Below are 109,365 nucleotides of genomic sequence, written 5' to 3' on the forward strand. Positions count from 1 at the left end.
CGAAACCCCCGGGCGCCGCGCGATGTTCCGATCAGGCTGGCGAAACGCGCCCCGGCCGCGCTAAGAGGCGCCTGTCATGCGGCCCGATGCGCTCAACTCCCTGTTTGCCGAAACCGAAACCCTCGACGGCGTGGGGCCCAAGCTCAAGCGTCCGCTCGAGCGCCTGGGGCTCGCCCGCATCAAGGATGTAGCCTACCACTTGCCCGATCGCTTCGTCGAGCGGCGGGTCGTAGGCAATCTGGACGAGGCGGGCGTGGGCGAGAACATCGTCGTCTCGCTCACCGTGCGCGAGCACCGCGCCTCCTCGGGGCGCGGGCCGTTCCGGGTGGTGAGCGAGGACGCGGCGGGCAACCATTGCGTGCTCACCTACTTCGGGCGCGCCTCGTACTCGGCCAGGAAGCTGCTGCCGGTGGGCGCGACGCGCTGGGTCGCCGGGCGGCTCGACCAGTACGGGCAGACCTTGCAGATCGTGCATCCCGAGCATGTCTCGGAAGGCTCGGCAACGCCGCTGGGGCAGCTTCGCGAGCCGGTCTATCCGCTGTCCGAGGGGCTGACGCAGGGGCGCGTGGCGAGCCTCGTCGAGCAGGCGCTCAGGCTGCTGCCCGAGCTGCCCGAGTGGATCGAGCCGGGGCTGGTCGAGCGGATGGGCTGGCCCGCCTGGGCCGAGGCGCTGCGGCTCGCCCACGCGGGCAAGCACGAGGCGGCGCTCGACCGGCTGGCGTTCGATGAACTGCTGGCGAACAGCCTCGCGCTGATGCTGGTGCGCGCAAGCAACCGCTCGCAGCGCGGCACGCCGCTCAGGGGGGATGGCCGGCTGCGCGAGAAGCTGCGGCTGCCCTTCGCGCTGACCGGCGCGCAGACGCGCTCGATCGGCGAGATCGAGGGCGATCTCGCGCAGGAGGCGCCGATGCTGCGGCTGCTGCAGGGTGACGTCGGGTCGGGCAAGACGGTGGTGGCGCTCTCGGCGATGCTGATCGCGGTCGAGGCGGGCGCGCAGGCGGCGATGCTCGCGCCGACCGAGCTGCTCGCGCGCCAGCATCACGCCACGCTGATGCGCATGGCACAGGGTACCGGCGTCGAGATCGCGCTACTGACGGGCCGCGACAAGGGCAGGGCGCGCGAGTCGGTGCTGATGGGCCTGCTCGACGGCTCGATCGACATCGTCGTCGGCACCCACGCGATCTTTCAGGACGCGGTCGAATACCGCAACCTCGCGCTGGTGGTGATCGACGAGCAGCACCGCTTCGGCGTCGGCCAGCGGCTGATGCTGGCGCGCAAGGGACGCCGCACGCCGCACACGCTGGCGATGACCGCGACGCCGATCCCGCGCACGCTCACGCTCGCGCAGTATGGCGAGATGGAAGTCTCGCGGCTCGACGAACTGCCGCCCGGCCGCCAGGCGATCGATACCCGGGTGATCGCGGTCGAGCGGATGGGCGACGTGACGCAGGCGCTGGCACGGCATCTCGAGGGCGGGGGGCAGGCCTACTGGGTCTGCCCGATGGTGCGCGACAACGAGAGCGACGATCTCGCCGCCGCCGAGGCGCGCTATGCCGGGCTGAGGGAACGGTTCGGCGAGGACGTGGTGCTCGTCCACGGCCAGCTCCGGCCCGAGGCGAAGGACGCGGCGATGGAGCGCTTCGCCGGTGGCACGGCCAAGCTGCTGGTGGCGACGACGGTGATCGAGGTCGGGGTCGACGTGCCCAACGCGACGCTCATGGTGATCGAGCAGGCCGAGCGCTTCGGCCTCGCCCAGCTCCACCAGCTTCGCGGCCGCGTCGGGCGCGGCGAGGGCAAGTCGGTGTGCCTGCTGCTGCGCGGCAATGCCTTGTCCGAGACCGCGAAGCAGCGGCTGTCACTGATGCGCGAAACGCAGGACGGCTTCCGGCTCGCCGAGGAGGATCTCGAACTGCGGGGCGGCGGCGAACTGCTCGGTACCCGCCAGTCGGGCGATACGCCGTTCCGCATCGCCGATCTCGAGCAGATCCAGCGGCTGCTGCCGGTGGCGCACGACGATGCGCGGCTGCTGATGGAGCGCGACGGCGGCCTGACCGGCGCGCGCGGCGAGGCGGCGCGGCTGCTGCTCTACCTGTTCGAGCGGGACTGGGGCGTGCAGCTCCTGCGCGGCGGTTGAGAGCGGCCGGCGAGCGAGGGTCCGCCGGTCAGAGCGTCTTCATCAGTTCGACGAATTCGAGATCGTCGCGTTTCGGCAAACCGAAGCGCTCGTCGCCATAGGGGAAAGGTGCCGTTTGCCCCGTGCGGCGATACCCGCGCCGCTCGTACCAGGCGATGAGGCTGTCGCGCCGACCGACGACGAGCATGCGCACGCGCGCGCCATCGTGGCGGGCGACCTCGCGCTCGGCGGCATCGAGCAGAGCGCGTCCGTGGCCGCGCGACTGCAGCTCGGTATCGACGGCGAAGGACCCCAGGTACCACGTCTGCTCGCCCTCGTCCGCGAGCCAGACGCAGCCGCGGATCGGGCCCTCCTGCTCGGGACGCCAGACGAGCAGCCGGGCGCCGGGAGAGCTGGCAAGGTCGTCGCGCAGCATCGCTTCATCGGCGCGCTGGCCGCCAATCAGCTCGCCTTCGCTGTTCCAGCCCGCGCCGCGATAGGTGCGATTGAGCAGTGTCGCGATCTCGGCGAGCTCGTCAGCCGCGACCGGGCGCAGATGCGCAAGCGGCGCGGTACCGGCAGGGGACGCATTCATCCGCTTTGCAATAGCCTCTCGTCCCGAGGCTGCAAGTACCGCGCAGGGTTGTCAGGACTTGCGGGCCTGCTCTTCGTGCAGGTGGCGATAGTGCTGAACCCGCGTCGCGCGCAGGCCGGCCATGCCTTCGCGCTCCACCGCGCGCTGCCAGCTTGCCAGTTCCTCGAGCGTGAGATCATAGCGTTCGCACGCTTCGCGGATGGTGATCAGGCCGCCGTTGACGGCCGCGACAACTTCGGCCTTGCGTCGGATGACCCAACGCGAGGTCCTTGGCGACGGCAGGTCATCCTTGGTCATGGCCTCGCCAAGCGGACCAATGACTTCGGATCGGGTCGTTTCATCCTTTTGCAGCATGTCAAGCCTCCCTCGAGCTGTTGAACCAGCCCCCTGGTGCAGCCCCCCAATGGCGCTAAGGATTGTGCCTGATGAGTTAATAGGATGATATCTTGATTGGTTAACAAATGATCGGGGCCGATGTGGCAAGGCCTTGAAACATCGATTAAATCGAGATGGGAAATTCTTTCCAATATATTAAAGTGTGATTAACTTACCCTACTTACCAATGTCTCGAGGAGGCATTGATGAAGGTCGATCAGGACGTATCTTGCATTGCGTTGGGTGGCGCCATCGGTTCGGCGCTACTTCGGCACGTTTCAGCCGAGGGCTGCCAACTTCTGCTCGAGTCGCGCGTGATTCGCGTCGGCATGCGGCTTTCACTCGCCCTGGAGCCGTCGATCCGGGTGGCGGGAACGGTCCGCTGGATCGTCGCCGGACGCGCCGGATTCGAGTTCGACCAAGCGCTGACGAGCCGCATTCAGGCGCTGCTCGAGCCGACGCATCCGCTGCCGTCGCCGGTCACGATCTATCCTGCGTGAGCGTTTGTTAACCACGGAACCCACTTCATCACGCCGCCCGCGAAGGGTGTCCATGTCCCGGTTCGCACGCCTGAGCGGGCGAGCACGTCGCTGGTCCACTGGTTGCAGGTGCGCGTGACGGCATAGTGTCCGCCGGTCTCGTAGAACACGTCGCTTGCGCCGTAGCCGGGGTGCCGCGTGCCGGGCCAGGCCGGGCCGAGCTGCTCCTCGATCGCGTCGACCAGCGCGGCGTAGGTATGGTCGTCGAGCCGAAGCGGCCTCAGCGTCGGCGAGGGGGCCGGGCGGACGTAGTGCGCGACATGAAGCAGGCCTTCGCCGCCGATCCCGACGATGCGCGCCACCGTCGCGGGCGACAGGTCCCACCAGGTCGGCGTGTTCAGGAACACCTCGCGCTCGCCCCAGCTCACCGCGATGTGGGTGTAATCGCGGCGCGGCGCGGCGACATCGTCGGCGGGGAAGGTCGCGCGCCAGTCCTTCGCCGGCGTGACCAGCGGCATGACGATGGCGGTGTGCACGCCGTTGGTCTCGACCATGATCTCGACCCCGCCCGCCTCGGCCTCGCGCCAGTCCGGATTGCGCGGGATCGACGAGCCGATCCAGGCGGCGAGCATGAACAGGCCGAGCGCGAGCGCCAGCCAGGCGCCCGCCCGGCGCAGCGCGCGGCCTATCGCGCGGGCCGTCGTTGCCGCAACCACAGGATCGACCAGTCGCCGTTGACCAGCCGCGCGGCGAGCCGCAGCCCCTCGCGGCGGCAGGCGGTGCGGACCGCGCGTTCCTGCGTGGTCAGCAGCCCGGCGAGCACGAGACTGCCGCCGGGCACCAGCGCGCGGGCGAAGTCGGGCGCCAGCGCGACCAGCGGTCCCGCAAGGATATTGGCGATCACGAGATCGTAGGGCCCGCGCGCGGCGATCAGCGGATGGTCGAGCCCGGGCGCGACGGTCATCACGAGTTCGCCCGCGCCCCCGCCCAGCGCGACGCCGTTGCGCGCGGCGTTATCCTCGACCACCGGAGCGCAGACCGCGTCGATGTCGCTGGCGGTGGCGTGCGCGCGCGGCCAAAGCGCTAGCGCGGCGAAGGCTAGAAGGCCGGTCCCGGTGCCGACGTCGAGCGCATTGCGCACCAGCGTGCCGCGCCGTTTCATCGCGTCGAGCATGGCCAGACATCCCGCCGTGGTCTCGTGCTGGCCGGTGCCGAAAGCCTGGCTGGCGGGAATGGCGAAGTCGACCGTGCCGGGCGTATCGTCGGCGGGGAAGTCGGGGGTGTGGACGTGGAAACGCCCCGTGCGGATCGGCGCGACCTCCTGCTGGCTGAGCGTCACCCAGTCGGCATCGGGCAGCTCCTCGACCGTCAGTTCCGGCGCGAACTCGGGCGAGGCGCCGGCGAAGAGCCTCGCCACCGCCGCCTTGTCCGCCTTGCGCGGCCTGCGGCCGAGCCAGGCTTCGAGCACCCAGTCGTCGGGCCGGTCCTCGGCGATCTCGCTGCCGGCGATGACGATGTCGTGATCCCAGTCGAGCGCGTCCTCGTGGGCCAGCAGCGCCGCTTCGACCACGGCGCGCGGCGCGTGCGCGCTGATCTTCCAGCTCATCGGGCGGCCCGCTCCTGCTCGAGGCGTTCGTCGAGGCGGGCGTGGATCGCGTCTGCGTAGGCGGCGCAGGTCATTGCCGGTTCGCCGACCAGGCGCGCGCGCATGCCGCTGGCGGATGGGTGCGGTGTCATGAGGATGTCGCACGAAACTTCGCGCAGCCTTGCAAGCCCGGCGTGATAGGCGGTGATCCATTCCGGATGATCGGAAAAGCGATAGTTCTCGGCGCTGACCGGGGAGAGGCTGTCGGCGTAGACCATGGCGCGGCAGTCGGCGCCTTCGCACGAGGTCCAGGTCCAGCTCAGCGCACCGGTGGTGTGTCCGGGCGTGGCGATCGGGATGAGCGACAGCGTGCCCAGGGTCAACGGCTCGCCGGGCGTGACCAGGCCGTCGACACGGGCGGGCGCGAACGGATCGTGCATGCCGTATTGCGGGTCGTCGCTCGCCGTCTCGCCGCTTCGCAGCACCGGCGCGGCGGCTTGCGAGGCGAGCAGCCGCGCGCCGGTTATGCGCTGCAGCCCGGCAAGCCCGCCGACGTGATCGAAATGCTCGTGGCTGTGGAGCAGGATCTTCACGTCGGAGGGCCGAAAGCCAAGCTTCGCGATGTTCGTCGAAACCAGCGGCGCCCCGCCGCGCGATCCGCCGTCGATCAGGATATGGCCGGTCTCGCCCGCGATCAGGATCGCGGCGATGCCGCAAGTGCCGACGTAATACGTGTTGCCGAAGATCCGGTAGGGCGGACCCGCCTTGTCCCATTCGTCCCAGTCGGTGCAGGCCTCCACCCAGGCCGAGGCGGGCGCTGCCGCGGCGGGGCCGGGCGGCGGCGGGACGGCTGTCGCACGGCTCGCGGCGAGACCGGCAAGGAGCAGGGTGGCCACCAGCCTAGCGGACATAGCTTGCCCCGTTGGCGTCGAGCGTCGCGCCCGTCATGCTCGGCGGCGCGTCGAGCGCGCAAAAGGCGACAATCGCCGCGATCTCTTGCGGCGTGGCGACGCGGCCGAGCGGAATGTCGGCGAGCAGCCCGGCGCCGCCTCGGCTTTCGAGATAGTCGCCCGCCATGGCGGTGTCGGTGAAGCCGGGGGTGATCGCGTAGCTATAGATGTCGTCGGCGGCATAGCCGCGTGCGATCGTCTTGTGCAGCGCGAGCATTCCGCCCTTGGCGGCGGCGTAGTGCCAGTGCGCGGGCGAATCGCCGCGATGGCCCGCGCGGCTGGCGACGTGGACGAGCCGCCCGCCGCGTCCGCGCTGCTGCCAGTGGAGCACCGCGAGGCGCGAAAGCTGCGCCGCGGCGGTGAGGTTGATCGTCATGGTTCGCGCCCAGTCGTCGAGCCACTCGGCTTCGGGCCGGGCGAGGTCGCTCGCCTCGAAAACCCCGGCATTGTTGACGAGCACGTCGATCTCGCCGCCCGAGCGGTCGCGCGCTTCGGCCCAGAGCCGGTCGACCGCCGCCGGATCGGCGAGGTCCGCCGCGACCGTGGCGGCGTCGCCTGCGCGGCTGGCGTGGCCGACGACATGGGCGCCGCGCGTGCGCAGGGTTTCGACGGCGGCGGCGCCGATGCCGCGGCTCGAACCGGTGACGAGGATGTTGGTGCTGTGCATGCCGTGCGCCCTAGGACGACTTGCGGCCCATGCAAACCCGCGCGCGGCAATTGCCTGTCCGAATGACAAGGTTCGCGCCTCTTGCGCTTGAACCATGCGGCAATTTGACTAAGGGGGAGGGGACCAAGGGGCAGCGCCGGGGGCTGCCCGCCTCAAGGGGATAGAAGAAGCATGGCCCAAGCCGGCACAACCAACCGACCGCTCTCGCCGCACTTGCAGATCTGGCGCTGGGGTCCGGCCATGTTCGTCTCGATCATGCACCGCGTCACCGGCAGCGGCAACGTTGTCGGCATTGCCATCCTGCTGTGGTGGCTTGGCGCGATGGCGAGCGGCAAGGCGGCCTACGACACCTTCGCCTGGCTGGCGACCACGCCGATCGGCTACATCGTCCTCGTCGGCATCACCTGGTCGTTCTTCACTCACATGATGAGCGGCCTGCGCCACTTCGTGCTCGACATCGGCGCGGGCTACGAGCTCGACACCAACAAGGTTTGGTCGATCGTCTGCCCGGTCATGGGCGTTCTCCTGACGGTCCTCTTCTGGGCCATCCTGCTGCTGCGCTGAGGGGCTTGAACAATGGGTAACGGAACTTCCATCGGCCGCGTGCGCGGCCTGGGCTCGGCCAAGAGCGGCTCGCATCACTGGCTGCTCCAGCGCTTCACCGCGATCGGCAACCTGCTGCTGGGCCTCTGGATCGCGGTGTCGATCCTGCTGCTGCCGAACCTGAGCTATTCGACGGTCGTCGAATGGGTCTCCGCGCCGGTGCCCGCCACCGCGATGGCGCTGCTCATCATCAGCACGATCTGGCACGCGCGCCTCGGCCTGCAGGTGCTCTTCGAAGACTATGTCCACGAGAACGGCAGCAAGTTCGCGGTGCTCACGCTGCTCAATCTCGCCGCCTTTGCCGGGGCCGCCTTTGGCCTCTTCTGCGTCATCCGCCTGGCGCTGGGAGGCGCTGCTTAACATGGCCACTCAGCCCGCTTACGACATTATCGACCATACCTACGACACCGTCGTCGTCGGCGCCGGCGGCTCAGGCCTTCGCGCGACGATGGGCGCGGCCGAGGCCGGCCTGAAGACGGCGTGCATCACCAAGGTCTTCCCGACCCGCTCGCACACCGTCGCGGCGCAGGGCGGCATCGCCGCCTCGCTGTGCAACAACACGCCCGACCACTGGACCTGGCACATGTACGACACCGTCAAGGGGTCGGACTGGCTGGGCGACCAGGACGCGATCGAATACATGGTGCGCGAGGCGCCCCAGGCGGTCTACGAGCTCGAGCATGCGGGTGTGCCCTTCAGCCGCAACGCCAACGGCACGATCTACCAGCGCCCCTTCGGCGGCCACATGCAGAACATGGGCGAGGGCCCGCCGGTGCAGCGCACCTGCGCGGCGGCGGACCGCACCGGCCACGCGATGCTCCACGCGCTCTACCAGCAGAGCCTGAAGTACTCGGCCGACTTCTATATCGAGTATTTCGCCATCGACCTCATCATGGAGGGCGGCAAGTGCGTCGGCGTGATCGCGCTGTGCCTCGATGACGGTTCGATCCACCGCTTCCGCTCGCAGTCTGTGGTGCTCGCGACCGGCGGCTACGGCCGCTGCTACTTCACCGCGACCTCGGCGCACACCTGCACCGGCGACGGCGGCGGTATGGTGCTGCGCGCCGGCCTGCCGTTGCAGGACATGGAGTTCGTCCAGTTCCACCCGACCGGCATCTACGGCGCGGGCGTGCTCATCACCGAGGGCGCGCGCGGTGAGGGCGGCTACCTGACCAACTCCGAGGGCGAGCGCTTCATGGAGCGCTATGCGCCCAGCGCGAAGGACCTCGCCAGCCGCGACGTGGTGTCGCGCTCGATGGCGCTGGAGATCCGCGAAGGCCGCGGCGTCGGTCCGAACAAGGACCACATCTACCTGCACCTCGATCACATCGATCCCAAGGTGCTGGCAGAGCGGCTGCCGGGCATCACCGAGAGCGGCAAGATCTTCGCGGGCGTCGATCTCACGCGCCAGCCGCTGCCCGTCGTGCCGACCGTGCACTACAACATGGGCGGCATCCCGACGAACTATCACGGGCAAGTCGTCACCATCGGCGCCGACGGCGATCCCGAGACGGTGGTTCCGGGCCTCTACGCAGTGGGCGAGGCGGCCTGCGTCTCGGTCCACGGCGCGAACCGGCTCGGCTCGAACTCGCTGATCGACCTCGTGGTGTTCGGCCGTGCGACCGGGCTGCACCTCAAGGACAACCTCGTCGCCGGCGCCAAGCAGCCCGAGCTGCCCAAGGATTCGGCCGACCTCGCGCTGTCGCGCCTCGACCATTTCCGCAACGCCTCGGGCGATTCGCCCACGGCCGAGATCCGCGTCGAGATGCAGCGCACCATGTCGCAGCATGCCGCCGTGTTCCGCACCGACGAACTCATGGCCGAGGGCAAGGAAAAGATCGCCGCGACCTACAAGCGGATGGAAGACATCCACGTTTCGGACAAGGGCCTGATCTGGAACTCGGACCTCGTCGAGACGATGGAACTCGACAATCTCATCAGCCAGGCGACGGTGACGCTCCACGGCGCGCACAACCGCAAGGAAAGCCGCGGCGCCCACGCGCACGAGGATTTCCCCAACCGCGACGACGCCAACTGGATGAAGCACACAGCGGCCTGGTTCACCGGCTGGGGCGGCAAGGGCGGCGAGGTGCGGCTCGACTATCGCCCGGTCCACGAATTCACCCTCACCGAGGATGTCGAGTACATCAAGCCCAAGGCGCGCGTGTACTGATCCGCGTTTCCCCGCAAGGGGTATGAAACGGCGAAGGGCGGCATGCCGGCAACGGCGCGCCGCCCTTTTTCGTTCCCTGAAGCGGATCGCGTTTCATCATGCGGCAAAAACCTTTCGATATCTTCGCAACTTCGTGTGTTGCCAAGCATTTCGCTCTTGGAGCGAGAAAACAGAGACGGAGGCCGGAAAGTGGAACGCGAGAACCTGGATCCTGCGGTGAATCCGCGTGTCGAGGACGATCCTGTGGTGCAGTCGCTGCGCCAGCTCGGCGGCAGGACCTGGGGCTGGATTCTCGCCTACGGCATCCTGCTGCTCGTCTTCGCGGTGATCGTCGCGGCAAATCCGCTGGTCGCCGGTATCGCCACGGGGATCGTGCTCGGCGTCGTCCTGTTCCTTTACGGCATTGCCGCGATCGCGGCGGGCGCGACCTCGCTCGCGCACCGGGCGCGCTGGCTCGAGATCGTGTTGGGCGTAATCGCGGTGATCGCCGGACTCTACGCCTTCTTCAATCCGGTCGCCGGCGCGTTGTCGCTGGTGCTCGCGATCGGCATATGGTTGCTGGTGACGGGCGTCCTGCACGTCGTCTGGGGCTTTCAGGCGAAGCACGATCGCGGCTGGCGGCTGTTTCTCGGCGTGCTCGACGTGGTGCTCGGCCTGATCCTGCTGTTCGGCACGCCGGCGACGGGAATCGCGTTTCTCGCGGTGATCGTGATGGTCAGCATGGCGGTGCGCGGCGTGTTCCTCATCATGCTGGCGCTTTCGCTCAAGAAAGCCGGCACCGACTGACTGACCCCGCCTGCGGATAGACCGGACCCGGCCCGGAAGAGGCGTTGACATTCAGCCGCCATTCATGTTTACAAACGTAGTCGATTACGTGTGTAAACGAAGGAGGGGGCGATGGCGGATCACGAGGGCCAGCCCGAACGCATCAGCGAAGCCGAATACGCGGTCATGGACGTGCTGTGGAAGCACAGCCCGCTTTCTGCCTCGGACGTGTGCGACAAGGTCTGCGGCGAGCGAGGCTGGAGCCTCGCGACGGTCAAGACGCTGCTCTCGCGGCTCGTCGCCAAGCAGGCGCTCGCCACCCAGCCAGAGGGCAAACGCTTCCTCTACAGCCCGCTGATCGCGCGCGCCGACTATGTCGGCACCGAGAGCCGCCGCCTGGTCGACCGCCTGTTCGGCGGCCGCGCCGCGCCGCTCTTCGCGCATCTCGCGCAGACCGAGGCGCTGACGAGCGACGACATCGCCGAAATCGAGGCGCTCCTGCAGGAGTTGAAGCAATGACCGCCTGGCTGATCGATACCCTGCTGATGACCGGCATCCTGATGGTGTTCGTCCTGCTGGTCCGCAAGCCGGTGGGCCGCTGGTTCGGTCCCGCCGCGGCCTATGCGCTCTGGGCGCTGCCGATGATCCGCCTGTTTCTGCCGCCGCTGGTCCTGCCCAGGGAGACCGTCGTCGCGCGGCCCAGCTTTGAAGTCGTGCCGCTGATCGTCGACCGGGTGCCCGCCGACCCCGCGCCGCTCGCCGCTCCGGTGGCCGAGATGGCGCCGGCCGAGGCTGTTTCCGCACCGTTCTGGGCGGAGTGGCCGGTGGTCGAGATTGCGCTGGCGGTCTGGCTCGGGGGGGCGGCCCTGTTCCTGCTTCACCGGGTCTTCGCCTATCGCGCGATGCGCGCCGAACTGCTGCGCGACGCGCGCCGGGTCGGCCACGCGGGCAGGGTCTCGATCGTCGAGAGCCCGGCCGTGGCCGCGCCGCTTGCCTTCGGGGTGTTCGACCGCGTCGTCGCGCTTCCCGCCGGCTTTCTCGCGACCGCCGATTCCGATGCGTCGGATTTCGCCATCGCGCACGAGCTTGAACATCACGCGGGCAACGATCTCGTCGCCAATTTCGCGGTGCAGCCGCTTTTCGCGCTGCACTGGTTCAATCCGCTCGCCTGGATGGCCTGGCGCGCGCTGCGCAGCGACCAGGAAGCGGCCTGCGACGCGCGGGTCATGGCCGGGCGCGACCGCTCCGAGCGGGAACGCTACGGCCGCCTCATCGCCGAGTTCGCGGTCGGTCCGCGCCTCGCGCTCGCCGCGCCGATGGCGGGCCCCTTGCGCGGCGACAAGCCGATCATCCACCGCCTCAAGGCGCTCGTGCGCAACGACGTGTCCGAGCGGCGCAAGCTGCTCGGCCGCAGCCTCTTCGCGGTCGCGGTGATCGGCGTGCCCGCGACGGCCACCGTCACTTACGCTGCGGTCGAGACCGAGGGTGACGCGCCGCAGCTCACCGCGGTCGATCCCGATATCGGACCGGCGCCGGTGAGCGCTTCATCGGAGGCCCCATGGGCCAGCGACGATTGCCCCGATGCCTCGCCCGATCACGACTGCGCCGACCATGCCCCACCCGCGCATCGGGTGGTCCACCGCGAAGGCAAGGCCAACCATTTTGCCATGAATACCCCGCTCAGCGAGGCGCAGATCGAGCAGGCCGAACGCGACGCCGAACGGGCTGAACGCGATGCGGAGCGGGCTGGCCGCGATGCCGAGCGCGCGGGCCGCGAGGCCGAGCGCGAAGCCGAACGTCAGGCGATGGAGGCGGAGCGTGCCGCGCGCATCGCGGAGCGTGACGCCGAGCAGGCCGAGCGCGAAGCCGAACGCCGCGCCCGCGACATCGAGCGCCGCGCCGCGCAGATCGAGCGCGAAGCCGAGCGTGCCGCTGCTGGCGCGCCCGACGTGCAGCACTGGGTCTCGGCGGACGGCAAGGTCGAGACGATCCGCCTCGTCAGCAAGGACCGGAACGGCAAGGCGCGCTCCATGCAGGAAATGGTGATCGATTCCTCGTGCCCCGCTGGCGGCCGCAGCGCCGCCGCCAGCGCCGCGAGCCCCGGCAGCGCCAGGTCTTCGGTGCGCATCTGCGTCGGCGAGCCCGATACGAGCGCCACGGTCCGGGCCGCGCTCGCGACCGCGCGGGCCAATGTCGCCTCGCAGGCCAATCTCTCGAGCAAGATGCGTAACGACATCATCGCGCAGATCGACGCGCAGATGGCCGAGGCGCGCGCTCACGCCGATTGACGGCCGCGCGCGCCGGTCCAGCGCAGCCTAGGGGCCGCAGTCCCAGGTGCCCGCAATGGGCTCGGGCTCCGCTTCGCCCTTGGTGAAGCGGAGCGTCGCATTGCGCGACACGCGCTCGCTGCGGTCGGGCAGCGGCTCGCCGGTGGTCTCGACCCAGATCGTCGCTTCGTCGCCCGCCAGCGAGACCCGCTTCTCCAGCGCATTGTAGCCACCGCGCCCGAGCCCGGCGAGCACGATCGCGCCGTCCTTCTCGCGCGCCAGTGCCATCGGGCGGGAGTCGGATCGTACGTCGGCCCGCGCGATCAGCAGCATGTGGCCCTTGGTGTTGACGAAGGCGCAGGCGAGCTCTCCTTCGAGCTCGGCGGCCGCGACGTCCGAACTGCGGATCGGCAGCAAGTATTCGGCGCGTTCAAACGTGCTCTCGGCGTCCTCCGACGCGGTCGCGCGCGCTTCCGGCGTCCGGGTCGGCGATGGCGGCGCACCCGGCCGGTCCGAGCAGGAGAGCGCCGCAAGGCAGGCGAGGGGGAGCAGGGCTGGTGTCAGGTTTCGCATCATGATGGTGTCGCCAACGCACGTGTCGTCCGGGCCGTTCCCGGTCGCGGCGCGAGGTGCCCGGCGTCTTTGAGGGTCGAACTCGGCTTCTTGGAAGATCGTTCAGCCCAGCGCAAGGCCGGGTCTGGAATGTCGGCGAACCGTTCTTTGAGAGCGACGAACCGTGCGCCGTGCATACTTCGAGTAGGAGGGAACCATGACTGACGACGTGCCCCGCCGGGAGCGATCCCCGGGAATAAAACTGCTGTTCGCCGGCCTCGTCGGGCTGGCGCTGATGATCCCGCTGATGCTGGTCTACGCGCTCGTCTATGACCGGCAGGACCAGTCGAACACCGCGCAAGCCGCGATCAACGCGGGTTGGGGCGGCGAGCAGGTGGTGGCGGGACCGGTGCTCGTCGTTCCCTATCGCACCACCGAGATCCAGACCGAGACCGTCGAGGGCAGGCAGGTGTCGAAGGCTGTCGACGTCGAACGCGAACTCTACGTCTCGCCCCTCTCAAACCGCGCCGAGGCCCGGATCGTGCCGCAGGAGCGGCGCAAGTCGATCTATCGCTCGGTGCTGTTCGAGGCCCGGCTCAAGGGCAAGGCGCGCTTCGGCCTTCCAGCCGACCTGCCGCGCTTCGGCGTGCGGCCCGAGCAACTCATCTGGGACCGCGCCGAGCTTCGCATCGGTGCATCGGACGCGCGCGGCCTGATGCACGGCGGCGCGATCACCGCCGGCGGCAGGCCACTCGCGGTCGAGCCCGGCAATGGACCCGCCGCGACCGGGGGGCAGGGCTTCTTCGCCTTCGTGCCGTGGGACGGCGAAGGCACGCTCGAGGTGGGCTACGAGTTCGGCCTGCGCGGCAGCCGCTCGCTCAGCCTCGTGCCGCGCGGCGGCCGCACCGAGTGGAAGGTCGCCTCCTCGTGGCCGAGCCCGAGCTTTTCCGGCGCCTTTCTGCCCGACGCGCGCGAGATCTCCGACGGGGGTTTCAGCGCCAGCTACGTCGTCGACAAGCTCGCGCTGGGACAGCCGCCGGTCGCCACGCGCGATCTCGGTCCCCCCGTAGTCAACGCGGGAACGGCCGCGTCATACCGCCCCGTGATCGCGCCCGACGGCGCGGCTTCGGGCAGCGCGCTCGCGGTCAGCGTCGGACTGGTCGAGCCGGTCGACCTCTATTCGAAGGTCGATCGCTCGGTGAAATACGGCTTCCTGTTCATCGGCTTCACGTTCGTGACTTTCCTGCTGTTCGACGTGATCGGCGGCGCGCGCGTCGCGCCGGCCGAGTATCTGCTGACCGGCGCCGGACTGGTGCTGTTCTTCGTGCTGCTGCTCGCCTTTGCCGAGGTGATCGGCTTCACCGGCGCCTATCTCGTCGCGAGCGCCGCGATCGTCGGGCTGCTGACGGCGTACAGCGCGGCGGTGCTCGGCGGATGGCGGCGTGCGGGTTTCGTCGGCGCCTTGCTCGCGGGCCTCTACGCGACGCTGTTCGTGCTGCTCAACCTCGAGGCGCTGAGCCTGCTGATCGGCGCGGTGCTGCTGTTCCTGGCGCTGGCGGGGATCATGTACGTGACCCGCAACGTCGAGTGGAACCGGGTCGGGCGGCGCGAGGAGGCGGACGGCTGAGGCGGACGCAGGCGGCTCCCGCCCCGGCGGGGGCCGCCTTGCCCGAGCCCCGTCAGCGCCAGCGCAGGCGCTCGCGGTTCAATTGTGCGACGCTGGTGACGCCCATGAGCTGCATGCCGCGCTCGATCTCGTCCTTGAGAATGCCGATCGCCCGCTCGACGCCCGCCTGGCCCGCAGCGGCGAGGGCATAGAGGTAGAGCCGGCCGCCGCTCGCGCAGTCGGCCCCTGCGCACAGCGCCTTGAGCACATGGGTGCCGCGCCGCACGCCACCGTCGCAGATCACCTCGATCCGTCCGTCGGCCGCGTCGACGATTTCGCGGAGCTGGTCGAAGGGCGCCCGGCTGCCGTCGAGCTGGCGACCGCCGTGGTTCGAGACCATGATCGCGTCCGCGCCGATCTCGATCGCGCGGCGTGCATCCGCCGCGCTCATCACGCCCTTGAGCACGAACGTGCCGCCCCATTCGTTGCGGATCTGCTCGGCGGTCCGCCAGGTCATCGAGCGGTCGAGCATGGTGTTGAAATAGCCCGCGATCGAGACCGCCTCGCCTGTCCCGGCGGAGACGTGCGTGTCGAGGTTGGGGAGCGCGAACTTCTCGCGCAGGAGGTAGTCGAGCGCCCAGCGCGGCTTGATCGCGTAGGATAGCGCTGACGAAGGCGTGAAGCGCGGCGGCGAGGTGAAACCGCTGCGCGCGCAGCGCTCGCGCTTGCCCGAAACGATCGTGTCGACGGTGAGCGCGATGGCATCGAACTTCGCGTCGCGGCAGCGGCGGATCATCGCCGCGTTGAGGCCCTTGTCCTTGTGGAGGTAAAGCTGGAACATCTTCGGGCTCGATATCAGCGCGCCGATCTCCTCGATCGAGACGGTGGCGAGGCTCGAGATGCCGCACCACAGGCCGAATTTCTCCGCCGCTTTCGCCACCGCGCGCTCGCCCTGCCAGTGGAACACGCGCTGCAGCGCGGTGGGCGAGAGAATCAGCGGCAGCGCCGACTTGCGGCCCAGGATCGTGACGGAGGTGTCGATCGTCTCGACGCCCGCGAGCACCTCGGGCACGAGATCGGCCTCCTCGAAGGCGGTGGTATTGCGGTCCTTGGTGATCTCGTCGTCGGCGGCGCCGTCGATGTAGTCGAACACCGGCCAGGGCAGCCGCTTGTTCGCAAGCCGCCGGAAATCGGCGATATTATGGCAATCCTTGAGCCGCATGCCCCCTGCCTAGGACGGAGCGGGCCCGGGAGCAATGCACGGCGGCGCGGCCGCGGGCGAGGCAGGAAAAAGTGAAGTGGTCGGGGAGAGAGGATTCGAACCTCCGGCCCCTGCCTCCCGAAGACAGTGCTCTACCAGGCTGAGCTACTCCCCGACCGGACTCGCCGTCCCAAGGGACTGGCGCGAGGCAGAGGCGCGCCTATAGAGAGCCCCGGGGCGGGTGGCAAGCGGCCAATCGCCGCCCGTGTGGCTTTTCTTCGCCGAGCCCCGCACGGCGGGGTCCGGCGCGCCGGATTCAGGCGGCGCGCCGGCCGGAAAGGGCGGCGAGATCGAGGTCGGGGCCCGACTCGCGCTGGAAGCGGCTGATCGCTTCGACCATGCTTTGCGCTTCCTGCGAGAGACTGCGCAGCGCGGCCGTGCTCTGTTCGACCATGGCGGCGTTCTGCTGGGTTGAGGTCTCGACTTCCGCGATGGTCGAATTGACCTGCCGCAGGTCTTCCGACTGCCGCTTCGAGATGTCGGCGATTTGCTCGACCGATTCGCCGACAACGGTTACCTGATCGACGATCGCGTGGAGCATCTTGCCGGTTTCCCCGACGAGTTCGACGCCTTCATTGACTTGGTCCACCGAGGTTTCGATGAGGGCCTTGATATCCTTGGCGGCTTCTGCCGAGCGCTGTGCCAGCGCGCGCACTTCGGTCGCGACGACGGCGAATCCCTTGCCCGAGTCGCCCGCCCGCGCGGCCTCGACGCCCGCATTGAGCGCGAGCAGATTGGTCTGGATGGCGATGCCGTTGATGATCGCGACGATCTTGCTGATCTCGCTGGCGGAACGCTGGATCAGTTCCATGGCCGCGATCGCGCGCTGGACGACTTCGCCGCCCTCGACCGCGCCCTTCTGTGCCTTGCCGATCGAATCGTTGAGCGCGATCGCGTTCTGCGCCGTCTCGCCGACGACTTCGGTCACCTGATTGAGCGAAGCGGCGGTCTGCTCGAGCGAGGCGGCCTGGCGCTCGGTGCGCGAGGCGAGGTCGTCTGATGCGGTGCGGATCTCCGCCGTGCTCAGGCTGATCTCGCGCGCGGCGCGAGTCACGCCGTCGATGGCGCCGCTGAGCGCGCGCGCCGACCCGTTGAAGTGCTTGCGCAGGGTCTCGTAACTTTCCGGGAAGGGGATTGCGATCTGGTAGGCGAGGTTGCCGGCGGAGAGTTCTTCGAGGCCGTCAGCGAGCGCGTGGATGACGCTGTGCTGCTCGGCCTCGCGCGCTTCGCGCTCGGCTGCCCGCTCGGCTTCGATCCGTTCGCGCTCGGACTCGGCATCGGCGGCAAGACGCTCGCGTTCAGCCGCCGCCTCGTTGCGCAGCCGATCGCTTTCCTCGCGGTCGCGGTCCTGCTGCAGGAACAGCGCCTCGAGCCGGATCGCAAGGTAGCTCAGGCCCGCGCACTCGAAGACGACCACGACCGCGTGGAACAGCACGCGCCCGAAGTCCGAGCCGTCCGGAAAGACATAGGCGGGATAGACGAAGTTCAGCGTCAGGTGATGGACCGCGACGACGATCGTGGCGGCCACGATCGGGCGCCAGTCGGCCAGCATCGCCAGCAGCGCGATGAGAGTGAAGAAGACCATGTGGATGTCGACCATCCACGTGTGGCCGCTGTATTCCATCAGGCCGAGCGCGGGGAACACGGGAATGGTGATGCCCATGACGATGCGGGCGGGAACATCGCTGCGCTTTTGCCAGACGAGCAGTACCGGACCGACGCATAGCATGGCCGAGACGAAGAGGGAGAACCAGCCCGCTTGCCCCCTGAGCGCGCTGATCACCATCAGGAAGGCGTAGGCGAGGCAGATCCCGGTCAGGATCTTCATGCCGTGCGCGCGCAGCTTTTCGAGTTGTTCCATCGTCTACGAACCTTGGTTTTTGGCGAGTTGGGCGCATCCCACGGCGGCGGCGGGAAGCACGATCATGCCGTCGCGCAGCGCCTGCCAGGCGATGGCGATCGACGGGATTTGGATGACGACGCTGCCGCCGGCCTGGCCGCGCTGGAGGATCTGGGCGCCATGGCCGACCGCCCAGGCACCGACCGAGGCTTCGGCGCGGCTCCAGAGCGGAACCAGCACTCCGGCCTGGTCCGCCCTCGGCAGAAACAGCGACAGGCAAAGCGCAATCGCGGCGAGCGCGGCCTGAGCCCAGAGAATCGCGTGTCCCACCTTTGGCCTTGTCGTCGTTACGGGGTCGAGCATGTTCGGCCCATCGCACGCGCGGCTCTAAGGAAGGTTATGCCGCTCGCTAGGGGCATGCGCTTAAGGAGGTGGCGACGGCCGGGAGCCTTGGCAGCCGATCCGCTCGCGGCTAGCTTTCCGTCCATGCAGAATGCTTCGACGATCGACCGCCGCTCCGTGCGCGCGCACTGGGAATGGCAATATCTCGAACTCATGCGCCGCATCTGGGAAGAGGGCGACGAACGCATCGACCGGACCGGCATCGGCACCCGCGCGGTCTTCGGCGCGACGATCCGTTTCGACTTGTCGGGCGGGGCGATGCCGCTGCTCACCACCAAGCGGGTCTACTGGAAGACGGCGACGCGCGAACTGCTGTGGTTCCTGACCGGCGAGACCAACATCCGCCCGCTTTGCGCGCAAGGCGTGGAAATCTGGACCGACTGGCCGCTCGACCGCTATCGCCGCGAGACGGGCGACGACATCGCGCGCGCCGAGTTCTCGCGCCGTATCGTCGAGGATGCGGGCTTCGCCGAGCGCTGGGGCGATCTCGGTCCGGTCTACGGCAAGCAGTGGGTCGACTGGCCGGTTTACGAAGCGGCGGGCGAGGGGCTCTACCGCCGGCGCGAGAAGGGCATCGACCAGGTCTCGCAAGTGGTCGGGAGCCTGCGCACCAATCCGGGCAGCCGCCGCCATATCATCGAGGGCTGGAACGTCGCCGAGCTCGATGCGATGGCGCTGCCGCCCTGTCACAAGACCTACCAGTTCCACGTCGCCGACGGGCGCCTTTCCGGCCTGCTCTACCAGCGGAGCTGCGATCTCGGCCTCGGTTTCGCGTTCAACATGTGGTCGCTCGCGCTGCTCACGCGCATGCTGGCGCAGCAATGCGATCTGGAGCCCGGCGAAGTCGTCTGGATGGGCGGCGACGTCCATCTCTACAGCAATCACGCGCCGCTGGTCGAAGCGCAGCTCGCGCGGGAACCTGAGGGCGAGGCGCGGCTTTCTATCCTGAGAAGGCCCGCGAGCATGTTCGACTATGCGATCACCGACTTCGATGTCTCGGGCTATGCTCCGCAGGCCCATATTCCGGCTCCGGTGGCGGTCTGAGCGGCGCGCGCGCGGGCTGATTGACAACACCGAGATGCGCAATAATATAACGATGTATTGGAATTTTGCTTCTCAACGGGAGTCGGTTGGCGAAGCGTAACCGGGAGAGCGCTACGATGGCGGTAAACAAGCCTGGCGCAGGCAAGCCGCGGGGCAATCTCCCGCCGCTCGAACTCTACGTGCCCGAGCCGCAGTTCCGGCCCGGCGACACGGTCGACTATTCCGGACTCGTGATCCCCGAGGCGGGCCGGCAGCCGCGCCCCGACGAGGCTTGCGCCGCGTCCGAGACGCGCCCGCTGTGCGACGACATGATCCGCGTGCTCGACGCCGAGGGCCGCGCGGTCGGACCCTGGGACCCCGCGCTCGATCCCGAGACGCTGCGGCGCATGCTGCGGGCGATGGCGCTCACCCGTGCCTTCGACGACCGGATGTATCGCGGCCAGCGCCAGGGCAAGACTAGCTTCTACATGAAATGCACCGGCGAGGAGGCGACCTCGGTCGCCAGCGCCTTCGCGCTCGCCGACGACGACATGGTCTTTCCCAGCTATCGCCAGCAGGGCATCCTGATTACGCGCGGCTTTCCGCTGGTCGAGATGGTCAACCAGATCTATTCGAACCGCGCCGACCGGCTCAAGGGCCGGCAGTTGCCGATCATGTATTCGGCGCGCGACTACGGCTTCTTCTCGATCTCGGGCAATCTCGCGACGCAGTATCCGCAGGCGGTGGGCTGGGCGATGGCGAGCGCGATCAAGGGCGATACCCGGATCGCGACGAGCTTCATCGGCGAGGGGTCGAGCGCGGAAGGCGACTTTCACGCGGCGATGACTTTCGCGGCGGTCTACAACGCGCCGGTCGTGCTCAACGTGGTCAACAACCAGTGGGCGATCTCCAGCTTCTCGGGCTTCGCCGGGGGTGAGCGGGCGACGTTCGCGGCGCGGGCGATCGGCTACGGCATCGCCGGCCTGCGTGTCGACGGCAACGATGCGCTGGCGGTCTACGCGGCGATGCAGTGGGCGGCGAACCGCGCCCGCGCCAATGCCGGACCCACGCTCATCGAGCATTTCACCTACCGCGCCGAGGGCCATTCGACCTCGGATGATCCCAGCGCCTACCGCTCGGCGCAGGAGCGCGAGGAATGGCCGCTGGGCGATCCGATCATGCGGCTCAAGCAGCATCTCGTCGCGCTCGGCGAGTGGGACGACGAGCGCCACGCGGCGATGGACCTCGAACTGGCCGAGGAAGTGAAGAAGGCGACCAAGGAGGCCGAGAAGAACGGCATTCTCGGCCATGGCCTGCACCATCCCTTCCACACCATGTTCGAGGACGTCTTCGAGGAACTGCCCTGGCATCTCGAGGAGCAGGCCGAGCAGGCGATTCACGAGCGCCGCATCAAGTGGCCGAGTTGGAAGGAGTTCTCGAAGTGAGCGCGTCGCATGACTGCAGGGGGAACGGCCGATGAGCAGCGAGGAAGCCGCCCTTTCGCTCGCCACCGCGAGCGCGCGACCGCTCAACATGATCGAGGCGATCAACGACGCGCTCGACCTGATGATGTCGCGCGATCCCGACGTCGTCGTCCTCGGCGAGGACGTGGGCTATTTCGGCGGCGTGTTCCGCGCGACCGCCAACCTGCAGAGGAAGTACGGCAAGAACCGCGTGTTCGACACGCCGATCAACGAGTGCGGCATCATCGGCGCGGCGGTCGGCATGGCCGCCTACGGCCTGCGCCCGGTACCCGAGATCCAGTTCGCCGACTACATCTATCCCGGGCTCGACCAGCTCATTTCCGAGGCGGCGCGGATGCGCTACCGCTCGGCGGGCGAGTTCACCGCGCCGGTCACCGTGCGCTCGCCCTTCGGCGGCGGCATCTTCGGCGGCCAGACGCACAGCCAGAGCCCCGAAGCGCTGTTCACCCATGTCGCCGGGCTCAAGACGGTGATCCCCTCGACCCCGCACGACGCCAAGGGCCTGCTGATCGCGGCGATCGAGGATGATGATCCGGTGATCTTCTTCGAGCCCAAGCGCATCTACAACGGCCCGTTCGACGGCGATTACGACAGCCCCTCGAAAACCTGGAAGAGCCATCCCGGCGGCAAGGTGCCCGAGGGCTACTACCGCATCCCTCTTGGCAAGGCGCGCACCGTGCGCGAGGGCTCGGCGATGACGGTGCTGGTCTACGGCACGATGGTCCATGTCGCCGAGGCGGTGCTCGCGGCCAAGGGCGTCGATGCCGAGATCATCGACTTGCGCACGCTGGTCCCGCTCGACATCGAGGCTGTCGAAAAGTCGGTGGAGAAGACCGGCAAATGCCTGGTGATACACGAGGCGACGCGCACCTCGGGCTTCGGCGCCGAACTCGTCGCGCTGGTGCAGGAGCGCTGCTTCTATCACCTCGAGGCCCCGGTCGAGCGCGTCACCGGCTTCGACACGCCTTATCCGCACAGCCTCGAGTGGGCCTATTTTCCCGGACCCGTCCGCATCGGCGAGGCGGTCGACCGGCTGATGAAAGAGTAGTCCGATGGCACGTTATACGTTCCGCCTTCCCGATATCGGCGAAGGCATCGCCGAGGCCGAGATCGTCGCCTGGCACGTCAAGGTCGGCGACATGGTCGAGGAAGATGGCCGGCTTGCCGACATGATGACCGACAAGGCGACGGTCGAGATGGAAAGCCCGGTCTCGGGCAAGGTGCTTGAGGTCGCGGGCGGCGAGGGCGATGTGGTCGCGATCGGCTCGCCGCTCGTTGTGATCGAGGTCGAGGGCGAAATCGAGGACGACGACGCCGCGCCCGCGCCCACCGATGAGACGGTCGAGGAACGGATCGAGGCCGAAACGCCCGAGGCCGAGGACGTTGACCGCGCGGTGGCGGCCGATGCGTCCGGCCCCTCGACAAGCTCAGGGCAAGCGGACGGGGGCGGGCAGGCCGCATCCGCTCCCGCATCCGAACCCACCCCCGCTCGGGCGGAGCCTGTCGAAACCCCCGCGCAGAAACCTTCTCCCGCCCCTCAAGCCACCGGCAGCGCCGCGCCCCAGCCGCGCGCGGCGGCGGGCGCGGCCAAGGTCATGGCGAGCCCCGCGGTGCGCAAGCGCGCGCGCGATCTCGGTATCGATCTCGGCGAGGTCCGTCCCGCCGAGGACGGCCGCGTGCGCCATGGCGATCTCGATGCCTTTCTCGCCTACAATGCCGGCGGCGGCTTTCAGCCCGCCGGGCTCAAGGGCACCGACGAGCAGGTCCGCGTGATCGGCCTGAGGCGCCGCATCGCCGAGAACATGGCGGCTTCCAAGCGGAACATCCCGCATTTCGCCTACGTCGAGGAATACGACGTCACCGCGCTCGAAGAGGCGCGCGCGCAATTGAACGCCCATCGCGGCGAGCGGCCCAAGCTCACCATGCTGCCGCTGCTGATCACCGCGATCTGCCGGCTGATTCCCAAGTACCCGATGCTCAACGCGCACTACGACGACGAGGCGGGCGTGGTGACGCGCTACGGCGCGGTGCACCTCGGCATGGCGGCGCAGACCGCGTCGGGGCTGATGGTCCCGGTGATCCGCGACGCGCAGGACCGCAACTTGTGGCAGCTCGCCGCCGAGATCGCGCGGCTCGCGCAGGCGGCGCGCGAGGGCACCGCGAAATCGTCCGAGCTGTCCGGTTCGACGATCACCGTCACCTCGCTCGGGCCGATGGGCGGCGTGGCGACGACGCCGGTGATCAACCGCCCCGAAGTGGCGATCATCGGCCCCAACCGGATCGTCGAGCGCCCGATGTTCGTCAGGGATGCGAGCGGCGCCGAGCGTATCGAGAAGCGCAAGACCATGAACATCTCGATGAGCTGCGACCATCGCGTCGTCGACGGCTGGGACGCGGCCAGCTTCGCGCAGGACCTCAAGGCGCTGATCGAGGCGCCCGCCACGCTGCTCGCCGGCTGAGCCGCCGCCGGAGCCGACGGAGGGGACGCGCCTTCAATCGGTCCAGCCAATTACTCTGAGCGGCTTAGTCGGCTTTGGCGATTATTTGCCATGCCATAGAATTGGTCCATCATCCTCGCAATCAACGGGAGACACATGATGGATGCCAAGACTTCTGATCCGCTGGGCGGCGGCTGTCCTTTCCACGAGGGCGGCGCGGTCCGCTCTCTGCTCGGCCGCACCAACCGCGACTGGTGGCCCAACCAGCTCAGCCTCGAGATTCTCCAGCAAGGGGGCAAGAACCCCAATCCCTACGGCACCGGGTTCGACTATGCCGAAGCGTTCAAGTCGATCGACTACGACGCGCTCAAGGCCGACCTCACCGCGCTGATGACCGACAGCCAGCCCTGGTGGCCGGCGGACTACGGCCACTACGGTCCGTTCTTCATCCGCATGGCCTGGCACTCGGCGGGAACCTATCGCACCGGCGACGGGCGCGGCGGCGCCAACAGCGGCCAGCAGCGCTTCGCCCCGCTCAACTCCTGGCCGGACAACGCCAATCTCGACAAGGCGCGCCGCCTGCTCTGGCCAATCAAGCAAAAGTACGGCGCGAAGATCTCGTGGGCCGACCTGATGATCCTGGCGGGCAACGTCGCGATCGAATCGATGGGCGGGCCGGTGTTCGGCTTCGGCGGCGGCCGCGCCGACGTATTCGAGCCCGAGAAGGACGTCTATTGGGGCACCGAGGAAATGTGGGTCGGCGCGGGCGCGGAAACGCGCATCCAGCCCGAGCAGGAGATGGCGCTCGAAAACCCGCTCGCCGCGATCCAGATGGGCCTGATCTACGTCAATCCCGAAGGCCCCGGAGGCGATCCCGATCCGCTCGGCTCAGCGCGCGACATCCGTGAGACCTTCGCGCGCATGGGCATGAACGACGAGGAGACCGTCGCGCTCACCGCCGGCGGCCACACCTTCGGCAAGTGTCACGGCGCGGGCGATGCCGCGCTGGTCGGCGCCGAGCCCGAAGGCGCGGACATCGCCCAGCAGGGCCTGGGCTGGATGTCGGGCCACGAAAGCGGGATGGGCGATCACACCATCACCTCGGGTCTCGAAGGCGCCTGGACACCCGATCCGACCAAGTGGGACATGGGCTATTTCGGCATGCTGCTCGACCACGAGTACGAGCTGACCAAGAGCCCGGCGGGCGCGACCCAGTGGCACCCGGTCGGCGATCCCGACGATACGCTCGCGCCGGCGGCGCACACCGCGGGCAAGCGCGTGCCGACGATGATGACGACCGCCGACATGGCGATGAAGATGGACCCGGACTATCGCAAGATCTCCGAGCGGTTCCGCGCCAACCCGGACCAGTTCGCCGATGCCTTCGCGCGCGCCTGGTTCAAGCTTTGCCACCGCGACATGGGGCCCAAGGCGCGTTATCTCGGTCCCGAGGTGCCCGCCGAGGACCTGATCTGGCAGGACCCGCTGCCCGCGCCGGTCCACCCGCCGCTGTCCGATGCCGCCGTCGCGGCGCTCAAGGGCAAGATCGCCAGCTCCGGGCTCTCGGTCGCCGACATGGTGCGCACCGCCTGGGCCTCGGCCTCGACCTGGCGCGGCTCGGACCATCGCGGCGGCGCCAACGGGGCGCGTATCCGCCTCGCCCCGCAGAAGGACTGGGACGTCAACGAGCCTGAAAAGCTCGCCAAGGTCCTCGCGGTCTACGCGGGCATCGCCAGGGGCGCGGGCCACGTTTCGATCGCGGACCTCATCGTGCTGGGCGGCTGCGTCGGCATCGAGCAGGCGGCGCAGGCCGCCGGCCACAACGTGACCGTGCCGTTCACGCCGGGCCGCGTCGATGCCGGCGACGAGCACACCGATGCCGAAAGCTTCGCGGTGCTCGAACCCAAGGCGGACGGCTTCCGCAACTACCTGCCCACGCGCATGAGCGTGCCGACCGAGGAACTGCTGGTCGACCGCGCGCAGTTGCTCGGGCTCTCGGCACCCGAGATGACGGTGCTGGTCGGCGGCTTGCGCGTCCTCGGCGTCAACCACGGTGGCGCCAAGGAGGGCGTCTTCACCGACCGGCCCGGCAAGCTCACCAACGACTTCTTCGTCAACCTGCTCAACATGGGCACGGCGTGGAAGCAGGTGAGCGAGGAAAGCGACGAGGAGTTCGTCGGCACCTGCCGCAAGACCGGTGAGCAGAAGTGGCTGGCGACGCGCACAGATCTCGTGTTCGGCTCGAACTCGCAGCTTCGTGCGCTCAGCGAGGTCTATGCCTCGGCCGATGCCGGTGAGATGTTCGTGCGCGACTTCGTGGCAGCCTGGGTCAAGGTGATGAACGCCGACCGCTACGATCTCGCGGCCTGATCCGGTCGCGACGCGAGATGGGCGGCGGAGCGTTCGCGCTTCGCCGCCCTGCCTTTTTGGTGGGAAGCAGGCTCTCGCGCCTTGCCGCTCGCCCCGAGCGGCCTATGCTCCACGCGCTTGTCGATGGTCATGGAGCGCGGTGTGCGATGCGAGCTTCGGTGCGAAACGCATTTCTGGCGGGAGCGATCCTCGCCGCGATGACCGGGAAGGCCGAAGCGAGGCCGCAGTGGCTGATCCAGGTCCACGGCGGCGCGGGCGTGCTCGAACGCGAGAGCATGACGCCCGAGCGCGACGCCGAGACGCGGGCCGCGCTGCGCGAGGCGCTCGAGGCGGGCGGCGCGGTGCTGGATGATGGCGGCTCCGCGCTCGACGCGGTCGAGGCGGCCGTGCGGGTGCTCGAGGACGATCCCCATTTCAACGCGGGCAAGGGCGCGGTCTTCACCGCCGACGGGCGCAACGAGCTTGATGCCTCGATCATGGACGGCGCCACGCGGCAGGCGGGCGCGGTCGCGGGCGTCACCCGCACGCGCCATCCGGTCACGCTTGCGCGCGCCGTGCTCGAAAAGAGCCCGCACGTCCTGCTGATGGGTGAGGGCGCGGATCAGTTCTCCGCCGAGGCGGGCGTCGAGCAGGTCGATCCCTCTTACTTCCGGACCGAGGAGCGCTGGCGGCAGCTCGAAAAGATGCGCGCGCGCGAGGCGGCGGGCGAGCAGGCGGGCGTCTTCGACAAGGAGGTCAAGTACGGCACCGTCGGCGCGGTGGCGATGGACCGCGAGGGCCACCTCGCCGCCGCGACCTCGACTGGCGGGCTCACCGGCAAGAGCCACGGGCGCGTCGGCGATTCGCCGCTGATCGGCGCGGGCACCTACGCCGACGACCGCGCCTGCGCCGTCTCGGCCACCGGATCGGGCGAGTTCTACATCCGCGAGGGCGTCGCGCACGAGATCTGCGCGCGCGTGCGCTTCCTCGGCGAGGACGCGCAGGCCGCCGCCGACGCGGTGCAGGCCGAGACCAGGGCGCTCGGCGGCGACGGCGGCGTGATCGTGATCGACAAGGATGGCGGCGCGGCCTTCTCGTTCAACACGCCCGGCATGTATCGCGGCCGCCTCGTTGCCGGAGCAGAGGCGATGGTCGGCATCTACGGCGACGAATGACGCTGCGGTTCCTCGCCTGATGTGGGTTCTTCTGGGCATCGCGGTGATCGTCGCGGGCTTCGTGCTGCGCTTCAATCCGCTGCTGGTCATCCTCGTTTCCGCGCTCGTCACCGGCATTGCCGCCGGTCTCGATCCGGTCGCGATCATCGCCGCCTTCGGCCGGGCGTTCAACGAGGCACGCTATGTCAGCGTGGTCTGGCTGGTGCTGCCCGTGGTCGGCATGCTCGAGGCCTTCGGGCTGCAGGAGCGGGCGCGCGCGCTGATCGAGCGGATGCGCGGCGCCACCGTCGGGCGGCTGCTCACCGGCTACATGCTGTTGCGCCAGGCGACCGCCGCGGTCGGGCTGATCTCGATCGCCGGCCACGCGCAGACGGTGCGCCCGCTCGTCGCGCCGATGGCCGAGGCGGCGGGCGACCGCCAGGCCGAAGTCCTCGGCGAGGACGAGCGCGAGGAAGTGAAGGCCTGGTCCGCCGCGACCGACAACGTCGGCGTGTTCTTCGGCGAGGACATCTTCCTCGCCATCGGTTCGATCCTCCTCATCAAGGGCCTGCTCGAACAGTACGGCTACGACATCGAGCCGCTCCACCTCTCAGTGTGGGCGATTCCCACCGCGATCGCCGCCGCGCTGATCCACGGCTTCCGCCTGTGGCGACTCGACCGGCGGCTGAACCGCCTGGGCCTCGCGGAGGACGGCGCATGATCACGATCCAGTGGGTCTACACGCTGGCCGGCGCGGTCTTCGCCGCGTTCGCGCTGCTCGGCCTCAGGGATGCGAGCAACCCGAGGCGCTGGGGCACCTCGGCCTTCTGGGGCCTGCTCGCGCTGAGCATGTGGGCGGGCGACAGCCTCGGCGATTTCGGCAACGGCGTGCTGGTGCTGTGCCTCGTCGCGATCGCGGGGTTCGGCCTGCTGGGCAAGGGCACCAGCGGCGAAGTGCCCGCCGAGGCGCGGCGCGAGCGCTCGGAGACGTTCGGCAACGGCCTGTTCACCGTGGCGCTGATCATCCCGATCACCGCGCTCGTGGGGACCTTCGTGTTCAAGCAGATCCCCGAATGGGTCGATCCCCGGCAGACGACGCTGATCTCGCTCGGCCTCGGCGTGCTGATCGCGCTCGGCGCGGGCTATGCCTGGCTGCGCGCGGGGGCGCTGGTGCCGCTTGAGCAGGGGCGGCGGCTGATGGATTCGGTCGGCTGGGCCGCGATCCTGCCGCAGATGCTGGCGAGCCTGGGCGCGGTCTTCGCGCTGGCGGGCGTGGGCGAGGTGGTCGGCGATATCGTGCGGCTGGCGATCCCCGAGGGCAGCCTGTTCGGCGCCGTGGTCGCCTATGCGCTGGGCATGGCGCTGTTCACCATGGTCATGGGCAACGCCTTCGCCGCGTTCCCGGTGATGACCGCCGCGATCGGGATTCCGCTGCTGATCGAGCGCTACGGGGGCGAGCCCGCGATCGTCTGCGCGATCGGCATGCTCGCGGGCTTCTGCGGCACGCTGATGACGCCGATGGCGGCGAACTTCAATCTCGTGCCCGCCGCGCTGCTCGAACTGAAGGACGAATACGGCGTGATCCGCCGTCAGGTCGGCACCGCGATCCCGCTGCTCGCGGTCAATATCCTGCTGATCTGGTGGCTGGCGTTCTGATGCGGCTGACGCAGGACATCGCGAGCCGCTTCGCTGCTCTCACGCTGTCGCACCTCGGCAAGCGCTATCCGTTCAAGATGGACATCGTCTACACCGCGCCCGAGGACGTGAGGGAGCCTGCGAACCATCACCCGATCTTCCACGGCAGCTTCGACTGGCACTCGTGCGTGCACGGCTATTGGCAGGTGCTGCGGCTGCTGCGGCTCTATCCCGATATGCCCGAGGCCCCGGCGATCCGCGCGCGCGCCGACGGCATGCTCGTGCCCGAGAAGGTCGCGGGCGAACTGGCCTATCTCGCGCGGCCGCTGAGTGGCGGGTTCGAGCGGCCTTACGGCTGGGCCTGGCTGCTGGCTCTCCACGCCGAGGCCGCGCGCCACGACGCGCCATGGGCGGGCGCGCTGGAGCCGCTGGCGCGCGCCTTCGCCGCGCGCTTCCAGGCCTTCCTGCCCAAGCTGACCTATCCGCTGCGTGTCGGCACGCACTTCAACATCGCCTTCGCGCTCACGCTGGCGCATGACTGGGCCGAAACCCGCGACACCGCGCTGGTCTCGCTGATCCACGAAAAGGCGCTCGGCTGGTTCGCCGCCGACCGCGATTGCCAGGCCTGGGAGCCGGGCGGCGACGAATTCCTCTCCTCCGCGCTCACCGAAGCGCTGCTGATGAGCCGCCTGCTGCCGGGATCGGACTTCGCGCAATGGCTCGGCCAGTTCCTCCCGCGCCTCGAACGCGGCGAGCCCGCGAGCCTGTTCACGCCCGCCGTGGTGAGCGACCGCAGCGACGGCAAGATCGCGCATCTCGACGGCCTCAACCTCAGCCGCGGCTGGTGCTGGCGCGAGATCGCCCGCGCGCTCGGCCCCGGCCATGCCGTCACGCCGATCGCCGAACAGGCCGCGCTCGCGCACATCGCGGCGAGCCTGCCCCATGTCGCGGGCGACTACGCCGGCGAACACTGGCTGGCGACCTTCGCCCTGCTCGCGCTGGAGTAGCCTTCAGACCTCGACGAAGCGGCCCGCCTGGCGGTCCTTGCGCACGCGAAGGCCGTCGAACACCGAGCCGTTCATCGTGATCCACACGCCCGGCGCGGCGGACTGGGTGCAGGCGAAGGCCATGCCGAGGTTGAAGGCGGCGTCGCTCTCGGCGAAGCGGGCGGGGGCGAGCGCGCCGACCAGCACCACCGTCTTGCCGGTCCCGGCGCCGATGGCTTTCGCGGTCTCGGCCATGGTGTCGGTTCCGTGCGTGATCACGACGTGTGTTTCCTCGGCCTCGCGCACGGTCGCGGCGATCAGCGCGCGGTCGGCGTCGGTCAGTTCGAGGCTGTCCTTGCGCATCAGTTCGACCACGCGGACCGGATGCGTGACGCGGGCGAGCCGCAGCAGCCGCATGATCTGCGATTCGCCGACCTGGTATTCGCTGAGCGCGTCGAAATATTCCTTGTCGATCGTGCCGCCGGTGGTGACGACCAGGATCGGTTCCCGCTGCATGGTGCCTCGCTTGCCTTGGATCCAGGGTAGTAGCCCTTAATTCTATCGGCTTTCTGCCGTTTCCCGTCCAGATGGTGGACGCATCCCGTTTCATTCCGACCCCGGTCTTCCGCGAGAAGCGCCGCGCGCAACTGGCGCGGGTCGCGCTGCGCGACGCGCGTGGCGAGCCGATGGAGGTGCTTGTGCGCGACGTCTCGAAGCGCGGGCTCAGCGCCACTGCGAACGGCCCGGCGCCCGAAGCCGGCGATCCGGTCGCGATTCACCTGCCCGACGGGCGCGAGCTGTGGGGTCTCGTGCGCTGGGTCGAGGGCAGGAGCTTCGGCGTGGAGTTCGACACCTCGGGCTAGCCGATGCCGCCGCCCCTGTCCTACCGCGCAAAAGCGGCGCATGATGGCGGGATGAACCCCGTCATTTCGAGTGTCGCGCGGCAATCGTCTCCAGGCACGCGGACACGGCGCGGGGTTTTTCATTGGGAACCGTCAAATGCGTCACCTTCGCGACGCGTCCCGGTTTCCCGCGAGCGGGAGTTCGAAATGCGCGCGGATCCGCGAATCGACGCCTACATCGCCGAGGCCGCACCCTTCGCGCGGCCCGTCCTCGAACACTTGCGCGATCTTGCCCATCGCGCGCTTCCCGGGGGCGCGGAGACGATCAAGTGGGGCATGCCGCACTTCATGGTCGCGGGGAAGAACGTCGCGGGGATGGCGGCATTCAAGGCGCATTGCGCGCTCACGATCCATGGCGAGGGCCGTCACGCTTCGTTCGAGGGCATGGGGCAGATCGGCAAGGTGACCTCGCTGATGGATCTTCCGCCCGACGCGGTGCTTGTCGCCCGCCTCCAGGAAGCGCGGGTGCGGATCGAGACATCGGGCAGCGCCGTGCCTCGGCGCGGCCCGCGCGAGCCGAAGCCCGAGATCGCCATGCCGGAGGAGTTCGCGGCCGCGCTCGACGGGGCTCCGGCGGCGCGAGCGGTGTTCGACGGCTTTCCGCCGGGCGCGCGGCGCGAATACCTCGAATGGATCACCGAGGCGAAGACCGCCGCGACGCGGGGCAAGCGGATCGCCCAGGCGGTCGCGTGGATCGCCGAGGGCAAGAAGCGCAACTGGAAATACGAGAAATGCTAGGCGGGCAGGGCTCGGTTCAGCGCACGACGGCGCTGTAGGCGATGCGGCCCGAACCGCGCTCGGCGATGCTGGCGGGAATCCGCCAGCGCACGTGGGTCACGTCTTCGGCGGTCGCGTCGCGGCCGTCGATCCGCAGCCTGTCGAGCTGGCCCCAGGTGCGGCCCCCGTCGACCGAGACTTCCTGCGCCTCGCGGGCGCTGTCCTGGTACGCAGTGCCGCTGGGCAGCGGATTGACGATGGTGAAGCCGCCCTTGCCGCCGAGCCGGTACCAGCGCACGATCGTCACCACGCGATCGCCGCGCGCGAAGGTCTGCGCCGCCTCGAGCCGGCGCTGGCCGGCGGGCCGCACGCTTTCGCGGAACACGTCGGAACGAGTGGCGATGGCCGGCGACGCCGAGGCGAGGGCGGGCACGGCCAGCGCGGCGACGATCGGCAGGCAGCGCATTGCAATGCGGACGCGATTCACCTCGAGACTTCCCCTGTTGCTTCTTGCGGACCCGGCGGACCGTGCCCGCGAACCTTCGAAAATATGGTTAACGAAAGGCGCCCGGCCTGCGGGCGGCGGTGCGGGCGAGGGAAAGATTACGGATCGGTGGCAAGGCAGTTGACAGCCGCTTCGGCCTGCCCTAGTGGCGCGGCTCCCCAAGCGGCGCACGCTCATTACGCGGGTGTAGCTCAGATGGTTAGAGTGCCGGCCTGTCACGCCGGAGGTCGCGGGTTCGAGCCCCGTCACTCGCGCCACTTGGGGATTTTTCTCTTCAGAAACAGTGGCTTTGCCGGGCATGGCAAAGCCGGTTCAGCCCCAGCGGCCGGTTTCCATCCAGATCAGGAACCGCCGCAGCGGCAAGAGCCAGACGACACCGAGCAGGATGTAGATCGGCAGTTGCACCAGCGCGTGCAGGTCCGTCACCAGCGGCCCGACCCAGCGAGCCACCGCGAGCGCATAGGCGCCGAGCGCGATGCACAGGCCGATGATGCCGATCGGGATTCGCCAGGTCGGACTCTCGCGCATCAGCTTTGCTCTCCTTCGAAGAATCGCGTCGGGGTGACGACCGCGTCCAGCGCGCGGTCGTGCCGCTCGACCGGCAGCGATTCGAGTCGCTGGCAGTCCCACGCCAGTCCGTATGTCCGCGCGTCCGGATGCGCGGCGAGCCAGCGGTCGTAGTGGCCGCCTCCCTGGCCGAGTCGCGCGCAGGTCTCGGTGAAGCCGAGCAGGGGCACGAACAGGACCTCGGGCTCCAGCGCCGGCGCATCGGCGGCGGGTTGCAGCGCGCCGTAGGGGCCGGGCTCGAGCAGATCGTCGACGAACGGATTGTCCCACTCGCGAAACGCCATCGCCGCGCCGCGCTCGGCGAACCAGGGCAGGGCGAGGCGGTGGCCGTTCTCGAACAGCCACCGGGCATAGGCGAGCGTCGGCGCCTCGCTGGCGGTGGCGTAGTAGAGCCCGATCGTCGCGCCTTCGGGAATGCGATCCACGAGGGGGCGCGGCGGGCGCGAGAACATCAGCGCGCGCAGCGAGGCCGGCAGGCTCTCGACATGCTCGCGCCGGGCGATCCGCGTCGCCTTGCGCAGCTTCGCCTTGTCGGCGGCGGGGGAGGGGGGTGACGGGTCCACCATGGGTCGGTTTCCTAGAAATCCTCTGACGCCTTCACGTCAGGTGGGGGCCATATGATCCGGACCAGGGCCCGGGCAGGGACAGCCCCCTTGGATTGCTTATAGCCTCAGGGATGTTCGAACGGCTCGTGCCGGGCAGATCCCGTCGCTCCCCATCTAGGATGCGGGAGCCGTGCCCTCAAGCAGGGTCGCGAGATTTTCGAGCCGATCGGCCATCCGGGCCATGCGATCGGCGAGCGCCGGGTCGATTGCCTCGGCGTCCGAAGCCGCCCCAGCGTTCGCGCGGCACTCGTGCAACTCGTCGGCGACGAGCAGCGCGGCGAACAGCAGCGTGCGCGATTCGCTCTGGTTCGGGGCGTTCCTGGCCTCGACGAGCTTGGCGTCGACGAGCCTGCCCAGGCCGCGGATATGGTCTTCTTCGCCGTCGGCGCAAGCGACGGTATAGTCGCGACCGCCGATCGAGAGGCTCACGTTGCTCATGCCGGCGGGTCCGCGATGATCGCGTCGATATCCGCGATCGTGCGCGCGACGCTTTGTTTGAGCGCTTCGTGGCGCTGCGCGAGGTCCGCATCGGGGCCCGCAGCATCGGCCGCGAGCACGCGCGACGCGACCGCCTCGATCCTTTCGATCGCAGCCTCGATACGGCTCAGCGAATGTTCCATTGACCCCCCGACCATGCCGCATTGCTATCCCAAAATCATGAAAATGCAAGTGATTGGATAGAGAAGCTGCCATTCGACATAGAGTGGGCCGCGCAAGCGGCGCCAGCGTATCGACCCGCTAAACTTGACGCGGCGACGCCTTCCCCTAGAGGAAGCCGCGAATTCGACTCGACCGACCACCCTGCTTTCGGAGCTTTCTGATGACCCTCGATCCCACTCGCCTTGCGCCAATGGCGAACGCCATTCGGGCCTTGTCGATGGATGCGGTCCAGGCGGCGAACAGCGGCCATCCCGGCATGCCGATGGGCATGGCCGACGTCGCCACGGTGCTCTACGCGAACCACCTCAAGTTCGACCCCGCCGATCCCGCCTGGGCGGATCGCGACCGTTTCGTGCTGTCCGCCGGTCACGGTTCGATGCTGATCTACTCGCTGCTGTACCTCACCGGCTACGAAAGCCCGACGATCGAGGACATCCGCAATTTCCGCCAGCTCGGAAGCGTGTGCGCGGGTCACCCCGAGAACTTCCTGATCCCGGGCGTCGAGTGCACCACCGGCCCGCTCGGCCAGGGACTCGCCATGGCGGTCGGCATGGCGATCGCCGAAAAGCACCTCGCGGCCACGTTCGGCAGCGACATGGTCGACCACAACACCTGGGTCGTTGCCGGCGACGGCTGCCTGATGGAAGGCATCAATCACGAGGCGATCGGCCTTGCCGGCAATCTCGGACTGGCCAAGCTCAAGGTGCTGTGGGACGACAACCGCATCACCATCGACGGCGACACCTCGCTTTCGACCTGCGAGGACATTCCCGCACGCTATCGCGCCGCGGGCTGGCATACGATTTCCTGCGACGGACATGACTTCGCCGATATCGACCGCGCGCTCGCCGAAGCCGCCGCATCCGACAAGCCGACGCTGGTCGCCTGCCGCACGGTGATCGGCAAGGGCGCGCCCAACAAGCAGGGCAGCCACTCGGTCCACGGCTCGCCGCTCGGCGCCGACGAGATCGCCGCCGCCCGCGCCGAACTGGGCTGGACCGCCGAACCCTTCGATATTCCCGAAGCGATCCTCGCCGACTGGCGCTCGCTCGCCGAAAAGGGCGCGGCGACGCGCGCCGAGTGGGAAATGCGCTGCTCGGCCGATGGCCAGTGCGCCGAGTTCAAGCGCCGCATGGCGGGCGACCTGCCTTCGGGGGAAGCGGCTGCCAAGACCTTCTCCGCCTGGCTCGAGGGCGATGCCAACGTCGCTACCCGCAAGGCCTCCGAGAACACGCTCAACGTGCTCGTTCCGCTCATGCCCGAGCTGATCGGCGGTTCGGCCGACCTTACCGGCTCGAACAACACCCAGGCCAAGGGTCAGGCGCCGCTCACAGCGCAGGACGGCTCGGGCCGCTACATCTATTACGGTATCCGCGAGTTCGGCATGGCCGCGGCGATGAACGGCATGGCGCTCCACGGGGGCGTCATTCCCTACGGCGGCACCTTCCTGATCTTCTCGGACTACTGCCGCAACGCGGTGCGTCTTTCGGCGCTTCAGCAGGTCCGCGCGATCTACGTGTTCACGCACGATTCGATCGGCCTGGGCGAGGACGGCCCGACGCACCAGCCGGTCGAGCAGGTCATGTCGCTGCGGCTGATCCCCAATCTCAACGTCTTCCGCCCCTGCGACGTCATCGAGACGGCCGAGTGCTGGAACCTCGCGCTGCAGTCGCCCGAGACGCCCTCGGTGCTCGCGCTCTCGCGCCAGAACCTGCCGCAGGTGCGCAAGTCGGGCGAGATGCTGAGCGCGCGCGGCGCCTATCGCCTTCGCGCCGCCGAGGCCGAGCGCCGGGTGATCCTCATCGCCACCGGCTCCGAGGTCGCGCTCGCGCTGGACGTCGCCAGCCAGCTCGAGGCGCAGGGGATCGGCGCGGACGTCGTCTCCATGCCCTGCATGGAGCTGTTCGACGCTCAGCCCGACGCCTACAAGGAAGACATCCTGCCCAGCGTTGACCCTTCTCGGATCTTGCGCGTCTCGATCGAGGCGGGGGTGACAATGGGCTGGGAACGCTACACGATGGCAAACGGTCTCAACATCGGACTCGATCGCTTCGGCGCCTCGGCTCCGGCCAAGGACCTGTTCAACAAGTTCGGTTTCACCGCCGATGCCATTGTTCCGCAGATCATGAGCAAAATCAGCAGCTAACAGGAGATTTCTGATATGGCGACCAAGGTTGCGATCAACGGTTTCGGACGTATTGGACGGCTCGTCGCGCGCGCTATCCTGGAGCGGCCCGACTGCGGTCTCGAACTCGTTTCGATCAACGACCTCGCCGACGTGAAGTCGAACGCGCTGCTGTTCGGGTTCGATTCGACGCATGGCCGATTCCCGGGCACGATCGTTCCGGGCGAGGGCAAGATGACGGTGGACGGCAACGACATCGTCGTCACCGCCGAGCGTGATCCCGGCAAGCTCCCGCACAAGGAACTCGGCGTCGAGATCGTGCTCGAATGCACCGGCTTCTTCCAGTCGAAGGAAGCTTCGCTGCCGCACCTCGATGCCGGGGCCAAGCGCGTGCTGATCTCGGCGCCCGCCAACAACGTCGACGCGACGATCGTCTACGGCGTCAACCACGACAGCCTGACCGCGGACCACGTGGTCGTCTCGAACGCGAGCTGCACCACCAACTGCCTCGCGCCGGTCGCCAAGGTGATGAACGACACCGTCGGCATCGAGCGCGGCTTCATGACGACGATCCACTCGTACACCAACGACCAGCGCATGCTCGACCAGATCCACAAGGATCTGCGCCGCGCCCGCGCCGGCGCGACCAACATGATCCCGACCACCACCGGCGCCGCGCGCGCTGTCGGTCTGGTCCTGCCCGAACTCAAGGGCAAGCTCGACGGTTCGTCGGTGCGCGTGCCGACCCCGAACGTGAGCCTCGTCGACCTTTGCTTCGTGCCCAACAAGGAAACGACCAAGGAAGAGATCAACGCCGCGCTCAAGGCCGCGGCCGAGGGCCCGATGAAGGGCGTGCTAGACTACACCGATCAGCCGCTGGTCTCCTCGGACTTCAACCACTATCCGGCGAGTTCGACCGTCGACAGCCTCGAAACGGCGGTCATGGAAGGCAAGTTCGTGCGCGTCGTTTCGTGGTACGACAATGAGTGGGGCTTCTCCAACCGCATGCTCGACACCGCGGGCGCGATGGCGAAGTTTCTCTGAGGCGATAGGGAGTTACGGTCGTGGTGACGGGCACGCTTGCAGGCATTGCCCGTCGTCCGCGTCCGCGTGGACCCGTCGAGGAACTGCGCAACGCCTCGGTGACCGAGGCCGAGGGCGTTCACGGCAACTTTCGCGGCGCCATCGTCCCCGGCAAGAAGGGGCGGCGGCAGGTCTCGCTGCTCGAGGCCGAAAGCTGGGCTGCGGCCTTGGCCGAACTCGGCCTCCACGCCGACGAGATGCTGCCGTGGTCGGCGCGCCGCGCCGACCTGCTTGTCCAGGGATTGCGGCTTCCGCGCGAGGCGGGCCCGATCATCGCGATCGGCCCGTCGCTGCGCATTGAAGTGACCATGGAATGCGATCCGTGCAATCGCATGGACGAATTGCGCCAGGGTCTGCGCACGGCGCTGGTGCCGGACTGGCGGGGTGGCGTTCTCGGCCGCGTGCTGACGGCTGGCGAGATTTCGGTAGGCGACGAAGTGAGGATTGAGGAATGACCGCTTTCAAGACTTTGGACGATCTGGGAGACGTCACCGGAAAAGTCGCGCTGGTGCGCGTCGATCTCAACCTGCCGATGAAGGACGGGCTCGTCACCGACGAAACCCGCATCCGCGCCTCGCTGCCCACCATTGTCGACCTCGCCGCCAAGGGCGCCAAGGTGCTGCTGCTGGCGCACTTCGGCCGTCCCAAGGGTGAGCGCGTCTCGACGATGTCGCTCAGCCTCGTCGTCGGCGCGGTCGAGAAGGCGCTGGGCAAGGAAATCATGTTCGTGCCCGAGGTTTCGGGTCCGGTGGTCGAACAGTCGGTCGGCATCCTGCGTCCCGGCGATGTCGCCATTCTCGAGAACACCCGCTTCTGGAAAGGCGAGGAAAAGAACGACCCCGAGTTCGCCAAGGCGATCGCGGAAGTGGGTGACTTCTACGTCAACGACGCCTTCTCGGCGGCGCACCGCGCCCATGCCACGACCGAGGGACTCGCGCACCTGCTGCCCGCCTACGCGGGCCGCTCGATGCAGGCCGAGCTCGAAGCGCTCGACGCCGCGCTGGGCAATCCGGAAAAGCCGGTCGCGGCCGTTGTCGGCGGCGCGAAGGTCTCGTCCAAGCTCGATGTGCTCAAGCACCTCGTCGGACAAGTCGATCACCTCATCATCGGCGGCGGCATGGCCAATACCTTCCTCGCGGCCAAGGGCGTCGACGTCGGCAAGTCGCTTTGCGAGCACGACCTGACCGGAACGGCGAGCGAGATTCTCGAGACGGCCGACAAGGCGGGCTGCACCGTCCATCTGCCATACGAGGTCGTGGTGTCGAAGGAATTCGCCGCCAATCCGCCGTCCTTGCGTACCTGCAACGTTCACGAGGTCGCGGCAGACGAGATGATCCTCGACGTCGGGCCGAGCGCGGTCGAGGCCTTGGCCGACGTGCTCAAGACCTGCCGCACGCTGGTGTGGAACGGACCGATGGGCGCGTTCGAGACCGAACCCTTCGACGCCGCGACCGTGGCGCTCGCCAAGACCGCCGCCGCGCTCACCAGCGAAGGCTCGCTGACGTCGGTCGCGGGTGGGGGGGACACCGTCGCCGCGCTGAACCATGCCGGGGTCGCCGCCGACTTCAGCTATATCTCGACTGCGGGCGGGGCCTTCCTCGAATGGATGGAAGGCAAGGAACTTCCCGGCGTTGCCGCTCTTTCGAGCTAGGCGCAGCAGCCCTCGGCCACCGGCGGGGCAGGTCGGCCACGCGGCCGCGGATACGCGTTACGTTACGCTCGACGGGATGCGCGGGCTCGCCGCGCTCGCCGTGGCCTTGTTCCACTTCAACATCTCGCTGATGCCACATGGCTATCTGGCGGTGGACTTCTTCTTCGCGCTTTCGGGCTTCGTGCTGTGGCGCAGCTACCAGCCGCGCTGGCGCGAGGGACTGGGGACTCGCGCGTTCCTGGCGCGGCGCCTGATCCGGCTCTATCCGCTTTACGCGCTGGGGCTGCTGCTCGGCGCCGGCTACGAGGTGTGGCGCGTCGTTTCGGGCAGCCGCACCGGGCTCGATCTCGAGACGATCGCGCTGAGCCTGCCGTTCAACGCGCTGTTCATGCCGTCGCCGTTCACGATCCCGCTGTTCCCGATGAATGTCCCTGCCTGGTCGCTGTTCTTCGAGGTCGTGGCGAATATCGCGCTGATCCTCGTGCTGTTCCGGCTGCCGTTATGGCTGATCGCGGCGATCGCCATCGCTTGCGGCGCCGGGCTTGCGCCGATCGTGCTCGCGAGGGACGCGGCGAACGTCGGCGCGATCTGGGGCGAGACCGGCATCGGCCTTCTGCGCACGGGCTTTTCCTTCGGCTTGGGCCTGGTCCTCGGCGGTCTTTCGCAGCGGAGCCATCGGCCCCGCGGCGCGGTCGGCATGCTGTGCCTGGGGGCGATCGTCTTCGCGCTCTATGGCATCGGGTTCGAACCGCGCGGCTGGTACGACCTTTTCGTGATCCTGCTCATATCGCCCCTGCTGTTGTTCGTGGGCACGCGCTTCGAGCCGAGTCGGCTCTTCGCGCCGCTCGCGGCCTTCGCCGGCGACGTGTCCTACGCGCTCTACGCGGTGCACTGGCCCTTCATCGAGCCCTATCGCGCGCTCGGGCGTCATATCGGGCTCGACGGCGTGCCGATGGCGGCGATCTTCCTCGGCTCGATGCTGGCCTTGGCCTGGTTGGTCGCGCGGTTCTTCGACGAACCGCTGCGCACGCTTGCGACTTCCGCGCTCCGGACGAGGGCGGCAACGGCGAGGTCACTCGCCCGCGCATGAAACCGGCCATCGGGGGCTTGCCGCAGTTGCGAGATGAGCGCCTTGGCGGTAAGTCTTGTCCGAGAGCTTTCACGAACAGGACAGGACCAAAAGCGCATGCAAACCTCTGAGATGACCGCGAAGATGGCCAAGGGCAACGGATTTATCGCCGCACTCGACCAGAGCGGCGGCTCCACTCCCAAGGCGCTCAAGGGATACGGCGTGGCGGACGACGCCTGGAGCACCGAAGAGGAAATGTTCGGCCTGATTCACGAGATGCGCAGCCGCATCATCTCTTCGCCCGCCTTCACCGGAGACAAGGTCATCGGCGCGATCCTGTTCGAGCGGACGATGGACGGCACGGTCGAGGGCAAGCCCACTCCGCAGGCGCTCATCGACAAGGGCGTGGTCCCGTTCATCAAGATCGACAAGGGCCTCGAGGATGAGGCCAACGGCGTGCAGATGATGAAGCCGATGCCGACGCTCGACGCGCTGCTCGAGAAGTCGAAGGCGCTGGGCGTGTTCGGCACCAAAGAGCGCTCGGTCATCAACTCGGCCAACGAGGCGGGCATCGCAGCGGTGGTCAAGCAGCAGTTCGAGATCGGCCAGCAGGTGATCTCGCACGGAATGATGCCGATCATCGAGCCCGAGGTGAACATCAAGAGCGAGACCCGCGCCGATTGCGACAAGATCCTGCTCGCCGAGATCCTCAAGAACCTCGATGCGCTGCCCGAGGGTCAGACGGTCATGCTCAAGCTCTCGCTGCCGGTCGTCCCGGGTACCTTCGATCCGCTTGTCGAGCATCCCAAGGTGCTGCGTGTGGTCGCGCTGTCGGGCGGCTACAAGCGCCCCGAGGCCTGCGCCGAGCTTGCCAAGAACAAGGGCATCATCGCCAGCTTCAGCCGCGCGCTGCTCGAAGACCTGCGCGCGCAGATGAGCGACGAGGAATTCGACAAGGCACTCGGCGCGGCAATCGACGAGATCTACACCGGCTCGACGCAGAAGACCGCGGCGGCGGCCACGGCCTGACCGGCATGGCAAGCAGCGACGACTGGGCCGCGGTCGACGACTGGCTTGCCGGTCAACACCTCGGCAAGGACGACGCGCTCGATGCGGCGCTCGCGGCCAATGCGGCCGCGGGCCTGCCGCATATCGACGTTTCGGCCACGCACGGCAGGCTGCTCCAGCTTCTGGCGCTCAGTCTCGGCGCGCGGCGCGTGCTCGAGATCGGCACGCTGGGCGGATTCTCGACGATCTGTCTGGCGCGCGGCCTGGCTGAAGACGGCCGCGTGGTGACGCTGGAGATCGATCCGAAGCACGCCCGGATCGCCGCCGAGAACATCGCGCGCGCGGGCCAGGCCGGGAAGGTCGAAATCCGCCAGGGCCCCGCGCTCGAAACGCTCGAGGCGATGATCGCGGCGGGCGAGGCGCCGTTCGACCTGTTCTTCATCGACGCCGACAAGGAAAACAACGCGAACTACCTCAAGGCCGCGCTCTCGCTGTCGCGCAAGGGCACGGTGATCGTGGTCGACAACGTGGTGCGCGACGGCGGTGTGATCGATCCCGACAACCACGAGCCGATGATCGAAGGCACACGCCGCGCCCACGCCTTCGTCCGCGATGAACCGCGCCTGCTCTCGACGGCGGTGCAGACCGTCGGCAGCAAGGGCTGGGACGGCTTCATCTGCGCGGTCGTGGCCTAGGAGGAGCGCCCCTACGGCAGCCCGCTTTGTATGCGGTTGGAAGCGGTTCGCCCGGAGGCGACGCCGTTTCGCTCTGGTGCCATCCCCACCGTCGCTCAGCTTGAGCGGATTCAGATGCCGCCCATGAACCGGAAGCCGAAGCGGTAGTGGCCGGGTGGGATATCCATTTCGGCCGGCGTCGAGCGGTCGGGTTGGACTTCGACCAGTTCGAGGCTGCCGTCGGCGACGTGAACCGGATTGCCCTGGGTCAGTTCGCGCACGTCGCTGCGCGCGCCGAGATCGATGCGCACCTTCAGACGCACGCGCCCCGCCCACACGCAGCGGGCATTCATCGGGCAGCGGCTGTCTTCGAGCACTTCGAGCGGAGTGACCTTCGGCCCGTCGACCGAAACGGTCTCCATCATGCTCGCGCGCACGAGCGGGTCGGTGGCTTCGGCCGGCGGCGGCGGCAATGGAGCGGGGGGCTCGGCCAGGCAGGCGGCGAGGGCGAGCGGGGCGAGCAGGGCAAGGGCGCGGGTGCGAACCATCGCCCGCTCATGCGCCCCCGCGGCTGAATGCGCGCCGAACGCTTGGCGAGCGCCGCGCTCCGGTCTAGGGGCGGCGCATGTCTGACGAACCTGCCCGGACCTGCGACCTCTATCTGATCTCACCGCTCGACGTCGGTGGCGATTTCCCCGAGCGTCTCGCCCGCGCGCTCGATGCAGCGCCGGTCGCGGCATTCCAGTTGCGTGTGAAGGATCTCGACCAGCACGAGGCGGCGCGGCTCGCCGAGCCACTCCAGGCGATCTGCGCCGAGCGCGACGTGGCCTTCATCGTCAACGATTCGATCGCGCTCGCCAAGCGGCTCGGCGCCGACGGGGTGCACCTCGGACAGAGCGACGGCACGGTGGATGAGGCGCGCCGCGCGCTGGGCCGCGAGGCGCAGATCGGCGTGACGTGCCACGACAGTCGCCATCTGGCGATGGAGGCGGGCGAGGCGGGGGCGGACTACGTCGCGTTCGGCGCCTTCTTCCCGACCACGACCAAGACCGTCGAGCACCATGCCGAGCCCGAACTCCTGACCTGGTGGCAGACGCTCTTCGAGATCCCCTGTGTGGCGATCGGTGGAATCACGCCCGGAAACTGCGGCGCGCTCGCGAAGGCGGGCGCCGATTTCCTCGCGGTCTCCGGTGCGGTGTGGAACGGCGATGAGGCCGCGGCGGTCAAGGCCTTCCGCGAGGCGATCGACGCGGCGCTCGCCTAGCCCGCCGAGCGGCGTTCGAAATCCGGATAAGGCCCGAGGCCGAAGACGAGCAGCGCCGAAAGTGCTGTCAGCGGCAGGGCGGTGCCGAGAACCAGCGCGTAGCTTTGTGTCGCGTCATAGGCGATGCCCACGACCAAGGGTCCGATCCCCGAAGCACCCGCCTGGCAGCTCGAGATCACGCCGTAGATCTTGCCGAAGTGCCGCAGTCCGGCATAGCGGGTGGACAGGTAGATCCCGACTTGCAGCGCCGCGCCCGCGCCGAGACCCAGCGCGGCGATGCCGAAGCCGAGGACCGCAAGGTTGTCGGTCCCGGAAAGCAGGACCGCCTGGCCGACGCCGGGCAGCGCGAAACAGGCGAGCGGCAGCAAGGCGCTGCGGACGCGATCGGTGAGCCAGCCCGCGCCGAGATTGCCCAGCAGCGAGCCGAGGCCGAGCACGACCGCCAGCGACGCCGCCTCGGCGCGGGTGGCGCCGTTGCCGGTCAGCATCGGCACCATGTGGATCGTGATTCCGGTTGCGACGAGGCCGAAGATCACGATCGCGAGGCTGATCCGCAGCATGGCGAGTGAGCGCATTGCTTCGCCCAGAGTCAGTCCGGATAGCGCCGGCGCCTCGGCGCTTTCCGGCCCGCGATCGGTTGCCGTGGCCGGCCTGCGGACCTTGAAGAACGCCAGCACGAGCACGAAGGCGATGCCCGCCCAGCCCAGACCGAGCGCGAGATAGGCGCTGCGCCAACCGAAATTGGCGATGAAGAACTCGGCCAGCGGCGGCGCCGCCATCTGAGACAAGGAAAGCCCGCCGAGCACCACCGCGATCGCGAGCCCGCGCCCGGCGGAAAAGGCGCTCGAGATCGCGGTGTTCCACACCACCGAGCGGATGCCCAGCGCGGCGAGCGAATAGACCACCCAGGTCAGCAGCCATTGCACCAGCGCTCCGCCAAGCAGCGCGAAGGCGGCGAAGGCAAGGCCGCTTGCGGCAACCCCTGGCAGGCCCACGCGCCGTCCGCCGATCCTGTCGACCAGCGCGCCAGCAAAGGGCGCGAGCGGCAGGCTGACCAGCGCGAAGATCGTCATCCCGAACGAGATTTCGGCGCGCGTCCAACCGAAGCGCTGCTCGAGCGGGGCAATGAACAGCCCCAGCGTGGCCGCCGGGATCGAGGCGAACGAGAGCCCGGCCATCGCCGCCACGACCATCGGCCAGTTGGCACGCCACTCCTCGCGCGCGCTCAGCGGCGCGCCGATACCAGCATTCATCGGCCTCTCCCGGTTTGTTCTTGTCGCCGCCGGCCGGACGGCCTTCGCCTCAGAAGTCGATCTTGGGGATGACCTCCTCGCCGAAGCGGCGGATGTGATCGAGATATTCGCCGCGATCGTCGGTGAAGGCGCTGGCGCCCGCGCCGTCGACGCCGATCGCCTTGAGTTCGGCGAAGTGGTCGATCGCTTCCTGTGCGCTCCACTCGCCGGTCAGCGAGAAGGTCGAGGAGCAGATCACCTTGGGTGCAACCTCGCGGCCGACCTTCTCGCAATGGGCCTTCATGTATTCGATCGACGCGACGATATCCTCGTTGCCCGAAATGTTGGCGGTGCGGGCGGTGTCGGTCACCATCTTGGGGACGATGAAGGGGTGCCAGGCGTCGCCCAGCTCGACCGTGCGGCGCAGCGCGCGCTTGGAGTTGCCGCCGACCAGCAGCGGCGGGTGCGGCCTCTGCGCGGGGGTGGGCAGCATGCGGTTGCCCAGCGCCTTGTAGCCGGTGCCCTCGAACTCGAAGTCCTCACCGCTCCAGGCGAGCTTCATGGCCTTCATGTATTCGTCCATGAGGTCGTTGCGGCTGTCGAAATCGACGCCGAGCGCCTTGTATTCGGCCTTGAGGTAGCCCGCGCCCATGCCGAGGATCACGCGTCCGCCGGTGAAGCAGTCGAGGCTCGCCACGGCGCGGGCGGTGACGAAGGGGTTGCGGTAGGGCAGGACGATGATGTTTGTCTGCAGCTTGAGCGTGGTCGTCACGGCACCGACCATCGAGAGCATGACGAACGGGTCCTGCGCGTAGTGCCCGCCGCTGTCGAGCCAGCGCGCTGAGGGAACCGGGTGGTCGGTCACGGTGCCGGCGGTGAAGCCCGCATCCTCGACCGCGCGGGCGATCTCGTGAAGCGCCGGGAGCGAGAGGAACTGCCCGGGGTCCTTGATGTGATCGAACGGAAGTGTGGTGCTGAGCGTGAATGCCATCGTGCGTTTCCTGCTAAGGGTGACCGGGTCAGGCCTCCGGGGGCAAAATCCATTGTTCCGAGCTGTCGCGGACCCATCCGCTGGAGGCCCATGACCCGCCATCGACGGGGATGATCGTACCGGTGACGTAACTGGCCATCGGCGAGGCGAGGAACACGGCGACCTTGCCGCATTCCTCTTCGAAGCCGGCGCGGCCAGCCGGGATGCGACGCCGCACGGATTCGGTCTGGGCCGGGCTCGGCTGATACCAGGCCTCGGGATCGACCGGGCCGGTGAACTGCCCGCTGGTTCCCGGCGTGCGCGTATAGTCGGGCGCAATCGTGTTGACGCGGATGCCGTGCTCGGCGAATTCGAGCGCCAGCGTGCGGGTGAGGTTGTTGATACCCGCCTTGCACGCCGCGTAGACCGCGTAGCCCGGCGCCGCCCGCGAACCCTCGATGCTGGTGACGTTGATGATCGCGCCGCCGCGTCCGCCCGCGATCATGATCGGCACCGCGGCGCGCGTGGCAGCCAGGTTACTGATCAGGTTGAGGTCGATATGACGGCGCCAGTTCTTTTCGGTGAGATCGAGGAAGCCGCGCCGAGTCACTCCGCCCGCGTTGTTGACGAGCACGTCGAGCCGCCCGAAGCGCTCCTTTGTGGCCGCCACGGCCTTTTCGACCGCCTCGACTTCCATGACGTTGCCGGTGATCGCGAGAACCTGCCTGCCGCGCGCGGCGACTTCGGCCTCCATCTGCTCGCAGCGTTCGGGAATCGCCTCGATCAATGCGATGTCGGCGCCCATGTCGGCCAGGCACAGAGCGATGGCCTTGCCGATGCCGCCCCCGCCGCCGGTGACGAAGGCGACCTGGCCGCTCAGATCGACGTCGCTTGTATCCAATCTCTCCCCTTCCGACCCCTTTGGGGTTCAGGACTCTCGCCAACCTGCATCGGCAAGATCGTCGGGTTCGTCTATATCTTTTGCAAGACCGTTCCCGAGGATCGCGCACGCGTTGTAGCCAATCCGCCTTGCCTCGGATCGATGGCGCGCGAAGCTTCCTGAGCCGTAGGCGAAGCGAAACCGGTCCGCGCCGGGCAGGGGCAGCGAGAGCGCATTTGTGCCGGTGCCGTGCCGGTCGGGGGCGACGCCGATGGTGTCGCGCGGCAGGTCGATGAGCCGTATGAGATCGGCCTGCGTGAGTAGCGGGAGGTCGCCCGCGAGCGTGACCACCCGGCCTCCGCCGCGATGCGCGACCTGGTCCAACGCCCATTGCAGCGCGACGTTGAGTCCGCCGCCCGGGTCTTCTGCCCATTCCACGCCGTCGCCTTGCGGCGCCGAGCCACCGATCACCAGCACCGCGTCGATCGCGTCGTAGGCGCGCGCGGTGGCGACGACATGCGCGAGCATGTCAGCGGCGAGGCGCGCCCGCTCGGCAGGCGAGAGCACGCCGGAGAGGCGGCTCTTGGCCCGCGAGGCGGGCTTGGCGGGAACGACGGCCCAGCAGGGTCCAGCGGGACTGATCAAGGAATCGCGGGGGCTTCGGCGAGCCGGGTGAAGCGGATCCCGGCACCGTCGGCCTTGTAGGTCTTGTTCATATAGATGAGGATCGAGGTCAGCGCTTCGGCCGCGGCCGAATTGGCCAGCGAGCCGCCCGATAGGCCGCGCACGCCCATGCCGGGGCACAGGTCGAGCACGGCCTTGCGAGCCTCTACGTCGTCGCCGAACACCAGAACGTCGCAGTCGATCTCGTGATCGCTGTCGAGGTGATGGGCCGAGACGTTGTGAAAGCCGGTGACGAGGCGCACGTCGTCGCCGAGATGCGCGCGCGCCTGCATCGCCGCGCTGCCTTCGGCGGGAAGCTGCACGCGCATGACCTTGGGCGGGACCAGCGGCACGGTCGTGTCGACGACGATCGCTGCCCCGACCTTGTCGCGGATCAGCGCGAGCGTGCCTTCCTGCGAGGCGTGGGGCACGGTGACGAAGACGAAGTCCTTTCCGACCGCGGCGTCGTCGTTCGCGGCAAAGCCGACGCCGCCGAGATCCTCGGCGGCGGCCTGCGCCTTCTCGGCCGAGCGCGATCCGATCGTCACCTCGTGCTCGGCCTTGGCCAGACGGCGCGCGATTCCCTTGCCGAGCGCTCCGGTGCCGCCGATTACCGCGATTTTCGCCATTCTTTCGTTCTCCCGTTATCTTTCGGTTGCCTCTGAAGGACCAAAACCGATAGCCACGCGCGCAAACACAGCACGATGGGCGGCCGGTCAAGCCCAATGCGCAACGACAGGGACGCAGGGCATGTCGCAAATCGCTGAAATCCGCGCGTTCGCGCTTCCCGGGATGCCGCTGTTCGGCCCGGAAACGTCGATCGCCGACGAGATCCTAGCGTCGCTCGATCTCCTTGGCGAGACACTGCGCCCGGGCGACGTCTGCGTCGTCGCGCAAAAGATCGTATCGAAATGCGAAAGGCGCACGCGCGATCTCGCCACCGTCGAGCCCGATGCGCGGGCGTGTGAGATCGCGGCGGCTACGGGGCGCGACCCGCGCGTGACGGATCTCATAAAGGCCGAGAGCAGCGAGCTGCTGCGCGTCACCCCGGCAGCGATCATCGCCCGTCATCGCACCGGGCACGTGCTGGCCAACGCCGGCATCGATGCCTCGAACGTGGCTGACGGTGAAGACGAGCGCGTGCTGCTCTGGCCGCTCGATCCCGATTCGTCGGCACGGACGATTCGCGCCGGGATCGCCGATCGGACGGGCATCCGGCCGGCGGTCGTGATCGCCGACAGCATGGGCCGCGCCTGGCGGGTCGGCACGGTCGGCCACGCGATCGGCTGTGCCGGGCTTGCGGTGCTCGAGGATCGGCGCGGCACCGGCCGTGACCTGTTCGGCCGCACCTTGCAGGCGACGATCGTCGCGGTGGCGGATTCGGTCGCGGCGGCCGCGACACTGGCGATGGGCGAGGGTGACGAGGGCACGCCCGTCGCGATCGTGCGCGGCGCGGAGCGCTGGGTGAGCGCGGACGATGGCCCGGGCGCGGTCAGCGGCCTGCGTCCGCTCGAGCAGGACATGTTCCGATGAGCCATGTCCTCGCGCTCAGCGGCGGCGTCGGTGGCGCCAAGCTCGCGGCGGGGCTCGCCGCCGTGCTGGCGCCCGAGGACCTCACGATCGTCGTCAACACCGGCGACGATTTCGAGCATCTCGGGCTGACGGTGTGTCCCGACATCGACTCGGTCACTTACGCGCTTGCCGGGCTCAACGACACCGAGCGGGGCTGGGGCGTGAAGGACGAGACCTGGCAGGCCATGGCGATGCTGCGCGATCTTGGCGCGCCCGACTGGTTCAACCTTGGCGACCGCGATCTCGGCATGCACCTTGCCCGCAGCGCGCGGCTGCGCGCGGGCGAGAGCCTCTCCGAAGCGACCGAGGCGCTTACGCGCAGCCTCGGCATCGCGCCGCGCGTCGTGCCCATGAGCGATGCGCCGGTGCGTACCCAGATCGAGACCGAGGCGGGCTGGCTCGAATTTCAGCACTACTTCGTGCGCGAGCAGTGCCGCCCCGTCGCGCGCGCGATCCGCTTCGCCGGAGGCGGGCTGGCGGAGCCGTCGCCAGCCTTCGCCGAGACGCTGGCGCGGCCCGACCTGGGCGCGGTGATCGTGTGTCCCTCAAATCCCTTTCTCAGCGTCGATCCCATCCTTGCCCTTGCCGGCGTTGGCGAGGCCCTGCAGGCGCGTGACGTGCCCGTCGTCGCGGTCTCGCCGATCGTCGGGGGCACCGCGATCAAGGGGCCGCTCGCGAAACTGATGGGCGAACTCGGACAACCGGTTTCGAACGCCGCGATCGCGGCGCATTACGGAGCGTTGATCGACCATCTCGTGATTGATTCCTCGGACCGTGCCGAGGCGGAGGGGTTGCGTGCTGCCGGCCTTTCCGTCACGATTACCCATACAGTCATGTGCGATGCCGAGGATCGGGAGCGGCTTGCGCGCGTAGCACTGTCGGCAGCCCGAACAGAAACAGGATGACCATGGCGCGCGACGACAGTGCACTGATCGATTATTTGCTCAATTCCCCGCTCGAAACGCTCCAGGCCGAGGCCAGGGCCCGCCGCGACGCGCGCGGTCCGGCGCGGATGACCTATTCGCCCAAGGTCTTCATTCCGTTGACGCGGCTGTGCGCCGACGTGTGCCACTATTGCACGTTCGCGACCACGCCCTCGCGGCTCGAAGCGCCCTTCCTCTCCGAGGATCAGGTGCTCGGGATCGCGCGCGCCGGTGCGGCGGCGGGCTGCAAGGAAGCGCTGTTCACGCTCGGCGACGCGCCCGAGCGCCGCTACGCCGTCGCGCGCGACTGGCTCGCCGAGCGCGGCTTCTCGCGGACGATCGATTACGTGCGCCACTGCGCCGCACGGGTATTGGAGGAAACCGGGCTGCTGCCCCACGTCAACGCGGGCATTCTTGCCGAGGACGACTACCGCATGCTCCGCCCGGTCGCCGCGTCGGTGGGTCTCATGCTCGAAAGCACTTCCGAGCGGCTGCTCGAGAAGGGTGCGGCGCACCATGGTTCGCCCGACAAGGTTCCGGCCTTGCGGATCGAATCGCTCGCGGCGGCCGGGCGCGCGCGGGTGCCGACCACCAGCGGCATCCTGATCGGCATCGGCGAGGCGCCGCACGAACGCATCGAGGCGCTGCTCGCGCTGCGCGACCTGCATCGCGAGCACGGCCACCTGCAGGAAGTGATCGTCCAGAACTTCTGCCCCAAGCCCGGCACCAAGATGGCGCAGGCGCCCGAGGCTTCCGAAGCCGATTTCCTGCGAGTGATCGCGGCCGCGCGGATCGTGCTGCCCGAGGAGGTGTCGGTTCAGGCGCCGCCCAACCTCAACGACGAGCGGCTTGCCGAGCTGATCGACTGCGGCATCGACGACTGGGGCGGGATTTCTCCGGTCACGCTCGATCACGTCAATCCCGAGGCGCCGTGGCCCGAGGTCGAGCAGCTCGCCGAAGTCTGCGCGCGCGCGGGCCTGCCGCTCGCCGAGCGGCTGACGATCTACCCGCGCTATCTCGCGAGCGACGACCGCTCGTGGCTCGATCCCGCGATCCGGCCCGCGGTGCTGCGTCTGTCCGACAGCGAGGGGCTCGCTCGCGACAGCCGCTGGAGCCCCGGTGTCGCCGAGCCCGTGCCGGGCACGACCGATGCGCCGCTCGGGCCGATCCTGCGCGGTCCCGGCAGCAGGCGCATCGACCATATCCTCGAGCGCGCGGCGTGTGGCGCCGAACTCGGCGAGTCCGAGATCACGACGCTCTTCACCGCACGCGGCGCTGGCGCGCGGGCCGTGGTCGAGGCCGCCGATGCGCTGCGCGTAGAGGCCATGGGCGAGACCGTGACCTACGTCGTCAACCGCAACATCAACTACACCAACATCTGCACCCACGCCTGTTCGTTCTGCGCGTTCTCGAAGACCAGCAGCAAGGCGGGTTTCCGCGACAAGCCCTATGATCTCGACCTTGAGGAGATCGCCGAAAGGGCGCGCGAGGCCGAGGCGCGCGGAGCGAGCGAGGTCTGCCTGCAGGGCGGCATCCACCCGCGCTATACGGGCGAGACCTACCTCGCGATCCTGCGCGCGGTGAAGGACGCCTGTCCCTCGCTGCATGTCCACGCCTTCTCGCCGCTCGAAGTGAGCCAGGGCGCGCGCACGCTGGGCATGCCGGTGATCGACTATCTGCGGCGCCTGAAGGATGCCGGGCTTGGCTCGCTCCCGGGCACGGCGGCGGAGATCCTGTGCGACGACATCCGCGCGCAGATCTGCCCGGACAAGCTGACCACCGCCGAATGGCTGTCGGTCGTCGGCGACGCGCACCGTGTTGGCCTGCCGACGACGTCGACGATCATGTTCGGCCACCTCGAACGCCCCGAACACTGGGCGCGCCACTTGCTGGCGCTGCGCCGGCAGCAGGGCGAGACGGGCGGCTTCACCGAATTCGTGCCGCTGCCGCTGGTCCACATGGAAGCGCCGTTCTACCGCCGGGGCGAGAGCCGCAAGGGCCCAACCTGGCGCGAGGCGGTGATGATGCACGCGGTTGCGCGGATCGCGCTGCACGGGTCGATCCCGTCGATCCAGTGCTCATGGGTCAAGCTAGGCGTCGAGGGCGCGGCGGCCATGCTCAACGCGGGCTGCAACGACCTGGGCGGCGTGCTGATGAACGAAAGCATCAGCCGCGCGGCGGGCGCGAGCCACGGCCAGGAACTCAGCGTCGACGTGCTGCGCGCGGCCGCGCAGAGCGCCGGCCGTCCGCTGCGCCAGCGCACCACGCTCTACGGGCGCGTCGCCTGCGAGAGCGAGTGCGCCTGAGCGCGCTCACATCGCCCGGATCTGGTCCCAGGCGGCATCGGTCATCCAGGTGTACTCGAGATAGTGCCCGACCAGCGGCCGTGCATCGAGGTAGAGGAACTTGAGCGCATCGCCGCCCATGTCGCGTTCCATCGCCACCGGCAGGTCCTGCTTGGCGACGCGCGCGCGGAAATCGCTCCAGTCGGACACCCGCGCGCAGGTCTGGTGAAAGCGCAGCGGCCCGCCGTTCGAGACGCAGTTGCCATAGATGCCGAGCGGGTCCGTGAGAGGCTGGATCAGTTCGTACTGCATCTCGCCGATCCAGATGAAGGCCAGCTTCATCCGGTTGACGACCTCGCCCCGCGGGGAATCGACCGGCTGGTCGACTTCGATGACCCGCGGCTCGTGCGTCATCCCGCGCCCGCGGAACTGGGCGATGCCTTCCTCGATATCGTCGCAGACATAGCCGAGTTGGTAGAGATGTCCCTCGATCATCGTCAGCCCTCCATCGCGACGTCGTAACGCGCCAGGTAGCGTTCGAAGAGTGGGACGAGGTCGTCCTTGGTCAGTCCGTACTGCGCCAGCTTGTATTCATGCTTGCCGAACTTGTTCTGCGGATTGTCGTCGATCCAGCCCTGGATTCCGGCTTCGGCCTCGCTGGTCCATTCATCGCCCAGCGCCTTGTAAAGGGCCTTCATGGTGGCCAGCGGATCGTCGAGCAGGCGATCGTAGTGGACGTCGATCACCCGATCCTCGCCGTGCTTGTCGCGGAAGTCCATGATCCGTTCGGCGTGCTGCTGCGCCTGCCACGGGTAGTTCTCGCCCAGCCATTCGGTGTCGGGTTTGCCGAGATAGGCATAATGGCTCATCGAAATGATCGAGCACAGAGACGCGGTGGCGGAATAGGGATCGCGGTGAGTCCAGACGAGCCGCGCATCGGGATATTCCTTGATGAGATAGTCCAGATGCAGCGCGTGGCTGGGCATCTTGAGGTTCCACACGCCGGTGTTGTGGTGCTGCAGCGTTTGCAGGAACTTGCGGTGATAGGAATAGGCGCTCGTCATGTCGGCGCCGAAGATGAACTCGCGGTAGCCCGGCAGCTTGCCTTTCGATTCGATCATCAGCGTCTTGAAGTCGTGCGCCAGGAACCAGACGCATTCGTGCGGGTAGATCGGCGAGGAGCGGTAGACCTTGCCCATCTCGGGCCGGGCCTCGAGCATCGCGCGATGGGCCTCGAGCTTGGCCAGCGCGCGCGGATCGGTCTTGAGCATGCCTGCCTGCGCCGGCGGCACCGGCTCCTCGATCTCCCATTCGAGTGGCGAGCGCCGCGCCGGATCGGCGGCGAGCAGGTTCGACAGCAGCGTGGTGCCGGTGCGGGGGATGCCGAAGACGAAAACCGGCCGCTCGATCTTGCGGCTCGTCAGCTCGGGGTTCTGCCGCAAGTAGTCGGCGACGCGCAGGCGATTGCCGAGATAGGTCACACAATCGTTCGCGGCGCGCTCGATGCCTCCGTCGGTAACGATCCCCTGGGCGATGCCGCGATTGAAATCGTCGACGAAGACGGTGAGGCCCTCGCGATAAGATTCGCTGTCGAAGCTGTCGAGGCCCGTGGCCTTCACGGCTTGATCGACGAGCGCGTCGGCGTTGAGCTGCGGTTGCGCCATGGATTCGGCTCCTCTGTCCCGTTCGTATCCGGGGCCGCTGCGGGCCCTTGCCTTGCACTAGCGCTTTGGCGCGACTGGTTGGCAACGCGGCTGGGTTGTCAATTCGGGACGGGCCGTCGATTTCGGGTCAAGACCCGACAGGAGACTCGCGCGTGACGAAGTGGCCCTGGCGGTCACGGAAGGCGCTCGGCGTCGTCCCGACCGCGCGGCGGAACGCGAAGGCGAAGCTGGACGGCGAAGCAAACCCCAGTGCGAAGGCGATCGTCTTGACGCTCTCGCCCGCCATGAGGCGGCGCTTGGCGGCTTCCATCCGACGCTGCTCGACATGGTCTCCGATCGAGCACGAGCGGCTCACTTTGAAACCTCGCGTGAGCTGGCGAACCGAAATCGCGCACAAGTCCGCCAGTTCGCTCAGCGTCGGCGGCGGTGCGTCGGCCGCGAGGCGCTCATCGATCAGCCGCAGCCGCCATCCGGCGAGCCCGCCTGTGATCGGCCGTTCGGCCACTTCGAGGCAGTAGCGCCCCAGCTCGACCGCGAGTTCGCCGTTAAGGAACGCGATCATCCGCGCGCTGGCGAGACCCGGATGACGCACTTCCTCGGTCAGTCGGAACAGCAGCGCGCGGATTCGGGCGCTGGAGATGTCGAGCGTGGCGGCAAGGTGCTGGTCGTCCCATTCGAGCCGCTGGCCGACGATCTCGTGGATCGGCGCCGGATCGAGTTCGCATACCAGCGAGGCCTGTCGCCCGCTGCCGCCGCCGATGAACAGCGTCTCGCCAGGCGGCAGCAGGACTATGTCGCCGAGCGGTTCGAGACGAGTCGGGCCCCAGCGGTCGCGATAGCCCGCGCGGGCGTTGGGCGGGCGCGGCGTGAGGCACATGTTGAGGTAGTATGTGTCGCTTGGCGGAAACAGCGAGGCGGTTGGCGCGGCAATGTCGAAGCGCACGATCTGGGCGCGCAGGCCCGGGCTCATGGCTTGCGCGTCGACGATGACTCTTGCCTGGTTGTCCGGGTCCCGGGGCACGCGGCCTGTCCCTCCCTTGCAATGCGCGCCCGGCGCGGGGGCGCCGCATTGTGTCTGTTTCTCTATGATGCGGCTTGATGTCTACGCTGCGGGGCCTTGCGGGGCAAGCCACTGAGGCCGAGTCTCCGGGCCGAGAAAGGCGTTGCCGCGAGCGCCGCAAATGGGATCGAGGAGACAAAGGCATGGCCGCAGGCCTGTTCGACTGCACGGGAAAAGTGACTGTGGTGACCGGCGGCAACGGCGGTATCGGGCTCGGCTTCGCGACGGGCTGCGCCAAGATGGGCGGCGATATCGCGATCTGGGCGCGTAACGCGGAGAAGAGCGCCAAGGCCAAGGCCGAGCTGGAAGCGGCCGGCGCCGGCAAGGTCGTCGCCTACCAGATCGACGTTTCCGACGAGGCGAACATCGTCGGCGGGTTCGAGCAGGTCATGGCCGACTTCGGGCGCGTCGATTGCGTCTTCGCCAATTCCGGCGCGAGCCCGCGCTATGATTCGGTCTTCGATATGCCGACCGAGCATTGGTACGAGTTTCAGAAGACAGCGCTGCACGGCGCCTTCTTCACCCTGCGCGAGGGCGCGCGGCACATGGTCGCGCGGGCCGAGGCGGGCGAGCCGGGCGGCAGCCTCGTCGCCTGTGGCTCGCTCTCGCTGTTCCAGGGGCTCGCCGGCAAGATGGAGTATGCCTCATCCAAGGCGGGAATCGCCGCCACGGTGCGCTGCCTCGCCGCCGAACTGGGAGTCCACGGCATTCGCGCCAATGTCGTCGCGCCCGGGCTGATCATCACCCCGATGATGGGGGACGATCCGCGCGTGGAACAGGGGCTCCAGGCGCACTACGGCCCGCAGACGCCGATGAAGCGCGTTGGCTATCCTTCCGATTTCGAGGGCATCGGCGCCTACCTGTGCAGCGATGCCTCCTCGTTCATGACCGGCGAGACGGTGGTCATCGACGGCGGCTACATGATCCGCCCCTGACAAGGGACCTTTGGGGGGCGAGGAGAGAGTGATGGAACTTCTGAAGATCCACGGCGCCGGCGATGTCCGGCTCGACGCTTACGAACGCCCGGCCGCGGGCGCGAAGGACGTCGTCGTCCGGATGAAGTCGGTGGGCATCTGCGGCTCGGACCTGAGCTACATCAAGATGGGCGGCATCCCGCCCGGCACCGAGACCGCGCTCGGCCACGAGGGCGCGGGCGAGGTCATGGAAGTGGGCGCCGAGGTGGAGGGCATCGCGGTGGGCACGCCGGTCATCGTCAACCCGATGATGACGCCCAGCAACATAGGCTCGGGCGGTCCCGAAGGCGCCTTCACCCAGGAACTGCTGGTGCGCGACGCGCGGCTCGGCGATTCGATCCTGCCGATCCCCGAGGGCATATCCTATGATGTCGCGGCGATGTGCGAGCCGCTCGCCGTCGCGATGCACGGCGTCAATCGCGCCGAGGTCTCGCCCGGCGACAAGGTCGTGGTCTTCGGCTGCGGCCCGATCGGGCTGGGGATGCTGCTCTGGCTCGTCGATCGCGGCATTACCGATGTCGTTGCCTTCGACCTCGCCGAAGAGCGGCTGGAGCGGGCGAGGGCGCTCGGCGTGCAGGCGGCGCTCAATCCGGCGCAATGCGACGTGCGCGCCGAACTGGCGAAGCTGCATGGCGAAGTGCCGAGCTATGGCCGCGTCGGCGTCGGCACCGATGCCTGGATCGACGCGGCGGGCGCGCCCTCGATCCTCACCGACGTGATCATGATGGCCAAGTGGCATTCGCGCATGGTGATCACCGCCGCCTACATGAAGCCGATCGAGTTTCCCGTGGGGCGCATGCTGACGAGCGAGATGACGATCACCACCGCCGTCGGCTATCCCACCGAAATGCCCGAGGTGATCGCCGCGATGCCGCGTTTGAAGGACAAGATCGCGGCGATGATCAGCCACAAGCTGCCGTTCAGCGACGTCATGAAAGGCCTGGAAATCGCCGCCACGCCGCAATCGGCCAAGGTCATGATCGGTTTCGGGGACGCATGAGATGAGCGAGGCCCAGGACAGCGCCCCCAAGCTCGCCGATCTCGTCCGCGCGGGCGACGCCCAGACCGAAGCGGTCGCGATCACCGACTTCGTCTTCCAGGCGAACGACATCTCGAACGCCTACCTTGTTACCACGAGCGACGGCGACGTGATGGTCAACACCGGCTTCATGGATCATGCAGAGCGCAACAAGGCGTTGCTGGCACCGCACCGCACCGGCCCGCTGCGCACGATCGTGCTGACACAGAGCCATGCGGACCATTTCGGCGGCGTGCCCGACTTCGCCGAGCCGGGGACCAAGGTCGTTGGCGGTCCGGGTTTCGTCGAGGCCAATGCCGACATGATGGCGCTGCAGTCCTTCTTCGGCCCGCGTAGCGGCAAGCTCTGGGCATCGACGCTCAAGCGCGGCGGCACGCCCAAGCCGCCGCCGATGATCGAGCCCGACATTCTGGTCGATCGCGAACTGAGCCTGGAGGTCGGCGATCGCACATTCGTGCTGATCTCGACGCCCGAGGGCGAGACCGTGGATAGTCTCACGGTCTGGATGCCGAAGGAAAAGATCGCCTTCACCGGCAATCTGTTCGGCCCGGTCTGGCTGTCGATGCCGTTCCTCAACACGCTGCGCGGCGACAAGCCGCGACTTGTGAGGAATTACCTCAAGTCTCTCGAAAAAGTCCGCGATCTTGGTGCGGAAATGATCGTGACCGGTCATGGCGAGCCGATCCGGGGCGCCGCGCGCATCCGCGCCGATCTCGACACGATGCACGCCGCCGTGAGCCATGTGCGCGACTACACGCTCGAGGGCATGAAGGCCGGCAAGACGGTCCATGCGCTGATGCATGAATTCGCCTGGCCCGAAGGCATGGCGATCGGCGAATTCCACGGCAAGGCGACCTGGGCGGTCAAGTCGATCTGGCGCGAATACGCGGGCTGGTTCCACTACGAGGACGGCACCACCGAGCTTTACGGCGTGCCGCGATCGAGCGTCTATGCCGACCTTGCCGAACTGGCGGGCGGCGCTTCGGCGATCGCCGCGCGCGCGCTCAAACGCCTCGATGCGGGCGAGCCGCTCCAGGCGATCCACCTCATCGACACCGCGCTCGGCGCGGAGCCGGGTAACATCGCGGCGCTGCAGGTGAAGAAGGCCGCGCACGAGGTGCTTCTGGCTGCCAGCGGGGGAAGCAACCTGTCCGAAACGATGTGGCTGCGCTCCGAAATCGCGGCGGCCGAGCGCGCCTTGCAGACGACCGGCGCCGACCGGCCCGCCGACGCGGACAGTGCGACGTAATCGCATCCGCCACGGATGGTTCGGTCGCGGCGGTATCGATCTCGGGCAATTGGACCTTTTTGCGCGAGCCGGCGTCCGCCATTGAATGGCCGGCGGCCGATCGGATCTTCGATACCTTGCAGAGCGTGCGCCAGGACATCAACAGCGACCCGCCGCCCTCCCTTGCAGGCCGGGCGTCAGGCGAACTGGGCGGCGCTTTCGCAGACCAGTCGCACCAGCTCGGCCTGGCCGCGCACGTCTAGCTTGCCGTAGAGCTTCTTGGAATAGTTGCGCGTGGTCTCGATCGTCAGGCCCAGCGCCGCGCCCGCTTCGGTCAGCGAGAGTCCGTCGCTGAGCGCGACGGCCAGTTCCGCCTCGCGCCGGGGCAGATCGAACAGCCGCGCGAATGCGCCGGCACGGTCGCCCGCGTCCCGGCGCGGCATGCGCAGCAGCGCGATCATCGCGGGGCGCTCGACGGCGTCGGCATCGCCGGGAGAGGGCGGGCGTGCGCCCGGACAGAGCTGCGCTTCGAGCCGGGGCGTCTCCTGGAGGACGATCGGCTCGGCGGCCGCGTCGGGATCGGCGGCGAAGTGCGCGGCTGCTGCGATGAGCTTGCGTTCGACCGCCGGTCCGAACTGTCGGATACGATCGCCCGCCGCGATCGTGGTTCCGAGCAGCCCGGCAAGCGCGGCTTCGGTCTGCTCGGGCAACGTCAGCACCTCGCCGTTCGCGCGAAACGCGATCCAACCGATCCCCGAACGCTGCAGGCCGGCTTGCGAAACCTCGGCGATGGCGCGGTCCCGCTCCTGCGCGAGCAGGCCGCGCAGAACCGTCGCCACATAGGGTGCCAGGGTCGAAAGCAGCGCGCCCTGGGCGGCGGTGCAGGGGCGACCGCTCGCGATCGAAAGCCACGCGTCGGCGCCGCGCTCGTCGAGCAGGCGCACGGTGCGTTCGTCGGCGATCCCGAGCCGCGCCATGTAGCGGCGGCGCTGGGCCTGGCGAACCGGGTCGGCGTCGAAGTATTCGGCCGAGCCGTAGACACGGCCGGGGCGCAGACGATCGTACTGGATGCGGTCGAGCTCGATCAGCTCCGCGGCGCCTTGTTCGTGAGCGCGGCTGTGCAGGTCGAGCCCCACCCAATACCGCACCGGATCGCGTCCCGAGCCGGATCGCAGGTGGATGGCCGCATATACGGCGTCGCAGCGGCGCTTGAAGCGCGAGAGAAACGTCGAAAAGCGCGGGTTTTCCGCCGCGCCGCCCAGCAGCGGCAAGAGGAGATCGGTTTCGTCGGGGCCGGTGAGCGCCATAATCCTCCCATATGGGAGGTTCATTGCGGAATCACTACTCTATCTTGATCGCGATCGACGAACGGAGTGGTTCATGAAGACGCTGACGCACCTCGAACGCCTCGAGGCCGAATCCATCCACATCATCCGCGAGGTCGCCGCCGAGGCCGAAAAGCCGGTGATGCTCTATTCGGTGGGCAAGGACAGCGCGGTCATGCTCCACCTCGCGCGCAAGGCCTTCCATCCCTCGCCGCCGCCGTTCCCGCTGCTTCACGTCGACACGACCTGGAAGTTCAAGGCGATGTACGAGCTGCGCGACCGCATGGCCTCGGAATCGGGCATGGACCTGCTCGTCTACCACAATCCCGAGGCGGCCGAGAAAGGGATCAATCCCTTCGAGCACGGCTCGCTCCACACCGACATGTGGAAGACCGAGGGGCTCAAGCAGGCGCTCGACAAGTACGGCTTCGACGCGGCCTTTGGCGGCGCGCGCCGCGACGAGGAAAAGAGCCGCGCCAAGGAACGCATCTTCTCGTTCCGCACCTCCTCGCACGGCTGGGACCCGAAGAACCAGCGCCCGGAACTGTGGAACCTCTACAATGCGCGCAAGAGCAAGGGCGAATCGATCCGCGTCTTCCCGATCTCGAACTGGACCGAGCTCGATGTGTGGCAGTACATCCACCTCAACGACATCCCGATCGTGCCGCTCTATTTCGCCGAGAAGCGACCGACCTTCGAGTGGGAAGGGGGGCTGTTCATGGCCGACGACATGGATCGGATCGAGAAGATCCTCGGCTACCGCCCCGAAACCACCGACAAGTCGATCCGCTTCCGCACGCTCGGCTGCTTCCCGCTGACCGGGGCGGTCGAGAGCGAGGCCAAGACGCTGCCCGAGGTGATCCAGGAGACCCTGCTCACAACGACATCGGAACGCCAGGGCCGCGTGATCGACAAGGATTCCGGCGGCGCCGGCATGGAAGTGAAGAAGCAGCAGGGATACTTCTGAGGAAGCGCCCTCCACCGCTCGGGCTGAGCCTTTCGAAGCCAGCGAGCGACCTGCCAACGCCCATCGACAAGCTCGGGGCGAGCGGAGATTGAGAAAATGGCCGACACCCAAACCAAAGATGCCGTCTACGTCACCGACAAGCTCATCGCCGAGGATATCGACGCCTACCTCGAGCAGCACGAGCACAAGACGATGCTGCGCTTCATCACCTGCGGCAGCGTCGATGACGGCAAGTCCACGCTGATCGGGCGGCTGCTTTACGATTCGAAGATGATCTTCGAGGACCAGCTCGACGCGCTGACCCACGATTCCAAGAAGGTCGGCACGCAAGGCCAGGAGATCGACTTCGCGCTGCTGGTGGACGGCCTCGCCGCCGAGCGCGAGCAGGGCATCACCATCGACGTCGCCTACCGCTTCTTCAACACCGAGAAGCGCAAGTTCATCGTCGCCGACTGCCCCGGCCACGAGCAGTACACCCGCAACATGGTAACCGGCGCCTCGACCGCCGACCTCGCGGTGATCCTGATCGACGCGCGCAAGGGCGTGCTCGTCCAGACGCGCCGGCACAGCTACCTGTGCCACCTGATCGGCATCAAGAACATCGTGCTCGCGGTCAACAAGATGGACCTGGTCGACTACAGCCAGGAGGTCTTCGACAAGATCGTCGCCGACTATTCCGAGTTCGCGGAGTCGATCGGCATCGAGAGCTTCACGCCGATGCCGATCTCTGGCTTCAAGGGCGACAACATCACCACGAAGTCGCCCAACACGCCGTGGTACGAGGGGCCGACGCTGGTCGATCATCTCGAGACCGTCGAGGTGCTCAGCTCGCTCGACGCGGAAAAGCCCTTCCGCATGCCGGTGCAGTGGGTGAACCGTCCGAACCTCGATTTTCGCGGCTTTTCCGGCCTGATCGCCACCGGTTCGGTCAAGCCCGGCGACAGGATCCGCGTGCTGCCTTCTGGCAAGACCAGCAAGGTCAGCCGTGTCGTCGCCTTCGACGGCGATCTCGAGGAAGCGGTCGCGGGCCAGTCGGTCACGGTCTGTTTCGAGGACGAGATCGACTGTTCGCGCGGCTCGGTGATCGCGACCGCGGACGCGCCGCCCGAGACATCGGACCAGTTCGAGGCGACTTTTGTCTGGATGGCCGACGAGCCGATGACGCCGGGCCGCGCCTACTGGCTCAAGCTGGGCACGCAGATGGTCTCGGTGACGGTGCAGGAGCCCAAGTACGTCATCAACGTCAATACGATGGAGCACCTTGCCGCCAAGACCTTCGAGCTGAACGCGATCGGCGTCGCCGAACTGGCGACCGACAAGTCGATCGTCTTCGAGCCCTATGCCGACAACCGCACGCTCGGCGGCTTCATCCTGATCGACAGGATGACCAACGCCACGGTCGCGGCGGGCATGCTGCACTTCTCGCTTCGGCGCGCGCAGAACGTGCACTGGCAGGCAATCGACATCGGCCGCAAGCAGCACGCGGCGCTCAAGAACCAGAAGCCGGCGGTGCTGTGGTTCACGGGGCTTTCGGGATCTGGCAAATCGACCATCGCCAATCTTGTCGAGAAAAAGCTGCACCGGATGAACCGGCACACCTTCCTGCTCGACGGCGACAACGTGCGGCACGGCCTCAACAAGGACCTGGGGTTCACCGATGCCGACCGCATCGAGAATATCCGCCGTGTGGGCGAGGTGGCCAAGCTCATGACCGATGCCGGCCTGATCGTCATCACCGCCTTCATCTCGCCGTTCCAGGCCGAGCGCGATATGGTGCGCGCGATGCTGCCCGAAGGCGAGTTCCTCGAGGTCTTCATCGACACGCCGCTCAAGGTTGCCGAGAGCCGCGATGTCAAGGGCCTCTACAAGAAGGCGCGGTCCGGCCAGCTCAAGAACTTCACCGGTATCGACAGCCCCTATGAGGCGCCGCGCGAGCCGGAGATCCGAATAGACACTACCAAGATGTCGCCCGAGGACGCGGCCACGCTCGTCGTCGACACGCTGCTGGGAGACATTTGATGAGCATGACCGACGGCGATCTCGCGGCGCACCTCGCCGACCAGGCGGGCAAGATCCTGCTCCAGGTGCGGGCCTCGGGCATGTTCGAGGGCAAGTCGCTGGGCAAGGCGGGCGATCAGACCGCCAACCAGTTCCTCGTCCACGCGCTGCGCCAGCAGCGGCCCGAGGACGGGCTCCTCTCCGAAGAGGAGAAGGACAACCCTGAGCGGCTCGCCAAGGAACGCGTCTGGATCGTCGACCCGGTCGACGGCACGCGTGAATACGGCGAGGAGCGCACCGACTGGGCGGTGCACGTCGGCATGGCCGTCGACGGCGCGCCGACGCTGGGTGCAGTCGCGCTCCCCGGGCTCGACAAGGTGTTGCGCTCGGATCAGCCCGGCGAGGTGCCGCCCGCCCCCGACGTGCTGCGCATGGTCGTGAGCCGAACCCGTCCCGCCAAGGAGGCGACAGCGGTCGCCGAAAAGCTGGGCGCGCAGCTCGTGCCGATGGGCTCGGCGGGTGCGAAGGCGATGTCGATCCTGCTCGGCGATGCCGACATCTATCTGCATTCGGGCGGCCAGTACGAGTGGGATAGCTGCGCGCCCGCCGCGGTCGCGCTCGGCTGGGGCCTGCACTGTTCCCGGATCGACGGCAGTCCGCTGGTCTACAACCAGCACGACGTCTACATGCCAGACCTGCTCATTTGCCGCAAAGAGCATGCCGACAGGGTTCTGGCGGAAGTCGCGCCGATGATTTGACGCGAATCGACTGATCAACATTGTCGATTATTAATCGCGGCGCTATGCTCGACCCATGGCTGCGACGCGTACAGATCCAGATGGCCGCTCGCGGCGCCGGGTTCGCGATCCCGTCGCCACGCGCGAGACCATCCTCGAGGCGGCCAGCAATCTGCTCGCCAGGGACGGGCCCGAAGGCGTCAGCCTTTCGGCGGTGGCGCATCTCGCCGCCGTCAACCGGGGCACGGCCTACCAGCACTTCGAAACGCGCGAGCGCCTGATCGAAGCGGCGGTCGACTGGGTCTCCGACAAGCTGTTCCGCGCCGTGTTCGGCGATCCCGAGACGATCGGCGAACGCCGCGTCGAGGAGGTCGATTCCGCCGACATGACCGAGCGCCTGTGCGACTTCGCGATGGAAAACCCGGACTTGTGCCGCGTCTGGCTGCAGCAGGTGCTCGCTTCGCCCGACCCGCGCCAGGACCCGTTCTGGCGCGAATACTCGGGATCGTTCGGACGCTTCGCCGCGACCGATCTGGCCGAGCCGGACATCGACGTCGAAGTGCTCTCGGTCGTCAATCTGGCCGGCGTCTTCTTCTGGCCGATCCTCGCCCGCGCGCACGCGGCCGGCGATCGCCAGCGCACCGAACTGAGCCGCCGATATACCCGCGAAATCCTGCGTCTCTCGCTGTTCGGCACGATGCGTGCCGAGGCGTTTCCGGCGATCGTCGAGCGTGTTCGGCCCAAGTCCTGAAAAGGCCTTCGCCGGGGCGATGAGCCCGGCCCGTTCCCTTGACGGGGCCGGTGGCGTTGGCCTTGTGCGGCAGGAACGTTCCACCCGATGCAGAGGAAGAATGCGATGTTTTCCGCGATCGTGATCGACAAGTCCGACGACGGCCAGACCGTCACGATGCAACAGCTTGACGAGAGCGCGCTGCCCGAGGGGGACGTGACGATCGACGTCGCTTTCTCGACGCTCAACTTCAAGGACGGCCTGGCGATCACCGGGGCTTCGCCGGTCGTGCGCAAGTTTCCGATGGTGCCCGGGATCGACCTCGTCGGCACGGTGACCGAAAGCAGTCACGCGGACTGGAAAGCCGGTGACACGGTTGTCCTGAACGGCTGGGGCGTGGGCGAAACGCACTGGGGCGGTCTTGCGCAAAAAGCGCGGCTGAAGGGCGATTGGCTGGTTCCGTTGCCCTCGGCCTTCGCGCCCGCGCAGGCGATGGCGATCGGCACCGCCGGCTACACCGCCGCGCTGTGCGTCGACGCGCTGGTCGACTTCGGTGTGACGCCCGAACAGGGCGAGGTGCTGGTGACGGGCGCGACCGGTGGCGTCGGATCGGTCGCGATCGCGCTGCTCAAGGCGCTCGGCTTCACTGTCGTCGCGCTGACCGGCAAGACGAGCGAGGAAGGCTACCTCAAGGGCCTCGGCGCCGACGCGGTGATGGACCGGGCCGAGATGTCCGAAAAGGGCAAGCCGCTCCAGAAGGAGCGCTGGGCCGGCGTGGTCGATGCGGCGGGCAGCTTCACCCTCGCCAACGCACTGGCGCAGACGAAATACGGCGGCGCGGTCGCGGCTTGCGGGCTCGCGCAGGGCGCCGATCTCCCGGCGACCGTGATGCCCTTCATCCTGCGCGGCGTTTCGCTGCTCGGGATCGACAGCGTGATGGCGCCCAAGACCAAGCGTCTCAAGGCCTGGGATCGGCTCGCGCGCGATCTCGATCCCGACAAGCTCGAGGCGATCGGCACGAAGATCGGTCTGGGCGAGGCGATCGAGACTGCCAAGAAGTTCATGTCGGGCGAGGTGAAGGGCCGCTATATCGTCGATGTGAATGCCTGAGCCACGGTCCTGAACGGGATCGGGCAGCGGAGAGGAGATAACGGCGTGAGCGACAAGTCCCGAGGGATGTCGATCGTGCGCGGCGTGCCGCTCGACGAGGAACAGGGAGTCGGCGCGCTCACGCTCGGCGGCTACCTGCGCGAGATCGCCGGGCGTTATGGCCCGCGCGAGGCGGCGCGCATCCGCATCGACGGCAAAGTGACGAGCTGGACCTACGACGATCTGCTTGCCCGTTCGCTGGAGGTCGCGCGCGCGCTGGTCGCTTGCGGCGTCGGCAAGGGCACGCGCGTCGCGATCATCCAGACCAACCGGCTCGAGTTCCTCTCGAGCCTGTTCGGCACCGCGCTCGCGGGCGGGGTCGCGACGACGATCAGCACCTTCTTCACCGGTCCCGAGGTCGAGGAAGTGCTGCGCCAGTCCTGCGCCTCGGTGGTCCTGCTCGAGCGCAAGGTGCTCAAGAAGGACTTCGGCGAGATCCTGACCGCGCTCGAACCGGCGATCGCCACCACGGCGCCGGGCGCGCTCGCCTCGCGCAAGTTTCCCTATCTGCGCGTGCTCGCCTCGGTCGACAGCGACGAGGGGATGGGCGCGATCGAGGGCTGGCGGGGGTTCCTGTCGCGCGGCGAGGGCGTCGCCGACGATCTCGTCCATGCCATGGCCGATGCCGTCGCGCCGAGCGATCCGGGACTGCTGTTCTTCTCGTCCGGCTCGACCGGCAAGGCCAAGGGCATCCTGTGCGCGCACCGTGCGCCGTGCCTGCAGCTCTGGCGCTGGCCGCACTGGTATCGCATCGATCCCGATGCCCCGCCGCGCACATGGTCGGCCAACGGGTTCTTCTTCTCGGGCAACTTCGCGATGACGCTGGGCGGCACGCTCAGCAGCGGCGGCACGATCATCCTCCAGCGCTGGTTCGATGCCGCCGAGGCGGTGCAGCTCATGGCCGAGGAAAAGGTCTCGATGCCGATCGCATGGCCGCATCAATGGCCCCAGCTCGCCGAAGCACCGGGCTACGAGACGGCGGATCTTTCGGCGATGCGCTATGTCGACCGCAAGATGCCGATCGCGCGCCATCCCACGATCCACTCGTCCTGGGACGAGCCCGGCCACGCCTACGGCAGCACCGAAACCTTCACTCTGATCTCGGTCTATCCGGCAAATACGCCCGAAGAGGTTACGGGCGCGAGCCACGGGCCTCCGACCGCCGGATCGACCATCAAGATCGTCGATCCGCTGACGGGCGAGACCATGCCGCTCGGCGAACGGGGGGAGATCGCAGTGAAGGGGCCGACGATGATGCTCGGCTATCTCGGTATTCCGCTCGACGAGACGCTCGACGACGAGGGCTTTTTCCGTACCAACGACGGCGGCTATGTCGATGCGCAGGGGCGGTTGTTCTGGGAAGGACGGCTCAACGACATCATCAAGACCGGCGGCGCCAACGTGTCGCCGCTCGAAATCGACGCGGTGATCCGGACCTGTCCGGGCGTGGCGATCTCGCAGACCGTCGGCGTGCCCGACGAGCTGTTGGGCGAACGCGTCGTCACCTGTATCGTGCCCGTCGAAGGCGCGCACCTCGATGCCGAGACAATCCGCACTTTTGCGCGTGAGCGGCTCGCCGCCTTCAAGGTGCCGCGCGCCGTGCTCTTCGTCGAGGAGGCGGATCTCCAGACCACCGGCAGCGCGAAAATCAAGACCGCCGACTTGCGCAAGCTGGCGGCGCAGCGGCTCGAAGCCGAAGCGGTCTGAGGGCGGGCGCGATGGAAACGGTACCCGATTTCGCCGACTGGGTCGCCATCTGCAATCTGAAGGCGCGCTATTGCCGTTTGCTCGACACCCGCGATTGGGATGGCTGGAAGCAGCTCTTCACCGAGGACTGCGTCGTCGACACGACCGGCAGCGGCGGCAGTCTGGAGCATGGCCGCGACGCGTTCGTCGCCTCGGTTCGCAAGGCGCTCGACGGCGCGGAGACCGCGCACCAGGTCCATTCGCCCGAGATCGCGGTGGACGGGGACGAAGCGCATGTCGTCTGGGCGATGCAGGACAGGGTCAAGAAAGGCGGATGGGCGCTCACCGGTTACGGCCACTACGAGGAGCGCTGCGTGCGCACGCCGCAAGGCTGGAAGATCGCCTCGCAGAAGCTCACGCGGCTGATCATGGAAATGGCCCCGGGGGCCGACGCGGATTGACTCCGGCGGGGGCGGGCGAGATTGCGCTGGTCAATTTCGGGCCCACCCGGTAACGCCCGGTGATGGACGAGAACTTGGGAACCACGATTTCGCAAGTTGCAAGGCTGCTTCGCCGCTCGTTCGATGAACGCGCCCGGGCCATGGGGGTGACGCGTCCGCAATGGCAGGTCCTGTCGGCGCTCAGGCGCCACGAGGGCATCAAGCAGGGCGGTCTTGCGGAAATTCTCGAGGTCGAACCGATCACCGCCGGCCGGATGATCGACCGGCTGCAGGAAGCGGGGCTGGTTGAACGCCGGCCCGATCCCGCCGACCGCCGAGTCTGGCGTCTGTGCATGACCGACCGGGGCCGCGAGCTGCTGGACCAGATCCGGCCGCTGGGAGACGAAACGTCGGAAATGGCCTTCGAGGGCGTGTCGCAGAGCGACCGCCTTCAGCTCTACGAGACGCTCGTGAAGGTGCGGGCCAACCTGGCGCGCCGCGCCGACGCGGAAGACTGCGCCTCTTGAGCAAGGCCGCCCCGGGCCGGGCCGGGCAACTATCGTGAGCACGATAGGGCCGCGCTTGTAGTAGCCCGCGATTTACCGGACATCTGCGATCAAATGACAAACGCCTCGGGAGGATCTGTGGGCAAGACGATCGTAATCACCGGTGCCGGGCTCGGCTTGGGCCGCGCGCTCGCGCGGCGCTTCGCGAAAGAGGGCGAGACCGTCGTCCTGCTCGGCCGCACGCTCGCGAAAGTGCAGGCGCTTGCCGAGGAACTGGGCGGCGATAGTTATGCGGTGGAGTGCGATGTCGCCGAGCCGGATTCGGTGCGCGCCGCGTTCAAGACGATCGCCGAGAAGTCGGGCACGATCGACGTCCTGATCAACAACGCCGCGGTGTTCGAGCCCTTCACGATCGAAGAAGCGCGCGACGATCACATTCAGTCGATCATCGCGATCAACCTCGCCGGGCCGATCTACTGCGCGCGCGCCGCCATCCCGCTGATGCGGGCGGGGGGCTGCATCATCAACGTCGGCAGCGAATCCGTTGTCCAGCCTTTCGCCATGCTCTCGCTCTACCAGTGCACCAAGGCGGGGCTCGAGAAGCTGACCGAGGCGCTGGCATCCGAGCTCGACGAGAAGGGCATCCGCGTCTGTCTCGTGCGCGCCGGCCAGATGTTCGAGGAGGGCAAGCAGACCGGATGGGACCCCGAGGTCTCGATGCGCTTCGCGCAGGGCTGCGCCAAGAACGGGCTCAACCTGATGGAGCGCCCGATCAGCCACGTCGATTCGGTTACGGGCGCGTTCCGCACGATCATCGATTTTCCCCCAGACGCACGCATCCCCTTCCTCGCGATCGAGGCTCGCAGGCCTTCCTGAGAGCGCGGTTTGAATTTTCGACAAGGATAAGCTCATGACCCTTCTTCCCGATGCGAAGCTCTTTATCGACGGCGAACTGCGCGACGCGACCGGCGGCGCGACCTTCGATGTCATCAGCCCCTGGACCGGCGAAGTCGTCGGCAAGGCCGCCGATGCCGCGCCCGAAGACGTCGAGGCGGCGATCGTTGCGGCGCGCAAGGCCTTCGACGAGACCGACTGGGGCTCTGACGAGAACCGTCAGAACCGCTTCGAGCTGGTCAAGAAGTACCGCGAGCTGTTCGAGCAGAACCGCGAACGGCTCGCCCAGCTTGCGATTCACGAGGCGGGCGCGGCGCAGGGCGCGGTCTACCGCGCGCACGTGAACATGGCGCTCGACGGCTGGGACGATTACCTCGCCGTGTTCCCCAAGGTGGAATGGGAAAAGGACTACGGCGAGAAGGAGGCTTTCGGCGCGATCCACAAGCGCGTCGGCGTGCGTGAACCGATCGGTGTGGTCGGCGCGATCACGCCCTGGAACGTGCCGCTCTACGTCAATATCGGCAAGGTCGTCGCGGCGCTGCTCGCGGGCTGCACCGTGATCCTCAAGCCCGCGCCCGATACGCCGGGCATGGGCGCGATCTTCGGCGAACTGGCCGCGCAGGCGGGCTTTCCCAAGGGCGTGATCAACGTCGTGTTCGGATCGGACCCGGCGCAGGCCGGCGAGATGCTGGTCACCGACCCGCGCGTCGACCTGATCTCGTTCACCGGATCGACCGGTGTCGGCAAGCGCATCATGGAAAAGGGCGCGGCGACCCTGAAGCGCGTGTTCCTCGAACTGGGCGGCAAGTCGGCCAAGATCGTGTGCGACGACGCGCCCAACTTCCCGATGGAAGTGGCGATGACGATGCTGGTGTTTCACGCCGGACAAGGCTGCGCCGTGCAATCGCGCCTGCTCGTCCCGAAGAGCCGTTACGAGGAGGCCAAGCAGATCCTCAAGGGCGCCTACATGCACTTCGGCGACAACTGGGGCAGTGCCGAGGACCCCGAGCACATCATGGGCCCGGTGATTTCCAAGCGGCAGATGGAACGCGTGAAAAGCTACATCGATCTCGGTGTCGAGGAGGGCGCGACCTTGCTGCACGGCGGGCAGATCCGCACCGACAAGGGCGGCGGCTACTTCGTCGAGCCGACCGTCTTCGTCGACGTGACCAACGACATGCGGATCGCGCAGGAGGAAATTTTTGGTCCCGTTCTCGTGGTAATCCCCTATGAGGACGATGATGATGCCGTGCGGATCGCAAACGAAAGCAACTATGGCCTGTCGGGAGGCGTCAGTTCGGGCGACCACGAGCGCGCCATGCGCATCGCCAAGCGGGTGCGGACGGGCTCGATGAGCGTCAACAACGGCATGTGCATCGCGGGCGATATTCCCTTTGGCGGCTACAAGGCGAGCGGCATGGGCCGCGAATGGGGCGTCGAGGGCATCGAGGAATACACCGACATGAAGATGCTCGCCTGGCCCGTGGGCCAGGTCGAGGCGGCCTGAGCCTAGCGCGTGGACGTGGCGGCCGGGCGGAGCGAAGGGACGGAGGACGAGCGCGACTCGCGTTCGCAGCGTCTCGCCGCTTTCGACGGATCGGCCGCCACGGCTGTCAGCCACAACCTCAACGGGCAAAAACTCGGCCGCAAGGGCAGGGTCACGCGCGAGCGGATCCTGGCCGCGGCGGCCGACCTCATCGAGGAGGCTGGCGAGGACCAGGTCACGCTCAGCGCGATCGCGCGCCGTGCCTCGCTCGGGATGAGTTCGCTCTACAACTACTTCTCCGACCTCACCGAAGTCGTCCTCGCGGTGCTCGATCCGGTCATGACCGCGGGACGGGAGGAATTCGAAGCCCTGCTCGAGGACTACTGGCCGGACGATGTCCTGCCGCAACGGTGCCAGGCGTTCGTTGCGGCCTATCACCGTTTCTGGTCGCGCTATTCCGGCCTGCTGCACTTGCGCAACAGCATGGCCGATCAGTTCGACCTGCGCATGATGCGCGAACGCGTCGCTTCCACCAGTCCGCTGATCGGCATGCTCGAACGGCAGATGGACCGTAACGCGACGAACGGTGCCGATGTCCAGTCGATGGCGACGGTGCTGATGACCGGCATCGAGCGTTCGATCACGCTCGCCACCGACCGGCGGCTGCACCGCATGGTCGGCTTTGGCGCGCAGCGCGATCAGGTCGATGTCCGCAATTCGGTCGCGCGGCTGATGGAACTGGGGATACGCGACATGCGCGCGCAGGCCTGAGCCTATCGGCCCTTCTTGCCCTTGCCGCCGACGTTCTTGAGGTATTCCTCCATCCCCTTGATGTAGTCGGGATTGAGCATCAGCGCCGAATTGGCCATGCGTTCGACATGGCGCGCGGTGTCGCGGCCGACTTCGGCGCACATCTCGATCGCGATCTTCGCCGCGCCCATCTGCTCGCCGTTCTGCTTGGCAAGGTGCCGGCAGAAGGCCATGACCTCGTCCTCGAAGGTGTCGTCGGAATAGACCTGATGGACGAGCCCCATGGTGAAGGCCATGTCCGCGCTCGCGGGCTGGTTGGCCATGATCAGCCAGCGCGCCCAGTGCGGGCCGCAGATGCGCGTCAGCCGCGAGACGCCGCTCGAGGCGGGAAGCACGCCGAACAGGCCCTCGGGGAACGCATAGCCTGCGCTCTTGGCAGCGAGGCGGAAATCGCACGACAGGCTCATCTCGAGACCGCCGCCCACGCACATCGCGTGATGCGCGACGACGAAGGGCTTCTCGATATGCTCCATCTCGTCCCAGAGCTGCTGCATGTTGTTGAGGTTGAGCCGGTGGTTCTCGCGGATCGCCCGCGCCGAACTGACGCCCGAAACGGTTTTGGAAACGACGTTCTGGTTGCCGCCGCGCAAGTCCGCGCCCGAGCTGAAATAGCGCCCGGTCGAACGGATCAACATGACCTTGAGCTCGGGTGTGTCGCGAAAGCGCAGCACTGCCTCGGTCAGAAGGTCCATCATGTCGCGCGAGATGGCGTTGAGCTTTTCCGGCCGGTTCAGCGTGGCGATCAGGATGCCGTCGCGATCTTCGGTGAGCAGGTGCGGTTCGTCGGACATTCGTGAATTACTCCGGCTCAGGCGCGGGTGCGCGGCATGCCCAGACCGCGCTCGGCGATCATCGAGCGGTGGACCTCGCTGGTGCCGCCGTAGATGCGCGTGCCGTGGGCGTGGCGATAGCTCTGGTTGATGAGATTGAGCGGACCCTTGCGCTTGGACAGCGACAGCGGCGCGGTCATCTGCAGCATTTCGCGCGCATCCTCGAGGAAGACTTCCGAGCTGTACATCTTGGCCATTGGTCCGAAGGCCATGTTCGGCTTCTTCTCGACGCCGGCCCACATCGAGCGGAATTCGAGCATTTCGGCAACGCCGATGTGCGCGCGGATGCGGGCAAGCCGCACTTGCAGATGTGTGTCGTCAATCCGCTTGAGGTCGCGCAGAACCTCCTCGCAGGCTTCCAGCGTATCCTCGATCACCTTGCCGAAGCCGCCGCCGTGCTCGAGTTCGAGCGCCACCGACATGACCTTGGTTCCTCCGTCGACAGGACCGAGGCGCCAGGTGTCGGGGACGTGCACGTCATCGTAGAAGGTGACATTGGTGCGCTCGTCCATGAAGGTGTGGATGGCCTGCACCTCCACGCCTTCGGCCTTGAGCGGCACGATGAACATGGTGAGGCCCTTGTGCTTGGCGACTTCGGCGTTCGTCCGCGCGAGCATCAGCACGTATTCGGAAAGGTTGGCGCCGCTGGTCCACATCTTGGTGCCGTTGATCCGCCAGCTCCCGTCCTCGGCCTGCGTGGCGCGCGTGCGAGCAGCGAAGACGTCCGATCCGCAGCCCGGCTCCGAATAGCCGAGCGAGGTGATGGCATCGCCGTTGACGACGCGCTCGAGCACCTGTGCCTTCAAGTCGTCGGTGCCGAACTTGACCATCATGTAGCCGACCATCTCGGCGACGCTGATGGCCGGGTTCGAATAGCCGTGCATGTTGAACCGCTCGCGGGCCGATTTCTTGGCATAGGGACCGAGTTCGCGACCGCCCAGGCTCGGGTTGCCGAGGAACAGGAGGTCGGCGGCCTTGAGCTTCTTGTGGACCGAAGGCACCCAGCCTTCCCAACTGAAGTGGAACTGTTCGCGCTCCTCGTCGGTGACCTGGGTCTCGAAGAAGGCGTCGATCTCGGCGTTCACCGCGCGCGCTTCCTCGCCGATGTCGAATTCGATCGGAGTCTCGCCGACGTCGGGCAGCGATACCGTCTCGCCGCCATAGAACCGGCGTCCGGCCTCCGCGAGCCATTGCTGCACGTCGCCATGCACCAGCGGCCAGGCGTTGGCGCGCAGGTTGTAGAGATGGATGTCGTATTCCTTCGACAGGCCATAGCCGCCGAAGGTCTGGAGCGCCTGGCTGACGGCGTCCGCCGCCGCCGTGGCGCTCTGCCAGAGGCTGAGCGAAATATTGCCGCCGGCGTCTTCCTTACCGTCGGCGATGTCGCGGATCGTGCGCCAGGTCAGGAGCTTGCCGCCGTCGACGTCGCACAGGCGATCGGCGAGCGGGTGCGATACGCCCTGGAACTGGCCGATGAGCTGGTCGAAGGCCTTGCGCTCGCAGGCGTATTCCGCCGCGAGCTTGAGCGCCTGACGGCCGAGGCCGGAGAGCGCCGCGGCCATCAGCAGCTTCCATTCCTCGAGACCGGCGGCGAACGTGGCGACGGCCTCGCCGCCCGAGGCCAGCACCTTGGCGTCGAGTGTAGACAGATCGATTTCGGCGATCGGAGTGGTCGCGAGATTGTCCTCGCCCTTCGCGAAACCCTCCGGGACGGTGAGGAGGACCACATCGTCGCCGCGCCGCGCGACGATCAGGCCCGCGACGGCGCCGCCGGCGATCCATTGCATCGGTGTTTCGGCCATGTCGTGAAAGGCGAGCGCAGTCACCGTCTCGCCCCCGATCGTCGCGGCGAGTTCGTCCGAGGCGGTCTCGGTTCCGAGTTGGCCGAGCAGGCGCGCGGCGACGAGCGCTTCGGCCAGCGGGCCCGAGGCCAGCGTGCGCCCGGCCTCTTCCATCACCACGACAGCATCGAACAGGCCCAGCCCCATGCCGTCCGCTTCTTCGGGCACGCGGATCGCGAAGGCGCCGAGTTCGGCGAGGCCGGTCCACAAGGCGGGATCGAATCCGCCGTGCTCTTCCATTGCCTTGCGGATCTTCGCCGAACTGGAGTGCTCGTCGAGAAAGCGCGCGAAATTGTCGCGCACCATTTCCTGTTCGTCGGTCAAGTCGAAATTCATGGCAGTCCGCCCCGTGTAGTCGTTTTGTCCCGGGGCGGTTCGCGACCAGCCCGCTTTGGGGTTCAACACCACAGACTTGGGGGGCGTTCAAATGATTTTGGCGCGCAATCGCACGGGCGATTGGCCTGCCTGTCCACCGGCGGCGGTGCCACCTCGCGTTGTCCCGGCGGGCGAGGAGGGAAGGGCGCGGCTGGTGTTTTCCGCTCCGTATTCGAGCAGGATCGCGATCGCGATGGATCGCCGCGCGCCATCCGGCGCGCGGGCCCAGCGTGCTAGCTTGTGCCGGTCATGAATGGTGACGGGATCAATCGCCCGGCCCGCGACGCGGATGCCTTCGCATTGCCCGGCTATCGTCGGGCGGTCCTCGTCGAGCCCGAACCGGGGCGCGTGACCGCGCTGCTCGAGGACGATATCCACTGCATGGCGGTCCGCCTCGATCACGCGCGGGGCGTGGTCACGCGTGCGCGGGCGCATGCCGATCGCATGCCCTGGACGACCTGCCCGGGCGCGGTCGCCAAGCTGCGCGAGACGTTCGAGGGCGCGGCGCTGTCCGAGGTCACGGCGCGGCGCGACAAGAAGGCCAATTGCACGCATCTGCACGACATGGCGGTGCTCGCGGCGGCGCATGCCGGGGACGCGGCGCCGCTCGCCTTCGCCATCGCCGCGAGCGATCCGCGCGACGGGGTGCGTATTCTGGAGATCAGACGTGGAGGCAGGGCGGTCCATCGCTGGATCGAGCGGGACGGGCAGCTCGTCGCGCCGCCTCCGCTGGCCGGATCGAGCCTGCTGACCATGCGCGACTGGATCGCGAGCCTCGAAGGCGCGGAGCAGGAAGCGGCGCGGTTGCTGCAATGGGCGAGCCTCGTCGCGCATGGGCGCACGATTCCCGCAGCGCGTCAGAGCGACGCCTCGGCGATGCCGCCCACTTGTTACACCTTCCAGCCCGACCGCGCGGCTCATGCGCAACGCACGGGCGTTCAATACGATTTCAGCACGGGTTCGCGCAGACTTCTCGCCGGGTTGCGTGATAGAACGCGGGCTGCGCTGGCCGGCGATCGCGTCGGGACCTGAAGCACGAAGCACAAAGACATGGGAGACCACGCATGGAAATGAACGACATGGTGATCATCAGCGTCGATGATCACATCAGCGAGCCCCCCGACATGTTCAAGAACCACTTGTCGGGCGCGGCGCTCGAAAGCGCCCCCAAGCTCATTCAGGACGCCAACGGCAAGGACCTGTGGGTCTACCAGGGGCAGGAGTTCCCCTCGGTCGGGCTCAATGCCGTCGTCGGGCGGCCTTTCGAGGAATACGGCATGGAGCCGACCTCGCTCGATCAGCTTCGCGACGGTTGCTACGACGTCCACGAGCGGATCAAGGACATGGACGTCAACGGCATCGCCGCCTCGCTCAACTTCGGCAGCGTGTTCGATTTCGCCGGAGGGCGCCTGCATCGCGTGCCCGACAAGGATCTCGCGAAGATCCACATCAGCGCTTACAACGACTGGCATATTGACGAATGGTGCGGCGCCTATCCGGGCCGTTTCATTCCCTGCGCGATCCTGCCGACCTGGGACATGGACGCGACCGTTGCCGAACTGAAGCGCGTTTCGGCGAAGGGCTGCCACACCGTCTCGATCAGCGAGAACCCGACCTGCCAGGGCCTGCCCTCGATCCATAACGAGTACTGGGACCGCTTTTACAAGGCGATCAACGAACTCGACATGACGATCTGCCTGCACATCGGCGGCGGCAATCCGGCCCCGCACGCCTCGATGGAAACGCCGATCGAGGCGTGGATCTCGACGATGCCGATGTCGATCGCCTATGCCGCGTCGGACTGGCTCAACCTCAAGGCGCTGCACGACTATCCCGATATGCGCATCGCCTTGTCGGAAGGCTCGATCGGCTGGGTGCCCTATTTCACCGAGCGCGCCGACTTCTCGAATTCGCGGCACAAGGCCTGGACCAATTCGCGGTTCCAGCACATGAAGCCGAGCGAGATGTTCAAGCGGCACTTCCTCAACTGCTTCATCGACGATGCCTTCGGGCTGCAGAACATCCAGTTCATCGGCGAGGACAACATCGCCTATGAATGCGACTACCCGCACTCCGACACGCTCTGGCCCGAAGTGCCCGAGCGGCTATGGCCGACGATCAAGCACCTGACCGACGCGCAGATCGACAAGATCACGCATGGCAACGCGATGCGCTGGTTCCGCTTCGATCCCTTCGCGCACTACACGCGCGAGGAACTGAGCGTGGGCGCGCTACGGGCGAAGGCCAAGGCCGCCGGCGTCGATACGACGCCCAAGTCCTCGGCGGGCGAACGCCCGGTCGAAGAGGGCGACTCGCGGCCGGTGACTTCGGGCGACATCATGCAGATGTTCATGCGCCACGAAGACAAGGACCGTCTGTCGCGGGCGCAGAAGGCCGACGCCTGATCAACGCGAAAGGGCCGCGCCATGGCGCGGCCCTTTCTTTTATTTGCGGACGCCCGGGGCCTCGGACCGTCGCGACGGTCCGACGCAGGTTCAGGCGGCGGTCGGCAGCGGCTCGACGTTCGAGCTGTGAAGATCGGGCAGGCATTGCCGCATGGCTTCGCCGAGCGATTGCAGCAGGCCTTCCACGTTCACCTTCTCATCGCGTCCGTAGACCACGCTGACCACGAGCGGGTGGTCGCTGGGCTGGCCGGGGATCAGCGCGGAGAGCGACTCGGTGCCCGATCCGAACCCGGTGGGGCCGGTGATGTACCCAGTCTCGCGGCAGGCATCGATGCGCGCCATCATCTCGCCGAACGAGAACTTGTGCGCTTCGCCGGCCTCCGCGTTGAGCCGGCGGACCATGCCTTCGCAACGCGCGCGATCGACGGTCGAGAGCATCAGCCAGCCCGCGGCGCTGAGGAACAGCGGCTCCTTGACGCCGCCCGACAGCTCACGCGTGGCGGCGGGCGCGCGGGCGCCGTGATGCCAGCTCACCACCTGGGCATCGAGGCCGACCATCGCGATCAGCGCGACCGAGAGTCCCGTCTGAGCCAGCAGCCGGTCCGAGAGGCGGACGAGGCGCCCGTCGCGGATCATTTCCGGCTGCCCGGACAGCCCGAGCAAGGCCGCGCGCGGCGTCAGGCAATAGGCCCTTGAGTAAGGATCCTTATGTAGCAGCCCGAGTTCGACCAGGCTGGCGAGCAACTCGGAAGTGCTTGATTGCGGGCGATTGTAGCGTCGAACAATATCCATGACGGTCGCTTCACGGTGACGATCGTCGAAGTACTCAAGCACCTCGATGACCCGCCGGGCGATCTTCGCCTTGTTCGACTGCGCATGTTTTGCTGCCATGGACCTCTCCTCAGTCTTTTCTTGCCTAACCGTCATGGCTCCACGGCCGGATGTCAACAGAAAATGAGCGCCTGTCGTTTTTTCCTTAGCGTCCTTAGCATTGCCTCGGCTAGAGCTTTTGCGTGGTGCCCCATTGCCTTGCGGGGAGTGGCGCGCTCTTGATGTTTACGACCGGGTCGAGAAGGAAGGCGGCGTGTGTTGCCGCCGAGCCACGGCGCGCGGAAACGAGACGAAAATGCTCCAGCAGGAATTCGAAATCCCCCTCACGCGCCTGGCCCCGCACGAGGAGCCCTTGGCGCGGCCGCTGGCCATCGTCCGGCTGGACGGCGACGAACAGCTTGCGCCCGAGGACATCGTCCTGCCGCCGTGCCCGGTGATCGGCATCGGTGATCCCGATCATTCGCTTGCGCGCCTGTGCGATGCGATGGTCGAGGGGCCGGTAGGGGCGGCGGGGCTGATCGGCAACGTACTGCGCAGCCCGCACGCGGCGGCGGCCGTGGTGCAACTCCTGCGCTTCTTGCCCGATCTTTCGCCCGAGCAGGGACTCGACGCCGAATCGATGGCCTACGCCATGCTTCAGGGCAGCGCCGAACATCACGCCTGGCGGCGATCGCGACCGGTCGCGGAAGAGAGCTTCGCGCCAGGACAAGTGCGGATTGCGCATCGCGGGAGCGGGGTGGACGTGACGCTTTGCCGCGAGGATGCGGGCAACGCCATCGACACGGCCATGCGCGACGAGTTGAGCCGGGTTTTCGCTGCGCTGGCGCTCGATCCGCAAGTGCGGCGGATACGGCTGACGGGAGAGGGCAAGGCCTTCAGCCTGGGCGCCGAGCTTTCCGAATTCGGGACGACCTTAGATCCCGCGACCGCGCACGAGATCCGCGCGCGGACCTTGCCCGCGCGCCAGGTGCTGCGCTGCGCCGACCGGCTCGAGGCCTTCGTCGATGGTGCCTGCGTGGGTGCGGGGCTCGAGATCGCGGCCTTCGCGCGCCGCATCGAAGCGACGCCGCGCGCCTGGTTTCAGCTCCCCGAACTGGCGATGGGAATTTTGCCGGGCGCGGGCGGCTGCGTTTCGCTCACCCGGCGCATGGGTCGCCAGCGAACCGCGCTGATGATTCTGTCAGGCCGCCGGCTCGGAGCGCGCAAGGCGCTTGAATGGGGGCTCGTCGATTCGCTCGTGGACAATCGCGCCTTCGACGAGAGTCATCGCGACATCGCTGCCGAATAACCGTTCGCGTGCTTCGCGCCAGGGCCGCGAAAGCAGGCAAAGGTCGGCGGGCTCGCCCACGGCGATTCGGCGCTCGCGCGCGAGGTCGAGCGGATCGGCCAGATGAAGCGCCAGCGCCGCTTCGGGGCTGAGCGATTCGCCGGCCGCGATGGTTCGTCCGCCGTCGGTCTGCCGTGAGACCGCGGCGCGCATCGCGGCCCACGGGTCGGCGCTGCCGAACGGCGCATCGCTGCCGCCTGCGAGCACGATCCCTGCGTCGGCGAGGCTTTGCAGGCGGTAGAGATCGCGGTGATGCCGGGGCTCCACGTCGAGCAGGTAGCGCTCGCCGCGCTCGGCCACGAAGTGTGGTTGGACGCAAACGTGGAGGCCGAGGTCCGCGATCCTCGCGACGAGCGGTTGCGGTGTGACCGAGGCATGCTCGATCCTGTCGCCCGGTCGCGTGCCCGCCGCCTCGAACGCGGCGAGGGCGAAGACCAGTTCGACTTCGGAGACGCAGTGTACGGCCACGCCGCGTCCCTGCGCATGGGCGGCCGCGATGAAGGCGCAAGCCTCGTCGAAGTCGGGCAGAGCGGCCTCGTGCAAGTGTAGCTTCGCGGGGCCGAGCGCCCAGGGACCCGGCTCGGCGTCGTTCAAAGCGAGCGTTCCGGCGATGACGCAGCGTTGTGCCAGCGCACCGCTGCACCGTTGCGCAATGAAGTGACGCACCGTTTCGGGATCGTTGGCTGGCGACATGTCGGTGATGCCGGTAATCCCGCAGGCGGCGAGTTCGCGGCTCACGCGTGACAGGTCGGGGAACCGTCCGCCGAGCGTGGCGGCTAGCCATTCGTCCTCGTCGAACAGGCGCCCGGTGAAGCCCGCCGCGTCGCGCTCGAGGCCGGGCGGCGGTGGGGCCAGCGCAAGCAATTCGGCGAGCGCGCGGCTGTTGAGCAGCCACATCCGGCCCGAGCGGTGCTGGATGCGGACCGGGCGACACGCGACGAGTTCGTCGAGCGCGGCGGCATCGGGCAGGGCGCCGAGCACGCTCTCGTGGTAGCCGATGCCGCGCAGCCAGCCTTGGCCGGGACGATCGAGCGCGACGCGCAGAGCCTCGCGATCGGCGACCTCGGGCGGTCCGCAAGCGACCGACGCATCGCGCACGGCGAGCGCGGCGAGATGAATGTGGTGGTCGTGCAGACCCGGCAGCAGCGCGCCACCATGGGCGTCGATGACGGTCTCGCCGGATACGGGCGCAAGTGCGCCGATCGCGGCTATGCGGCCATGCGCGATCCGCAGATCGCCAGGGCCGACGCCATGGATCTCGGCGTTCCGGATCAGCATCGGGCCAGGCTCGCGAGGTAACGTCCTGTGTCCGCGCCCAGATCGCGTACCGGCGCGGCGAGCCGCCGGCGTGGAACTGCCGGAAATAGCTCCCCGACCGCCGCGGCCCAGGCGCGCAGTTCGGCTTCGAGCAGCAGCGGATCGAAGGTCCGTTCCTCGTCCAGCGCGCTCGCGACGATGGCGCTCATGGCGAAGCCGATCCGGCAGGCCTCGCCGCGCGCATGGGCGCGCCAGCCTTCGAGCGCGGCGGTGATGCCCGTCAGCGGATCGGCGATGGCATCGCCGACATAGCCGATCTCGCCCGCCGCGTCCGCCAGCGCGCGGCTGAGACCGCCGGCCACCCCGCAATCGTTGCCGATGCCGGTCCAGTGCGCCGGTTCGCCGCGCGCGCCGTGGCCCGTCACCGTCAGCCACACGAGACCGAGCGTCTCGCGCACCAGCGCGTCGGCATCGATGCCGAAGTGGCGAAGCGCGCGCGGGCGCGAGGATTCGATGACGAAATCGGCGCGGCGGATCAGCGCGACGAGCGCTTCGCGCTCGGCCTCGCAGTCGAGATCGACGAGCGCGCTGGCCTTGCCCTGGTTGATGATGTCGAACGTCGCCGGGTCGTCGCGGCGGATGAGGTCGGGTCGCGAAGGGCTTTCCACCTTCACCACGTCCGCGCCCGCGAGCCAGAGCAAGTGGCCCGCAAGCGGCCCCGCCCAGATCGCCGACAGGTCGACCACCAGCGGCACGTGATCGGCGGGACGGTCGCGACGCGGGCCGCGCGCGAGAACCTCGACCGGCGCCGAGGCCGGGATCTCGTCGGCCGAGGCGACGGGCAGGCCGAGGCTGCGTCCGCGCGCGACGAGCCCGGCGCAATCGTTGCGCAGCACGGCGGCGGCGATCGCCGCGTCGTCGTCGGTGGCGAGCCCGGCGTCCGCGAACAGGGCGGGCAGCAGCTCGCGGTCCTCCTTGCGGATCAGCGTGAGCGCGAACCAGCCCCCGTCGCGCGTCGGCATGAGGCGGCTGCCGCCGATCCCGGCGGACACGTGGCCGGGCACGCGATAGCCGCCGTTCGATCCGCGCTCGCCGAGCAGCGTGGTTCCGTCGAGCGCGGCTATCGCGGCGGCTGCGGTTTCGTCGGCCAAGACCTCGATGCGCCGGTCGGCCCAGCGCGCCAAGGGGATGGAGAGCGCCGCTGCCATCGCTATTCGGCGAGCAATTCCTTGACCTTGCGGCGCAGGAGCTTGCCCATTTCATTGTACGGAAGTTCGCCGACCACGGCGATTTTCTCGGGTACGCGGCTCGAGCGCAGGCGGGCGCGGACCAGGTCCTTGAGTTCCTGCTCGTCGGGCGCGTCGCATCCCTCGCGCGGAACGATGGCGACGCCCACCGCCTCGCCCCATTCGACCGACGGGATCGCGCAGGCGCAGGCATCGGCGACCGCCGGGTGCGTGAGCAGCACGTCCTCGATTTCGCCCGGGCTCATGTTCTCGCCGCCGCGCACGATCACGTCGTCCGCGCGGCCCGAAAGGAACAGGTAGCCGTGCTCGTCGATGTAGCCGGCATCGCGCGTGGGAAACCAGCCTTCCGGGTCGAGCGCGGACTTTTCCTTGTACTCGCCCGAGACCTGCTCGCCGCGCACGTAGATCTCGCCCGGCTCGCCGGGGCCGAGCACTTCGCCGTTCTCCCCGCGGATCTCCATCTCGACCGTCGGGATCGGCTTGCCAAGCGAGGCGAGCCTGGCACGGACCTTGGGATCGTCCGAGGCGAAGGCTTCGCGGTGGTCGTCGGGGCCGAGCAGCGCCACTGTCGAGCTTGTCTCGGTAAGGCCATAGGCGTTGGTGAAGCCCGCCTCGGGAAACAGACCGAGCGCCTTGGTGATCACCTCGAGCGGCATCTTGCCGCCGCCGTAGGCGACCGCGCGCAGCGTCGAGAGTTCGGCGGTGACGCCGTTCTCCATCGCCGTGATGATCCGCGTGAGCATGGTCGGCACGACGAAGGCATTGGTGATCGCTTCGGCCTCGACGAGCCGCAGCCACTCCTCGGGCGTGAAGTTGGGCAGCATGACGATCTTGCGGCCCGCGTAGATCGAGGAAAGCAGCGCCGAGATTCCGGCGATGTGATAGGGCGGCACCACCACCAGCGCGGCGTCGCTCTCGTCGGCCGAGGCGAATTCGACGGTGCCCAGAATATAGCCGAGCAGGTTGGAATGGCGCAGGATCGCCGCCTTGGGCGCGGCGGTCGTGCCGGAGGTGAAAAGCTGTATGGCCACGCCTTCGCCGGGATCGTATTCGCGCGCATCGTCGGCGGGATAGGTCTCCTGCGCCTTGAGCGTGAATTCCTCGCGGGTGAAGACGGTGTGGCCCTGATCGCCCGCGATGCGGATGACGCGTTCCTCGTCGCCGATGACGAGCGCTGGCGCGATCCGGCCGAGCAGCGCGCCAAGGTCGGCATCGGGCAGGCGGTAGTTTAGCGGGCAATAGGGCACGCCCGCGAGCGCCGCACCGAACACCGCGATCACCGCTGCCTCGCTGCTCTCGTCGAGCAGCGCGACGTATTCGGCCTCGCTCTCCTGGATCAGCTCGAACGCGCCGCGTGCCGCCTCGAGCAGGTCGCCATAAGTCCAGCGCTTGCCGTCGCACACTAGGCCCACGCGATCGGGTGCGGCCTCCGCCGCCATCTCGAGAAGGAGCGCAATGTTCATGGGCGGTGCTCGCTCAGTCGGAAGCGGGCAGGGGCTTGGCATCCTTGACGACGAGCGCGACGCCGTCGACCGAGAGCGAACCTTTGCCGGGTTTGACGCAAAGCAGCTCGTACTTGCCATCGGTATCGACGTAGCGCTTGCCCATCAGCGTGCCCGCTGAGAAATCGGCGGAGAGCGGGGCGGCCTCGTCGGGCTTGGCTTCGCCCATCGGCGCGCCGCCGCATTCGATCGTGCCGTCGGCCGCGCGGATGACCATCACTTCGGTGTCGCAGGCGGCGCTCTTCAGCCGGGTGCCGGGTTTCATCTCGGATATCCTCGTTCTTGCGTGTCTTTCGGGCCTATTCCCCTGCCTTTACGCGCTGCCGGCGCGGGTTCAAGGTACAATGGGGCGCTTCGAGCCGGGCAGGGCGGGCAGAGGTGCCGGGTAAGTCAATTCAGCGCCTCGACGATGCCGAATGCAGCAGATCAGGCGACGATCCCGCCGTCCTTGAGACTGGCGATCCGGTCCCAGTCGAGACCCATCTCGAGCAGGATTTCCTCGGTATGCTCGCTGGCCTGCGGCGCGCGATGCGTTTCAATCGCCTCGTGATCGAACTGCACGGGGCTGCGCACCAGGCGCATCGGCTTCGATCCGTCGATCGGCTCGACCGGGATGAAGGCGTCGTTGGCGATGGCCTGGGGATCTTCGCCCAGATCGAGCAGGCTCTGCACGGCGGCCCATTGCCCGCGCATCGTCTTGAGATGTTCGCGCCAGTAGTCGAAGTCCCGCGCGGCAAAAGCGGTGGCGATGATCTCGCTGGCGGCGGCGCTGTTCGCCATCAGCGCCTCGGCATCGGCGAAGCGCGGGTCATCGGCGGCCTCGGGAACGCCAAGATGCTCGAACGTGTCGCGGATGAAGGGACCGGGCACGAGGATGAACAGGCTGATCACGCGCCGGTCCGAAGTGAGGAAGTGGCCGAGAAACGGGTTCACCGCCGCGCCACCCGTATGGGGAACACCGATCCGCATCTGCTTGCCGGTGTGAAGGTAGGGTGCGAGCACCATGCCCGACATCCACATCGCCGAGTTGAGCAAGGAGACGTCGACTTCGGAGGTCTCGCCGGTCTGTGAGCGGTGGAACAGCGCCGCGGCGACGCCGCCGGCGAGGTACATTCCGCTCATCGAATCGCCCATTCCGCCCAGGCTCATGGTCAGCGGCACGTCGAATTCCTGCGGGGTGAGCGCATGGGCGACGCCCGAATGAATCCAGAAGGCTGTTGCGTCGTAGCCGCCGCGATCCCGGTCATCGCCCTTGTCGCCGTAGCCGCTGCCGCGCGCGTAGATGATGTCGGGGTTGACCGCGCGAATGTGTTCGAGATCGATCTCGAGCCGGCTGCGCACCGCGGGCAGGTAGTTGGTGAGGAACACGTCCGCCTCGCGCGCGAGATCGTAGATCAGGTCGCGGCCCTCGCGGGTCGAGACGTCGATGCCGATCGAGCGCTTGCCGCGATTGGGCTGCTCGATCATCGGGTTCACGACCGGATCGAGATGCACTCCGGCGATCGAGCGCATCCCGCGCTGGGTATCGCCGCGAACGGGATGCTCCACCTTGATGACGTCGGCGCCCCAGTCGGCGAGCACCGCTCCGCAGGCCGGCACGAAGACGTACTGCGCGACTTCGAGGACCCTGACGCCTTCCATCACGTGCTTCATAGCGGCCGTCCGGTTTTGCGATCTCGTCTCAGGCGATCGCGCCCTTGGCCTTGAGCGCTTCGATCCGGTCCCAGTCGACACCCATTTCCATGAGCACGACTTCGGTGTGCTCGGAAGCCTGGGGCGCGCGGGTCGTCTCGGTGGGCTCGCCGTTCCACTGGACCGGATTGCGCACCAGCTTGATCGGCTTGCCGCCGTCCGCCGCGTCGACTTCGATGATCGTGTCGTTGGCGATGGCCTGCTCGTCGTTGGCGAGTTCGATCAGGTTGAGGATCGGGGCCCACTGGCCCTTCAGCGTCTTGAGGTGCTCGCGCCAGTATTCGAAGGGCTTGGAGGCAAAGGCCTCGACCAGGATGTCGCTTGCCGCCTTGGCGTTCTCGATCAGGCTCATCACGTCCTTGAAGCGCGGGTCCTTGGCGGCTTCGGGCCGGCCGACGTGCTCGAAGGTGTCCTCGATCAGGCCCGTCGGGCTGACCATGCACAGATTGATGGTGCGCCCGTCCGAGGTCCAGAAGTTGCCCATGAAGGGGTTCACGCCCGCGCCGCCCGAGGTCGGCATCGAGTTCTTGGTGATGATCCCGGTCTCGAGCGCCTGCGCGATGTTGGCGCCCGAGGCCCAGGCGGCGGCGCTCATCAGCGAGACGTCGACTTCGGTGGCCTCGCCGGTCTTCTCGCGGTGATAGAGCGCGGCCGAGATCGCGCCCGCTATGAACATGCCGCCGATCGAATCGCCGAACGCGGGCATGCCTTGCGAGAGCGGGCCGGGCAGTTCGGGGGGCGTCATGCAGTCGGCGATGCCGCTGCGAGACCAGAACGCGGTGCCGTCGAAGCCGCCCTTTTCGCGTTCGGGACCCTTGTTGCCCCAGGCGCTGCCGCGCACGTAGATGATATCGGGATTGGCGGCGCGGATGTGCTCGATGTCGAACTTGTTCTTCTGGCGGACCTGCGGAAGGAAATTCGTCAGGAACACGTCGCACTGCTTGGCGAGTTCGTAGAGCAGTTCCTGGCCCTCGGCCGTCGACGTGTCGATGCCGACGCTGCGCTTGCCGCGGTTGGGATGCTCGATCAGCGTGTGCCGCAGCGGATCGAGCTTGACGCCGCCCATGTTGAGAAAGCCGCGCTGGGTGTCGCCGCGCACCGGATGTTCGATCTTGATGACGTCGGCGCCCCAGTCCGCGAGCACCGCGCCCGCGGCAGGGGTGAATGTGAACTGCGCAACTTCGAGTACGCGCACGCCCTGCATGACCTTGGTCGACATAGACAGCCTGTCCCTAGTTAGGCGGAGAAGCGGCCAAAACCGACGTCTCTGCTTGTGTATTGCTCTGGCTTTCGGTCTGAGGATTTTCGCGATTGCGATCAACCGCGCAGGCAATCGCGCCGACGATCATCGCACGCGTGATTCGCATCCAAATGAGCCACCGTGACTATCTTCCGCAAGTGCGAACATAAAAAATGCCCGAAAAACCTAGGTTTGCCGGGGTATTGCCGAAATCGTAGACGCACTTGCAGCATTTGCAATTGACTTTCTCGAATACAACTCCTAACCTAGTTTAGCAAATCAAGAATTCCTCCCCCCAATTTTTGATCACGGAGTTTGAAATCATGAAGAAGTTTGTTGCTCTCGCCGCTGTCGCCACCATCGCCGTCTCGGCTCCGGCGTTCGCCGAAACGACCCAGTCGGTTCGCGAAGTCACCGAAGAAGCGGCTGCTCCGGTCGAACTCAAGGCTGGCCAGATGCTCTACAGCTCGGCCGGCTACCGCATCGCGCCGATCTACCGCGTCACCGAATCGGGTGATCCGCAGGTCATCATGAGCGGTCGCCTGATCACCGTTCCGGTTTCGACCGTTTCGGAAGCCGAGGGCAAGGTCATGACCTCGCTCACCAAGAAGGAAGTCGCCAGCGCCCGCTAAGCGGATCGCGCGAGCGAAACGAACAGGGCGGCCCCGCGCGGGGCCGCCCTTTTTCGTGCGCGATACGGGCGCGGGCGATGACGGGACGCCGCGCCGATTGCTCAGGCGCCGCTGACGTTATGATAGACCCGGTCGAGATACCCGCGAAGCTGGGCCAGTTCTTCGTCCTCGAAGCCCTTGAACATGCGCTGTTCGGCCTCGTTCGCGATCAGGGCGAGCTTGTCGAGCAGGGGACGCGCCGCCTCGGTCGGGTAGACGGCGCGCGCGCGTCGGTCGTCGATCCGCTCGCGCCGCTCAAGCAAGCCGTCCGCGCAGAGCCGATCGATCAGTCGTCCGGCCGACGCTTCCGACATTTCGAGCGCTTCGGCGATCGTTCTTTGCGTCGAGCCCGGATGGCGCGAGACCACGGCGATCATCGACCATTGCGAACGCGTGATGTTGTGGACCGACACCAGGCGATCGAAATGATTGCGCATCAGCCGCGCGATGATCGTGAAATGCAGTCCGATCTTGCGCTTGATGTCAAAATCCGGATCGGACAGTTCATCGTCGAGCCTGTCCTTGATCGGATTGCCTGAACCCGGCCTCGCGGTCTTGTCGGGTATCTCGTGCATCAGACCCTTTCGATGATGATGGCAGGAGCCATGCCGCCTGCTGCGCACATCGTGATAAGCGCGTAACGGCCCTCGATGCGTTCGAGTTCGTCGAGCGCCGTACCGATCAGGATGGCGCCGGTCGCGCCGATCGGATGGCCCAGCGCGATCGACCCTCCGTTCGGATTGACCTTTGCGCGATCAAGATCAAGGTCGCGAATGAATTTCTCCACGACGACGGCGAAGGCCTCGTTGATTTCCCAGACGTCAATGTCGTCCTTGCTCAGGCCTGCCTTTTCAAGCACTTTCTTCGCCGCGGGCACCGGGGCGTTGAGCATCAGCGTGGGATCGTCCCCCATGTTGGCCATCGCCACGATCCGGGCGCGCGGCTTGAGGCCCTTGCGCTCGGCGTATTCCTTCGAAGCGAGCAGGATCGCCGCCGCACCGTCGACAACACCCGAGGATATGCCGACATGGTGGACGGGCTTGAACTCGAGGTCGGGATACTTCTGCTTGACCAGTTCCTTGTAGGTCTTGCCGCCCTTCTGCGAAGGCATGTCGTGGAACATCTCGAAAGCGGGCTTGAGTTGCGCGAGCCCTTCCTTGGTCGTTTCCGGACGGGGATATTCCTCGTGGTCGAGGATCACGTTGCCGTCGTCGTCCTTGACCGTGATCGTCGACTTGTCGAACCGGCCTTCCTTCATCGCGACCGCCGCGCGCCGCTGGCTTTCGACACCCAGATCCTCGAGCTCTTCGCGGCTGATCCCTTCCATCGCCGCGATCGCGTCGGCGGCGACGCCCTGGTTGGTCTGCGGATGCTTGGCCTGGAGGCGCGGGTTGCCCACGCCCATGCCGCCCGAGGAAAGCCCGGCTTCGTAGAGCTTGGCGCCGAACGCGTTGACGTAGGAAAGCTGTTCCGATCCGCCCGCGATCACCAGGTCTTCCATGCCCGACATGATCTGCGCCGCGGCGAGATTGGTGGCGGTGAGGCCGCTGCCGCAGAAGCGGTTGAGGCTGACGCCGCTCGCCTTGACGTCGTAGCCGGCATCGAGCGCGGCCATCCGGCCGATGTCGCCGCCTTGCAGGCCGATCGTGCCCGAAGTTCCCCAGATCACGTCGTCGACGTCGGCCGTTTCCAGGTTGTTGCGCTCCTTGAGCGCGGCGAGGACGGTCGCGGCGAGGTGCTCCGGGTGCATCTGCGACAGCGCTCCCTTGCCCATCTTGCCGATTCCCCGCGGCGTGCGAACGGCATCGATGATATAGGCTTCGGACACTTCAGATCTCCTCCAACCGCCGGACGCGCCGGCTGACTTTCGAGAGTGCATGCTGGCCGGACCCGGCAATTGCAATGCGGGCGGCATCGCCTTGGCGATTGCTTTCATAGGTTAGCATCTGGACCCGCGCCGAGCAGCGGCGCGCAAGCCGCCAGGCGGCCAACGGTGCGCTTGACGGCCGGGACGCTTGCGACAATGGCGGTGCTGAACGGCTTGAAAATCAAGCCAGCTTGCTGGGAGTATGCATTCGGTCATGGCCGGAACCGATGTCGAGGCGACCGAGACCGCGGGCGGGGCCTTCGCGCCGCTGCGCGAACCCGTGTTTCGCCGCATCTGGACGGCGAGCGTATTGTCGAACTTCAGCCAGCTCTTCCTCGGCATCGGTGCGCAATGGGAAATGACCCGGCTGACGGACTCCCCGACGATGGTCGCGCTGGTCCAGACCGCGATGATGCTTCCGCTGATGGTCGTGACGCTGCCCGCGGGCGCCGTCGCCGACATGTTCGACCGCCGGAAGATCGCGATGACGGGGCTCGGCTTCTCTTCGCTGGCCGCCGCCATGCTCGCGACGCTGGCGTTTCTGGGAATGACCACGCCCTGGGTCCTGCTTGCGTCCTGCGTGCTCATCGGCAGCGGTGTCGCCCTGTTCTCGCCGTCTTGGCAGGCCTCGATCCCAGAGCAGGTCTCGCGGCCGAACCTGCCCGCCGCGGTCGCGCTGGGCACGATCAGCTATAACGTGGCACGCAGCTTCGGCCCGGCGCTGGGCGGCCTGATCGTGCTCGCGGCGGGCGCGAAGGCGGTCTTCGCGCTGACCTCGGTGCTCTACGCGCCGCTGTTCCTGGCGTTTCTCTCGTGGCGGCGCGAGCACGTCCCGTCGCGCCTGCCGCCCGAGCGGATCGACCGGGCGATCATCGGCGGCGGCCGCTACGCGCTGCATTCCGCGGCGATCCGCACGGCATTGGTGCGCGCATTGTGCTTCGGCCTCGCGACGGCGACGGCCACCGGCCTGGCGCCGCTCGTGGCCAAGGACCTGCTGCTTGGCGATGCCGCCGTCTTCGGTATCCTGCTCGGCGCGCAGGGCGTGGGCGCCGTGATCGGCGCGCTGTTCGTGAGCAATGTGCGCGAACACATCGGGGCGGAGACCGCGATCCGCTGCAGCGCGCTGGGTGTCGGGGTCGCGCTCGTGGCGATCGGTCTCAGCCGCTCGCTGCCGATGACCTGCGCCGCCTTCTTCGTGATCGGCGCGTGCAACATCATGACGATCGCGTTGCTCAACGTGAGCGTCCAGCTTTCGGCGCCGCGCTGGGTGACGGCCCGCGCGCTCTCGCTGTTTTCCTCGGCGCTCACCGCCGGGATCGGCATCGGCGCCTGGCTCTGGGGCGAATTCGCCGGAAGCTATGGCGTGACCGAAGCGTTCGTCGCGTCGGGCTGCGTTTCGGCGGCGCTGATACTGCTCGGCCTCGTTCTGCCCATCTCGCGCGAGAAGGAGCTGGACAACTCGCCGATCGGGCTTGGCCGCGATCCCGAAGTCGCGCTCGATCTCACGCCGCGCTCTGGGCCGGTGGTGGTGGAGCTCGACTACTATGTCGATCCCGAGCAGGCGCGCGAATTCTATTCGGTGATGATGGAACTGCAGCGCTCGCGCAAGCGGCTGGGCGGCTTCGACTGGACCCTGGCGCGCGATATCGCCGATCCCGCGCGCTGGACCGAGCGCTATTACTGTCCGACCTGGGGCGACTATCTTAGGATGCGCGAGCGCTACAGCCAGGAGGACCTCGACGTCCAGCGTCGCGCCGATGCCTTCAATCCCGAGGGCTTCGAGCGCGGCATCCGGCGGCGGCTGGAGCGGCCGTTCGGATCAGTGCGGTGGAAGGCCGAGACCCCGGACCCGCATCAGGAAACGATCAACTACATCGCACCGTAAGCGCAGGCACGGCTGCCGGCGCTGGTTGCCTGCGACGCAAGCCCCTTGCCGATATCTTGCCGATATAAGGCGGATTGCGACAAAAAATTTTTGCCACCCGTACAAAGACCCTTAGAAAAAGGTGCGGCAATGGGTAAAGAGCTTCGCAACAAGGGAGGAGGATTCCATGAACGGAGCATTGCTTCGCAGCACATCGTTCGTTTGCGGTGCGGTCGGATTGATATCGCTGGCGCCGGGCTCGGCATTCGCCCAGGACAATGGGGCCGCGGTTGATGACGAAGCGATCGTCGTCACGGCGCAGCGCCGCGCCGAAGCGCAGGTCGACGTGCCGATCACGATCACGAGCCTGAGTTCACAAGCGCTCGATACCGCCAACGTCCAGCAGCTCGCAGACATCGGCAAGGTGACGCCGGCATTGCGGTTCGATTTCGCCGGTGGCTTCTTCCAGCCCACCATTCGCGGCATTGGCACGGCGGTCGCGACCTCGGGCGGCGGCGGTAACGTCGGCATCTACATCGACGGCTTCTATTCGCCCAACCCGCTCGCCGCCGATTTCGATCTGATCAGCGTCGAGAGCATCCAGGTGCTCAAGGGCCCGCAGGGCACGCTGTTCGGTCGCAACACCACCGGCGGCGCCATCCTGGTGCAGACGCGCGAGCCCGATACTGTCGAGACTTACGTCGAGGGCCGCGTGTCCTACGGCCGCTACAACGAGATGCGTGCCGAAAGCTTCGGCAACTTCGTGGTCTCGGACTACGTCGGCATCTCGGTGGAGGGCCAGTATCGTCGGGGCGACGGCTGGCAGCACGAGGCCGTGACCGGCAAGCGTCTGGGCGACTACGAGAACTGGTCCGTGCGGCTGGGGCTCAAGGCGGAGCTGTCGGAGAACGTCGATGTGCTCCTGCGCTACAAGCACGGCGACGTCGATGACCCTTCGCCCTTGCTCGTGACGTCCTACGTGGACGACGAGATCGGTCTGGGCGCGCCGTTCGGCGGTTTCGCTGGTCCCTACACGACCAAGAAGAACGAGGTCGCCACCGGCTCGCAACCCGAATTCTTCCAATCGAACAGCGATGTCGTCCAGCTTACGATCAATGCCGATCTCGGCTTCGCCGACCTGACGTCGTACTCGCAGTACCGCAACGAGAAAGTCGATTCCTCGCTCGAGCTCGATTACTCGGGCGCGGACATCTTCCAGCTCGGCCTGCCCAACAACAACGAGACCTGGAGCCAGGAATTCCTGCTGACCTCCAAGCCCGGCACGCCGCTGCAATGGACCGCGGGGCTGTTCTATTTCGAGAACACCGACCAATATATCACGTTCATCGACACTGATCCGACGAGGCGGACTCGCCTCGGCGGATCGAGCACGACCGTGCGCAGCTACGCCGCCTTCATCGACGCCACCTACGAGATCACGCCGAAGCTCTTCGTCACCGGCGGCCTGCGCTATGCGCGCGACCAGATCGACGATGCCTATTACAACACCCGCTTGCTGAGCTCGGATCCGATCGTGCTTCCCGATGGATCGACCTGCGACGCGACCGGCGGTACCGTCTACATCCGGGACTGCGATCCCGAGGCTGTCGATTTCGCCAAGGACAACCGCGTCACGCCGCGTTTCGTGATCCGCTACAAGCCGGATGACCGCGCCAGCATCTACGCGTCGTACACCAAGGGCTACAAGGCGGCGATCATCGACGTCGGCGGTTCGTGCCAGAATCCGCCCTACGTCTGCACCCGGGTCAAGCCCGAGACGATCGACGCCTTCGAAGTCGGCGCGAAATACGAAGCCTACGGCCTCTCGCTCGAAGGCGCGGCGTTCTACTACGACTATCAGGACCTGCAGGTCTCGATCTACGAGGCAGGGACGGCGCGCATCGTCAACGCGGCGCAGTCGGAAATCTACGGTCTCGAGGGATCGCTGCGCTACCGCGTCACGCCTGCATTCCAGATCTCGAGCGGCGCTTCGTGGGTGCACGCTCGCTACAAGGATTTCGAGAACGCGCCGATCTACGCGCGCTGCTCGGAGCTGGGCGAAGAGGCCGCGGCGGGCTGCGCCGCGAACGGCGTGACCTTCCTGGTCCTCGGCCAGAATCTCGACGACGTGACGATGCAGCGCACGCCCGAATTCACGGGCTTCATCGGCGCGAACTACGAGACCGATCTGGCCGGCGGCGAGCTGGCGCTTTCGGGCAATCTGGCCTACTCGTCGAGCTTCTTCTTCGGGCCGTCGGGCATCCAGTTCAAGCAGGGGGGCTACGAGACGCTTTCGCTGCGTGCGCAATGGTCGGCGCCGGAAGACCGCTACTACGTCGCGGTCTGGGGGGACAACGTCACCAACAGCCGCTATCTCACGCAGGTGCAGTATTCCAACTTCGGCATCGGCGCGAACTGGAGCCAGCCAGTGACCTACGGCATCGAGGCCGGTTTCCGTTTCTGAACGAAGCGGCCGGCGTTCCCGGATGGGAATTGCCGCGAGGTTCGCCTGTCGGTCATAGCAGCCGCGAGGACGCCGGGACGGTCAACCGTACCCGGCGTTCCGTGCTGCGGGAGAGGAGCGACGATGGCGCAGGCCAGGACCTATCGCGTGATTCAGTGGGCGACCGGCAATGTCGGCAGCCGCGCGCTGCGGCGCGTGATCGAGCATCCCGATCTCGAACTCGTCGGGCTTTGGGTGAGTTCCGACACCAAGGTCGGCAAGGATGCCGGCGATCTTTGCGGCCTCGATCCGGTCGGCGTGACGGCGACTAACTCGGTCTCCGATCTCATCGCGATGGAGGCCGACTGCGTTCTCTACATGCGCCAGGGCACGGACTGGGACGAAGTCTGCGCGATCCTCGAATCGGGCAAGAACATCGTCACCACGCGCGGCGACTTCCACTATCCGGCGATGTTGCCGCCCGACGTCCGCGCGCGGGTCGAGGCGGCCTGTGCCAAGGGCAGGGCCTCGGTCTATTCGACGGGGTCGAGTCCGGGCTTCATCACTGAAGCACTCACCATCCCGCTGCTCTCGCTCGCGCGCAGCCACGAATTGCTCACGATCGACGAATTCGCCGACTGTTCGAGCCGCAATTCGCCCGAAATGCTGTTCCACATCATGGGCTTCGGTCAGCCGATGGCACCGTTCGACCAGCGCCGCGCCGAGCACCTGAAGGGGGATTTCGGCGCGACTCTCTCGCAGATCGCGGAAGCGGTCGGCCTCAAGCTCGATGCCATAGAGGCGAAGGGGGAACTCTCGGCGGCGAAGAAGACCTTCGAGATTGCCGCCGGGACGATCGAGGCCGGCACGGTCGGCGCGATGCGCACCACGATCACCGGAATCCGCGGCGGCAAGCCGGTGCTGCGCTTCAGGGCGAACTGGTACGTCACCACCGAGATCGAGGATGAAAGCTGGGACCTGCGCGATTCGGGCTGGCGCGTGCGCACCGAAGGCGACACGCCACTGCTCGTCGACATCCACTTCCCGGTGCCGGAGGAGGACTACGCCGCCTTCACCCCCGGGCTCACCGCGCATCGCCCGGTCAACGCGATACCCGTCGTTTGCGCGGCCCCGCCGGGCATTCGCACCACCGTCGATCTGCCGCACGTGATCCCGCGCTTCGCCTGAGGCGATTGCGGCCGCTGTCAGTCGGCCTGCAACGCCTCGAGCTTTTCGCCGAGCGTCAGCCATTCGGCTTCGGCCTGCTCGAGATCGGCGGCGATCTTCGCGCGTTGCGAAAGCATGTCGTCCATCGGCAGGCCTGAAGGGGCCGACTCTCCCGTCGCAGCCGTCTCGCACATGGCGCGGTCGATCTCGTCGCAGCGGCTCTGCAGTTTGGCCATGGCCTTTTCGACACGGGCGAGTTCGGACTGGACGTAGCGCAGCTTGCCGCGCGTGTTGCCGGACCCGCTCGCGGCGGGCCTGGGCTTGTCGGGCTTGGCATCCTTCTTGGGCTGGTTCCGGCCGAGGACGAAGTCGATGTAGTCGTCCATGCTTCCCGCGTATTCCTTCGCGGTACCGCCATCGACCAGCACGAGGCGGTCGGCGGTCAACTCGACCATGTGCCGGTCGTGGCTGATCAGGATCACCGCGCCCGAATAGTCGTTGAGCGACTGGACCAGCGCCTCGCGGGCATCGACGTCGAGGTGGTTGGTCGGCTCGTCGAGGATCAGCAGGTGCGGCGCGTCGCGGGTGATCAGCGCCAGCGCGAGCCGCGCGCGCTCCCCTCCGGACAGCAACTCGACCTTCGTCGTCGCGCGCGGTCCTGAAAACCCGAAGCGGCCGAGCTGCGCGCGCACCGCTGCGGGCGTCTTGCCGTCCATGGCGCGCGTCATCAGTTCGAGCGGGGTGGCCTCGCTCGCCAGTTCCTCGACCTGGTACTGCGTGAAGTAGCCGACCTTCATCTTGCCTGAAGCATGGACGCGACCCTCGACCGGAGCGAGCTGCGAGGCGAGCAGCCGCGCGAATGTGGTCTTGCCGTTGCCGTTGCGGCCGAGCAGCGCGATGCGATCGTCGGCGTCGATCCGCAGGTTCAGCCGCTTGAGCACCGGGGGCGCATCGCCATAGGCCACCGCCGCGCCATCGACCGAGATCATAGGCGAGCGCAGTTCGGCGGGCGAGGGGAAGTCGAAGGTCAGCGAGGGGTCTTCGATCAGCGCGGCGATCGGCTGCATCTTGGCGAGCATCTTGGCGCGCGACTGCGCCTGCTTGGCGGTCGAGGCGCGGGCGCTGTTGCGCGCGACGTAGTCCTGCAGCCGGGCGCGCTGCGCGTCCTGCGCCGCCTTGGCCGCCGCTTGCTGCGCGTCGCGCTCGGCCTTCTGCTTCTCGAAGGCGTCGTAACCGCCGGGATAGATCGTCAGCTTGCCGCGTTGCAGGTGGAGGATGTGATCGACCACCTTGTTGAGCAGGTCGCGCTCATGGCTGATCACCAGCAGTGTCGCGGGGTAGGTCCTGAGGAAGTTCTCGAGCCAGAGCGTGGCTTCGAGGTCGAGGTGGTTCGACGGCTCGTCGAGCAGCAGCACGTCGGGCTCGGAAAACAGCAGCGCGCCCAGCGCCACGCGCATCTTCCAGCCGCCCGAATAGCTGTCGAGCGGACGGCGCTGCATCTCTTCGTCGAAGCCGAGCCCGCTCAGGATCTTCGCGGCGCGCGCCGGGGCGCTGTAGGCGTCGATCGCCAGCAGGCGCTCGTGGACGTCGCCCAGCCGGTGCGGATCGGTGCAGTGCTCGGCTTCCTCGAGCAATTGCGCACGCTCGACATCGGCAGCGAGCACCACTTCCTCGGGTGTGACCGATCCGCTCGGCGCTTCCTGCGCGATATAGCCGAGCCGCGAGCGCGAGGGACGGGTGATCGCGCCGTCGTCGGGCTCGATCTCGCCGATGATCGCCTTCATCAGCGTCGACTTGCCCGCGCCGTTGCGGCCGATCAGGCCGACGCGCGCGCCATGCGGGATGGAGGCGCTCGCTCCCTCCAGGATGGGGCGGCCGCCCAGGCGGATCGTGATACCGTCGATCGTCAGCATGCGGCCCCATAACAGCGCGGGACGATCGAACCAATGCCCGGCCGGCGGAAAAATCCGGCACGTCGAAGACGGGGTGGGGCGCGTATCTGGAGAGCTAGAGCCTAGTGGCGGCGCACTGCCCCATCGCCGGAAGGACGATGGTGCCCGGGGGCGGAATCGAACCACCGACACCATGATTTTCAGTCATGTGCTCTACCAACTGAGCTACCCGGGCATCGCTGCGGCGGCGGTCCTTTCAGGACCGGCGAGCGGCGGAGCAGCGCCTATGGCGAAGGTGCCGTTGCATTGCAACCCCCAATCACTCGTCGGAAGCGATATCGGGCGGCGCGGGCGGACCGGGCAGGGCGTAACCGTCGTCCAGCCACTTGAGCAGATCACGGTCGCGGCAGCGCGAGGAGCAGAACGGACTGTGTTCCGCGACCACGGGCTTGCGGCAGATCGGGCATTTGCGTTCGCTGCGAGTCATGCTGGCGATGCCTGCGCGAAGCCGCTCTCGATCGCAAGGGCCGGATCTGTCTGCCAGAGGATTTCGCGGCCCGTCCGGCGCGACAATTCGGCTTCCCAGTCCGCCGTCACCGCCGCGTGCACGGCGGGATGCGCGGTGAGCAGCAGGCGGCCCGGATCGGCGACGCGCTCGGCCTGCCGCAACAGCGCGCGCGCCGCGGAGGCTGGGCGGTCGAGTGCCACGAGGTGCAGGATCGAGGCGCGCTCGAGGCGGGCCACCAGTTGCACGAAGCCGAATCCGTTCATGGCCGTCGCCTGATGCGGCCAGTCGCGCAAAGCCCGCGCAAGCGCCTCGTCGACGGCGCGGCGATCCTCGCGCCTTTCGAGCGAGGGGAAGTCGATGCCGATCGCGCCCGACAGATCGAGCCGGGCGATCGCCCGCGCCGCCGCGGCCGCGCTTGCACGAGCAAGCTCGCGCGGCGGTGCGGCCCCGTCGACGTCGATCAGCGTCATCGCCGGCGTGGCGCAGACGAGCAGTGATCCGCCCGCGAACGCGATTTCACCATGGAACGCGTCGGACAGGATGTCTTCCCAGGCGCCCGCCGGAAAGGCATTGACGGCCCGCGCGGCATCGCCGTTCGCCGCCAGCCGCTCGAACAGGCTCGGCGCGGGAGCGATGGGCCGATCGGTCGGACGGCACTGGGCGAGCTTGAACCGTCCCTCCTCTGCGATCGCTTCGCGCGTGATGACAACACGCAGGTCCGCGCCCTCGCTCGCGCGGGCGTCGAGACCGGAAACGAGCGCCTGTGTCCCGTCCGAGAAGCGGAGGGTGCCGCGCCTGCTGCCCGCTCGACGCGAGACGAGGCGAGCCTCGGCCACCGCGCCCGCCTTGTGGCCGCCGTGGCATTCGAGTCTGGCGGCGATCACCTCCGCGCCATCGAGGCGGATCGCCCGATCCTCGCCGATGCCGCGCTCGACGAGCCACTCAGCCAATCGCGAAGCCCGCCGATTTGAGCAGCGCGCGCGTCTCGAACAGGGGAAGGCCGACCACGCCCGAATGGCTCCCCTGAATCCAGGCGATAAGGCCCTCGGCGCTGCCCTGGATCGCGTAGCCGCCCGCCTTGCCCTCCCACTCGCCGCCCGCGATGTAGGCGTCGATTTCCTCGCGCGAGAGCCGCTTGAAGCGCACCGCCGTTTCAGACAGCCGCTCGCGCTGGCCGCCGTCGGGCGCGCGCAGGGCGATCGCGGACAGGACCTTGTGGCGCCGGCCCGACAGCAGTTCGAGGCAGGCGCGCGCGCTCGCCTCATCCTCTGTCTTGGGCAGGATGCGGCGTCCGGCGCAAACCACGGTATCGCCGGCCAGCACGAAGGCATCGCGGTCAGCCACGGCTGCGGCCTTCTCGCGCGCCATGCGCCGGGCATAGGCGCGCGGAAGCTCGTTCGCGGCGGGTGTTTCGTCGATATGCGCGGGGACGATCGCGTCCGGCGCGATGCCGAGGCGCGCGATCAGATCGCGGCGGCGCGGGCTCGCCGAAGCCAGCACGAGGCGCGGCGCATCGGAACGGTCACCGCTTGCTGGACCGTCCTGCTCCAAGGTCTCAGTACGAGCCGGGTCCGCCCCGGCCGGGCATGAAGCGATAGGTGATGCGGCCCTTGGTGAGATCATAGGGTGTCAGCTCGACGAGGACTTCGTCGCCGACCAGCACGCGGATGCGGTTCTTGCGCATCTTGCCTGCCGTGTGGCCAAGAATTTCGTGGCCGTTTTCCAGTTCGACGCGGAACATGGCATTGGGAAGCAGCTCGACCACTTTCCCACGCATTTCGAGGAGTTCTTCCTTCGCCATCGGCGATCAGTTTCCAGTGCTCAAATGTGTCATCGCGGCGCGACATAGCCACGACTGTGGAAAAATGGAAGTGCTTCGCGGTTCATCGCCCCGACAGGCTCGCGCGACAAAATGTTACCCGACCGATCCTTGCGGCTTCGATCACCACGAGGCAAAGGCGCGGCAAGGGAAAGGGTGACCACTGGTCCGGAGTAATCAATTGCGTCGCCTCTATCTCGTGTCACTGCTGCTTGGCGTCTCTCCCACCGCCGTACTCGCACAGGAAGCCGCCGTTCCGGCTCCGGTCGAGGACGCCACGCCGGACGAAGAGGCCATGCCGGACGATCTGGATGAGTATCCGGACGATATCGTCGTCATCGCCGAAAGCTTTCGCGGGCAGGTGATCACGGCGCAGCCGCCGATCCTGACGCTCGACGAAGAGGAAATCGCCTCCTACGGGGCCTCGTCGATCGCCGAACTGCTCGATTCGCTCAGCGCGCAAACTGGCAGCGGCAGGGGCCGCGGTTCGGGCCGACCGGTGATCCTGCTGAACGGCCAGCGCATTTCGAGCTTTCGCGAAATGCGCTCGATCCCGCCCGAGGCGATCAAGCGGCTCGAGATCCTGCCCGAGGAGGTCGCACTCCAATTCGGTTACGCGCCCGACCTGCGGGTGGTGAATTTCATCCTCAAGGACAATTTCTCGAGCGAGCAGGCGGCTGGGGAGTACAACGTGCCGACGCGCGGCGGCACCGACAACTACGAGCTGGAGGCCGGTCTGTTCAAGATCGCCGGGCCGAGCCGTATCAACCTCGAAACCAAGATCGTCGAAACCTCGCTGCTGACCGAGGCCGAGCGCAACATCGTCCAGGAAAACCCCGCAGCGCCCGGTGAGCCTGATCCGGCCGACTACCGCAGCCTCGTCGCCGCCGATCGCGAGATCACGCTCAACGGCACCTTGACGCGCGGCATCGGCGATGGCGGGCTGGGCGGTTCGATCACCGCCAATGCCGCCTATACCCGTAACGACACCCGCTCGCTTTCGGGTCTCGATCCGGTGCTGTTCGATCCGCTCGAACGTCGCACCGCGAGCGACGCGTTCGAGGCGGGCCTTGCTCTCAACAAGGCGCTGGGAGGCTGGCAGTTCACCGCGACCGCGAACGGCGGCTACACCGAATCGACGACCGAGGTCGACCGCCGCTCGGACGCCGGCGATGACAGCGGCGCCGATCCCGGATTCGATACGGCGCGTACGAAAGATATCTCGGTGGGCTCGCTCGCCACGCTGGTCGGACGGCCGTTCCGGCTGCCGGGCGGCGAGGCGGCGCTGACGGTCAAGGCCGGGTTCGACTACGACCGCAGCCGCAACACCGACACGCGCAACGACTTTGGCGCGACCATTCTCGACCGCAGCGATTTCTCGACCGGTGTGAACCTGTCGCTGCCGGTCACGAGCCGGCGCGAAGGCTTCCTCGACGCGGTGGGCGATGTCTCGCTCAACTTCAGCGGGGGCCTCAACCGTCTTTCCGACTTCGGAACCCTGACCAACTGGAGCAGTGGTCTGACCTGGCGCCCGACCGAGAGGCTGAGCCTTCAGGCGAGCTACATCGCCGAAGAGGCGGCGCCCTCGCTTTCGCAGCTCGGCGCGCCCGAGGTCGTGACGCTCAACGTCCCGGTCTATGATTTCTCGCGCGGCGAGAATGTGCTGATCACCACGACGAGCGGTGGCAACCCCGATCTCGTGTCCGAGAAGCGTCGCGACATCAAGCTGTCGGCCAACTGGGAACTGCCGTTCCTCGATCGCTCCAACCTGATCGTCGAGTATTTCCGCAATCGCTCGACCGACGTGACGCAGGCGTTCCCGCTGCTCACGCCTGCGGTCGAGGCTGCCTTTCCCGGTCGGGTGACGCGCGATGCGGCGGGTAACCTCGTCGCCATCGACCGGCGCGCCGTGACCTTCGACAAGATCGAGAGTTCGAGCATGCGCTGGGGCTTCAACATCTCCGGCAAGCTCGGCAGCGAGGGAGACGCTTCGGGCCCCGGCGGCGACAGGCGCGGCGGGGGCGGCTTTCAGGGCGGCTTCGCGCGCGACCGATCGGCGCCGCCAGCGCCTGCCCAGACAACAACGCCCGAAGGTGGCGAGGCGACGACACGTCCCGCGCTCGATCCCGCGCGCTGGGCCGCGTTCCGCATCCAGTTCTGCGGTCCGGAAGGCGGGCCCGTGCCCGATCCCTCGACCTATCCCGAGGACGTGCAGCAGCGCTTGCGCGGCGCGGACGGCGAAATAGATCAGGAGCGGCTGAAGCGCATGCGCGAGCGCATCTGTTCGGCCGAGGGGGCGGAGCCGCCGCGGCGCTTCGACCCCGAGCGATTCCAGCAGATGCGCACCACGCTGTGCGAGGACGGCACCCCCGATCCGGACGCTCTGCCCGAGCGGATGCGCGAGCGGCTGCTCGGCGCCGACGGCAAGGTCGATCCGGCAAGGCTGAACGCCGCGCGCGAGCGGATCTGCAGCAACGAGGGTGGCCCTCCGCGCGGCGATCCGCAGCGGGGCGGCCCGCCGGGTGAGGGGGGGCGTTCGGCTTCCGGCGGCAGCGAGGGCGGGGGCGGCGGCCCACCCATGCCGTTCGGCCGGGGCGGTCCGCCGGGAGGCCGCTGGAACCTGTCTGTCTATCACACCTGGAAGTTCTCGGACGAGGTGACGATCGCCTCGGGTGGCCCGGTGCTCGACCAGCTTGCGGGTGACGCGCTGAGCGCCGGGGGCGTGCCGCGCCACCAGATCGAGATCGAGGGGGGCCTGTTCAAGGACGGCTACGGCTTGCGCATGAACGGCACCTGGTCCGCGCCCGCCACCGTCAAGGCGAACGGCGCGCCGGGTACGTCCGACCTGCGTTTCGGCAGCACCTTCACCATCGATCTTCGGGCCTTCGTCAATCTCGACCAGCAGACCAGCCTGATCGAGAAAGCCCCCTGGCTCAAGGGGACGCGCGTCTCGTTTACCGTCGATAACATCCTCGACTCGCGCCAGAAGGTGACCGACGAATCCGGCTTCACGCCGCTGGCCTACCAGCGCGCCTACCGCGATCCGCGAGGCCGGGTCGTGGGCATCGACATTCGCAAGTTGTTCTGAACAAGGCCGGCGCCGGGGCTCCCAAAAGCCCCGGTCTTCGCCTATCTGGCTGGAATGTCACGAACGCCCGCCGGCACGCCTGAACACCCTCGTGGTCTCGAGCGCTTCAACGAGGAGCGCGCGACCTATACCGTGCGCGGCTCCGACCAGCCCGATCTCGCGAAGGGCTGCGAGGTGATCCGCGACACGGTGCGCACGCTGCCGCATCGGCCCGGTGTCTATCGCATGCAGGATTCGCGCGGCGACGTGCTCTATGTCGGCAAGGCGCGGGCGCTGAAGAACCGCGTGGCGAACTACACGCAGGTCGAGCGGCTGCCCGGACGGTTGCAGCGCATGGTCGCGCAGACCCGCTCGATGACCATCGTCACCACCAACTCGGAAGCCGAGGCGCTGCTGCTCGAGGCGCAGCTCATCAAGCGCTATCGCCCGCCGTACAACGTGCTTCTGCGCGACGACAAGTCGTTCCCGTTCATCCTGCTGCGCGCCGACAATGAGTTCCCCCGGATCATGAAGCACCGCGGCGCGCGCAAGGCGAAGGGGAACTACTATGGCCCCTTCGCCAGCGCGGGATCGGTCAACACCACGATCAACGCGCTGCAGAAGCTGTTCCTCCTGCGGAGCTGCACCGACAGCTTCTTCTCGCGGCGCGACCGACCATGCCTGCTCTACCAGATCAAGCGCTGCTCGGCGCCCTGCGTAGGGCGCATCGACAAGGAGGGCTACGCCGAACTGGTGCGTGAGGCGAAGGACTTCCTCGGCGGCAAGTCGAGCGCGGTGCAGCGCAAGATCGAGGAGCAGATGGCCGGGGCCGCCGAGGCGCTCGACTTCGAGCGCGCGGCGATGCTGCGCGACCGGCTGCGGGCAGCGACTTTCATCCAGGGCAGTCAGGCGATCAACGCGGAAGGGTTGACCGACGCCGACATTTTCGCGCTCGCAAGCAAGGGCGGCCAGATCGGCGTCCAGGCCTTCTTCATCCGGGGCGGCCAGAACTGGGGCCACCGCGCGTTCTTCCCGACGCACACCGAAGACTTGTCGGACGAGGACGTGCTGCAAAGCTTCCTCACGCAGTTCTACGAAGAGGTGCCGCCCGCGCGCACGATCCTGGTCGACCGCGATCTTCCCGAGCGCGAACTGCTCGCGGAGGCGTTCCGCGAACTCGCGGGCGGCAAGGTCGAGATCTCGGTGCCGCAGCGCGGCAGCCGGAGGCGGCTGATCGAGCAGGCGACGCGCAACGCGGCCGAGGCGCTCGACCGGCGGCTGGCCGAGCGTGGCACCCAGGCCAGGATCCTGCGCGAGATGGCCGAGTTCCTCGAACTGCCCGAAGCGCCCCAGCGCATCGAGATCTACGACAACAGCCATATCCAGGGCACCAAGGCGCTCGGCGCGATGGTGGTGGCGGGGCCCGAGGGCTTCATCAAGAACCAGTACCGCAAGTTCAACATCCGCCAGGCGCAGACCGACGATGACTTCGCGATGATGCGCGAAGTCATGACCCGCCGCTTCGGCCGCGCGCAGGAGGAAGACCCCGAGCGCGAGAGCGGCACCTGGCCCGATCTCGTGCTGATCGACGGCGGCAAGGGCCAGATGAACGCGGTGAAGGACGCGCTAGAGGAACTGGGTATCGAGGACGTCGCGCTGATCGCCATCGCCAAGGGGCCGCATCACGGCCGTGAGGGGCGCGAGGTGTTCCACTTCCCGGACGGCCGCGAGAAGATGCTGCCGGTCAACTCGCCGGTGCTGTTCCACCTCCAGCGGCTGCGCGACGAAGTGCACCGCTACGCGATCGGCGCGCATCGGGCAAAGCGCAGCCGCGCCATAACCGCCAGTCCGCTCGACGAGATTCCGGGGATCGGCCCGGCGCGCAAGCGCGCGTTGCTGCTGCATTTCGGAACCGCGGGCAAGGTCCGCGCAGCCAGTCTCGACGATCTCAAGCGCACGCCCGGCGTCAGTGCCGGCGTGGCGCAGGCGGTTTACGATTTCTATCACCCCGGCGGATGAGGCCGGTGCGCGGATTTCGGCGTCTTCCGATGCGCTTAGAGGAAGGCCTTAACGCAAAATTAGGTATGTATGTTTAGTCAGCGCGATAGCATCGGTGCGATGAGCAACGGAGGCTGCGAGACGGGGAGAGGGCGGGTTCGCGACAACTCATGATACGAACCAAGACGACCCTGATCATCGGCGCGGGGGCCAGCACCGAGCTGGCGATGCCGAGCAATGCCGAACTGCTCGTCAAGGTCGGCCAGAGTTTCGATTTCTCGCGTCTCGGCACCGAATTGCAGACCCGCGACAGCCAGTTGCTTGCGGGCTACCTCGGCAAGATGGCCAACCGTCTCGGCAAGGGCGAGGAGGCGATCCACAAGGCCGCCAATCGTCTGCGCATCGCCAGCAAGCTCGGCCGCTCGATCGACAGCGTCATCGATCAGCACGACAACGACCAGCTCATCGCTGCCTGCGGCAAGGTCGCGATCGTTCACTTCATCTGCCAGGGAGAGGCCAAGTCGATCCTGCGGCTGACCCCGCGCGTGGTCGGCGACTTGCCGATCCAGGGGACCGAGACCTGGCTTTACCAGCTCGGCCAGCTCGTCACCTCGGGCGTGCCGCGCTCGCGGGTGGAACGCTGTCTCGATGAGCTGGCGATAATCAGCTACAACTACGACCGCTCGATCGAGCACTTCCTGCCGCATGCGCTGGTCATGGCTTTCGGGATGTCGCTCAAGGAAGCGCAGGCGATCGTGGCGGCGAAGCTGCGGATCATCCACCCTTACGGCACGGTCGGGCGCCTGCCGTGGCAGAAGGGCGAGCAGGCCGAAGTCGAGTGGGGCACCGAGCAGCCCTGGAACATCCACAACCTGATGACGCAGATCCGCACTTCCGGCGAGATCATGCGCGACCAGCAGACGCTGATGGCGATCCGCGGGCTCGTCTCCGGAGCGAAGCGCATCGGCTTCCTGGGTTTCGGCTATCAGCCGCAGAACATGGAAATGCTCGTCGACTACGGCCTCTCGCACGACCCCGAAGTGATCGCGACGGTGTTCGGCATGTCGAAGACCAACATCAATTCGATCACGCGCATGCTCAAGCGCATGACAGGCGTGACCGACGAGGAGTTGTTGATCATCACGCCGACGCGCGCGAACGACGTGATGCGCGACTTCAATCTGCTGCTCGAAAGCTGAGCCGACGCCCGGGGGCATCGGCTCGCGCCGGATCTCAGCTTGCCAGGTCTTCGAGGTTGTCAGGATCGATCGAGGCGACGGCGGCCTTGAGTTCGTCGATATTGCGCGCATCGCCGTCGGCTTCGACGAGGAAGCGGTCGGCGACGATGCGGCCGAACTTGCCGCGTGAGCTCGAATTGCTCCACTTCTCGGTCTGCATCGCGCCATCGACCGTGTGCGTGCGCTCGTAGCCGTCGGCGTCCTCGCGCGACTGCTCGATGCCGAGCGCCGAGCCCATGCTGGCGAGCGCGCCGAGGCCGTGCATGTCGGTGATCTTGAGATCGAAGCTGCGCTCCTCGGCGGTGTAGGTCGCCTCGACCGACGTGCCGACGGTGCCCGCGCCCATCGTTTCCACCGCGGTGCGCTGATAGGCGCCCAGCGATTCGGGCAGAAGCGCCTTGAGGCTGTCGACCGCGACCGGCTTGGTCTTGCCGCTCGCCGCGTCCTCCATGCGCTTGTTCATCTTCTCGACTTCACCGACGTTGATCGAACCCATGCCGGGGATCGAGACGGTGCCGCTCGATTCCGCCACGTCCTCGTCCTCGAACATCGCGGCGGGGCCGCCGAAGCTCATCGCGGTGACGAAGCCGACGATCGGGGCGATGATCAGCGACAGCACGATTGCGCAGACCATCGTCACCGCGACGTAGCCGCCTGCCTTGGCTTCGGGCACCTTCATCAGAACCGGCGCGCCGGTGTAGAACAGGTAGATGCTGTAGAGGCCCAGCAGGCCGAACACGCTCAGCGCAGGGATCAGGCCGAAGATCCCGGCAAGGAAGCTCGCCGTCGCGCCGTAGGCGACGAGCTTGAAGGCGGCGAGCTTGTTGCTCGTGCCGTCGAACTTGGGCGCCAGCCAGTCGGCGATGAGCGCGAGGATGAAGACGCCGACGATGGTGAGCAGGTAGCTCAGCACGGCGCTGGTGATGGCGCCGAGGATCGAGGGGCGATAACTGAAGCCGAAGCCTCCGTAGCCGAACACCTGCCCGCCGATCAGGCTCGCGACCGGTCCGATCGCGGCCAGCGGCAGGACCCAGCTCTTGAGGATGCTAGCCTGACTGCTCGGCTCGGCCGCGATGACCGGCCATTCTTCCTTGGGCTTCAGAATGATCGCCTTGGCTCGCTCGACGAGCGACTTGCCGTGTTCCGTCATCGGATTGTCCATGGAAATTCCCTCCTCGTCTCCTGCCACACGGGATAGAACCGTTTCCGTTCCAAGTTGCAAGCTCAGTGTCCGCTTTCCCCAGATTGCGGGTCTCCCCCGCTTGATCAGCCGGGACCCGTGGGAGTAGCCTCACGGCCATGTCGTTCGCCCCCTTCGTCCCCCTGCGAATCTTCTCAAGTTACACCATGCTCGACGGCGCGATCGACCCCAAGGCGATCGCCAAGGTTGCCAAGGAGCGCGGCTTTCCCGCCGCCGCGATCTGCGACCGCAACGGGCTCTATGCCTCCAGCGCCTTTGCGGGCGCAGCGAAGTCCTCGGGCATTCAGCCGATCATCGGCACTTTCCTTGCCGTCGCGCGCTCCGAGGCGGGACCCGCCGGCGAGCCCGTGATCGACTGGCTGGCGCTGTTCGCGCAGGACGAGACCGGGTGGGACAACTTGTGCCATCTCGTTTCCGAGGCGCATCTGGGGCGCCCGGTCGAGTTCGACCCGCATGTCGCCTGGGAAGCGATGGAAGGCCACACCGCGGGCCTGATCTGCCTTACCGGCGGCGCCGAGGGCGCGCTGGCGCGGCACTACGCCGAAGGCGACGCCACGCGCGCCGAAGCCTATTGCGACTGGCTTCAGGGGCTGTTCGGGGACCGTCTCTACATCGAGATCGCGCGGACCGGCGATGCCATCGAGGACGCCAGCGAAGAGGCGCTGATCGAACTCGCCTATGCGCGCGACATCGCGCTGGTCGCCTCGAACCCCGCGCAATTCGCGGAACCGCACTTCCACAAGGCGCACGATGCCATGCTGTGCATCGCCCATTCGACGCAGATCGACGCCAGCGACCGCCCGCACTCCGTCGCCGACCGCTGGGTCAAGCCCGCGACGATGATGGCCGAACTCTTCTCCGACCTGCCCGAAGCGGTCGCGAACACGCTCGTCGTCGCGCAGCGTTGCGCTTTCGCGCCGCCCAAGCGCAAGCCGCTGCTGCCCAGCCTCGCCGGCGACCGCGAGGGTGAGGCGCGCATGCTGGCCGAGGACGCGCGCGTGGGGCTTGCCCGCCGGCTCGCGCCCTATTGGCCCGAGGCATCGGTCGAGGAAATCGACGCGGTCCTCGCCTTGCCCGAGGCCGAGCGCGAGGCGGCGCACGCGGCGCGGCTCGCGCCGCTGGGCGTGGGCGCCGAGTTCCTCGACTACGCCAGGCGGCTCGATTTCGAAGTGCAGATCATCGTCGGGATGGGCTTTCCCGGTTACTTCCTGATCGTTGCCGACTTCATCAAGTGGGCCAAGGACAATGGCATCCCGGTGGGGCCGGGACGCGGTTCGGGCGCGGGCTCGCTGGTCGCCTGGGCGCTCACCATCACCGACCTCGATCCGTTGACGCTGGGGCTGCTGTTCGAACGCTTCCTCAATCCCGAGCGCGTCTCGATGCCGGACTTCGACATCGACTTCTGCGAAACCCGGCGCGGCGAGGTGATCCGCTACGTCCAGGCCAAGTACGGCCACGATCACGTCGCGCAGATCATAACCTTCGGCAAGATGAAGGCGCGGGCGGTGCTGCGCGACTGCGGGCGCATCCTGCAGATGGGCTACGGACGCGTGGATGCGCTGTGCAAGATGGTGCCCAACCACCCGACCGATCCGTGGACGCTCGATCGCGCGCTGAACGGTGCCGCCGACTTCCGCCGCGAGTACGACAACGACAACGAGGTGAAGCGTCTCGTCGATCTCGCGGTGCAGCTGGAGGGCCTGCCGCGCAATTCCTCGACCCACGCGGCGGGCGTGGTCATCGGCGACCGGCCGCTCGCGCAGCTCGTGCCGCTCTACCGCGATCCGCGTTCGGACATGCCGGTGACCCAGTTCGACATGAAGCATGTCGAGGATTCGGGGCTGGTGAAGTTCGACTTTCTCGGCCTCAAGACGCTGTCCGTTCTGCGCAAGGCCACCGATCTGCTCGAACGGCGCGGCATCACGGTCGATCTGGCGGCGCTGCCCTGGGACGATCCGCAGGTCTACGAGCTGCTCAAGCGCGGCGATACCGTCGGCGTCTTCCAGCTCGAATCCGAAGGCATGCGGCGCACGCTCGCGGCGGTGAAGCCGACGAACTTCGGCGACATCATCGCGCTGGTCTCGCTCTATCGGCCGGGACCGATGGACAACATCCCGCTGTTCGGCCAGCGCAAGAACGGGCTCGCCCCGATCGAATACCCGCACGAGAAGCTCGCCGGTATCCTCGGCGAGACTTACGGCATCTTCGTCTACCAGGAACAGGTGATGCAGGCCGCGCAGATCCTCGCGGGCTATTCGCTCGGCGACGCCGACCTCCTGCGCCGCGCGATGGGCAAGAAGGTCCAGGCCGAGATGGACAAGCAGCGCCAGCGCTTCGTCGACGGCTGCAAGGAGGTTTCGGACATCGACGCGGCAAAGGCGAACGAACTGTTCGACTTGATCGACAAGTTCGCCGGATACGGCTTCAACAAGTCGCACGCCGCCGCCTACGCGCTGCTCGCCTATCACACGGCATGGCTCAAGGCGCACTATCCGCACGAATTCTATGCGGCCTCGATGTGTTTCGACATGCATCAGTCGGAAAAGCTGGCGGTTTTCGTCGACGACATGCGCCGCAACGGCCTGGAACTCGCCGCGCCCGACATCAACCGCTCCGAGGCCGAATTCATGGTCGAGGAAACCCCGGAGGGGCACGCGGTTCGCTACGCGCTCGCAGGCATTCGCAACGTCGGCGAGAAGGCGATGGAAGCGGTCGTCGCCGAGCGCGAGGCGAACGGCAGGTTCGCCGATCTCGACGACGTGTTCCGCCGCGCGCCCGCCGGTTCGATGAACCGGCGCCAGCTTGAAAGCCTCGCCGCCGCGGGCGCTTTCGACAGCCTCGAGCCCAATCGCGCCAAGGTGCTCGAGAACGCCGACACGCTGCTCGCCGAGGCCGATCGCTCCGCGCGCGAACGCACCAGCAACCAGCATGGCCTGTTCGGCGGTGACGATCACGAAGAGCAGGCCCTGCGGCTGGTCGACGCCAGGCCGTGGGACCGCATGGAGCAGATGGCGCGTGAGCGCGACGTCTTCGGCTTCTACTTCGCCGCGCACCCGGTCGAGCAATGGCGTGCGATCGCCACCGGCAACGGCGCGCGTACCTATGGCAGCCTGATGGCCGGCGGCAGCGGCGGCGGGGCAGGGCGCTCCGGCGCGGTCATGGCAGCGCTCGTCGAGAACGTGCAGAAGCGCAAGACCCGCAAGGGCAAGGATTTCGTCATGGCCGACTTTTCCGACCAGTCGGGCCAGTTTTCCGCTTCATGCTTCGAGGAAAGCCTCGTCGAGAACTTCGTCAAATGGGCCAAGGAGGGCACTTGCGTGCTCCTCAACGTGGAGCTCGACAGCCCGAGCCCCGACGAACCGCCGCGCGTCACCGTGCGCGGCGCGCGACCGCTCGCCGAAGTGCGCGCCGGCGCGCGGATGCTGCTCACGCTCGACGTCGACCGGGTCGAGGCGGTGCGCGAACTCGCGCTGCTGATGCGGCCGGGTGAAAAGGGCTGCGGCGAAGTGGTCGCGACGCTGCATCTGGGCGAGGGCCGCATGCAAAGGGTGCGGCTGGGCCGCAGCTTCGCGCTCGACGGTGACTTCGCCGAGCAGCTAGCGCATGTCGAGGGCTTGTCGAACATCTCGCTCACCGCGCGCAAAGCGGGCGATCACCTGCGGCTGGTGGCATAGCGCGCGGACCGCCAGGTCCGCGCGAGCGATCGGATGCTATCCGAAGCGGAACCCGAAGCTGTTCTGCAGCGAGCTGTCGGAAAAGAACTCGGACTCGAAATCGGCCGCCGGCATCGCTCCGCCCAGCAGGAAGCCCTGGCCCCGCGTCGCCCCGATGCTCCGGGCGAAGACGAACTGCTCGGCGGTCTCCAGCCCTTCGACGGTGGTTTCGATCCGCAGCGCGGTGGCCAGGCCGACGATCGCGCGGGTGAGTTCGCGCGTGACCGGATCGTCGGGACGGCGGACCAGCGACCGGTCGAGCTTGAGGCTGTGGATCGGCAGCGACCGCAAGTAGTCGAAGTTCGAATAGCCCGTGCCGAAATCGTCGAGGGCGATGTGATACCCGGCCCGGGCCAGCCTTTCGAGATTGCCGCGCGTCGCCTGCTTGTCGTCGATCATCACGCTTTCAGTCACTTCGAAGGCGACGCGCGCGGGCGGCCAGTTCGCGGCTTCGATGGTGTCGATGATCATCTGCGTCGTCTTGTCGCTGCGGAGATCGAGCGGCGAGAGGTTGACCGAGAGCACGAAATTGCCCGGCCAGTCGGTCGCCGCCGCCAGCGCCTTGGCGAGCACGCGCAAGGTGATCTTGGAGACCATCCCCGTGCTCTCGGCGATGGCGACGAAGCGTTCGGGCGGAACCGTGCCCAGCTTCGGACTCTGCCACCGCGCGAGCACTTCGGCGCCGACGATCGCGCCGCTGGAGATCGAGAACTGCGGCTGGAAGGCGACATCGAGCTCGGCCTCGAAATCGTCTCCGCGCATGGCCTGGTCGATGCGAAACCGCTCCTCGATCGCGTCGGCATGTTCGGACGAGAAGATCAGCGCGCAGTCCCGGTACTGCTTGGCGTGGAGCAGCGCATAATCGGCGCATTCGAGCAATTTGCGGCTGCTCTCGCCGGCTTCGGCCAGCCGGCAGCCCGCCGATGCCGAAAGGCGGATCGTGTTACCCTCGATCTCGAAGGGGCTCGACAACACCTCGAGCGCGGCGTCGCACCAGCGCTGCATGGTCTTGTCGTCGAGCGGCGCATGATGGAGGAGACCGAACTCGTCACCGCCCATGCGTGCGACGAAGGCTTCCTCGGCGCAGAACGCCTGCAGGCGCCCGGCGACCTCGCGCAGAAGTTCGTCGCCGACGAGATGGCCGTAGCCGTCGTTGACCGGCTTGAACCCGTCGAGATCGAGCAGGACGAGCCAGTGCCACGAGGGTTCGGACGCGGCTTCGCGGCGATGAAGCATGTCGATGAACGCGCGCCGGTTGGGAAGACCCGTCAGACTGTCGGAGTTGGATTCGGCTTCGGCCGCTCTCGCCATCTGTTCGGCGAGCTTGAGCCGCCGTTCGGCGTCCGCCCGCTCGGCGATCGCGAGGGCGAGGGCCTGGCGAAGGAAGGCCGAGATCGCCGTCGCACAAACCGAGCTGGCGAAGGCGATGAACCCGAAAAGCGCCGCCAGTTCGGGCGCATGGTGCACGATCTGGAGAAACAGGCATCCAATGGACGCGGCAATCGCCGGCAAGGTCTGGCGCAAATTGATTCCCGCAAAGGCGAAGATCATGGCCACGACGATGAAATAGACGAGCTTCGAGCGCTCGAATTCGAATTCGAGCGCGATCATTATGTTTGCGAGAACCATGAAGTTCATCGCGAGGACCGTCAGGTCGATCACCAGCGGTGTCCGCGCCTTGTCGAGAATGCGAATTCCGATGAGCGCCACCAATACAGCCGTAGAGGAAGCCGCGACCAGCCAGATCTGCGCTTGGCCAATTTCAGTGAAGACGTGGGCGATCGTCATGGCGGCATAGTATGCCGCGGCCACCAGGAAGAAGCCGCGAAGGATCGGTCGAAACGCGTTGCCGAGTGCGACACTGCGCTTATGACGCGCGTCTTTCGCAGCGCACGACCCTGTATCGAGTGCGGATGTGATCGACATCAACCCCGCTCTAGCTCGTCGCCGGTGAAGAACGCTGAAGCCCGCAGGAAAGCGTGGGTTTTATCGAAGTCCAAGTAATCGAAATCACAAGGTT

Annotated in this window: 100 protein-coding genes and 3 tRNA genes; 57 read left to right on the forward strand and 46 right to left on the reverse strand. The window is 67.4% G+C overall.

The genetic code is table 11. The annotated features are described in order from the left end of the window. Window positions 1-76: 76 nt before the first annotated feature. Window positions 77-2,134 (forward strand): ATP-dependent DNA helicase RecG, encoded by a 2,058-nt coding sequence (gene recG, locus B2G71_RS15015; RefSeq protein ID WP_098107231.1) that lies wholly within the window; start codon window positions 77-79, stop codon window positions 2,132-2,134. A 28-nt stretch (window positions 2,135-2,162) separates the two neighbouring features. Here recG and B2G71_RS15020 read toward each other — a convergent pair whose 3' ends face one another. Together B2G71_RS15020 and B2G71_RS15025 are read right to left on the reverse strand one after the other, a co-directional pair. Next, window positions 2,163-2,708, reverse strand: coding sequence for a GNAT family N-acetyltransferase (locus tag B2G71_RS15020; protein ID WP_098107233.1), 546 nt, complete (start codon window positions 2,706-2,708; stop codon window positions 2,163-2,165). Window positions 2,709-2,759: 51 nt separating this feature from the next. Continuing rightward, window positions 2,760-3,062 (reverse strand): DUF1153 domain-containing protein, encoded by a 303-nt coding sequence (locus B2G71_RS15025; protein ID WP_098107235.1) that lies wholly within the window; start codon window positions 3,060-3,062, stop codon window positions 2,760-2,762. A 227-nt stretch (window positions 3,063-3,289) separates the two neighbouring features. On the opposite strand from B2G71_RS15025, the gene B2G71_RS15030 reads away from it, so the two are divergent. Then, window positions 3,290-3,583, forward strand: a complete 294-nt coding sequence (locus B2G71_RS15030; protein WP_141521583.1) for a PilZ domain-containing protein — start codon at window positions 3,290-3,292, stop codon at window positions 3,581-3,583. Here B2G71_RS15030 and B2G71_RS15035 read toward each other — a convergent pair. Genes B2G71_RS15035 through B2G71_RS15050 form a run of 4 tightly spaced genes read right to left on the reverse strand, consistent with a single transcriptional unit; the run spans window position 3,571 to window position 6,764 of the window. Continuing rightward, window positions 3,571-4,278: a DUF2459 domain-containing protein gene (locus B2G71_RS15035; protein WP_240530171.1), complete on the reverse strand. Its 708-nt coding sequence runs from the start codon at window positions 4,276-4,278 to the stop codon at window positions 3,571-3,573. The genes B2G71_RS15030 and B2G71_RS15035 overlap by 13 nt on opposite strands. After that, window positions 4,248-5,168, reverse strand: coding sequence for a 50S ribosomal protein L11 methyltransferase (locus tag B2G71_RS15040; protein ID WP_098107238.1), 921 nt, complete (start codon window positions 5,166-5,168; stop codon window positions 4,248-4,250). The genes B2G71_RS15035 and B2G71_RS15040 overlap by 31 nt, the downstream gene beginning before the upstream one ends. Next, window positions 5,165-6,058, reverse strand: coding sequence for a subclass B3 metallo-beta-lactamase (gene bla, locus B2G71_RS15045; protein ID WP_098107239.1), 894 nt, complete (start codon window positions 6,056-6,058; stop codon window positions 5,165-5,167). Before bla ends, B2G71_RS15040 begins: the two co-directional genes overlap by 4 nt. Beyond that, the gene (locus B2G71_RS15050; protein WP_098107241.1) at window positions 6,048-6,764 is read right to left on the reverse strand and encodes an SDR family oxidoreductase; all 717 of its coding nucleotides are present in this window, start codon (window positions 6,762-6,764) and stop codon (window positions 6,048-6,050) included. The genes bla and B2G71_RS15050 overlap by 11 nt, the downstream gene beginning before the upstream one ends. Window positions 6,765-6,935: 171 nt before the next feature. Between B2G71_RS15050 and sdhC the strand changes: the two genes are divergently transcribed. From sdhC to B2G71_RS15080, 6 genes are all read left to right on the forward strand, one after another. Further along, complete coding sequence (gene sdhC, locus B2G71_RS15055) at window positions 6,936-7,328, forward strand: succinate dehydrogenase, cytochrome b556 subunit (protein ID WP_098107243.1); 393 nt, start codon at window positions 6,936-6,938, stop codon at window positions 7,326-7,328. Between the two features lie 12 nt (window positions 7,329-7,340). After that, window positions 7,341-7,727, forward strand: a complete 387-nt coding sequence (sdhD, locus tag B2G71_RS15060; RefSeq protein ID WP_098107245.1) for a succinate dehydrogenase, hydrophobic membrane anchor protein — start codon at window positions 7,341-7,343, stop codon at window positions 7,725-7,727. Window position 7,728: 1 nt separating this feature from the next. Then, entirely contained in the window at window positions 7,729-9,540 is a 1,812-nt protein-coding gene (sdhA, locus tag B2G71_RS15065) for a succinate dehydrogenase flavoprotein subunit (RefSeq protein WP_098107247.1), read from the forward strand. Between the two features lie 189 nt (window positions 9,541-9,729). Beyond that, a complete protein-coding gene (locus B2G71_RS15070; protein WP_098107248.1) occupies window positions 9,730-10,326 on the forward strand; it encodes a DUF308 domain-containing protein in 597 nt (198 codons plus the stop codon). Window positions 10,327-10,437: 111 nt separating this feature from the next. Continuing rightward, a complete protein-coding gene (locus tag B2G71_RS15075) occupies window positions 10,438-10,824 on the forward strand; it encodes a BlaI/MecI/CopY family transcriptional regulator (RefSeq protein ID WP_098107250.1) in 387 nt (128 codons plus the stop codon). Continuing rightward, the gene (locus B2G71_RS15080) at window positions 10,821-12,593 is read left to right on the forward strand and encodes a M56 family metallopeptidase (protein WP_098107251.1); all 1,773 of its coding nucleotides are present in this window, start codon (window positions 10,821-10,823) and stop codon (window positions 12,591-12,593) included. Before B2G71_RS15075 ends, B2G71_RS15080 begins: the two co-directional genes overlap by 4 nt. A 27-nt stretch (window positions 12,594-12,620) precedes the next feature. Here B2G71_RS15080 and B2G71_RS15085 read toward each other — a convergent pair whose 3' ends face one another. Further along, on the reverse strand, window positions 12,621-13,148 hold the full coding sequence (locus B2G71_RS15085; protein ID WP_098107253.1) for a hypothetical protein: 528 nt from the start codon (window positions 13,146-13,148) through the stop codon (window positions 12,621-12,623). A 193-nt stretch (window positions 13,149-13,341) separates the two neighbouring features. Between B2G71_RS15085 and creD the strand changes: the two genes are divergently transcribed. Beyond that, window positions 13,342-14,751: a cell envelope integrity protein CreD gene (gene creD / locus B2G71_RS15090; RefSeq protein ID WP_098107255.1), complete on the forward strand. Its 1,410-nt coding sequence runs from the start codon at window positions 13,342-13,344 to the stop codon at window positions 14,749-14,751. Between the two features lie 52 nt (window positions 14,752-14,803). Here the strand turns inward: creD and B2G71_RS15095 are convergent, their stop codons facing one another. The 4 genes from B2G71_RS15095 to B2G71_RS15110 form a co-directional block, all read right to left on the reverse strand. Continuing rightward, window positions 14,804-15,952, reverse strand: coding sequence for an alpha-hydroxy acid oxidase (locus B2G71_RS15095; protein ID WP_098107257.1), 1,149 nt, complete (start codon window positions 15,950-15,952; stop codon window positions 14,804-14,806). Between the two features lie 77 nt (window positions 15,953-16,029). Beyond that, window positions 16,030-16,106 (reverse strand) — tRNA-Pro (locus B2G71_RS15100). Window positions 16,107-16,247: 141 nt separating this feature from the next. Continuing rightward, window positions 16,248-17,852: a methyl-accepting chemotaxis protein gene (locus B2G71_RS15105; RefSeq protein ID WP_098107259.1), complete on the reverse strand. Its 1,605-nt coding sequence runs from the start codon at window positions 17,850-17,852 to the stop codon at window positions 16,248-16,250. Window positions 17,853-17,855: 3 nt separating this feature from the next. Next, complete coding sequence (locus tag B2G71_RS15110; RefSeq protein ID WP_141521584.1) at window positions 17,856-18,194, reverse strand: hypothetical protein; 339 nt, start codon at window positions 18,192-18,194, stop codon at window positions 17,856-17,858. A gap of 123 nt (window positions 18,195-18,317) precedes the next feature. Here B2G71_RS15110 and thyA point away from each other — a divergent pair, with 123 nt between their 5' ends. The 9 genes from thyA (at window position 18,318) to B2G71_RS15155 (ending at window position 29,323) form a co-directional block, all read left to right on the forward strand. Next, window positions 18,318-19,277: a thymidylate synthase gene (gene thyA / locus B2G71_RS15115; protein ID WP_098107262.1), complete on the forward strand. Its 960-nt coding sequence runs from the start codon at window positions 18,318-18,320 to the stop codon at window positions 19,275-19,277. A 116-nt stretch (window positions 19,278-19,393) separates the two neighbouring features. Next, window positions 19,394-20,701, forward strand: a complete 1,308-nt coding sequence (locus B2G71_RS15120; RefSeq protein WP_098107263.1) for a 3-methyl-2-oxobutanoate dehydrogenase (2-methylpropanoyl-transferring) subunit alpha — start codon at window positions 19,394-19,396, stop codon at window positions 20,699-20,701. 31 nt (window positions 20,702-20,732) lie between these two features. Further along, a complete protein-coding gene (locus tag B2G71_RS15125) occupies window positions 20,733-21,788 on the forward strand; it encodes an alpha-ketoacid dehydrogenase subunit beta (protein ID WP_098107265.1) in 1,056 nt (351 codons plus the stop codon). A gap of 4 nt (window positions 21,789-21,792) precedes the next feature. Continuing rightward, entirely contained in the window at window positions 21,793-23,199 is a 1,407-nt protein-coding gene (locus B2G71_RS15130) for a dihydrolipoamide acetyltransferase family protein (RefSeq protein ID WP_098107267.1), read from the forward strand. 138 nt (window positions 23,200-23,337) lie between these two features. After that, window positions 23,338-25,548 carry a catalase/peroxidase HPI gene (gene katG, locus B2G71_RS15135; protein WP_098107392.1) on the forward strand — a complete coding sequence of 737 codons (2,211 nt, stop codon included), beginning with the start codon at window positions 23,338-23,340 and terminating at the stop codon, window positions 25,546-25,548. A 197-nt stretch (window positions 25,549-25,745) separates the two neighbouring features. Continuing rightward, entirely contained in the window at window positions 25,746-26,702 is a 957-nt protein-coding gene (locus B2G71_RS15140) for an isoaspartyl peptidase/L-asparaginase (protein ID WP_098107394.1), read from the forward strand. A gap of 19 nt (window positions 26,703-26,721) precedes the next feature. Continuing rightward, window positions 26,722-27,402 carry a DUF969 domain-containing protein gene (locus B2G71_RS15145; RefSeq protein ID WP_098107268.1) on the forward strand — a complete coding sequence of 227 codons (681 nt, stop codon included), beginning with the start codon at window positions 26,722-26,724 and terminating at the stop codon, window positions 27,400-27,402. Next, a complete protein-coding gene (locus B2G71_RS15150; RefSeq protein ID WP_098107270.1) occupies window positions 27,399-28,337 on the forward strand; it encodes a DUF979 domain-containing protein in 939 nt (312 codons plus the stop codon). The genes B2G71_RS15145 and B2G71_RS15150 overlap by 4 nt, the downstream gene beginning before the upstream one ends. Continuing rightward, complete coding sequence (locus B2G71_RS15155) at window positions 28,334-29,323, forward strand: DUF2891 domain-containing protein (protein WP_098107395.1); 990 nt, start codon at window positions 28,334-28,336, stop codon at window positions 29,321-29,323. The genes B2G71_RS15150 and B2G71_RS15155 overlap by 4 nt, the downstream gene beginning before the upstream one ends. Window positions 29,324-29,326: 3 nt before the next feature. Here B2G71_RS15155 and B2G71_RS15160 read toward each other — a convergent pair whose 3' ends face one another. After that, window positions 29,327-29,818 (reverse strand): asparaginase domain-containing protein, encoded by a 492-nt coding sequence (locus B2G71_RS15160; protein WP_098107271.1) that lies wholly within the window; start codon window positions 29,816-29,818, stop codon window positions 29,327-29,329. A gap of 71 nt (window positions 29,819-29,889) precedes the next feature. On the opposite strand from B2G71_RS15160, the gene B2G71_RS15165 reads away from it, so the two are divergent. Both B2G71_RS15165 and B2G71_RS15170 read left to right on the forward strand, forming a co-directional pair. Next, window positions 29,890-30,165, forward strand: coding sequence for a PilZ domain-containing protein (locus B2G71_RS15165; protein ID WP_240530172.1), 276 nt, complete (start codon window positions 29,890-29,892; stop codon window positions 30,163-30,165). 186 nt (window positions 30,166-30,351) lie between these two features. Then, window positions 30,352-30,942: a YdeI/OmpD-associated family protein gene (locus B2G71_RS15170; protein ID WP_098107273.1), complete on the forward strand. Its 591-nt coding sequence runs from the start codon at window positions 30,352-30,354 to the stop codon at window positions 30,940-30,942. 16 nt (window positions 30,943-30,958) lie between these two features. On the opposite strand, the gene B2G71_RS15175 is transcribed toward B2G71_RS15170, so the two are convergent. Next, the gene (locus B2G71_RS15175; protein WP_141521585.1) at window positions 30,959-31,408 is read right to left on the reverse strand and encodes a hypothetical protein; all 450 of its coding nucleotides are present in this window, start codon (window positions 31,406-31,408) and stop codon (window positions 30,959-30,961) included. Between the two features lie 198 nt (window positions 31,409-31,606). Here B2G71_RS15175 and B2G71_RS15180 point away from each other — a divergent pair. Further along, window positions 31,607-31,683: transfer RNA gene (locus B2G71_RS15180), tRNA-Asp, on the forward strand. Between the two features lie 55 nt (window positions 31,684-31,738). Here the strand turns inward: B2G71_RS15180 and B2G71_RS15185 are convergent. From B2G71_RS15185 to B2G71_RS15200, 4 genes are all read right to left on the reverse strand, one after another. Beyond that, a complete protein-coding gene (locus tag B2G71_RS15185) occupies window positions 31,739-31,954 on the reverse strand; it encodes a DUF2842 domain-containing protein (protein WP_098107277.1) in 216 nt (71 codons plus the stop codon). Further along, window positions 31,954-32,559 carry a 5-formyltetrahydrofolate cyclo-ligase gene (locus tag B2G71_RS15190; protein ID WP_098107279.1) on the reverse strand — a complete coding sequence of 202 codons (606 nt, stop codon included), beginning with the start codon at window positions 32,557-32,559 and terminating at the stop codon, window positions 31,954-31,956. The genes B2G71_RS15185 and B2G71_RS15190 overlap by 1 nt, the downstream gene beginning before the upstream one ends. 153 nt (window positions 32,560-32,712) lie before the next feature. Further along, complete coding sequence (locus B2G71_RS15195; RefSeq protein WP_098107281.1) at window positions 32,713-33,036, reverse strand: cell division protein ZapA; 324 nt, start codon at window positions 33,034-33,036, stop codon at window positions 32,713-32,715. Further along, on the reverse strand, window positions 33,033-33,218 hold the full coding sequence (locus B2G71_RS15200; RefSeq protein WP_098107283.1) for a hypothetical protein: 186 nt from the start codon (window positions 33,216-33,218) through the stop codon (window positions 33,033-33,035). The genes B2G71_RS15195 and B2G71_RS15200 overlap by 4 nt, the downstream gene beginning before the upstream one ends. Window positions 33,219-33,418: 200 nt before the next feature. On the opposite strand from B2G71_RS15200, the gene tkt reads away from it, so the two are divergent. The 7 genes from tkt (at window position 33,419) to B2G71_RS15235 (ending at window position 40,889) form a co-directional block, all read left to right on the forward strand. Further along, on the forward strand, window positions 33,419-35,404 hold the full coding sequence (tkt, locus tag B2G71_RS15205; protein ID WP_098107284.1) for a transketolase: 1,986 nt from the start codon (window positions 33,419-33,421) through the stop codon (window positions 35,402-35,404). A 15-nt stretch (window positions 35,405-35,419) separates the two neighbouring features. Beyond that, window positions 35,420-36,427 carry a type I glyceraldehyde-3-phosphate dehydrogenase gene (gap, locus tag B2G71_RS15210; RefSeq protein ID WP_098107286.1) on the forward strand — a complete coding sequence of 336 codons (1,008 nt, stop codon included), beginning with the start codon at window positions 35,420-35,422 and terminating at the stop codon, window positions 36,425-36,427. 23 nt (window positions 36,428-36,450) lie between these two features. Beyond that, a complete protein-coding gene (locus B2G71_RS15215) occupies window positions 36,451-36,921 on the forward strand; it encodes an MOSC domain-containing protein (RefSeq protein WP_098107398.1) in 471 nt (156 codons plus the stop codon). After that, on the forward strand, window positions 36,918-38,117 hold the full coding sequence (locus B2G71_RS15220; protein WP_098107288.1) for a phosphoglycerate kinase: 1,200 nt from the start codon (window positions 36,918-36,920) through the stop codon (window positions 38,115-38,117). The genes B2G71_RS15215 and B2G71_RS15220 overlap by 4 nt, the downstream gene beginning before the upstream one ends. After that, complete coding sequence (locus B2G71_RS15225; RefSeq protein ID WP_168176374.1) at window positions 38,098-39,207, forward strand: acyltransferase; 1,110 nt, start codon at window positions 38,098-38,100, stop codon at window positions 39,205-39,207. The genes B2G71_RS15220 and B2G71_RS15225 overlap by 20 nt, the downstream gene beginning before the upstream one ends. A gap of 96 nt (window positions 39,208-39,303) precedes the next feature. After that, entirely contained in the window at window positions 39,304-40,215 is a 912-nt protein-coding gene (locus B2G71_RS15230; protein ID WP_098107292.1) for a fructose bisphosphate aldolase, read from the forward strand. A 5-nt stretch (window positions 40,216-40,220) separates the two neighbouring features. Then, window positions 40,221-40,889: an O-methyltransferase gene (locus B2G71_RS15235; protein WP_098107294.1), complete on the forward strand. Its 669-nt coding sequence runs from the start codon at window positions 40,221-40,223 to the stop codon at window positions 40,887-40,889. A gap of 110 nt (window positions 40,890-40,999) precedes the next feature. Here B2G71_RS15235 and B2G71_RS15240 read toward each other — a convergent pair whose 3' ends face one another. Beyond that, on the reverse strand, window positions 41,000-41,416 hold the full coding sequence (locus B2G71_RS15240) for a hypothetical protein (RefSeq protein WP_240530173.1): 417 nt from the start codon (window positions 41,414-41,416) through the stop codon (window positions 41,000-41,002). A 77-nt stretch (window positions 41,417-41,493) separates the two neighbouring features. On the opposite strand from B2G71_RS15240, the gene thiE reads away from it, so the two are divergent. After that, window positions 41,494-42,132: a thiamine phosphate synthase gene (gene thiE, locus B2G71_RS15245; protein ID WP_098107296.1), complete on the forward strand. Its 639-nt coding sequence runs from the start codon at window positions 41,494-41,496 to the stop codon at window positions 42,130-42,132. Here thiE and B2G71_RS15250 read toward each other — a convergent pair. From B2G71_RS15250 to npdG, 5 genes are read right to left on the reverse strand one after another with little or no spacing between them, the layout of a single operon-like run. Continuing rightward, window positions 42,129-43,385, reverse strand: coding sequence for an MFS transporter (locus tag B2G71_RS15250; protein ID WP_098107298.1), 1,257 nt, complete (start codon window positions 43,383-43,385; stop codon window positions 42,129-42,131). The genes thiE and B2G71_RS15250 overlap by 4 nt on opposite strands. A 49-nt stretch (window positions 43,386-43,434) precedes the next feature. Continuing rightward, on the reverse strand, window positions 43,435-44,355 hold the full coding sequence (locus tag B2G71_RS15255; protein ID WP_098107299.1) for a TIGR03619 family F420-dependent LLM class oxidoreductase: 921 nt from the start codon (window positions 44,353-44,355) through the stop codon (window positions 43,435-43,437). Between the two features lie 28 nt (window positions 44,356-44,383). Beyond that, window positions 44,384-45,235: a glucose 1-dehydrogenase gene (locus tag B2G71_RS15260; RefSeq protein WP_098107301.1), complete on the reverse strand. Its 852-nt coding sequence runs from the start codon at window positions 45,233-45,235 to the stop codon at window positions 44,384-44,386. Window positions 45,236-45,262: 27 nt separating this feature from the next. Beyond that, window positions 45,263-45,859: a 2-phospho-L-lactate guanylyltransferase gene (gene cofC / locus B2G71_RS15265; RefSeq protein ID WP_240530174.1), complete on the reverse strand. Its 597-nt coding sequence runs from the start codon at window positions 45,857-45,859 to the stop codon at window positions 45,263-45,265. Further along, window positions 45,856-46,506 (reverse strand): NADPH-dependent F420 reductase, encoded by a 651-nt coding sequence (npdG, locus tag B2G71_RS15270; RefSeq protein WP_098107302.1) that lies wholly within the window; start codon window positions 46,504-46,506, stop codon window positions 45,856-45,858. Before npdG ends, cofC begins: the two co-directional genes overlap by 4 nt. 121 nt (window positions 46,507-46,627) lie before the next feature. Between npdG and cofE the strand changes: the two genes are divergently transcribed. From cofE to cofH, 3 genes are read left to right on the forward strand one after another with little or no spacing between them, the layout of a single operon-like run. After that, window positions 46,628-47,410 (forward strand): coenzyme F420-0:L-glutamate ligase, encoded by a 783-nt coding sequence (gene cofE, locus B2G71_RS15275; protein WP_098107304.1) that lies wholly within the window; start codon window positions 46,628-46,630, stop codon window positions 47,408-47,410. Then, on the forward strand, window positions 47,407-48,354 hold the full coding sequence (cofD, locus tag B2G71_RS15280) for a 2-phospho-L-lactate transferase (protein WP_098107306.1): 948 nt from the start codon (window positions 47,407-47,409) through the stop codon (window positions 48,352-48,354). Before cofE ends, cofD begins: the two co-directional genes overlap by 4 nt. Before the next feature lie 2 nt (window positions 48,355-48,356). Further along, window positions 48,357-50,678 (forward strand): 5-amino-6-(D-ribitylamino)uracil--L-tyrosine 4-hydroxyphenyl transferase CofH, encoded by a 2,322-nt coding sequence (gene cofH, locus B2G71_RS15285; RefSeq protein ID WP_098107307.1) that lies wholly within the window; start codon window positions 48,357-48,359, stop codon window positions 50,676-50,678. Between the two features lie 6 nt (window positions 50,679-50,684). Here the strand turns inward: cofH and B2G71_RS15290 are convergent, their stop codons facing one another. From B2G71_RS15290 to B2G71_RS15300, 3 genes are all read right to left on the reverse strand, one after another. Beyond that, a complete protein-coding gene (locus tag B2G71_RS15290; protein WP_098107309.1) occupies window positions 50,685-51,152 on the reverse strand; it encodes a VOC family protein in 468 nt (155 codons plus the stop codon). A 2-nt stretch (window positions 51,153-51,154) separates the two neighbouring features. Continuing rightward, window positions 51,155-52,321 (reverse strand): sulfotransferase, encoded by a 1,167-nt coding sequence (locus tag B2G71_RS15295; protein WP_098107311.1) that lies wholly within the window; start codon window positions 52,319-52,321, stop codon window positions 51,155-51,157. Between the two features lie 127 nt (window positions 52,322-52,448). Further along, window positions 52,449-53,342, reverse strand: coding sequence for an AraC family transcriptional regulator (locus tag B2G71_RS15300; protein WP_240530175.1), 894 nt, complete (start codon window positions 53,340-53,342; stop codon window positions 52,449-52,451). 182 nt (window positions 53,343-53,524) lie between these two features. Between B2G71_RS15300 and B2G71_RS15305 the strand changes: the two genes are divergently transcribed. From B2G71_RS15305 to B2G71_RS15315, 3 genes are read left to right on the forward strand one after another with little or no spacing between them, the layout of a single operon-like run. Then, window positions 53,525-54,316 (forward strand): SDR family oxidoreductase, encoded by a 792-nt coding sequence (locus B2G71_RS15305; RefSeq protein WP_098107312.1) that lies wholly within the window; start codon window positions 53,525-53,527, stop codon window positions 54,314-54,316. A 31-nt stretch (window positions 54,317-54,347) separates the two neighbouring features. Then, on the forward strand, window positions 54,348-55,355 hold the full coding sequence (locus B2G71_RS15310; protein WP_098107314.1) for an alcohol dehydrogenase catalytic domain-containing protein: 1,008 nt from the start codon (window positions 54,348-54,350) through the stop codon (window positions 55,353-55,355). A gap of 1 nt (window position 55,356) precedes the next feature. Further along, complete coding sequence (locus tag B2G71_RS15315) at window positions 55,357-56,643, forward strand: MBL fold metallo-hydrolase (RefSeq protein ID WP_098107315.1); 1,287 nt, start codon at window positions 55,357-55,359, stop codon at window positions 56,641-56,643. Between the two features lie 176 nt (window positions 56,644-56,819). Here B2G71_RS15315 and B2G71_RS15320 read toward each other — a convergent pair whose 3' ends face one another. Then, a complete protein-coding gene (locus B2G71_RS15320; RefSeq protein ID WP_098107317.1) occupies window positions 56,820-57,929 on the reverse strand; it encodes a helix-turn-helix transcriptional regulator in 1,110 nt (369 codons plus the stop codon). 73 nt (window positions 57,930-58,002) lie between these two features. On the opposite strand from B2G71_RS15320, the gene cysD reads away from it, so the two are divergent. From cysD to B2G71_RS15375, 11 genes are all read left to right on the forward strand, one after another. Beyond that, on the forward strand, window positions 58,003-58,914 hold the full coding sequence (cysD, locus tag B2G71_RS15325; RefSeq protein WP_098107319.1) for a sulfate adenylyltransferase subunit CysD: 912 nt from the start codon (window positions 58,003-58,005) through the stop codon (window positions 58,912-58,914). A gap of 96 nt (window positions 58,915-59,010) precedes the next feature. After that, complete coding sequence (gene cysN / locus B2G71_RS15330) at window positions 59,011-60,933, forward strand: sulfate adenylyltransferase subunit CysN (RefSeq protein ID WP_098107320.1); 1,923 nt, start codon at window positions 59,011-59,013, stop codon at window positions 60,931-60,933. Further along, on the forward strand, window positions 60,933-61,670 hold the full coding sequence (locus tag B2G71_RS15335) for a 3'(2'),5'-bisphosphate nucleotidase CysQ (protein ID WP_098107322.1): 738 nt from the start codon (window positions 60,933-60,935) through the stop codon (window positions 61,668-61,670). Before cysN ends, B2G71_RS15335 begins: the two co-directional genes overlap by 1 nt. Before the next feature lie 55 nt (window positions 61,671-61,725). Further along, complete coding sequence (locus B2G71_RS15340) at window positions 61,726-62,400, forward strand: TetR/AcrR family transcriptional regulator (RefSeq protein ID WP_098107324.1); 675 nt, start codon at window positions 61,726-61,728, stop codon at window positions 62,398-62,400. 105 nt (window positions 62,401-62,505) lie between these two features. After that, window positions 62,506-63,489, forward strand: coding sequence for an MDR family oxidoreductase (locus B2G71_RS15345; RefSeq protein ID WP_098107406.1), 984 nt, complete (start codon window positions 62,506-62,508; stop codon window positions 63,487-63,489). A gap of 45 nt (window positions 63,490-63,534) precedes the next feature. Then, window positions 63,535-65,235 (forward strand): AMP-binding protein, encoded by a 1,701-nt coding sequence (locus tag B2G71_RS15350; protein WP_346426941.1) that lies wholly within the window; start codon window positions 63,535-63,537, stop codon window positions 65,233-65,235. Between the two features lie 11 nt (window positions 65,236-65,246). After that, entirely contained in the window at window positions 65,247-65,675 is a 429-nt protein-coding gene (locus B2G71_RS15355) for a nuclear transport factor 2 family protein (protein ID WP_098107327.1), read from the forward strand. A 74-nt stretch (window positions 65,676-65,749) separates the two neighbouring features. Next, the gene (locus B2G71_RS15360) at window positions 65,750-66,181 is read left to right on the forward strand and encodes a MarR family transcriptional regulator (RefSeq protein ID WP_346426942.1); all 432 of its coding nucleotides are present in this window, start codon (window positions 65,750-65,752) and stop codon (window positions 66,179-66,181) included. 117 nt (window positions 66,182-66,298) lie between these two features. Then, the gene (locus B2G71_RS15365; RefSeq protein WP_098107330.1) at window positions 66,299-67,036 is read left to right on the forward strand and encodes an SDR family oxidoreductase; all 738 of its coding nucleotides are present in this window, start codon (window positions 66,299-66,301) and stop codon (window positions 67,034-67,036) included. 34 nt (window positions 67,037-67,070) lie between these two features. Next, the gene (locus tag B2G71_RS15370) at window positions 67,071-68,561 is read left to right on the forward strand and encodes an aldehyde dehydrogenase family protein (RefSeq protein ID WP_098107332.1); all 1,491 of its coding nucleotides are present in this window, start codon (window positions 67,071-67,073) and stop codon (window positions 68,559-68,561) included. A gap of 9 nt (window positions 68,562-68,570) precedes the next feature. Beyond that, window positions 68,571-69,311: a TetR/AcrR family transcriptional regulator gene (locus B2G71_RS15375; RefSeq protein WP_240530176.1), complete on the forward strand. Its 741-nt coding sequence runs from the start codon at window positions 68,571-68,573 to the stop codon at window positions 69,309-69,311. Between the two features lie 2 nt (window positions 69,312-69,313). Here B2G71_RS15375 and B2G71_RS15380 read toward each other — a convergent pair whose 3' ends face one another. Beyond that, entirely contained in the window at window positions 69,314-70,141 is an 828-nt protein-coding gene (locus B2G71_RS15380) for an enoyl-CoA hydratase/isomerase family protein (protein ID WP_098107335.1), read from the reverse strand. 17 nt (window positions 70,142-70,158) lie between these two features. Beyond that, the gene (locus B2G71_RS15385; RefSeq protein WP_098107337.1) at window positions 70,159-72,357 is read right to left on the reverse strand and encodes an acyl-CoA dehydrogenase; all 2,199 of its coding nucleotides are present in this window, start codon (window positions 72,355-72,357) and stop codon (window positions 70,159-70,161) included. A gap of 288 nt (window positions 72,358-72,645) precedes the next feature. On the opposite strand from B2G71_RS15385, the gene B2G71_RS15390 reads away from it, so the two are divergent. Continuing rightward, window positions 72,646-73,428 (forward strand): DUF2889 domain-containing protein, encoded by a 783-nt coding sequence (locus B2G71_RS15390; RefSeq protein ID WP_098107339.1) that lies wholly within the window; start codon window positions 72,646-72,648, stop codon window positions 73,426-73,428. Between the two features lie 32 nt (window positions 73,429-73,460). Further along, window positions 73,461-74,801: an amidohydrolase family protein gene (locus B2G71_RS15395; RefSeq protein ID WP_098107341.1), complete on the forward strand. Its 1,341-nt coding sequence runs from the start codon at window positions 73,461-73,463 to the stop codon at window positions 74,799-74,801. A 90-nt stretch (window positions 74,802-74,891) separates the two neighbouring features. Here the strand turns inward: B2G71_RS15395 and B2G71_RS15400 are convergent, their stop codons facing one another. Further along, window positions 74,892-75,692 carry a helix-turn-helix domain-containing protein gene (locus tag B2G71_RS15400; protein WP_098107343.1) on the reverse strand — a complete coding sequence of 267 codons (801 nt, stop codon included), beginning with the start codon at window positions 75,690-75,692 and terminating at the stop codon, window positions 74,892-74,894. 235 nt (window positions 75,693-75,927) lie between these two features. Between B2G71_RS15400 and B2G71_RS15405 the strand changes: the two genes are divergently transcribed. Further along, window positions 75,928-76,920, forward strand: a complete 993-nt coding sequence (locus B2G71_RS15405) for an enoyl-CoA hydratase/isomerase family protein (protein ID WP_098107345.1) — start codon at window positions 75,928-75,930, stop codon at window positions 76,918-76,920. Here the strand turns inward: B2G71_RS15405 and B2G71_RS15410 are convergent. The 6 genes from B2G71_RS15410 to B2G71_RS15435 form a co-directional block, all read right to left on the reverse strand. Further along, window positions 76,813-78,237 carry an amidohydrolase family protein gene (locus B2G71_RS15410; protein ID WP_098107347.1) on the reverse strand — a complete coding sequence of 475 codons (1,425 nt, stop codon included), beginning with the start codon at window positions 78,235-78,237 and terminating at the stop codon, window positions 76,813-76,815. The two genes, B2G71_RS15405 and B2G71_RS15410, sit on opposite strands and share 108 nt — an antisense overlap. Next, window positions 78,231-79,424, reverse strand: a complete 1,194-nt coding sequence (locus tag B2G71_RS15415) for a CoA transferase (protein WP_098107348.1) — start codon at window positions 79,422-79,424, stop codon at window positions 78,231-78,233. Before B2G71_RS15415 ends, B2G71_RS15410 begins: the two co-directional genes overlap by 7 nt. A 2-nt stretch (window positions 79,425-79,426) precedes the next feature. After that, window positions 79,427-80,926 carry a class I adenylate-forming enzyme family protein gene (locus B2G71_RS15420; RefSeq protein WP_098107350.1) on the reverse strand — a complete coding sequence of 500 codons (1,500 nt, stop codon included), beginning with the start codon at window positions 80,924-80,926 and terminating at the stop codon, window positions 79,427-79,429. A gap of 13 nt (window positions 80,927-80,939) precedes the next feature. Beyond that, complete coding sequence (locus B2G71_RS15425) at window positions 80,940-81,230, reverse strand: hypothetical protein (protein WP_098107351.1); 291 nt, start codon at window positions 81,228-81,230, stop codon at window positions 80,940-80,942. A 161-nt stretch (window positions 81,231-81,391) separates the two neighbouring features. Further along, window positions 81,392-82,618, reverse strand: coding sequence for a CoA transferase (locus tag B2G71_RS15430; protein ID WP_098107353.1), 1,227 nt, complete (start codon window positions 82,616-82,618; stop codon window positions 81,392-81,394). Window positions 82,619-82,646: 28 nt separating this feature from the next. Then, a complete protein-coding gene (locus tag B2G71_RS15435; protein ID WP_240530177.1) occupies window positions 82,647-83,876 on the reverse strand; it encodes a CoA transferase in 1,230 nt (409 codons plus the stop codon). Between the two features lie 344 nt (window positions 83,877-84,220). On the opposite strand from B2G71_RS15435, the gene B2G71_RS15440 reads away from it, so the two are divergent. Further along, window positions 84,221-84,529 (forward strand): hypothetical protein, encoded by a 309-nt coding sequence (locus B2G71_RS15440; protein WP_098107411.1) that lies wholly within the window; start codon window positions 84,221-84,223, stop codon window positions 84,527-84,529. Window positions 84,530-84,630: 101 nt separating this feature from the next. Here the strand turns inward: B2G71_RS15440 and B2G71_RS15445 are convergent, their stop codons facing one another. Further along, window positions 84,631-85,143 (reverse strand): MarR family transcriptional regulator, encoded by a 513-nt coding sequence (locus B2G71_RS15445; RefSeq protein ID WP_098107354.1) that lies wholly within the window; start codon window positions 85,141-85,143, stop codon window positions 84,631-84,633. Next, the gene (locus tag B2G71_RS15450) at window positions 85,143-86,396 is read right to left on the reverse strand and encodes an acetyl-CoA C-acetyltransferase (RefSeq protein ID WP_098107356.1); all 1,254 of its coding nucleotides are present in this window, start codon (window positions 86,394-86,396) and stop codon (window positions 85,143-85,145) included. Before B2G71_RS15450 ends, B2G71_RS15445 begins: the two co-directional genes overlap by 1 nt. A 253-nt stretch (window positions 86,397-86,649) precedes the next feature. Here B2G71_RS15450 and B2G71_RS15455 point away from each other — a divergent pair, with 253 nt between their 5' ends. From B2G71_RS15455 to B2G71_RS15465, 3 genes are all read left to right on the forward strand, one after another. Beyond that, window positions 86,650-88,320: an MFS transporter gene (locus tag B2G71_RS15455; protein ID WP_098107412.1), complete on the forward strand. Its 1,671-nt coding sequence runs from the start codon at window positions 86,650-86,652 to the stop codon at window positions 88,318-88,320. A 166-nt stretch (window positions 88,321-88,486) separates the two neighbouring features. Further along, entirely contained in the window at window positions 88,487-90,763 is a 2,277-nt protein-coding gene (locus tag B2G71_RS15460; RefSeq protein ID WP_098107358.1) for a TonB-dependent receptor, read from the forward strand. Window positions 90,764-90,886: 123 nt separating this feature from the next. Then, a complete protein-coding gene (locus B2G71_RS15465) occupies window positions 90,887-91,930 on the forward strand; it encodes a dihydrodipicolinate reductase (protein WP_098107360.1) in 1,044 nt (347 codons plus the stop codon). 17 nt (window positions 91,931-91,947) lie between these two features. Here the strand turns inward: B2G71_RS15465 and B2G71_RS15470 are convergent, their stop codons facing one another. The 6 genes from B2G71_RS15470 to infA form a co-directional block, all read right to left on the reverse strand. Beyond that, window positions 91,948-93,822 (reverse strand): ABC-F family ATP-binding cassette domain-containing protein, encoded by a 1,875-nt coding sequence (locus B2G71_RS15470; protein ID WP_098107362.1) that lies wholly within the window; start codon window positions 93,820-93,822, stop codon window positions 91,948-91,950. A 138-nt stretch (window positions 93,823-93,960) separates the two neighbouring features. Next, window positions 93,961-94,036 (reverse strand) — tRNA-Phe (locus B2G71_RS15475). 84 nt (window positions 94,037-94,120) lie between these two features. Next, window positions 94,121-94,288: a DNA gyrase inhibitor YacG gene (yacG, locus tag B2G71_RS15480; RefSeq protein WP_098107364.1), complete on the reverse strand. Its 168-nt coding sequence runs from the start codon at window positions 94,286-94,288 to the stop codon at window positions 94,121-94,123. Beyond that, entirely contained in the window at window positions 94,285-95,259 is a 975-nt protein-coding gene (locus B2G71_RS15485) for a ribonuclease E/G (RefSeq protein WP_098107366.1), read from the reverse strand. The genes yacG and B2G71_RS15485 overlap by 4 nt, the downstream gene beginning before the upstream one ends. Beyond that, window positions 95,252-95,860, reverse strand: coding sequence for a Maf family nucleotide pyrophosphatase (locus B2G71_RS15490; RefSeq protein WP_240530178.1), 609 nt, complete (start codon window positions 95,858-95,860; stop codon window positions 95,252-95,254). Before B2G71_RS15490 ends, B2G71_RS15485 begins: the two co-directional genes overlap by 8 nt. 4 nt (window positions 95,861-95,864) lie before the next feature. Beyond that, the gene (gene infA / locus B2G71_RS15495; RefSeq protein ID WP_058735963.1) at window positions 95,865-96,110 is read right to left on the reverse strand and encodes a translation initiation factor IF-1; all 246 of its coding nucleotides are present in this window, start codon (window positions 96,108-96,110) and stop codon (window positions 95,865-95,867) included. Between the two features lie 199 nt (window positions 96,111-96,309). On the opposite strand from infA, the gene B2G71_RS15500 reads away from it, so the two are divergent. From B2G71_RS15500 to B2G71_RS15510, 3 genes are all read left to right on the forward strand, one after another. Then, complete coding sequence (locus tag B2G71_RS15500; protein WP_240530179.1) at window positions 96,310-99,216, forward strand: TonB-dependent receptor; 2,907 nt, start codon at window positions 96,310-96,312, stop codon at window positions 99,214-99,216. Window positions 99,217-99,270: 54 nt separating this feature from the next. Next, window positions 99,271-101,214, forward strand: coding sequence for an excinuclease ABC subunit UvrC (gene uvrC / locus B2G71_RS15505; RefSeq protein WP_098107370.1), 1,944 nt, complete (start codon window positions 99,271-99,273; stop codon window positions 101,212-101,214). A gap of 149 nt (window positions 101,215-101,363) precedes the next feature. After that, the gene (locus B2G71_RS15510) at window positions 101,364-102,392 is read left to right on the forward strand and encodes a hypothetical protein (RefSeq protein WP_098107372.1); all 1,029 of its coding nucleotides are present in this window, start codon (window positions 101,364-101,366) and stop codon (window positions 102,390-102,392) included. Between the two features lie 34 nt (window positions 102,393-102,426). On the opposite strand, the gene B2G71_RS15515 is transcribed toward B2G71_RS15510, so the two are convergent. Further along, entirely contained in the window at window positions 102,427-103,593 is a 1,167-nt protein-coding gene (locus B2G71_RS15515; RefSeq protein ID WP_098107373.1) for a Yip1 family protein, read from the reverse strand. A gap of 137 nt (window positions 103,594-103,730) precedes the next feature. Between B2G71_RS15515 and dnaE the strand changes: the two genes are divergently transcribed. Further along, window positions 103,731-107,306 (forward strand): DNA polymerase III subunit alpha, encoded by a 3,576-nt coding sequence (gene dnaE, locus B2G71_RS15520; protein WP_098107375.1) that lies wholly within the window; start codon window positions 103,731-103,733, stop codon window positions 107,304-107,306. Between the two features lie 36 nt (window positions 107,307-107,342). On the opposite strand, the gene B2G71_RS15525 is transcribed toward dnaE, so the two are convergent. Continuing rightward, on the reverse strand, window positions 107,343-109,271 hold the full coding sequence (locus tag B2G71_RS15525) for an EAL domain-containing protein (protein WP_098107376.1): 1,929 nt from the start codon (window positions 109,269-109,271) through the stop codon (window positions 107,343-107,345). Window positions 109,272-109,365 lie beyond the last annotated feature (94 nt).

Origin of the sequence: Novosphingobium sp. PC22D (assembly GCF_002556635.1) — a bacterium.
GTDB lineage: Bacteria > Pseudomonadota > Alphaproteobacteria > Sphingomonadales > Sphingomonadaceae > Novosphingobium.

What these genes read in the sequence shown, in the direction of transcription:
- recG (WP_098107231.1), top strand. Translation starts at nt 77, where the DNA reads ATGCGGCCCGATGCGCTCAACTCCCTGTTTGCCGAAACCGAAACCCTC.
- B2G71_RS15020 (WP_098107233.1), bottom strand. Translation starts at nt 2,708, where the DNA reads ATGAATGCGTCCCCTGCCGGTACCGCGCCGCTTGCGCATCTGCGCCCG.
- B2G71_RS15025 (WP_098107235.1), bottom strand. Translation starts at nt 3,062, where the DNA reads ATGCTGCAAAAGGATGAAACGACCCGATCCGAAGTCATTGGTCCGCTT.
- B2G71_RS15030 (WP_141521583.1), top strand. Translation starts at nt 3,290, where the DNA reads ATGAAGGTCGATCAGGACGTATCTTGCATTGCGTTGGGTGGCGCCATC.
- B2G71_RS15040 (WP_098107238.1), bottom strand. Translation starts at nt 5,168, where the DNA reads ATGAGCTGGAAGATCAGCGCGCACGCGCCGCGCGCCGTGGTCGAAGCG.
- bla (WP_098107239.1), bottom strand. Translation starts at nt 6,058, where the DNA reads ATGTCCGCTAGGCTGGTGGCCACCCTGCTCCTTGCCGGTCTCGCCGCG.
- B2G71_RS15050 (WP_098107241.1), bottom strand. Translation starts at nt 6,764, where the DNA reads ATGCACAGCACCAACATCCTCGTCACCGGTTCGAGCCGCGGCATCGGC.
- sdhC (WP_098107243.1), top strand. Translation starts at nt 6,936, where the DNA reads ATGGCCCAAGCCGGCACAACCAACCGACCGCTCTCGCCGCACTTGCAG.
- sdhD (WP_098107245.1), top strand. Translation starts at nt 7,341, where the DNA reads ATGGGTAACGGAACTTCCATCGGCCGCGTGCGCGGCCTGGGCTCGGCC.
- sdhA (WP_098107247.1), top strand. Translation starts at nt 7,729, where the DNA reads ATGGCCACTCAGCCCGCTTACGACATTATCGACCATACCTACGACACC.
- B2G71_RS15075 (WP_098107250.1), top strand. Translation starts at nt 10,438, where the DNA reads ATGGCGGATCACGAGGGCCAGCCCGAACGCATCAGCGAAGCCGAATAC.
- B2G71_RS15080 (WP_098107251.1), top strand. Translation starts at nt 10,821, where the DNA reads ATGACCGCCTGGCTGATCGATACCCTGCTGATGACCGGCATCCTGATG.
- B2G71_RS15085 (WP_098107253.1), bottom strand. Translation starts at nt 13,148, where the DNA reads ATGATGCGAAACCTGACACCAGCCCTGCTCCCCCTCGCCTGCCTTGCG.
- creD (WP_098107255.1), top strand. Translation starts at nt 13,342, where the DNA reads ATGACTGACGACGTGCCCCGCCGGGAGCGATCCCCGGGAATAAAACTG.
- B2G71_RS15095 (WP_098107257.1), bottom strand. Translation starts at nt 15,952, where the DNA reads ATGCGGCTCAAGGATTGCCATAATATCGCCGATTTCCGGCGGCTTGCG.
- B2G71_RS15105 (WP_098107259.1), bottom strand. Translation starts at nt 17,852, where the DNA reads ATGGAACAACTCGAAAAGCTGCGCGCGCACGGCATGAAGATCCTGACC.
- B2G71_RS15110 (WP_141521584.1), bottom strand. Translation starts at nt 18,194, where the DNA reads ATGCTCGACCCCGTAACGACGACAAGGCCAAAGGTGGGACACGCGATT.
- thyA (WP_098107262.1), top strand. Translation starts at nt 18,318, where the DNA reads ATGCAGAATGCTTCGACGATCGACCGCCGCTCCGTGCGCGCGCACTGG.
- B2G71_RS15120 (WP_098107263.1), top strand. Translation starts at nt 19,394, where the DNA reads ATGGCGGTAAACAAGCCTGGCGCAGGCAAGCCGCGGGGCAATCTCCCG.
- B2G71_RS15125 (WP_098107265.1), top strand. Translation starts at nt 20,733, where the DNA reads ATGAGCAGCGAGGAAGCCGCCCTTTCGCTCGCCACCGCGAGCGCGCGA.
- B2G71_RS15130 (WP_098107267.1), top strand. Translation starts at nt 21,793, where the DNA reads ATGGCACGTTATACGTTCCGCCTTCCCGATATCGGCGAAGGCATCGCC.
- katG (WP_098107392.1), top strand. Translation starts at nt 23,338, where the DNA reads ATGGATGCCAAGACTTCTGATCCGCTGGGCGGCGGCTGTCCTTTCCAC.
- B2G71_RS15140 (WP_098107394.1), top strand. Translation starts at nt 25,746, where the DNA reads ATGACCGGGAAGGCCGAAGCGAGGCCGCAGTGGCTGATCCAGGTCCAC.
- B2G71_RS15145 (WP_098107268.1), top strand. Translation starts at nt 26,722, where the DNA reads ATGTGGGTTCTTCTGGGCATCGCGGTGATCGTCGCGGGCTTCGTGCTG.
- B2G71_RS15150 (WP_098107270.1), top strand. Translation starts at nt 27,399, where the DNA reads ATGATCACGATCCAGTGGGTCTACACGCTGGCCGGCGCGGTCTTCGCC.
- B2G71_RS15160 (WP_098107271.1), bottom strand. Translation starts at nt 29,818, where the DNA reads ATGCAGCGGGAACCGATCCTGGTCGTCACCACCGGCGGCACGATCGAC.
- B2G71_RS15165 (WP_240530172.1), top strand. Translation starts at nt 29,890, where the DNA reads ATGGTGGACGCATCCCGTTTCATTCCGACCCCGGTCTTCCGCGAGAAG.
- B2G71_RS15170 (WP_098107273.1), top strand. Translation starts at nt 30,352, where the DNA reads ATGCGCGCGGATCCGCGAATCGACGCCTACATCGCCGAGGCCGCACCC.
- B2G71_RS15185 (WP_098107277.1), bottom strand. Translation starts at nt 31,954, where the DNA reads ATGCGCGAGAGTCCGACCTGGCGAATCCCGATCGGCATCATCGGCCTG.
- B2G71_RS15190 (WP_098107279.1), bottom strand. Translation starts at nt 32,559, where the DNA reads ATGGTGGACCCGTCACCCCCCTCCCCCGCCGCCGACAAGGCGAAGCTG.
- B2G71_RS15195 (WP_098107281.1), bottom strand. Translation starts at nt 33,036, where the DNA reads ATGAGCAACGTGAGCCTCTCGATCGGCGGTCGCGACTATACCGTCGCT.
- B2G71_RS15200 (WP_098107283.1), bottom strand. Translation starts at nt 33,218, where the DNA reads ATGGAACATTCGCTGAGCCGTATCGAGGCTGCGATCGAAAGGATCGAG.
- tkt (WP_098107284.1), top strand. Translation starts at nt 33,419, where the DNA reads ATGACCCTCGATCCCACTCGCCTTGCGCCAATGGCGAACGCCATTCGG.
- gap (WP_098107286.1), top strand. Translation starts at nt 35,420, where the DNA reads ATGGCGACCAAGGTTGCGATCAACGGTTTCGGACGTATTGGACGGCTC.
- B2G71_RS15220 (WP_098107288.1), top strand. Translation starts at nt 36,918, where the DNA reads ATGACCGCTTTCAAGACTTTGGACGATCTGGGAGACGTCACCGGAAAA.
- B2G71_RS15230 (WP_098107292.1), top strand. Translation starts at nt 39,304, where the DNA reads ATGCAAACCTCTGAGATGACCGCGAAGATGGCCAAGGGCAACGGATTT.
- B2G71_RS15235 (WP_098107294.1), top strand. Translation starts at nt 40,221, where the DNA reads ATGGCAAGCAGCGACGACTGGGCCGCGGTCGACGACTGGCTTGCCGGT.
- B2G71_RS15240 (WP_240530173.1), bottom strand. Translation starts at nt 41,416, where the DNA reads ATGGTTCGCACCCGCGCCCTTGCCCTGCTCGCCCCGCTCGCCCTCGCC.
- thiE (WP_098107296.1), top strand. Translation starts at nt 41,494, where the DNA reads ATGTCTGACGAACCTGCCCGGACCTGCGACCTCTATCTGATCTCACCG.
- B2G71_RS15250 (WP_098107298.1), bottom strand. Translation starts at nt 43,385, where the DNA reads ATGAATGCTGGTATCGGCGCGCCGCTGAGCGCGCGCGAGGAGTGGCGT.
- B2G71_RS15255 (WP_098107299.1), bottom strand. Translation starts at nt 44,355, where the DNA reads ATGGCATTCACGCTCAGCACCACACTTCCGTTCGATCACATCAAGGAC.
- npdG (WP_098107302.1), bottom strand. Translation starts at nt 46,506, where the DNA reads ATGGCGAAAATCGCGGTAATCGGCGGCACCGGAGCGCTCGGCAAGGGA.
- cofE (WP_098107304.1), top strand. Translation starts at nt 46,628, where the DNA reads ATGTCGCAAATCGCTGAAATCCGCGCGTTCGCGCTTCCCGGGATGCCG.
- cofD (WP_098107306.1), top strand. Translation starts at nt 47,407, where the DNA reads ATGAGCCATGTCCTCGCGCTCAGCGGCGGCGTCGGTGGCGCCAAGCTC.
- cofH (WP_098107307.1), top strand. Translation starts at nt 48,357, where the DNA reads ATGGCGCGCGACGACAGTGCACTGATCGATTATTTGCTCAATTCCCCG.
- B2G71_RS15290 (WP_098107309.1), bottom strand. Translation starts at nt 51,152, where the DNA reads ATGATCGAGGGACATCTCTACCAACTCGGCTATGTCTGCGACGATATC.
- B2G71_RS15295 (WP_098107311.1), bottom strand. Translation starts at nt 52,321, where the DNA reads ATGGCGCAACCGCAGCTCAACGCCGACGCGCTCGTCGATCAAGCCGTG.
- B2G71_RS15305 (WP_098107312.1), top strand. Translation starts at nt 53,525, where the DNA reads ATGGCCGCAGGCCTGTTCGACTGCACGGGAAAAGTGACTGTGGTGACC.
- B2G71_RS15310 (WP_098107314.1), top strand. Translation starts at nt 54,348, where the DNA reads ATGGAACTTCTGAAGATCCACGGCGCCGGCGATGTCCGGCTCGACGCT.
- B2G71_RS15315 (WP_098107315.1), top strand. Translation starts at nt 55,357, where the DNA reads ATGAGCGAGGCCCAGGACAGCGCCCCCAAGCTCGCCGATCTCGTCCGC.
- B2G71_RS15320 (WP_098107317.1), bottom strand. Translation starts at nt 57,929, where the DNA reads ATGGCGCTCACCGGCCCCGACGAAACCGATCTCCTCTTGCCGCTGCTG.
- cysD (WP_098107319.1), top strand. Translation starts at nt 58,003, where the DNA reads ATGAAGACGCTGACGCACCTCGAACGCCTCGAGGCCGAATCCATCCAC.
- cysN (WP_098107320.1), top strand. Translation starts at nt 59,011, where the DNA reads ATGGCCGACACCCAAACCAAAGATGCCGTCTACGTCACCGACAAGCTC.
- B2G71_RS15335 (WP_098107322.1), top strand. Translation starts at nt 60,933, where the DNA reads ATGAGCATGACCGACGGCGATCTCGCGGCGCACCTCGCCGACCAGGCG.
- B2G71_RS15340 (WP_098107324.1), top strand. Translation starts at nt 61,726, where the DNA reads ATGGCTGCGACGCGTACAGATCCAGATGGCCGCTCGCGGCGCCGGGTT.
- B2G71_RS15345 (WP_098107406.1), top strand. Translation starts at nt 62,506, where the DNA reads ATGTTTTCCGCGATCGTGATCGACAAGTCCGACGACGGCCAGACCGTC.
- B2G71_RS15355 (WP_098107327.1), top strand. Translation starts at nt 65,247, where the DNA reads ATGGAAACGGTACCCGATTTCGCCGACTGGGTCGCCATCTGCAATCTG.
- B2G71_RS15370 (WP_098107332.1), top strand. Translation starts at nt 67,071, where the DNA reads ATGACCCTTCTTCCCGATGCGAAGCTCTTTATCGACGGCGAACTGCGC.
- B2G71_RS15380 (WP_098107335.1), bottom strand. Translation starts at nt 70,141, where the DNA reads ATGTCCGACGAACCGCACCTGCTCACCGAAGATCGCGACGGCATCCTG.
- B2G71_RS15385 (WP_098107337.1), bottom strand. Translation starts at nt 72,357, where the DNA reads ATGAATTTCGACTTGACCGACGAACAGGAAATGGTGCGCGACAATTTC.
- B2G71_RS15390 (WP_098107339.1), top strand. Translation starts at nt 72,646, where the DNA reads ATGAATGGTGACGGGATCAATCGCCCGGCCCGCGACGCGGATGCCTTC.
- B2G71_RS15395 (WP_098107341.1), top strand. Translation starts at nt 73,461, where the DNA reads ATGGAAATGAACGACATGGTGATCATCAGCGTCGATGATCACATCAGC.
- B2G71_RS15400 (WP_098107343.1), bottom strand. Translation starts at nt 75,692, where the DNA reads ATGGCAGCAAAACATGCGCAGTCGAACAAGGCGAAGATCGCCCGGCGG.
- B2G71_RS15405 (WP_098107345.1), top strand. Translation starts at nt 75,928, where the DNA reads ATGCTCCAGCAGGAATTCGAAATCCCCCTCACGCGCCTGGCCCCGCAC.
- B2G71_RS15410 (WP_098107347.1), bottom strand. Translation starts at nt 78,237, where the DNA reads ATGCTGATCCGGAACGCCGAGATCCATGGCGTCGGCCCTGGCGATCTG.
- B2G71_RS15415 (WP_098107348.1), bottom strand. Translation starts at nt 79,424, where the DNA reads ATGGCAGCGGCGCTCTCCATCCCCTTGGCGCGCTGGGCCGACCGGCGC.
- B2G71_RS15420 (WP_098107350.1), bottom strand. Translation starts at nt 80,926, where the DNA reads ATGAACATTGCGCTCCTTCTCGAGATGGCGGCGGAGGCCGCACCCGAT.
- B2G71_RS15425 (WP_098107351.1), bottom strand. Translation starts at nt 81,230, where the DNA reads ATGAAACCCGGCACCCGGCTGAAGAGCGCCGCCTGCGACACCGAAGTG.
- B2G71_RS15430 (WP_098107353.1), bottom strand. Translation starts at nt 82,618, where the DNA reads ATGAAGCACGTGATGGAAGGCGTCAGGGTCCTCGAAGTCGCGCAGTAC.
- B2G71_RS15435 (WP_240530177.1), bottom strand. Translation starts at nt 83,876, where the DNA reads ATGTCGACCAAGGTCATGCAGGGCGTGCGCGTACTCGAAGTTGCGCAG.
- B2G71_RS15440 (WP_098107411.1), top strand. Translation starts at nt 84,221, where the DNA reads ATGAAGAAGTTTGTTGCTCTCGCCGCTGTCGCCACCATCGCCGTCTCG.
- B2G71_RS15445 (WP_098107354.1), bottom strand. Translation starts at nt 85,143, where the DNA reads ATGCACGAGATACCCGACAAGACCGCGAGGCCGGGTTCAGGCAATCCG.
- B2G71_RS15455 (WP_098107412.1), top strand. Translation starts at nt 86,650, where the DNA reads ATGGCCGGAACCGATGTCGAGGCGACCGAGACCGCGGGCGGGGCCTTC.
- B2G71_RS15460 (WP_098107358.1), top strand. Translation starts at nt 88,487, where the DNA reads ATGAACGGAGCATTGCTTCGCAGCACATCGTTCGTTTGCGGTGCGGTC.
- B2G71_RS15465 (WP_098107360.1), top strand. Translation starts at nt 90,887, where the DNA reads ATGGCGCAGGCCAGGACCTATCGCGTGATTCAGTGGGCGACCGGCAAT.
- B2G71_RS15470 (WP_098107362.1), bottom strand. Translation starts at nt 93,822, where the DNA reads ATGCTGACGATCGACGGTATCACGATCCGCCTGGGCGGCCGCCCCATC.
- yacG (WP_098107364.1), bottom strand. Translation starts at nt 94,288, where the DNA reads ATGACTCGCAGCGAACGCAAATGCCCGATCTGCCGCAAGCCCGTGGTC.
- infA (WP_058735963.1), bottom strand. Translation starts at nt 96,110, where the DNA reads ATGGCGAAGGAAGAACTCCTCGAAATGCGTGGGAAAGTGGTCGAGCTG.
- uvrC (WP_098107370.1), top strand. Translation starts at nt 99,271, where the DNA reads ATGTCACGAACGCCCGCCGGCACGCCTGAACACCCTCGTGGTCTCGAG.
- B2G71_RS15510 (WP_098107372.1), top strand. Translation starts at nt 101,364, where the DNA reads ATGATACGAACCAAGACGACCCTGATCATCGGCGCGGGGGCCAGCACC.
- B2G71_RS15515 (WP_098107373.1), bottom strand. Translation starts at nt 103,593, where the DNA reads ATGGACAATCCGATGACGGAACACGGCAAGTCGCTCGTCGAGCGAGCC.
- dnaE (WP_098107375.1), top strand. Translation starts at nt 103,731, where the DNA reads ATGTCGTTCGCCCCCTTCGTCCCCCTGCGAATCTTCTCAAGTTACACC.
- B2G71_RS15525 (WP_098107376.1), bottom strand. Translation starts at nt 109,271, where the DNA reads ATGTCGATCACATCCGCACTCGATACAGGGTCGTGCGCTGCGAAAGAC.